General features: G+C 42.2%; 100 protein-coding genes and 2 pseudogenes (2 of these 102 cut by a window edge). 44 read left to right on the top strand and 58 right to left on the bottom strand.

Features of this window, described 5'->3' with window-relative positions; all coding sequences use genetic code 11:
• Positions 1-179, bottom strand: partial view of an allophycocyanin subunit alpha gene (gene apcA, locus RAM70_RS19605; protein WP_002739012.1) — the start only. Its footprint begins 307 nt before the window's first position; only the first 179 of its 486 coding nucleotides appear in the window; its start codon is at positions 177-179; its stop codon lies beyond the left edge, outside the window.
• Positions 180-596: 417 nt separating this feature from the next.
• Positions 597-1,226, bottom strand: coding sequence for a Holliday junction branch migration protein RuvA (ruvA, locus tag RAM70_RS19600; RefSeq protein WP_312675222.1), 630 nt, complete (start codon positions 1,224-1,226; stop codon positions 597-599).
• 63 nt (positions 1,227-1,289) lie between these two features.
• Between ruvA and RAM70_RS19595 the strand changes: the two genes are divergently transcribed.
• On the top strand, positions 1,290-2,519 hold the full coding sequence (locus RAM70_RS19595) for a site-2 protease family protein (RefSeq protein WP_312675221.1): 1,230 nt from the start codon (positions 1,290-1,292) through the stop codon (positions 2,517-2,519).
• Between the two features lie 460 nt (positions 2,520-2,979).
• On the opposite strand, the gene RAM70_RS19590 is transcribed toward RAM70_RS19595, so the two are convergent.
• Positions 2,980-4,128 (bottom strand): substrate-binding domain-containing protein, encoded by a 1,149-nt coding sequence (locus tag RAM70_RS19590; RefSeq protein ID WP_190380318.1) that lies wholly within the window; start codon positions 4,126-4,128, stop codon positions 2,980-2,982.
• A gap of 220 nt (positions 4,129-4,348) precedes the next feature.
• Here RAM70_RS19590 and RAM70_RS19585 point away from each other — a divergent pair, with 220 nt between their 5' ends.
• Both RAM70_RS19585 and RAM70_RS19580 read left to right on the top strand, forming a co-directional pair.
• Positions 4,349-5,374: a cyanophycinase gene (locus tag RAM70_RS19585; RefSeq protein ID WP_045358911.1), complete on the top strand. Its 1,026-nt coding sequence runs from the start codon at positions 4,349-4,351 to the stop codon at positions 5,372-5,374.
• A gap of 77 nt (positions 5,375-5,451) precedes the next feature.
• Positions 5,452-6,054 (top strand): chromophore lyase CpcT/CpeT, encoded by a 603-nt coding sequence (locus RAM70_RS19580; protein WP_045358912.1) that lies wholly within the window; start codon positions 5,452-5,454, stop codon positions 6,052-6,054.
• 11 nt (positions 6,055-6,065) lie between these two features.
• Here RAM70_RS19580 and RAM70_RS19575 read toward each other — a convergent pair whose 3' ends face one another.
• Positions 6,066-6,239, bottom strand: coding sequence for a hypothetical protein (locus RAM70_RS19575; protein WP_002791720.1), 174 nt, complete (start codon positions 6,237-6,239; stop codon positions 6,066-6,068).
• 153 nt (positions 6,240-6,392) lie between these two features.
• On the opposite strand from RAM70_RS19575, the gene RAM70_RS19570 reads away from it, so the two are divergent.
• Both RAM70_RS19570 and RAM70_RS19565 read left to right on the top strand, forming a co-directional pair.
• Entirely contained in the window at positions 6,393-6,761 is a 369-nt protein-coding gene (locus tag RAM70_RS19570; protein ID WP_271926766.1) for a hypothetical protein, read from the top strand.
• Positions 6,762-6,805: 44 nt separating this feature from the next.
• Positions 6,806-8,617 carry a sodium:solute symporter family protein gene (locus RAM70_RS19565; protein ID WP_045358916.1) on the top strand — a complete coding sequence of 604 codons (1,812 nt, stop codon included), beginning with the start codon at positions 6,806-6,808 and terminating at the stop codon, positions 8,615-8,617.
• Positions 8,618-9,152: 535 nt separating this feature from the next.
• On the opposite strand, the gene cynS is transcribed toward RAM70_RS19565, so the two are convergent.
• Positions 9,153-9,590: a cyanase gene (cynS, locus tag RAM70_RS19560; RefSeq protein WP_045358918.1), complete on the bottom strand. Its 438-nt coding sequence runs from the start codon at positions 9,588-9,590 to the stop codon at positions 9,153-9,155.
• 185 nt (positions 9,591-9,775) lie between these two features.
• On the opposite strand from cynS, the gene psbA reads away from it, so the two are divergent.
• The 4 genes from psbA to RAM70_RS19540 all read left to right on the top strand — a co-directional run bounded on the left by psbA (position 9,776) and on the right by RAM70_RS19540 (position 12,273).
• Entirely contained in the window at positions 9,776-10,858 is a 1,083-nt protein-coding gene (gene psbA, locus RAM70_RS19555) for a photosystem II q(b) protein (RefSeq protein WP_046663108.1), read from the top strand.
• A gap of 135 nt (positions 10,859-10,993) precedes the next feature.
• Complete coding sequence (locus tag RAM70_RS19550) at positions 10,994-11,341, top strand: DUF433 domain-containing protein (protein WP_045358164.1); 348 nt, start codon at positions 10,994-10,996, stop codon at positions 11,339-11,341.
• Complete coding sequence (locus RAM70_RS19545; protein ID WP_002732058.1) at positions 11,319-11,678, top strand: DUF5615 family PIN-like protein; 360 nt, start codon at positions 11,319-11,321, stop codon at positions 11,676-11,678. The genes RAM70_RS19550 and RAM70_RS19545 overlap by 23 nt, the downstream gene beginning before the upstream one ends.
• 238 nt (positions 11,679-11,916) lie before the next feature.
• On the top strand, positions 11,917-12,273 hold the full coding sequence (locus RAM70_RS19540; RefSeq protein ID WP_045358166.1) for a type II toxin-antitoxin system PemK/MazF family toxin: 357 nt from the start codon (positions 11,917-11,919) through the stop codon (positions 12,271-12,273).
• 498 nt (positions 12,274-12,771) lie between these two features.
• Here the strand turns inward: RAM70_RS19540 and RAM70_RS19535 are convergent, their stop codons facing one another.
• From RAM70_RS19535 to RAM70_RS19525, 3 genes are read right to left on the bottom strand one after another with little or no spacing between them, the layout of a single operon-like run.
• Positions 12,772-15,588 (bottom strand): SUMF1/EgtB/PvdO family nonheme iron enzyme, encoded by a 2,817-nt coding sequence (locus tag RAM70_RS19535; protein ID WP_312675216.1) that lies wholly within the window; start codon positions 15,586-15,588, stop codon positions 12,772-12,774.
• Between the two features lie 8 nt (positions 15,589-15,596).
• Positions 15,597-16,592: an AAA family ATPase gene (locus RAM70_RS19530; protein WP_312675214.1), complete on the bottom strand. Its 996-nt coding sequence runs from the start codon at positions 16,590-16,592 to the stop codon at positions 15,597-15,599.
• A complete protein-coding gene (locus RAM70_RS19525; RefSeq protein WP_312675211.1) occupies positions 16,574-17,956 on the bottom strand; it encodes a hypothetical protein in 1,383 nt (460 codons plus the stop codon). The genes RAM70_RS19530 and RAM70_RS19525 overlap by 19 nt, the downstream gene beginning before the upstream one ends.
• A 126-nt stretch (positions 17,957-18,082) precedes the next feature.
• Between RAM70_RS19525 and RAM70_RS19520 the strand changes: the two genes are divergently transcribed.
• Entirely contained in the window at positions 18,083-18,262 is a 180-nt protein-coding gene (locus RAM70_RS19520) for a hypothetical protein (RefSeq protein WP_045358933.1), read from the top strand.
• A gap of 118 nt (positions 18,263-18,380) precedes the next feature.
• On the opposite strand, the gene RAM70_RS19515 is transcribed toward RAM70_RS19520, so the two are convergent.
• Positions 18,381-19,565: an NAD(P)H-quinone oxidoreductase subunit H gene (locus tag RAM70_RS19515; protein ID WP_002754423.1), complete on the bottom strand. Its 1,185-nt coding sequence runs from the start codon at positions 19,563-19,565 to the stop codon at positions 18,381-18,383.
• 516 nt (positions 19,566-20,081) lie between these two features.
• A complete protein-coding gene (locus RAM70_RS19510; RefSeq protein WP_045358937.1) occupies positions 20,082-20,741 on the bottom strand; it encodes an SDR family oxidoreductase in 660 nt (219 codons plus the stop codon).
• Between the two features lie 124 nt (positions 20,742-20,865).
• Between RAM70_RS19510 and RAM70_RS19505 the strand changes: the two genes are divergently transcribed.
• The 3 genes from RAM70_RS19505 to RAM70_RS19495 all read left to right on the top strand — a co-directional run bounded on the left by RAM70_RS19505 (position 20,866) and on the right by RAM70_RS19495 (position 24,691).
• Entirely contained in the window at positions 20,866-21,570 is a 705-nt protein-coding gene (locus RAM70_RS19505) for a DUF1997 domain-containing protein (RefSeq protein WP_045358939.1), read from the top strand.
• A gap of 151 nt (positions 21,571-21,721) precedes the next feature.
• Entirely contained in the window at positions 21,722-23,515 is a 1,794-nt protein-coding gene (typA, locus tag RAM70_RS19500) for a translational GTPase TypA (RefSeq protein WP_002796752.1), read from the top strand.
• A gap of 204 nt (positions 23,516-23,719) precedes the next feature.
• On the top strand, positions 23,720-24,691 hold the full coding sequence (locus RAM70_RS19495; RefSeq protein WP_045358941.1) for a ribose-phosphate pyrophosphokinase: 972 nt from the start codon (positions 23,720-23,722) through the stop codon (positions 24,689-24,691).
• A gap of 53 nt (positions 24,692-24,744) precedes the next feature.
• On the opposite strand, the gene lepB is transcribed toward RAM70_RS19495, so the two are convergent.
• Positions 24,745-25,347 (bottom strand): signal peptidase I, encoded by a 603-nt coding sequence (lepB, locus tag RAM70_RS19490; RefSeq protein WP_045358943.1) that lies wholly within the window; start codon positions 25,345-25,347, stop codon positions 24,745-24,747.
• Positions 25,348-25,805: 458 nt separating this feature from the next.
• Here lepB and RAM70_RS19485 point away from each other — a divergent pair, with 458 nt between their 5' ends.
• Positions 25,806-27,977 carry an EF-hand domain-containing protein gene (locus RAM70_RS19485; RefSeq protein ID WP_312675207.1) on the top strand — a complete coding sequence of 724 codons (2,172 nt, stop codon included), beginning with the start codon at positions 25,806-25,808 and terminating at the stop codon, positions 27,975-27,977.
• A gap of 167 nt (positions 27,978-28,144) precedes the next feature.
• Here the strand turns inward: RAM70_RS19485 and RAM70_RS19480 are convergent, their stop codons facing one another.
• From RAM70_RS19480 to RAM70_RS19415, 14 genes are all read right to left on the bottom strand, one after another.
• Complete coding sequence (locus RAM70_RS19480) at positions 28,145-28,807, bottom strand: Na(+)/H(+) antiporter subunit B (protein ID WP_045358947.1); 663 nt, start codon at positions 28,805-28,807, stop codon at positions 28,145-28,147.
• The gene (locus RAM70_RS19475) at positions 28,807-29,349 is read right to left on the bottom strand and encodes a DUF4040 domain-containing protein (protein WP_045358949.1); all 543 of its coding nucleotides are present in this window, start codon (positions 29,347-29,349) and stop codon (positions 28,807-28,809) included. The genes RAM70_RS19480 and RAM70_RS19475 overlap by 1 nt, the downstream gene beginning before the upstream one ends.
• A gap of 8 nt (positions 29,350-29,357) precedes the next feature.
• Positions 29,358-29,627, bottom strand: coding sequence for a monovalent cation/H(+) antiporter subunit G (locus tag RAM70_RS19470; RefSeq protein ID WP_045358951.1), 270 nt, complete (start codon positions 29,625-29,627; stop codon positions 29,358-29,360).
• Positions 29,624-29,887, bottom strand: a complete 264-nt coding sequence (locus RAM70_RS19465; RefSeq protein ID WP_045358953.1) for a hypothetical protein — start codon at positions 29,885-29,887, stop codon at positions 29,624-29,626. The genes RAM70_RS19470 and RAM70_RS19465 overlap by 4 nt, the downstream gene beginning before the upstream one ends.
• Positions 29,884-30,267 carry a Na+/H+ antiporter subunit E gene (locus RAM70_RS19460; protein WP_045358955.1) on the bottom strand — a complete coding sequence of 128 codons (384 nt, stop codon included), beginning with the start codon at positions 30,265-30,267 and terminating at the stop codon, positions 29,884-29,886. Before RAM70_RS19460 ends, RAM70_RS19465 begins: the two co-directional genes overlap by 4 nt.
• Positions 30,264-31,700 carry a cation:proton antiporter gene (locus RAM70_RS19455; protein ID WP_045358957.1) on the bottom strand — a complete coding sequence of 479 codons (1,437 nt, stop codon included), beginning with the start codon at positions 31,698-31,700 and terminating at the stop codon, positions 30,264-30,266. The genes RAM70_RS19460 and RAM70_RS19455 overlap by 4 nt, the downstream gene beginning before the upstream one ends.
• Positions 31,697-32,044, bottom strand: a complete 348-nt coding sequence (locus tag RAM70_RS19450) for an NADH-quinone oxidoreductase subunit K (RefSeq protein ID WP_002761414.1) — start codon at positions 32,042-32,044, stop codon at positions 31,697-31,699. The genes RAM70_RS19455 and RAM70_RS19450 overlap by 4 nt, the downstream gene beginning before the upstream one ends.
• A gap of 456 nt (positions 32,045-32,500) precedes the next feature.
• The gene (locus RAM70_RS19445) at positions 32,501-32,743 is read right to left on the bottom strand and encodes a hypothetical protein (protein ID WP_312675205.1); all 243 of its coding nucleotides are present in this window, start codon (positions 32,741-32,743) and stop codon (positions 32,501-32,503) included.
• A 175-nt stretch (positions 32,744-32,918) separates the two neighbouring features.
• On the bottom strand, positions 32,919-33,263 hold the full coding sequence (locus tag RAM70_RS19440; RefSeq protein WP_002752537.1) for a type II toxin-antitoxin system PemK/MazF family toxin: 345 nt from the start codon (positions 33,261-33,263) through the stop codon (positions 32,919-32,921).
• Entirely contained in the window at positions 33,256-33,447 is a 192-nt protein-coding gene (locus tag RAM70_RS19435) for a hypothetical protein (protein WP_288026924.1), read from the bottom strand. Before RAM70_RS19435 ends, RAM70_RS19440 begins: the two co-directional genes overlap by 8 nt.
• Before the next feature lie 51 nt (positions 33,448-33,498).
• The gene (locus RAM70_RS19430; protein ID WP_147068673.1) at positions 33,499-33,963 is read right to left on the bottom strand and encodes a hypothetical protein; all 465 of its coding nucleotides are present in this window, start codon (positions 33,961-33,963) and stop codon (positions 33,499-33,501) included.
• A 27-nt stretch (positions 33,964-33,990) separates the two neighbouring features.
• Complete coding sequence (fbp, locus tag RAM70_RS19425; protein WP_288000850.1) at positions 33,991-35,037, bottom strand: class 1 fructose-bisphosphatase; 1,047 nt, start codon at positions 35,035-35,037, stop codon at positions 33,991-33,993.
• A 177-nt stretch (positions 35,038-35,214) separates the two neighbouring features.
• Positions 35,215-35,997: a DUF3153 domain-containing protein gene (locus RAM70_RS19420; protein WP_190380827.1), complete on the bottom strand. Its 783-nt coding sequence runs from the start codon at positions 35,995-35,997 to the stop codon at positions 35,215-35,217.
• Positions 35,998-35,999: 2 nt separating this feature from the next.
• Complete coding sequence (locus RAM70_RS19415; RefSeq protein ID WP_312675198.1) at positions 36,000-38,252, bottom strand: ribonuclease R family protein; 2,253 nt, start codon at positions 38,250-38,252, stop codon at positions 36,000-36,002.
• A 421-nt stretch (positions 38,253-38,673) separates the two neighbouring features.
• On the opposite strand from RAM70_RS19415, the gene RAM70_RS19410 reads away from it, so the two are divergent.
• A complete protein-coding gene (locus tag RAM70_RS19410; protein ID WP_312675196.1) occupies positions 38,674-39,495 on the top strand; it encodes a slr1353 family protein in 822 nt (273 codons plus the stop codon).
• Between the two features lie 703 nt (positions 39,496-40,198).
• Positions 40,199-41,239: an acyltransferase family protein gene (locus RAM70_RS19405; RefSeq protein ID WP_158524805.1), complete on the top strand. Its 1,041-nt coding sequence runs from the start codon at positions 40,199-40,201 to the stop codon at positions 41,237-41,239.
• Positions 41,240-41,428: 189 nt separating this feature from the next.
• Here the strand turns inward: RAM70_RS19405 and RAM70_RS19400 are convergent, their stop codons facing one another.
• On the bottom strand, positions 41,429-42,625 hold the full coding sequence (locus RAM70_RS19400) for a DUF4377 domain-containing protein (RefSeq protein ID WP_287237777.1): 1,197 nt from the start codon (positions 42,623-42,625) through the stop codon (positions 41,429-41,431).
• A 264-nt stretch (positions 42,626-42,889) separates the two neighbouring features.
• Here RAM70_RS19400 and RAM70_RS19395 point away from each other — a divergent pair, with 264 nt between their 5' ends.
• The 3 genes from RAM70_RS19395 to RAM70_RS19385 all read left to right on the top strand — a co-directional run bounded on the left by RAM70_RS19395 (position 42,890) and on the right by RAM70_RS19385 (position 44,395).
• Positions 42,890-43,234: a YbaB/EbfC family nucleoid-associated protein gene (locus tag RAM70_RS19395; RefSeq protein ID WP_312675191.1), complete on the top strand. Its 345-nt coding sequence runs from the start codon at positions 42,890-42,892 to the stop codon at positions 43,232-43,234.
• A 59-nt stretch (positions 43,235-43,293) separates the two neighbouring features.
• Entirely contained in the window at positions 43,294-44,016 is a 723-nt protein-coding gene (locus RAM70_RS19390) for a pyridoxine 5'-phosphate synthase (protein ID WP_199319125.1), read from the top strand.
• 67 nt (positions 44,017-44,083) lie between these two features.
• Positions 44,084-44,395 (top strand): MgPME-cyclase complex family protein, encoded by a 312-nt coding sequence (locus RAM70_RS19385; RefSeq protein ID WP_045358973.1) that lies wholly within the window; start codon positions 44,084-44,086, stop codon positions 44,393-44,395.
• 223 nt (positions 44,396-44,618) lie between these two features.
• Here RAM70_RS19385 and RAM70_RS19380 read toward each other — a convergent pair whose 3' ends face one another.
• Entirely contained in the window at positions 44,619-46,259 is a 1,641-nt protein-coding gene (locus tag RAM70_RS19380) for a DUF655 domain-containing protein (protein ID WP_045358975.1), read from the bottom strand.
• A 228-nt stretch (positions 46,260-46,487) separates the two neighbouring features.
• Here RAM70_RS19380 and RAM70_RS19375 point away from each other — a divergent pair, with 228 nt between their 5' ends.
• Entirely contained in the window at positions 46,488-48,914 is a 2,427-nt protein-coding gene (locus RAM70_RS19375; protein WP_312675189.1) for a dynamin family protein, read from the top strand.
• A 100-nt stretch (positions 48,915-49,014) separates the two neighbouring features.
• On the opposite strand, the gene RAM70_RS19370 is transcribed toward RAM70_RS19375, so the two are convergent.
• The 4 genes from RAM70_RS19370 to lepA form a co-directional block, all read right to left on the bottom strand.
• Complete coding sequence (locus RAM70_RS19370) at positions 49,015-50,829, bottom strand: ABC transporter ATP-binding protein (RefSeq protein ID WP_045358979.1); 1,815 nt, start codon at positions 50,827-50,829, stop codon at positions 49,015-49,017.
• A 268-nt stretch (positions 50,830-51,097) separates the two neighbouring features.
• Positions 51,098-51,781: a hypothetical protein gene (locus RAM70_RS19365; RefSeq protein ID WP_312675186.1), complete on the bottom strand. Its 684-nt coding sequence runs from the start codon at positions 51,779-51,781 to the stop codon at positions 51,098-51,100.
• A gap of 3 nt (positions 51,782-51,784) precedes the next feature.
• A complete protein-coding gene (locus RAM70_RS19360) occupies positions 51,785-52,963 on the bottom strand; it encodes an AAA family ATPase (protein ID WP_312675185.1) in 1,179 nt (392 codons plus the stop codon).
• A gap of 55 nt (positions 52,964-53,018) precedes the next feature.
• A complete protein-coding gene (gene lepA, locus RAM70_RS19355; RefSeq protein WP_002762209.1) occupies positions 53,019-54,830 on the bottom strand; it encodes a translation elongation factor 4 in 1,812 nt (603 codons plus the stop codon).
• A gap of 333 nt (positions 54,831-55,163) precedes the next feature.
• Between lepA and RAM70_RS19350 the strand changes: the two genes are divergently transcribed.
• The 3 genes from RAM70_RS19350 (at position 55,164) to RAM70_RS19340 (ending at position 58,808) form a co-directional block, all read left to right on the top strand.
• A complete protein-coding gene (locus RAM70_RS19350) occupies positions 55,164-55,394 on the top strand; it encodes a type II toxin-antitoxin system CcdA family antitoxin (RefSeq protein ID WP_002762207.1) in 231 nt (76 codons plus the stop codon).
• A 226-nt stretch (positions 55,395-55,620) separates the two neighbouring features.
• A complete protein-coding gene (locus RAM70_RS19345; protein WP_312675183.1) occupies positions 55,621-55,941 on the top strand; it encodes a hypothetical protein in 321 nt (106 codons plus the stop codon).
• Complete coding sequence (locus RAM70_RS19340; protein ID WP_312675182.1) at positions 55,938-58,808, top strand: CHAT domain-containing protein; 2,871 nt, start codon at positions 55,938-55,940, stop codon at positions 58,806-58,808. The genes RAM70_RS19345 and RAM70_RS19340 overlap by 4 nt, the downstream gene beginning before the upstream one ends.
• Before the next feature lie 27 nt (positions 58,809-58,835).
• On the opposite strand, the gene RAM70_RS19335 is transcribed toward RAM70_RS19340, so the two are convergent.
• The 6 genes from RAM70_RS19335 to RAM70_RS19310 form a co-directional block, all read right to left on the bottom strand.
• On the bottom strand, positions 58,836-59,564 hold the full coding sequence (locus RAM70_RS19335) for a class I SAM-dependent methyltransferase (protein WP_052276598.1): 729 nt from the start codon (positions 59,562-59,564) through the stop codon (positions 58,836-58,838).
• A gap of 3 nt (positions 59,565-59,567) precedes the next feature.
• Positions 59,568-59,699, bottom strand: coding sequence for a hypothetical protein (locus RAM70_RS19330; RefSeq protein WP_002744308.1), 132 nt, complete (start codon positions 59,697-59,699; stop codon positions 59,568-59,570).
• Between the two features lie 95 nt (positions 59,700-59,794).
• The gene (locus RAM70_RS19325; protein WP_052276597.1) at positions 59,795-60,253 is read right to left on the bottom strand and encodes a DUF7689 domain-containing protein; all 459 of its coding nucleotides are present in this window, start codon (positions 60,251-60,253) and stop codon (positions 59,795-59,797) included.
• A 5-nt stretch (positions 60,254-60,258) separates the two neighbouring features.
• Positions 60,259-61,752 carry a hypothetical protein gene (locus RAM70_RS19320; protein WP_312675181.1) on the bottom strand — a complete coding sequence of 498 codons (1,494 nt, stop codon included), beginning with the start codon at positions 61,750-61,752 and terminating at the stop codon, positions 60,259-60,261.
• Positions 61,753-61,975: 223 nt separating this feature from the next.
• A complete protein-coding gene (locus tag RAM70_RS19315; protein ID WP_312675179.1) occupies positions 61,976-62,215 on the bottom strand; it encodes a type II toxin-antitoxin system RelE/ParE family toxin in 240 nt (79 codons plus the stop codon).
• A complete protein-coding gene (locus RAM70_RS19310; RefSeq protein ID WP_002744301.1) occupies positions 62,212-62,400 on the bottom strand; it encodes a hypothetical protein in 189 nt (62 codons plus the stop codon). The genes RAM70_RS19315 and RAM70_RS19310 overlap by 4 nt, the downstream gene beginning before the upstream one ends.
• 281 nt (positions 62,401-62,681) lie before the next feature.
• Between RAM70_RS19310 and RAM70_RS19305 the strand changes: the two genes are divergently transcribed.
• Genes RAM70_RS19305 through RAM70_RS19295 form a run of 3 tightly spaced genes read left to right on the top strand, consistent with a single transcriptional unit; the run spans position 62,682 to position 63,382 of the window.
• Positions 62,682-62,930: a DUF433 domain-containing protein gene (locus RAM70_RS19305; protein WP_002762195.1), complete on the top strand. Its 249-nt coding sequence runs from the start codon at positions 62,682-62,684 to the stop codon at positions 62,928-62,930.
• A gap of 45 nt (positions 62,931-62,975) precedes the next feature.
• Entirely contained in the window at positions 62,976-63,200 is a 225-nt protein-coding gene (locus RAM70_RS19300) for a type II toxin-antitoxin system HicB family antitoxin (protein ID WP_002770935.1), read from the top strand.
• Complete coding sequence (locus RAM70_RS19295; RefSeq protein WP_002762193.1) at positions 63,197-63,382, top strand: type II toxin-antitoxin system HicA family toxin; 186 nt, start codon at positions 63,197-63,199, stop codon at positions 63,380-63,382. The genes RAM70_RS19300 and RAM70_RS19295 overlap by 4 nt, the downstream gene beginning before the upstream one ends.
• Before the next feature lie 182 nt (positions 63,383-63,564).
• On the opposite strand, the gene RAM70_RS19290 is transcribed toward RAM70_RS19295, so the two are convergent.
• Positions 63,565-64,167, bottom strand: a complete 603-nt coding sequence (locus RAM70_RS19290; RefSeq protein WP_312675168.1) for a DUF3782 domain-containing protein — start codon at positions 64,165-64,167, stop codon at positions 63,565-63,567.
• Between the two features lie 470 nt (positions 64,168-64,637).
• Between RAM70_RS19290 and RAM70_RS19285 the strand changes: the two genes are divergently transcribed.
• On the top strand, positions 64,638-66,530 hold the full coding sequence (locus tag RAM70_RS19285) for a BRCT domain-containing protein (RefSeq protein ID WP_312675166.1): 1,893 nt from the start codon (positions 64,638-64,640) through the stop codon (positions 66,528-66,530).
• Positions 66,531-66,687: 157 nt separating this feature from the next.
• Positions 66,688-67,566, top strand: coding sequence for an NAD(P)-dependent oxidoreductase (locus RAM70_RS19280; protein ID WP_312675164.1), 879 nt, complete (start codon positions 66,688-66,690; stop codon positions 67,564-67,566).
• Here the strand turns inward: RAM70_RS19280 and RAM70_RS19275 are convergent.
• The 4 genes from RAM70_RS19275 to ribD form a co-directional block, all read right to left on the bottom strand.
• Positions 67,563-67,913 (bottom strand): 4a-hydroxytetrahydrobiopterin dehydratase, encoded by a 351-nt coding sequence (locus tag RAM70_RS19275; RefSeq protein WP_002762185.1) that lies wholly within the window; start codon positions 67,911-67,913, stop codon positions 67,563-67,565. The genes RAM70_RS19280 and RAM70_RS19275 overlap by 4 nt on opposite strands.
• Positions 67,914-67,973: 60 nt before the next feature.
• Positions 67,974-69,476, bottom strand: a complete 1,503-nt coding sequence (locus tag RAM70_RS19270) for a DEAD/DEAH box helicase (protein WP_312675162.1) — start codon at positions 69,474-69,476, stop codon at positions 67,974-67,976.
• Between the two features lie 394 nt (positions 69,477-69,870).
• Positions 69,871-71,844 (bottom strand): molecular chaperone HtpG, encoded by a 1,974-nt coding sequence (gene htpG / locus RAM70_RS19265; RefSeq protein ID WP_045359359.1) that lies wholly within the window; start codon positions 71,842-71,844, stop codon positions 69,871-69,873.
• 371 nt (positions 71,845-72,215) lie between these two features.
• The gene (gene ribD, locus RAM70_RS19260) at positions 72,216-73,313 is read right to left on the bottom strand and encodes a bifunctional diaminohydroxyphosphoribosylaminopyrimidine deaminase/5-amino-6-(5-phosphoribosylamino)uracil reductase RibD (RefSeq protein WP_045359166.1); all 1,098 of its coding nucleotides are present in this window, start codon (positions 73,311-73,313) and stop codon (positions 72,216-72,218) included.
• 398 nt (positions 73,314-73,711) lie between these two features.
• Here ribD and RAM70_RS19255 point away from each other — a divergent pair, with 398 nt between their 5' ends.
• Both RAM70_RS19255 and RAM70_RS19250 read left to right on the top strand, forming a co-directional pair.
• Positions 73,712-75,148, top strand: a complete 1,437-nt coding sequence (locus RAM70_RS19255) for an ammonium transporter (protein WP_312675160.1) — start codon at positions 73,712-73,714, stop codon at positions 75,146-75,148.
• A 175-nt stretch (positions 75,149-75,323) separates the two neighbouring features.
• Positions 75,324-76,748, top strand: coding sequence for an ammonium transporter (locus tag RAM70_RS19250; protein ID WP_312675158.1), 1,425 nt, complete (start codon positions 75,324-75,326; stop codon positions 76,746-76,748).
• 118 nt (positions 76,749-76,866) lie between these two features.
• Here the strand turns inward: RAM70_RS19250 and RAM70_RS19245 are convergent, their stop codons facing one another.
• From RAM70_RS19245 to RAM70_RS19235, 3 genes are all read right to left on the bottom strand, one after another.
• Complete coding sequence (locus RAM70_RS19245; RefSeq protein ID WP_312675156.1) at positions 76,867-77,709, bottom strand: hypothetical protein; 843 nt, start codon at positions 77,707-77,709, stop codon at positions 76,867-76,869.
• A 340-nt stretch (positions 77,710-78,049) separates the two neighbouring features.
• Positions 78,050-78,988: a glycosyltransferase family 2 protein gene (locus tag RAM70_RS19240; protein WP_312675954.1), complete on the bottom strand. Its 939-nt coding sequence runs from the start codon at positions 78,986-78,988 to the stop codon at positions 78,050-78,052.
• 200 nt (positions 78,989-79,188) lie between these two features.
• Positions 79,189-80,058 carry an alpha/beta fold hydrolase gene (locus RAM70_RS19235; protein WP_312675155.1) on the bottom strand — a complete coding sequence of 290 codons (870 nt, stop codon included), beginning with the start codon at positions 80,056-80,058 and terminating at the stop codon, positions 79,189-79,191.
• A gap of 160 nt (positions 80,059-80,218) precedes the next feature.
• Between RAM70_RS19235 and RAM70_RS19230 the strand changes: the two genes are divergently transcribed.
• A complete protein-coding gene (locus RAM70_RS19230; RefSeq protein ID WP_045359355.1) occupies positions 80,219-81,136 on the top strand; it encodes a histone deacetylase family protein in 918 nt (305 codons plus the stop codon).
• A 115-nt stretch (positions 81,137-81,251) separates the two neighbouring features.
• Positions 81,252-82,445, top strand: a complete 1,194-nt coding sequence (locus RAM70_RS19225; protein WP_312675154.1) for a Coenzyme F420 hydrogenase/dehydrogenase, beta subunit C-terminal domain — start codon at positions 81,252-81,254, stop codon at positions 82,443-82,445.
• Positions 82,446-82,822: 377 nt separating this feature from the next.
• Here RAM70_RS19225 and RAM70_RS19220 read toward each other — a convergent pair whose 3' ends face one another.
• From RAM70_RS19220 to RAM70_RS19175, 10 genes are all read right to left on the bottom strand, one after another.
• Entirely contained in the window at positions 82,823-82,999 is a 177-nt protein-coding gene (locus RAM70_RS19220; RefSeq protein WP_312675152.1) for a tetratricopeptide repeat protein, read from the bottom strand.
• On the bottom strand, positions 82,978-83,376 hold the full coding sequence (locus tag RAM70_RS19215; protein ID WP_312675150.1) for a type II toxin-antitoxin system VapC family toxin: 399 nt from the start codon (positions 83,374-83,376) through the stop codon (positions 82,978-82,980). The genes RAM70_RS19220 and RAM70_RS19215 overlap by 22 nt, the downstream gene beginning before the upstream one ends.
• 12 nt (positions 83,377-83,388) lie before the next feature.
• Entirely contained in the window at positions 83,389-83,610 is a 222-nt protein-coding gene (locus RAM70_RS19210; RefSeq protein ID WP_002780223.1) for a hypothetical protein, read from the bottom strand.
• A 105-nt stretch (positions 83,611-83,715) separates the two neighbouring features.
• Positions 83,716-83,970, bottom strand: a complete 255-nt coding sequence (locus RAM70_RS19205) for a type II toxin-antitoxin system RelE family toxin (RefSeq protein ID WP_150976926.1) — start codon at positions 83,968-83,970, stop codon at positions 83,716-83,718.
• Positions 83,967-84,176: a hypothetical protein gene (locus RAM70_RS19200; RefSeq protein ID WP_002738788.1), complete on the bottom strand. Its 210-nt coding sequence runs from the start codon at positions 84,174-84,176 to the stop codon at positions 83,967-83,969. Before RAM70_RS19200 ends, RAM70_RS19205 begins: the two co-directional genes overlap by 4 nt.
• Positions 84,177-84,443: 267 nt before the next feature.
• Positions 84,444-84,533 carry a PEP-CTERM sorting domain-containing protein gene (locus tag RAM70_RS19195; RefSeq protein ID WP_312675145.1) on the bottom strand — a complete coding sequence of 30 codons (90 nt, stop codon included), beginning with the start codon at positions 84,531-84,533 and terminating at the stop codon, positions 84,444-84,446.
• A 95-nt stretch (positions 84,534-84,628) separates the two neighbouring features.
• Positions 84,629-85,174 carry a hypothetical protein gene (locus RAM70_RS19190; RefSeq protein WP_312675144.1) on the bottom strand — a complete coding sequence of 182 codons (546 nt, stop codon included), beginning with the start codon at positions 85,172-85,174 and terminating at the stop codon, positions 84,629-84,631.
• Between the two features lie 119 nt (positions 85,175-85,293).
• Complete coding sequence (locus RAM70_RS19185; RefSeq protein WP_288056362.1) at positions 85,294-87,099, bottom strand: aspartate kinase; 1,806 nt, start codon at positions 87,097-87,099, stop codon at positions 85,294-85,296.
• 566 nt (positions 87,100-87,665) lie between these two features.
• Entirely contained in the window at positions 87,666-89,183 is a 1,518-nt protein-coding gene (locus RAM70_RS19180; protein ID WP_190380349.1) for an NAD(P)H-hydrate dehydratase, read from the bottom strand.
• Positions 89,184-89,262: 79 nt separating this feature from the next.
• On the bottom strand, positions 89,263-89,391 hold the full coding sequence (locus RAM70_RS19175; protein ID WP_312675139.1) for a hypothetical protein: 129 nt from the start codon (positions 89,389-89,391) through the stop codon (positions 89,263-89,265).
• 253 nt (positions 89,392-89,644) lie between these two features.
• Here RAM70_RS19175 and RAM70_RS19170 point away from each other — a divergent pair, with 253 nt between their 5' ends.
• From RAM70_RS19170 to RAM70_RS19145, 6 genes and pseudogenes are all read left to right on the top strand, one after another.
• Complete coding sequence (locus tag RAM70_RS19170; protein ID WP_242017272.1) at positions 89,645-90,196, top strand: alpha/beta hydrolase; 552 nt, start codon at positions 89,645-89,647, stop codon at positions 90,194-90,196.
• The gene (locus tag RAM70_RS19165; protein ID WP_287999674.1) at positions 90,193-91,545 is read left to right on the top strand and encodes a 16S rRNA (cytosine(967)-C(5))-methyltransferase; all 1,353 of its coding nucleotides are present in this window, start codon (positions 90,193-90,195) and stop codon (positions 91,543-91,545) included. Before RAM70_RS19170 ends, RAM70_RS19165 begins: the two co-directional genes overlap by 4 nt.
• Positions 91,535-91,945 carry a tellurite resistance TerB family protein gene (locus RAM70_RS19160; protein ID WP_045359140.1) on the top strand — a complete coding sequence of 137 codons (411 nt, stop codon included), beginning with the start codon at positions 91,535-91,537 and terminating at the stop codon, positions 91,943-91,945. Before RAM70_RS19165 ends, RAM70_RS19160 begins: the two co-directional genes overlap by 11 nt.
• A 242-nt stretch (positions 91,946-92,187) precedes the next feature.
• Positions 92,188-92,451 (top strand): annotated as a pseudogene (locus tag RAM70_RS19155) (zinc ribbon domain-containing protein); the annotation flags it as partial.
• A 680-nt stretch (positions 92,452-93,131) separates the two neighbouring features.
• Positions 93,132-93,527: a hypothetical protein gene (locus tag RAM70_RS19150; RefSeq protein WP_045359133.1), complete on the top strand. Its 396-nt coding sequence runs from the start codon at positions 93,132-93,134 to the stop codon at positions 93,525-93,527.
• 175 nt (positions 93,528-93,702) lie between these two features.
• Positions 93,703-94,062 carry an IS630 transposase-related protein gene (locus tag RAM70_RS19145; RefSeq protein ID WP_312672113.1) on the top strand — a complete coding sequence of 120 codons (360 nt, stop codon included), beginning with the start codon at positions 93,703-93,705 and terminating at the stop codon, positions 94,060-94,062.
• 275 nt (positions 94,063-94,337) lie between these two features.
• Here RAM70_RS19145 and RAM70_RS19140 read toward each other — a convergent pair whose 3' ends face one another.
• A complete protein-coding gene (locus RAM70_RS19140) occupies positions 94,338-95,354 on the bottom strand; it encodes an IS4 family transposase (RefSeq protein ID WP_312675755.1) in 1,017 nt (338 codons plus the stop codon).
• A 15-nt stretch (positions 95,355-95,369) separates the two neighbouring features.
• On the opposite strand from RAM70_RS19140, the gene RAM70_RS19135 reads away from it, so the two are divergent.
• The 3 genes from RAM70_RS19135 to RAM70_RS19125 all read left to right on the top strand — a co-directional run bounded on the left by RAM70_RS19135 (position 95,370) and on the right by RAM70_RS19125 (position 99,408).
• Positions 95,370-95,861, top strand: a complete 492-nt coding sequence (locus RAM70_RS19135) for a transposase (protein WP_312672115.1) — start codon at positions 95,370-95,372, stop codon at positions 95,859-95,861.
• A 64-nt stretch (positions 95,862-95,925) separates the two neighbouring features.
• Positions 95,926-96,147 (top strand): hypothetical protein, encoded by a 222-nt coding sequence (locus tag RAM70_RS19130; protein ID WP_045359132.1) that lies wholly within the window; start codon positions 95,926-95,928, stop codon positions 96,145-96,147.
• Positions 96,148-96,882: 735 nt separating this feature from the next.
• A complete protein-coding gene (locus RAM70_RS19125) occupies positions 96,883-99,408 on the top strand; it encodes an ATP-binding protein (RefSeq protein WP_376750893.1) in 2,526 nt (841 codons plus the stop codon).
• Here the strand turns inward: RAM70_RS19125 and RAM70_RS19120 are convergent.
• Positions 99,405-100,523 (bottom strand): response regulator, encoded by a 1,119-nt coding sequence (locus RAM70_RS19120; protein WP_052426707.1) that lies wholly within the window; start codon positions 100,521-100,523, stop codon positions 99,405-99,407. The genes RAM70_RS19125 and RAM70_RS19120 overlap by 4 nt on opposite strands.
• 694 nt (positions 100,524-101,217) lie before the next feature.
• Here RAM70_RS19120 and RAM70_RS19115 point away from each other — a divergent pair.
• Both RAM70_RS19115 and RAM70_RS19110 read left to right on the top strand, forming a co-directional pair.
• The gene (locus tag RAM70_RS19115; RefSeq protein ID WP_312675137.1) at positions 101,218-113,226 is read left to right on the top strand and encodes a SwmB domain-containing protein; all 12,009 of its coding nucleotides are present in this window, start codon (positions 101,218-101,220) and stop codon (positions 113,224-113,226) included.
• Positions 113,227-113,562: 336 nt separating this feature from the next.
• Positions 113,563-114,102 carry a PEP-CTERM sorting domain-containing protein gene (locus RAM70_RS19110; protein ID WP_152607003.1) on the top strand — a complete coding sequence of 180 codons (540 nt, stop codon included), beginning with the start codon at positions 113,563-113,565 and terminating at the stop codon, positions 114,100-114,102.
• Between the two features lie 254 nt (positions 114,103-114,356).
• Here RAM70_RS19110 and RAM70_RS19105 read toward each other — a convergent pair whose 3' ends face one another.
• On the bottom strand, positions 114,357-114,698 hold the full coding sequence (locus RAM70_RS19105) for an alpha/beta hydrolase family protein (protein ID WP_045359122.1): 342 nt from the start codon (positions 114,696-114,698) through the stop codon (positions 114,357-114,359).
• 31 nt (positions 114,699-114,729) lie between these two features.
• Here RAM70_RS19105 and RAM70_RS19100 point away from each other — a divergent pair.
• A pseudogene (locus tag RAM70_RS19100) lies at positions 114,730-115,343 on the top strand (RNA-guided endonuclease InsQ/TnpB family protein); its annotated part runs 334 nt beyond the window's last position; the annotation flags it as partial.

The following is a 115,343-nucleotide window of genomic DNA, read 5'->3' as shown; positions in this document are numbered from 1 at the left end:
TGGAATAAGCGATCGCCAGCTTGTTTGACGATGGTTTCGCGAGCGCCGGTCAGGGTTTCAGCGATGCGTAAACGAGCGGCACCACTGCCAACGAAGGCTTTAATTCTGTCTAGTTCGCCGGGGCTGAGGTAACGAGCTTCAGCATCAGCATTCACGATCGATTTCGTGACGATACTCATTGATGGATTCCTCCCAACTAAGTGAGATTAATAAACTTAATCTGACATTTTATAGCAGTTGTGGTCACTACGCTCAAGTTATCTCGTTTCCGCCTCAGCGTCTCAAGACTTCCCTAGCTAGAGCGACCTAACGCAACTATTTTGCGGCATCTGGTTCACCTTCTCACTATTTTCGTAATACTTTTTAACATTTGCCCTGAGAAAGGAGCGCCGGAGTGGGGAAGTGGGGAGCGGGGTGTAGGGTGTAGGGTGTAGGGTGTGGGGTGTGGCCCCCCCAACCCCCCCGACATCGGGGGGGGCAGGTGGGGTGTGGGGTGTGGGGTGTGGGGTGTGGGGTGTGGGGAGAATAAATGAAACTGTCTCCTATCTCCCGTCTCCTATCTCCTGACGACCGACGACCGACGACCGACGACTGATTTAGCCTAGCCAATTAATGGCTCCTTTAATCCAGTCTTCCGGCTGAGTATTTTTACTAAATAAAGCATCTTGACTGAGGACCACCATAGCTCGATCGATCTCGTCTTGGCTGTATCCTAAAGCTAAAAGGGTCATCTGCACATCTTCGAGGATTTCCGCTGCCGGTAGTATTGCTGTGGTTGTCGTCGTCGCTTCTTTTAGCTGTCGCCATGCTGCCAATTTAGTTTTTAACTCCAAAGCGATTCTCTCTGCTGTTTTTAAGCCGACTCCGGGGGTTTTGCTCAAAATTTTGGTATTTCCTGTCACTATCGCCACCACAAGTTCCTCAATCCCCAACGTATCGATTAAAGCTAGGGCTAATTGCGCTCCAACTCCATTGACGGAAAGCAGTTGACGAAACAGATCTCGCTCTGGGGCGGTGCCGAAACCGTACAATAAAGGCTGCTCCTCGCGAAGGAGTAGGTGAGTAAAAATCCGACAACTATCATTGTTATCGTTGCCGATGTCTAGGGCTAATCGCGAGGGAATTTGGATTTCGTAACCGATCTGGTTTACGTCTAAAATCAAGATCAGTCGGTTATTAGGGGTTTTGAGCACCTCGATCGCTTGTCCCCGTAAATAATTAATCATTGATTTAATTCTCCTACGAAAATAACCGAACCACAGTGATGACGGTTTTTACTCCCTGAAAGAATGCCGGAGAGATTTTCATTTTTGTTACAATTGTTAACAGAAGTGAATGGCGTAATTGATAACCTAATCTTCTTGGCGTTAGTCCCCAATAATTGGAGAAGATACAAAATGAATGGCAACATTAGAGTCGGGAATCTCTTTGGAATTCCCTTTTATATTAATCCTTCTTGGTTCTTCGTTCTGGGGTTAATTACCTTAACCTATGGAGGAGAATTAAGTCAGTTTCCCCAGTTAACGGGAATCATGCCCTGGCTCTTAGGATTTTTTGCCGCTATTCTCCTATTTGCCTCCGTGGTTGCCCACGAATTAGGTCATAGTTTTGTTGCCATCACCCAAGGTATTGAGGTCAAATCAATTACCCTCTTTTTATTCGGTGGTTTGGCAACTCTCGGCAGAGAATCGAAAACTCCTCTAGAAGCTTTTCTTGTGGCAATTGCCGGCCCTTTAGTTAGTTTACTGCTCTTCGGTATCTTCCTAATTATTGGTCTTAATATTAGTTTAAGCGCGCCCCTGGCGGCGATTCTTTCTCTCCTGGCCTATATCAACCTCGCCCTAGGGCTATTTAACCTGATCCCCGGTTTACCTTTAGATGGTGGTAATATCCTTAAAGCCGTCGTTTGGCAAGTAACGGGTAATCCCAATAAAGGGGTTTTATTCGCTAGTCGTTTCGGTCAATTTTTTGGTTGGTTAGCGATTGTCATCGGTGCGCTATCAATTCTCGGAATCAGTCAATTTGGCAGTGCTTGGACGCTATTAATTGGCATTTTCCTTCTACAAAATGCTGGCTTTTCCGCTCAATCAGCTAAGGTTCAAGATTTCCTAAGTCGCTACACCGCTAAAGATGTTATCTCTCCTAATAGTCCTGTAGTGCCGATTAATTTAACCCTGCGGGAGTTTGCTAATAATTATGTTATCGGTAAACAACAATGGTCTAAATTCCTAGTTACCGATAGCGAAGGTAAACTATTGGGGGTGATTAATGTAGAGGCTCTGAAAACGATTCCCACTTCCCAATGGACAGAGGTAAATATCGGCCGGTTATTAGACACTAGCGAAAGTCTCAAACTGGTTTTGTCTCATACTTCCCTCCTAGATGTGGTTAAAATTTTGGAAGGAGAAAATTTATCTCAAGTGACAGTGGTAGAAGAAAACGGCACGGTTTTGGGGTTAATTGAGAAAGCTTCTATCCTTACTTTTCTTGCCCAAGAAACCCAAAGCCAAACCGCTTAATCAGTTATCAGTTATCAGTTATCAGTGAGCAGTTATCAGTTAGGTAAATGTAGTTTTCACCTTAATATTGATGAATCAGTCTAATCGATATCTGCTAGGATTTATCCTTGTTGTCGCCGCTTATATAACTTTAATTGCTCCAGAAGTTAATAACCATATACAAGCAATGCTCGGAGGATCATCATCAAATTTACAAGCAAACAGATATTCTGAATTTCTTAGTCTTGTAGTTAATGCGAGCATTTTATACCTTATATACAAATGGTTTTCAGGAAAGTATAATTTATGAGTTATCAGTATTAAGTTTCCGACTCACAGAATTTTGCCTAGTATCTCCTGTTGCTTTAAAACTATTCCTTTTTGGTCTGATTTCGAGATCAGGCAATAAGCATTTTTTTAACTACAGAGGCACAGAGGACACAAAGAGACAACCCGCAGAATTTTGTCTAGTATCTCCTGACTATACTAACTGTCGCATTGCTTGCCACAATTGCTCGTATTCTTGCTCGGTTGCTGGCGATAAAGGGTTTAAAAAATCGCTTTTTTTGATCGCTTCCGGATTGACAAGTAAAGGATTATTTCTAATATCTGGGGAAATTTGGTCGGGATTTTCAGTGAGAATTAGGGGAGATAATCCGGAGGTAAATAAAGAAATTTTAGTAGCGGATTCTGGTTGCCAACAAAAATCAATCCATTGCTGGACAAGAGAATTAGGAGTAGTTAAAACTGGTTTTACCCACACATCTGACCAGAGGGAAGTGCCAGATTTGGGGACAACAACTTTAATTTTCTTATAGCGATCACTCACTGGTAAAATATCATTAGACCAACCCACAGACAGCCAGACATCACCGAGTATTAGGGGTTGTAAATAATGTTGAGAACTATAAAATCTTACCTGTTTTTGTAAAGCGAATAGCTGGTCTTTTAGTCCCATTACTTGTTTTAAATCACTAGAATTATAAGAATAACCCAATTTTTTTAGGGTTAAACCGATGACTTCGCGACGATTATCAATTAGGGCAATTTTACCGGTTAATTCCGGTCGCCATAAATCAGACCAATCCTGTGGTCGCCAGTCAAATTGAGCGAATTTTTCCTCATTATAGGCAATTACTGTCATTCCCCAACGGTAGGGCGCACCCCAGACTTTTCCCTCTGTTTGCAGTTGTCCTTGGCCATTGCGAGTCATGTTTTCTTGCCAACGGGGGGGCAGTTTTGACCAATTAGAGAGTTGAGAAGTATCTAGAGGTTGAATTAAACCGTTAGTAATCGCTTTTCCTAGCCAAGCATCCCCTAGGGTGACTAAATTACCCATCGCTGGGTTTTGTTCCCTAAAAGGGATAGGAATCGAAAATTGTGAGGCTGGTTGATCCTGATTTTTTAACCATTTTTCCAACAACTTTAATAGCTCTTTCAGCTGCCTTTCCGACTGAAAATTGACTTTTTTTTCGGCAATAGTTTTCCGAAAATCTGTTAGTAATCGCGGCGGAATCGAACCGGACAGGAGAAAAATGCTCGGATCGCCGCTTCTGGAAGCGCAGCCACTTAAACCCCCCGCTAAGGCGATTGTACCTAATCCTTGCAAAAAAGAACGTCTGTTTAACATATCGCCCGCCGATTCCCAACTTTAACAGTAATAATTGCCAGTTTCTAGCCTTGAATTATTATAGGACGATTTTTAACAGAATGTAAACTAGGGAGTTTTGCCGCTACCGATTTCAGCTATAGATCGGCTTTGTTGTTAACTTTTATGGTAGAAAACTCTGATTTTGTCCTAGTTGAAGCTAGGATAGAAGCAGTAAGCTAAGGGGCGAGGGTATAAGACCATGTCTAACAATCATGATCGAGATTTCCATTATTCTTGTCGTTGTGGACAAGCCAATTTTAAGTCTGTAAAACATCGATCGGGTATTTTATTAATCGGGGGAGCGGAAGAAGGTAAGTTAGGAGAAGATCAGGCGACAAAATGGTTATTAAATCGAGCTAAAGGCGGTAATTACTTAGTGTTGCGCTTTGGCGATCTTGGCAGTCAAGCCGATTGGATTTGCGACAATTATCCCTCCCTGATCGGCTCGGCGGCGGAACTATCAATTGATAGTCGTGAAGCGGCGAATCATCCTGATGTTATCGAATATATTCGTAATGCCGATATTCTTTTTTTTGCCGGTGGTGATCAAAATCAGTACGAGGATTTGTGGGAAAGCACAAAGGTGGAAACAGCGATCAATTATCTGATCAATGAGAAAAAAGTTCCCGTGGCGGGAACCAGCGCAGGAATGGCTATTCTGGGTGATTTTTACTATGCGCCCACTCACGAAGGGGTACTGAGTTCGGAAATATTAAATAATCCCTTTCACTTCAACACTAAAGACTTCTATCGGAGTGATTTTATTCGGGTTCCTTTTCTCAAAAAAGTGGTGACAGATACCCATTTGGATCGACTCAATCAAGATCATCCCGAAACAAGATATGGTCGCCTTTTTGGTTTTTTAGCCCGTAATGTACACGATAATCACAATCAACTACCTGCCTACGCTATCGGTTTAGAAGAAGGAGCTTTTCTGGCGATCGATGAGGATGGTATCGCCAAAGTCTATGGCAACGGCACCGATAAGGGACAAGATGCCTATTTTCTGCAAACTAACAGGACTCTACCCGAACAGATGGAGCCGGATCGACCTTTAATCTGGAATAATAACGGTCAAGCGGTGAAAGTCTATCGCATCGCGGGAACTCCCTCCGGCAGCGGTAAATTTGACCTCAAGGATTGGTCTAGTGCTGCTGGCGGTCGCTGGGAATATTGGTACACTAAAGGGGGAATAGCCGGGTTTAAGCGGGTTCTGGTAGCCTGAAGGTCATTTTTGTCAAAAAAGTGAGTTCTATGGGTGTTAGGATTAATTTTGAGGCAATAAGGAGAATTTTTTGACCTATGACCCCTGAATTAATCACTTTCGGTCGGTATCTCGCGGGTGAATTTGAAAATCAACGGCAAGCGCAAGCAGAACCGGTGTGGTACGTTCACCTGCGTTTATGGTTGCGTCCGCTGCCTTTATTTCGGGAAGACAGCATCGCGCTTTTTGCCGAACAAGCCAGTATCATCAATTTAGACCAACCCTACCGACCGCGACTGTGGCGATTAACGCGCTCGGAATCGGGAGGGTTAGAGGTTAGGCATTATATGTTTAATGACCTGAAATCCGTGCAAGGTGCGGGCAAAAATCCCGATATTTTGCGAAAAATTAGCTTAGAAGACCTAACTTTCCTGCCTACTTGCACTTTAGCGGTCCAAGTCCATACCCTCGCTGATCATCAATACCAGTTTATCGCCCAACCGCAACCGGAACAGCACTGTCAATTCACCTATGAGGGTACAACCTATCAGGTGTCTTTGGGTTTCGAGGTGACGAGTCATAGCCTAAAAACCTACGATAAAGGTCTAGATCCCGGCAGTGGTAAGGGAATTTGGGGCGCTCTGCTCGGTCCCTATCAATACGAGAAAAAACGGGATTTTTCGGCAGAATTGGAGGTGTGAGGAAGATTGCATCACATTAGGTCAAAATGACGGCAGATAACACCGCAAAGAGCCGCTAAAGCGGTAATTCCTAAAGCTGTACCGATGTCTTGTCCTTGATTGACGGCAAAAGAAGTGACGATTCCCGCACCTAAACCGGCTGTGATTGCCGCTCCGAGAAAATCTTTATCCGAGTTTTTATACATAGAGATAAGGCCAAATTTCGACAAAATCGTGTTTTTTACCTTATCATCCTCTTTTGAGCCACTAATCACCCGGGGGCGGAATTGCAATTAAGCTTTAGATTTAGCCACGTTTCTTAACATTAAGTTGGGTAAGATAGATAGGGGGTAAAATCGATGAAATTAGCTAAAATCTCTTTTTATGGCTTTTTAACGCTGATTATCTCCCTTTTGCTAATACTGAGTTTTGTTAATGCCAGCAAAGCACAATCGGATACGGCGGTAAGATCGGAGTTAATTAGTCTTCGCAATCGAGTCGAGCGCCTTGAAAGTCAAGTCCGAGGAATAACCATCCGCGGGGAAAATGCCGCTCCGATTCCCCAACGGCGATCGGGAACGGGTATAGTAAATGGGGAAGTAGTCGGGGAAACTGACCCACTGTTCCAGCGTTTAGCTACTTTAGTAATTGAATTAAAGGAAGATTTAAAAAAGCTAGAGCAACGGGTGCAAATCTTAGAAAAAGAAACCGTTAGCCAGAAATCGTAGTCAATTGATGCTATAACGATCGAAAGTTAAATTGATCTGAAACTATGCAGTTAATTGATTATGTAATTGTGCTGCTTTATCTGGCAGGAACCCTAATAATCGGGATTATCGCCGAGAAAAAAGCTTCTCAAGGTCTAGAATCCTACTTTTTAGGTAATCGCAATTTGCCCTGGTGGATGTTAGGGGTGTCGGGAATGGCAGCTAACACCGATTTAGCGGGAACTATGGTCATTTCTGCCCTAATTTACGCCGTCGGACCCAAAGGACTATTTATCGAAATCCGGGGCGGTGTTGTCCTAATTATGGCCTTTCTCATGGCTTTTATGGGTAAATGGAATCGCCGGGCCCAAGTTATGACCATGGCGGAATGGATGCAATTTCGCTTTGGAACTGGAAAACAGGGGAATTTTGCCCGAATTATTAGCGCCGTCGCCACTCTCTTATTCTCTATCGGTGCGATGAGTTATTTCTCCGTTGCGGGGGGGAAATTTTTAGGGCAGTTTCTGGGTATGGATGATCGTCTTGCTTCGGTGATATTAATTCTTCTAACCTTGATTTATACAGTGGCCAGTGGTTTTTATGGTGGGGTAATTACCGATTTATTTCAAGGATTTCTGATTTTTGTGGCGGTAATTTATGTATCGACAGTGGCCTTTTTTACCGTTAATCTTCCCGATAGTTTCACGGTAGCAATTCCGGGGGCAACGGAGCCAAAAACTTGGAATTTAAGCGACTGGGCTAGTATTTTTCCCTCCTTAACTTTGGATTTACCCGGAGATTATGCCATCTTTAATTTGTTTGGTGGGGTGATTTTCTTTTATTTAGTTAAAACCATCATCGAAGGTTGCAGCGGCAGCGGTGGTTATATGTTACAACGATACCTAGCCGCCAAAAGCGATCGAGATGCCGGTTTATTATCTTTATTCTGGATTATTCTGCTTTCTTTCCGTTGGCCGTTAGTCACAGCTTTTGCGGTTTTAGGTATTCACTACGGTTTAACTAAAGGCACGATTACAGATCCGGAAAGAATTCTGGCCACGGTGATTACTCAATACGTTCCCGTGGGGATGAAGGGGTTATTAATTGCTTCTTTTTTAGCGGCAGCTATGTCCACTTTTAACGCAGTTATTAACGCTAGTGCTGCCTATTGGGTCAAAGATATATATCAAGCTTTTTTGAAACCAAATGCGGGAGAACAGGAGTTAGTTTTTCAAGGTCGTCTGGCCTCGGTTTTTGTGGTAGTAATTGGCTTAGTTTTGAGTTTTAATATCCAAAATGTCAATGATATTTGGGGTTGGTTAACCACGGGATTAGGGGTAGGATTAGCAGTTCCTCTGCTATTACGTTGGTATTGGTGGCGCTTTAATGGTTATGGTTTTGCCGTGGGAACTTTAGCGGGAATGATTGCAGCTATTGCTTCACAAGCGATAATTTTACCTTTCTTTCGTCACAGTCAATATCAGGAATATATTCTCTTTCTTGTGCCGAGTTTGTTCGCTTTAGCTGGCTGTATTATCGCTACTTTGTTGACTCCTCCCACCGATAGTTTAGTTATGGAAAATTTCTATAATGTTACCCGACCTTTTGGCTTTTGGGGAGAAGTACGTCAAAGTGTTAAACCTAACCTACAGGCAAAAATTAAAGCGGAAAATCAACGGGATATCATCGCCGCTTTTCTCACCGTTCCTTGGCAATTAGTCCTCTTTATGATGGGGATTGTTTTAATCATCAAGCAGTGGCAAAGTTTTAAGATTTTGGCTTTGGTTTTTCTTTTGCTTTCCATCGGTCTCTATTTTACTTGGTATCGACATTTATCTAAGGAAATTACCGTCACTAAAGACCGAGATTTAGGTTAGGCAGTTATCAGTTATCAGTTATCAGATTTGAGTTTTAAGTATGCAGTAAGTACCTAAGCAAAATTAATTACACATATCTAAACACCTCTTGCCTCTTGCAAGAGTGCCTCTTGCCTATCTTCACTAGGAAATTAATTTTGCACGACTACTTATGTATTAAGTGAGCCTCATCAAATGCCAGTTTCCTACTGTCTTTTCACTGATTACTGTTTACTGATTACTGTTTACTGATCACTGTTTACTGAAAATAGCAGTTTCCTAATGTCTTTTCATTGTTTACTGATCACTGATTACTGAATTAGGAGTGATCCCTTGACTTTTGCGGCGGCTTGGTTTATGATTTTCTTATAATGGGACTCTTGTGTTTAAACTAAAGTGCTTATATTTCCATTATTAGTAAACTCTTTTAAAAATATTGTCCCAAAATCTGCCGAAAAAAGCAAGCAAAATTTTGCCGTCAATTGTTAAGTTTTGTTAAGAAAAATACCAGGAGCGGCAAGGAATAGAAATTCCTTACCGTTGACTTTGGCCGGACTCACCACTTCTTATAGGGTAAAAACTTACCCGACATAGTAATTTTAACGCGATCGCCTTTAGGGTCTTCCTCCTTATCCACGTCGAGGGTAAAATCGATCGCACTCATAATACCATCGCCGAATTTTTCATGAATCACCGATTTTAGTGGCATTCCATACACCTGCATGATCTCGTAGAAACGATAAATCAGGGGGTCGGTGGGGACAACAGGACCCAATCCCTTGAGAGGATACCCGGTTAAGGATGCGACGATTTCGGTTCCCAGTCCCAAAGCTGCCACAATTTTCGTTGCTTCTTCTAGGGAGGCGCTCGCTTGCCGGTAAAAAACAGCGGCAATCCACACCTCATCTCGTCCTAGAATCGCTTCTAGGTCAGCGAAACTCAGGCCTTTTTCCTTCTTCGCTTCCAATAGTTTTGCAGTAATTTCGGGTATCATCGCTTATTTTTGCAGAATTTGTCTGCTTCTAGTTTACCTCAACATCAATTATATAAGTAAAAGTTATGACATTGATAAAAAAACATTCCTTAAAACCCCTTTACATAACTATAAAAAGACGATAGTATTAACTCATGTCAAACAAAGAACCTTGACAACCTAATACATACAGAAATTATCCAACCATGACCACCACTCTACAACAGCGCGAGAGCGCTTCCCTGTGGGAGCAGTTCTGTCAGTGGATCACCAGCACCAACAACCGTCTTTATGTCGGCTGGTTCGGTGTGATCATGATCCCCACCCTGCTCACCGCCACCACCTGCTTCATCATCGCCTTTATCGCCGCTCCTCCTGTAGATATCGACGGTATCCGCGAGCCTGTAGCTGGTTCTCTACTCTACGGAAACAACATCATCTCCGGTGCTGTTGTTCCCTCTTCCAACGCGATTGGACTCCACTTCTACCCCATCTGGGAAGCTGCTTCCTTAGATGAGTGGTTATACAACGGTGGTCCCTACCAGTTAGTCATTTTCCACTTCTTACTAGGTGTCTTCTGCTACCTCGGTCGTCAGTGGGAACTGTCTTTCCGTTTAGGAATGCGTCCTTGGATCTGTGTTGCCTACTCCGCACCTGTATCCGCCGCTACTGCTGTATTCTTAATCTATCCCATCGGACAAGGTTCTTTCTCCGACGGTATGCCTTTAGGAATCTCTGGAACCTTCAACTTTATGTTCGTGTTCCAAGCAGAACATAACATTCTGATGCACCCCTTCCATATGTTAGGTGTTGCTGGTGTGTTCGGCGGTTCCTTGTTCTCTGCGATGCACGGTTCTCTAGTAACTTCTTCCTTAGTGCGTGAAACCACTGAAATCGAATCTCAGAACTACGGTTACAAATTCGGTCAAGAAGAAGAAACCTACAATATCGTTGCCGCTCACGGTTACTTCGGACGTTTAATCTTCCAATACGCTTCTTTCAATAATAGCCGTTCTCTGCACTTCTTCTTAGGTGCATGGCCGGTAATCGGTATTTGGTTTACGGCAATGGGTGTTAGCACCATGGCGTTCAACCTCAACGGTTTTAACTTCAACCAGTCGATTCTCGATTCTCAAGGTCGTGTAATCGGTACTTGGGCCGATGTGTTAAACCGCGCTGGTATCGGTATGGAAGTAATGCACGAGCGCAACGCTCACAACTTCCCCTTAGACTTGGCTAGTGGTGAACAGGCTCCTGTGGCTCTGATTGCTCCTGCTATTAATGGTTAATTCCTAGTCTGAACGAAAAGGCACTCCCGCGAGGGGGTGCTTTTTTGTTGTTAGAATCATAATATTCAAGGAGAGATTTATTGGCTTGATTGATGATACAAAAAAGTACGAATTTATCAATAGGAGTATTAACCGATGCAACTCGAAGACTACTTTAATTTTTTGACTCCCAATGACATTCGCTTAAAAAACTCCCGCATTGGCATTGAAACTATCTTATATGAATACATTTACCGCGCCCGTACCCCTGAAGAGATTGGGCAAATTTATCCTACCCTTACCCTAGAACAAATCCATGCCACTATTCTCTATTACCTGCACGAAAAAGACCGAGTTAGTCAATATCTGGCAGAATGGCTAGAACATTGTCAAAAAGGAGAACAAGAACAGGATTTGAACCCTCCCGCTTTTGTGGAGAAAATGCGGAAATTCAAGGCGGAAATAGCAGCAGAAAATATCAATGAGTATTCAGTATCTAATTGATGAAAATTTACCGCCGCTGTATCGGGAGCAATTATTGCGCCGTCACTCTGATTTAACGGTTTGGATGATTGGCGAACCTGGTGTTCCGTCGAAAAGCACCTTAGACCCAGAAATTTTAATTTGGTGCGAAGCAAATCACTTTATTTTAGTCACAAATAATCGGACTTCTATGCCTGTTCATTTAGCTGATCATCTGGCACAAAGTCGTCATAGTCCAGGGATTTTTGTCTTGCGTCCTAAAGCAACAATCAAAGAGATTATTGAGAATTTAATTCTCATTGCTTTATTAGGCGATGCCCAAGATTATCAAGACCGGATTACTCATATTCCTTTATAAATACTACTTGCTGTTTCTGTTTTATTTTTAGTTGTCTTAGGCGTTGAATCAGGGGAGATGAAGATAAACAATGGTTATTGGAGAAGTTACATCAATAATTAGGATTGAATAATCAAAAAATAACTAAACAGGTATTAATGGATAGTTGGAATGAAGCTTATAGTGATAGATCGGATGAATCAGAAACTTTGATGTTAGAGGGAATACGCCATCATCAACGCCAATTATCTGAGTAAATATGACGATTTTTCAAGGTGAGATTTATTGGATTGATTTAGGAGAACCACAAGGTTCTGAACCTGCTTATCTTCGTCCTTGTGTTGTGGTGCAAAATGATGCTCTGAATCAGTCACAAATTGGGACGGTTATTGTGTGTCCATTAACAACCAATTTGAGACGAGCAAAAGCTATTGGTAATGTTTTATTGAATGAGGGTGAAGGGAATTTACCTGAATCCAGTGTTGTTAATGTTTCACAGGTTTTCACGGTTGATAAGCGTCTTTTAACGGAGTCTATCGGAAGACTTTCTCAGGAAAAAATCAAATTAATTATTCAGGGAATTAAGTTGGTTATTGAACCTCAAGAACTCGAATAATAGGGGGTTATATAGCGCTTTTCACGTTACTGAGGTATCGACAAGTTTTGCCAACAAGGGGCTTAAGCCCCTTGCCCATGCCTCATTCTGATGAAAACTGCTATAAAAGGATTTAAAGAACCCGTTAACACAAAAAAAAGCACGAAGATAGATTACAGCATCGCCGCTCACGGTTACTTCGGAAGTTTAATACTAAATCCGTTGAGTATATGCTACTTATAAGGACAGGCAAAAAGCAAGAGGCAAAAGGGAAAAGAGGTAATAAATAATCGGTTTTTAATAACCGGATTTAGTATAACCTATCCCTAACCCTGCATCTTGAGCGGCGATCGCGTCCTGTAGGGGCGAAGCATTCGGGCATAACCTATCCCTAACCCTACTTTTTCAGCAAACCCTAGATAATTAACCCCTAAACCAATACACTTGTTCTATAGCTTGCCCCAAAAAATTCCGGAAAAGGGAATGAGGGAAAAAAAAGGGAAAAAAAGAGAAAAAGGGTTACAGAGTCCTCCCAGCACCGCACACCACCCGAAAACCGAGGTCGAAGCCGTCGATGACGAAGTAGCGGCGGTCGTTGTGGCGGCGGAAAGCGGAACGGCAGTAATAGGGAATGCTGAACCAAGAACCGCCCCGTATTTGAGAACGATTATCATCCCCATTTTTTGTCCAAGCACTTCCATTCCTCGGTGCATCCTTATAATTATCGTGCCAGGTATCGGCGCACCATTCCCAGACATTGCCGTGCATATCGTACAACCCAAAAGCGTTTGGGGGGAACTGTCCCACGGGAGTCGTTTGTTGTCGATATTCTCCTGTAGGTTCATCGGCATAGGTTTCAGTAGCTCGATAGTTAGCTAAATCTGCCGTTATCGTTTCCCCAAAATGAAAGGGTGTTTTTGTCCCCGCTCTACAGGCGTACTCCCATTCTGCCTCACTCGGTAGTCGGTATTCCCGAACCGTTAGTTTCGATAATCTTGCACAAAATTCGACGGCATCGTACCAGTTGACTCGTTCGACGGGTCTATCCCAGCGCGTGGGCGATCCCCCCCTAGCCCCCCCTTCAAAAGGGGGGGAATCGGAAGCCCCCCTTTTTAAGGGGGGTTTGGGGGGATCTTTAAAGCGGGAGGGATCAGGGTCAAGATCTCGTTTTACTTTTAAATCCGTGCGAGAGGCAATCGCTCTCCACTGAGCTTGGGTAATCGGGGTTTGACTCATGTAGAAAGCGGGGACTTTGACCAGGTGTTGTGGTCTTTCACTTCTATATCCTTCCCAACCATATTTTTTAACCAGTCTTTCAATTTCCTCATCTTCCGTTCCCATCCAGAATTCTCCTTGGGGAATATACATCATGCGGATATAGTTTTGAGCTTTTTTCTGGTTGCCAACTTCTGGAAGGTTTTCATCGTAAAAATAGGCTTTAACAGGTTTTCTCTTGATAACTTGGCCTGTTTCATTAACCAGTACCGTTTCTGCGGTAAAAAGGAAAAGGTTTTCATCGTAGGGAACAATAGCGGCTACTTCGTCTATTAAACGTTTTTGTCGGGTTCCTTCGTCTTCTGGGGAAAGTTGAAGGACATTGCCAACGTGGTTTAAATCCCCTCTAGAATAGGCGGCAATCGGTTTATTAAGCAATAACAAGGGTTCATAATCGGCTAAAGCAGCGGATATATTTTCTAATAAAGCTGTCAATCTCACAAGACGCACTCGGTTATTATTTTTGATAGCTTCTGCTAGTACCTGTCTGATTTCATTGACCGCTTGACTAGGTTTTAGGTAGGCAAGAGCTAACCATTGTTGATTTTGCCAATAAACCGATTTTGAGCAATGATCACCGATTTGTTCCTGAATATAGGTTTGTAACTGATAGGCCAGAGATTTGAGTTCCTCTGGGGTTAATTTTTCTAATAGTAGTTTACGAACATCGGGAGACATTTCATAGAGTTCTCGATCTATTTTGCGGACTAAACTGGACAGTAAAATATCAGCGATCGCATACCAAGGAGCTTGATTATTTTTATCTTGATGTTGACGCAGATAATAAAGTAAATTAGGGGATAAACTAAGGGGAAATGCCGCTCGTTCCGCTAGTTCTCTGGTGTTTGGTTCGTTTTCTTCTTCAAATAATCTTAAACGGCTTTCTGCGCTAAAAAAATCTTCATCCTCATCCCAATTATCCCCTTGTTGAAATTGATTAGGATTAAATGGAAAATGACGGGGTGGGATAGCTTCTTCTTTTAGCCATGTTATCAAGTTTTCCCAGTCCTCTGTGGTTAGTTCAAACATGGAAAAATTGGGTATATCTTCAGCTAAATCAGCAATATCCCAGGCAGTTGTCCCATACCATCGATGATAGGGTAAAGGGTTTAACCATGCGACTCGGCTAAATCTTCGGCTAAATCGTCGGATAAGGGTTTCTGTTGCGCTCAAGCGCTCTTCTACATAACGTTTTCTAGCGGCACCCGCATCACTAAGAATTAGACAACTGGTTACTTCCGGAGAATAGTTAGAGAGAACTTTGGTTAAAGATTGACTTTCCCAACCGTTTTCTTGTCGTAAAACCTCGTCTCTAATCAGATTATCAAAGTAAAAATGGGGAACATTTGCCCAAGTTTGCTTCATTATCCTACCAAATCCTGCAAAGGGAATCATCGAGTCAGAACAATCAATAAAAATTATAATTTCTCGGCGATAAAGTTGTTTCTTTTGGTAAATTATTTGATCAAAAAAACCTCGTTTAGCCGTTGCCATCACCGTAGCTTTTATATCCCAAGTTTGTCGAGGACTTTCTAGGGGTAATGGACGCAGTTGCTGCCAACTTTCTTGTAACTTAGCGATGCCAATAGGATAATAATCAGGATTATCTAGGGATGTGATTTTTTTTCGCTTTTCAATAGCTGTGGCAATTTGTGGAAATGAAGTCTCCGGTGCTATTTGTCTATCCCCCGGAGGGGTAATTTCTAATGAGTGAGATTCCCTATCATCCATCGGGTTTATGATTTTGCTAATCGATTCTTCTGGATGACGAATAGGTGTTTTTTTGGCTATTTCTATATTTATTTCTGGTTGGAATTGTAGCATCTCTGTCCAGGCCTGATCAAACTTTTCTTTTTCTTTCGGGGATTTAACCCATAAAGCTTGACAAAGAAGTTTAATTTTAGGATTCTCTAAGTTGGGATTTTCTTGAATAGCAATATCAGAATCATTGGCGAGTTTTTGAATCAGGTAATTTTCCACCCGATAATATTGTTCAATAGACAGCAGAAATCCTTCTTCGTCTCTGAGTTGATAAAATAGGTCAAGTAGGGGGGATGTCATTGGCTTTTTTAACCTCTTGTTCCATAATCTTGTAAATCAGTACGGCTTTTTAGTAAAACACTAGCGTGGGGTAATTTGTCCTCTTTTAATTTGGCGATAATTTCTTCAGGTTTGTACTTGAGCAACGATTTAAACCAGGCTATTAATTCACTGGTGCTAACTTTTTTTTCTCCTTCAGATTTAGTCTCGTCTTGTGATGTTCTCACTTCCTGAAAACGGTCCACTGCTTTGATGATAACGTCTTTTTCAGCGTCGGTAAACCGTTCGGTTAATATTTTTCTTAATCTTTCTTGGTTGGGTAGCTCAATATAGTGATAAATGCAACGTCTCAGAAAAGCATTGGGTAAGTTTTTTTCTTGATTACTGGTAATAATAATCAGAGGAAAAGCTTGATCATTTGCTTGAATTGGTTCTCCTGTTTCTTTAATGAAAAAACGACGAGATTCAATGGCTAAAAGTAAATCATTAGGAAAATCTCGATCCGCTTTATCTATTTCATCAATTAATACTACCGATTGTTCTTGCTTATCTTGACTTTGTTTAAATGCTTTACCCAAGGGTTGTAAATCAACCCAATCTTTTGAAGTAGCTGGATTTTTTTGCTTTGAAGTAGCTGGATTTTTTGGCTCAGAAAAAGATTCTTCTATTTCTTTTTTTCTTAAAATTCCGCTAATTTGAGCAGCTTGTAAACGGCCAATATAATCATATTGATAGAGACTATCTTCCGCTTTACTTGTAGATTGAACTATCCACTCATAATATTTTATAGGATTACTTTCCTGACGATAATTAAATTCATAAACTAAGGCATGAGCTAGACGACTTTTGCCACATCCCGGCTCACCTTCTAGTAACAAAGGCATTCCCAATTCAATAGCCAAGTTAACAACTTCTATTAACTCATCACCTGCGTCATAGGGATAAATTTTCTGTTGAATCGGTTCATAATAAAGTCCCGATTTAGGTTGAATTTCTCCCCTGTAAGTTAAGGATAGTTTATCCATCTATTTTCCCTCGATAATTGTCCTTGAAATTGTTGATAAAAAGCTTTCAGTGTGTCTTCTATCTTGCCTTCATTGCTATTTTGCCATAATTCCTGCAAGGTAGATTTAAATAAGTCTGTGGTTTCATCCTGTAAGTCACAACCCAACTGAAGTTGTTGAGCAAAAGTAGGAATAATTTTCTGAAAAGACCGTTGTTCAAAGCAAGAGTCAATCTGTAAGCGGTGAATAGGACTTAATTCTGATAATCTGTCCTTATCTCTCCAATCATTCCCTTCTCCATAATCTAACCAAATCATTAATAAAAAGCCTTTAATGGGACTATTTTGTATTTTACGAGCGTTGGTAATTAAGTTTTGCCAAAATGAATCAATGTCTTTTAAACGGGAAAAGTCTGCACAATCAATTCCTTCAAAAATCAAACATAAATTATTAGTCTTTAAATTTTTAATTCCTCCAGAATTATTGAAAAAATGTTCATGAAGACTATAGCTATCCCATTCTTCTTGACCATCTCCTTGAAATTTAAAAACAATAGGTTTAACTGGCAAATTATTAGTGATCAAGATTTCTTTTTCTAAACGACGCAAACACAAAACACGATATTGATGAGGACAAGGGGGAATATAAATACTGCCTTCTCGTAAAGGTTTAGCAGCTATTGAACTGGTAAAATTTACTAGATTAGTATAATTAAATTTTGTCAAAACACGATAAATCTTTTCATTATTTGTTCGTTGATCTTTTGGGTTTTGATGATGAAGTTGACAACATTGTAAGCTTTCAAAATCTAGGCCTAATACTTCGCAATAAGCTTGAACAATATAAGATTGTTTAGCGGTTCGCCCTTTTTTTCCTAGTCCATATTCTTTTTCAGTACAAAACCGCAAACTAGGTCCAGATATGCCAATTACCTTTAAAATAGACTCATTTAATAAATGGTTTATATCCTCATAAAAGGTTAAATGAATTGAATTATCATTAATATCTTCAATTCTGGTTGTATTTATTTTATTTTGATTAATGTACGCTCTTTTCTTCTCATTTTCAAATCCTTGAAACTTAGATTTATTTTGTAAGTACAATTTCTTACCCTTTGGTTTTAAAACCTCTTTAGTTGCTCCAGATTGTGGCTGAGATTCTGTCATCCAAGCTTTCAAAACATTTAATGGAATGGTATAACTGGAAGTTTCTGTTCGACTACGGTATTCTTCGAGAAATGCCTCAAGTAACCATCGACTTGCTTCTATTAATATTTGCTCTGTTTTCTCCGAAGCACAAGAATAGGTTCCCTTATAAGCATCTTTAGCCTTACGAAGGGTTTCTACATCTTCATCCCATAATCTGATTTCGCCAGACCTTAACATAAATCTCGTCAAACGTCAACCTACCATCTGATCCACTTTTTGATCCCCTTTTGCCAGCATTTGCTGAAAGCATTTTAATCAACTTGTCCTCAAAAAACAAGCCCTAAGGCGAAAGGAGCAAAATCTATGAATTTCTGGCAAAAACATAAAGCGGACATTGACGTGATTTGCCGCATCATCACCACTTTAACTGCCTTGGCTAGTTTGGGTGTTCAGGTGGGAGAGTTAAAGATTCCCCAAAGCGAGATTCTTCCCCCTATGACTGAGGTTCAATTGGAAGCGGGGAAAAACACTCACCCCCACTAAATGAAGATAAATGCTAGGGATTGAAGCACATTACCTGAAATAAAGGCCGATGTGCTTTTTTCATGAGACTGGACCAAAACGAGGGTGAGTTAATAAGATAACCCACCCTGAAAGAGATTTAGCGATCAACTGACCCCATAATAATATCAATACTGCCTAAAATCGCCATAATATCGGCAACTTTTACCCCTTTGAGGATATGAGGCAGAATTTGAAGATTATTAAAATCGGCGGCCCGAATTTTCCAACGCCAAGGGAAAACATCATCATTACCGACGATAAAGATACCTAATTCCCCTTTACCACTTTCCAAGCGCACATAATGTTCACCTTTAGGAATCTTAAAAGTGGGGGCGACTTTTTTGGCGATATATTGATAGTCAAAATCATTCCAAGCTGATTTTTTCCCTTCTGCCATCCGTTTTGCTTCCAGATTTTCGTAGGGACCACCGGGTAAACCTTTCAGTGCTTGCCGGATAATTTTCACCGATTCGCGCATTTCCCGAATCCGCACCAGATAACGAGCAAAACAATCGCCGGCGGTTTCCCAATGCACTTCCCAGTCAAAATCGTCGTAACACTCGTAATGGTCAACTTTTCTTAAATCCCATTTCACCCCGGAAGCGCGTAACATCGGACCGGATAAACCCCAGTTAATCGCTTCGTCTCTGGTAATGCAGCCTATCCCTTCAATACGACGGCGGAAAATCGGGTTATTAGTGATTAATTTCTCGTATTCGTCCACTTTTGGGTCAAAATAGTCACAGAAATCCTCGCACTTATCCACCCATCCGTAGGGTAAATCCACCGCCACGCCACCAATACGGAAATAATTGTTATTAATTAACCGCATTCCCGTGGCAGCTTCCCAGAGGTCATAAATCATCTCCCGTTCCCGGAAAATGTAGAAAAAGGGAGTTTGTGCGCCTACATCCGCCATAAAGGGGCCTAACCAGAGTAAATGGTTAGCGATGCGGTTGAGTTCCAACATAATCACCCGGATATATTGCGCTCGTTTGGGAACGGCGATATCGGCTAATTTTTCGGGAGCATTGACCGTAATCGCCTCGTTAAACATCCCTGCGGCGTAATCCCAACGACTAACGTAGGGAACGTACATGACATTAGTGCGATTTTCGGCAATTTTTTCCATGCCCCGATGAAGATAACCGATCACGGGTTCACAGTCAATCACGTCTTCCCCGTCAAGGGTGACGATTAAGCGTAAAACTCCGTGCATTGACGGGTGATGGGGTCCCATGTTTAAAACCATGGGTTCTGTTCTCGTTTCAATTTTTGCCATAGGGCTACCGATGATCCCGAAAATCTTTTTAAAGTTATTTTGACACTCTCCGCCTTAAAAGTGCGGAGATTCTTGGGCTGAATCCTGCCTCTACCAGCAAAGCTAATTTTGGTCTTACAGTTTCATGTCTAGTCCGACTACACCTATAAGGCAAGCACTCCTATAGACTACTCCCCAAGCGTAAATTTCTGTGTGTCCCACAGTATTTAATTGTTTTGCGTTCTGACAGTTTGGACTTAATTGAACACCATTGACTGTTAGAAATTTTGAGATCACGGAGTAGGACGTTTAACCTGTTTCCTCACGTTCTCACGGTCGGCAACCTATAGTCACTTTAGCACAAAGCCGTCTTAAAAGGACGGGGTTTTCCACCCAAATTTGCGATAAGTAAACGTCTTGACAATACACAAGAAAAGCGAGAAGCTTTCAGGCTGGCACCAGGGCGAGTCAGGGGTGAGTCGATAGGACCAGCAATTGCCCCAGAACCGATGCGTCAAAAGCTGATGAGTAATCCCCTTAGGTGACACTTTGAAACAATTGTGGCCAATCGAGATTGGGTGCGTCTGAGGGAGCAACAATTTCGAGAATTTTATTGTTAGCGGCTGGATAAAATAGGGATTCTACGCAAACGGAAGCCACTTTCGTGCGGGGAATATTGCCCTCAGACAGGGTATCGGCGGATGACATTTTAATGGCATTAAGATTATCCTCATTTTTAAGGCCTCCGGGTCGCACGATCGTGTAGGTTAAGCCACTATTGATTAAATAGGCTTCCGCTTGTTTTTTCCAGAATAAAATTAACCAAAAGAGATTGAGGGGGTGGAAAAAGTTCGATACACAGAGGGAAGTAACCAGAACAAAATGTTCGATTCCTTTCTTTTTGGCGGCATCGATGAGATTTTTAGTTCCCAAGTAGTCCACTAACAAAGGTTCCGTGGGATTAAAACTCGGTCTGGCTCCCGTGGCGCATAGCAAAACGCTACAATCAGCGATTAGTGCCTCTAACTTATCGGCCTGTTGGACATCTCCGACGACGATTTCCACCCCTGCTGGCAAAATCTCCGCCGCTTTCTCGCGGTTTCTCACCAAAGCGCGCACGGGAATCTGACGTTCGACTAATTGGGCAACGATTCGCCGTCCCGTTTCCCCTGTGGCTCCTGCTACAAATGCTTTCATCGCTTCTTGACCAAATAGTTTTTAACAATACGTTACACTAATCTCGATTCTACAAATTTCCCCGATCCTTTGGTGGTTAATCGCCAACTTTTTCTAACAGTATCATTTTCCAGGTTTATAAGTCATGCAGCGTCCCCCCATTAACTCCCTAGCTCTCGAATCTGTAGAAGTCAAAGAAGACAATCAATTTCTCGGTTTTCAAACCCATTTTGCCGGAGCCATGGATATGTATAGCAATCAGGACACGGTTGCCGATTATCTCCGCGCTCACGAAGGTTGGTTTTGTCGTTGTGCCGAACCGATGAAAACTCTGCCCTTCGGTGACAATGGTTATATTATCACCATCGGTAAATATGGTGCTTTTGGCTATGAAGTGGAGCCGAAAATCGCTGTGGTTCTGGAGCTGCCCGTCAATGGAGTCTATCATACTCGCAGTGTCCCCATTCCCGATCAACCGTTTTTGGGCTATCTAGTGGATTATCAGGCAATTATGAAACTAGAGGAAATGCCGCTATCTTCTCCTAGTCGGGAAATTGAGGCAATTTTTCGGCAACAGGGACGGGATATTCCGGCGGTTATCACCCAAATCACCTGGGAACTACAGATGGATGTTATGGTTAAGTTTCCCAAGTTTATTTATAAGATTCCCCGTTCAATTCTCCAAAAAACCGGTGATAAACTGTTGACGCAAATTGTTCGCCAAGTTTCCCCCCGCTTAACCTACAAAGTTCAAGAGGATTTTCACTCTAGCTTTAATTTACCCCTACCCCCTGCCTCCAGTCGTCTTTTCTACCGTCTCGACTCCTGCGAGGGTGGGTTGCTTGCATAGGGTTTGGGGAGTCTGTCAACAGTAATCAGTAGAGCTTGCTGATGGGAAACCAAGGAAAAATAAAGATTTGCTAACGGTGCTGGTCAGTCTAAGCTAGAATGTTAAGAAATGTTTACTCGTAAAAATAAACCTAAGACTACTTCAATATTTTATGTCTCTGCCTATCCGTAACGTTGCTATCATTGCTCACGTTGACCACGGGAAAACCACCCTCGTCGATGCACTCCTCAAACAGTCGGGAATCTTTCGAGAAGGGGAAGATGTACCCACCTGCGTCATGGATTCCAATGACCTCGAAAGAGAACGCGGTATCACCATTCTGGCCAAAAATACCGCCGTTCGTTACCAAGACACCCTGATTAACATCGTCGATACTCCCGGTCACGCCGACTTTGGTGGCGAAGTGGAACGGGTTTTAGGCATGGTGGACGGTTGTATCCTGATTGTCGATGCTAACGAGGGGCCGATGCCCCAAACCCGTTTTGTGCTGAAAAAAGCCCTAGAAAAGGGATTAAGACCGATTGTCGTGGTCAATAAAATCGATCGCCCTAACGTAGATCCTAACCTAGCCGTGGACAAAGTTTTCGATCTGTTTGTGGAACTGGGCGCCGATGACGACCAATGTGATTTTACTACTCTGTTCGCTTCCGGGATGCAAGGATTCGCCAAAGAAAGCCTCGAAGACGAAGACAAAGATATGCAGCCCCTGTTTGAGGCGATTTTACACCACGTTCCACCACCGGCCGGGGACGTTAACAAACCCCTACAGCTGCAAGTAACCACCCTCGATTACTCGGAATACTTAGGACGCATCGTTATCGGCCGCATCCATAACGGCGTAATTAAAGCTGGTCAACAGGCGGCTTTAGTAAAGGATACGGGCGCGGTTGTCAAGGGTAAAATAACAAAACTTCTTGGTTTTGAAGGCCTCAAACGGGTGGAACTAAACGAGGCCAGCGCCGGTAATATCGTTGCTGTGGCTGGTTTTGCCGACGCTAACATCGGGGAAACGGTAACTTTAGCCGATGACCCGCAAGCTTTACCCCTAATTAAAGTCGATGAACCGACCCTACAAATGACCTTCTCGGTGAACGATTCTCCCTTTGCCGGTCAGGAAGGCACTTTTGTCACCTCGCGGCAAATTCGCGATCGTCTAATGCGAGAATTAGAAACTAACGTCGCCCTGCGGGTGGAAGAAAGTGATTCTGCCGAGAAATTCCTGGTTTCGGGACGGGGGGAACTGCATTTAGGCATTCTCATCGAAACCATGCGTCGGGAAGGCTACGAATTCCAAGTATCGCAGCCGCAAGTTATCTATCGGGAAATTAACGGTCAACCCTGCGAACCCTACGAATACCTCGTTTTAGATGTACCCGAAGAAGCGGTGGGTTCCAGTATCGAACGTCTCGGCCAACGGAAAGGGGAAATGCAGGATATGCAGACGGGCAGCAATGGCCGCACTCAATTGGAATTCGTGATTCCGGCCCGGGGTTTAATCGGTTTCCGGGGCGAATTTATCCGTCTGAGTCGCGGTGAGGGGATTATGAACCATAGTTTCCTCGAATATCGTCCTTTCTCTGGGGAATTAGCCACCCGTTATAATGGCGTGATTACTGCCTTTGAGGAAGGAGTCGCCACTTTCTACGCCCTCAAAAACGCCGAGGACCGGGGGGTATTCTTTATTACTCCGGGGACAAAAGTGTATAAAAACATGATTATCGGCGAAAGCAACCGGCCCCAAGACGTGGAGATCAATATCTGCAAAACTAAACAGTTAACCAACCATCGTTCCGCCACCGGGGATGAATTGGTTCAGTTACAATCCCCCGTGGATATGAGTCTCGAACGCGCCCTCGAATACATCGGACCAGATGAGTTGGTGGAAATTACCCCGAAATCGATCCGTCTGCGTAAATTACCGGTGAAAAAGTTAGCCAAACGTTAATCGGTTTTGACAAAATCCGGCGGCAATTTGGCCATGGCCATTGCCGCTAAAAGGGGCAGCAATGGCTCGAAGATGATCGGTAATTGGTTAAGATTGAGATCTAACAAAGAAATCCACTCAGATTTTCAACAAAACTGAGATGATAGAAAAAAGTGCCTTGAGTTTGAGGGTAAAGAATCTGCTGTGAGCTATTCTGCTACTTTGATGCGACATCCGATGTTTCCCGCCGCGTCGGACAGCAATCGTCTTCGTCTCTTTTCGGGATCCGCTAATGTATCTCTTGCCCAAGAGGTGGCCCGTTATCTGGGTATGGATGTGGGTCCGATGATTCGTAAACGTTTCGCCGATGGTGAATTGTACATCCAGATTCAGGAATCGATCCGGGGCTGTGATGTCTATTTAATTCAACCCTGTTGCAATCCCGTCAACGATCATTTGATGGAATTGTTGATCATGATCGATGCCTGTCGTCGTGCTTCTGCCCGACAAATTACCGCCGTAATTCCCTATTATGGTTATGCTCGCGCCGATCGCAAAACCGCCGGCCGGGAATCGATCGCCGCTAAACTGGTGGCTAATCTGATCACGGAAGCGGGGGCAAGTCGCGTGCTGGCCATGGATTTGCATTCGGCCCAAATTCAAGGTTATTTCGATATTCCCTTCGATCACGTTTACGGTTCCCCAGTGGTGGTGGACTATCTTCTCAGTAAACAATTACCCGATATCGTCGTCGTCTCTCCCGATGTGGGTGGGGTGGCTAGGGCGCGGGCTTTTGCCAAAAAACTCAATGATGCGCCCCTAGCAATTATTGATAAACGCAGGCAAACCCATAATGTGGCGGAAGTGATGAACTTGATCGGCGATGTTAAGGATAAAACGGCGGTTTTAGTCGATGATATGATCGATACGGCCGGTACGATCGCCGAAGGGGCGCGGTTACTGAAAGCCAAGGGGGCGCGACAGGTTTATGCTTGTGCCACCCATCCGGTTTTTTCCGGTCCTGCGATCGAGCGTTTATCCAGTGGCATAGTCGAGGAAGTGATCGTTACTAACACGATTCCCGTGCCGCAAGAACATTTTTTCCCGCCACTGAAAGTCTTGCCGGTTGCCCCGATTCTGGGTGAGGCAATATGGCGCATCCATGAGGACAATTCCGTGAGTAATATGTTCAAATAGATGGCCGAATCCCCCTAGTTTTAGGGGGAATTTTCATATTTATTTTCTTGACATTAATTCTGATTTGTGGCAGCGTCGGGGTTGTCAAGTCCTCCCAGACGCTCAAAGGGCCAAAAACGCACCACGGCGCGACCGATTAAGTTTTCCCGGGGAACGAAGCCCCAAGCGTGGGAATCATAACTATTATTGCGATTATCGCCCAAAACCAGATATTGATCGGGGGGAACTGTCACCGGTCCGAAAGCATAATTAGGTTCTTCGGCGATATATTTTTCCGCTAAAACTTTACCGTTGACGTAAACTAGACCGTTTTTGACTTCCACCTTATCCCCCGGCAGTCCAATCACCCGTTTAATAAAAGCATCGTGAAAATTTTGAGCTTTCAGAGCGGCTGTCGGACTAAAAACCACGATATCACCCCGTTCTGGCTTATGAAAATGATAGCTAACTTTCTCGATAATTAGGCGATCGTTAATCTGGAGAGTGGGTTCCATGGAAGAAGAGGGAATATAACGGGCCTCGGCCACAAAAGTGCGGATGCCAAAAGCCAAAATTCCAGCCGTGACAATGGTTTTAACTGCTTCTAGCCAAGGGTTTTCTTGGGGGACGGGAGGAGGAGAGGGTTTTTCGGATTTATGGTTCAAGCTTTCAGCCATAGAATTTTAACTTTTGAGAAGGATTAAGCTAATGCGCTCTTTAATTTTCTAGTTTAGTGATAAGTAGGTAGGTGTTAAAAATTGTCAGACACCCCCCTTATTAAGGGCGGATCAAAGGCAAAATCTATCTTATATTATATTTAATTATAACTACTTACTTAGTAGCACCGTAAACAATATTTTAAGACAATTTTCCTACATCTACCGGATCACTGTTAATTTGTCAAGGCCGCATCCTGCCGCCTGAAGGGGAATTTCCTCGGGGGGTAGAAAAAGGTAAGATTAGTCCCATTGCTGACGAGATCGAAACTCCTGCTAGTACCATCATAGACGCGGGGGGCCTGACTTTGTTGCCCGGTGTTATTGGTCTACTGCATTTTCGCCCACTGGGATGTTTACAAAAATTCCCGAATGATCGATTGAAAACTTGGATATTAATCTACAAAGCGACTAGATCTATGTTTGCACAAATTCCCGAACGCTCGATGCACTATCTGCGATGGGTTGTTACCATCGCTTGGTTAATTCTGATATTTTCTCTGTTTTTTGACCCGATTTCGGCACAATTAACCGATCCTAACAATCTTTCTAGTCCCCTGAGAGTTGATCCCGATGTGTGCATTAAAGTCCAGGGAGTTTGCCTATCCCAATCCTCCTATCAGTTAGGTGCGCCGATTTTTTGGGGAATAGTGGTTCCCAGTGGCATTTTTATCTTATTAGTATTCGGTCACGAACTCTGGCGGCGGATCTGTCCTTTATCCTTTCTTTCTCAAATACCACGCGCTTTGGGTAAACAGCGTCAGAAAAAACAGACCGATAAATCGGGGAAAGTCCGCTATGAAATCTATAAAGTGCCGAAAAACTCTTTTTTAGCCCGTAATTATCTCTATCTACAATTAAGTCTGTTATTTTTGGGTTTATGCGGACGTATTCTCTTTTATAATTCCGATCGCTTAGTACTGGGTAGCTTTTTAATCTTGACTATTCTAGCGGCGATCTTTGTGGGTTATTGGTATGGGGGCAAATCTTGGTGTAACTATTTCTGTCCCATGAGTCCAGTTCAAAAGATTTACGGTGAACCGAGGGGTTTACTAAATAGTACCGCTCACGAAGACAGTCGCGGTGGCATTACTCAATCCATGTGTCGCATTGTCCGGGAAGATGGTAGCGAACAAAGTGCCTGTGTTGCCTGTCAGAGTCCCTGTATCGATATCGATGCGGAAAGGTCCTATTGGGATGGGATTACTAACAGCGATCGTCAATGGCTTTATTACGGTTATTTTGGCTTAGTTTTTGGCTATTTTATCTATTATTACCTTTATGCTGGCAATTGGGACTATTATTTCTCTGGAGCTTGGGCGCACGACGAAAATCAACTAGAATCCCTCTTTAAACCGGGTTTTTATCTTGCTGGTCAGGCAATTGCGATTCCGAAGTTGGTAGCTGTTCCCTTAACTTTGGCAATCTGCACTTTTTTGGGTTACTTTCTCGGTAAAAAAGTGGAAAATGCCTATAAAGTCTATAGAATCCGTAAAAAGTCGCCTTTAACTACGGAAATTATCCGTCATCGAGTCTTTACTGTCGGAACTTTTCTGATTTTCAATTTCTTCTTTATTTTCGGTGGTCGTCCTTTTATTAATCTTTTGCCAAAATTTTGGCATTATTTCGCTAGTATTTTACTGGCGGTTTTGAGTAGTTTATGGTTATATCGCACCTGGACAAGGGATCCGGGTCGTTACCAACGGGAAGGACTAGCGGGAAGATTGCGTAAACAGTTGGGTAAACTGGGTCTCGATACGGCTAAATATCTCGATGGGCGATCGCTGGAAGCTTTGCAGGCGGATGAGGTGTATGTATTGGCCAAGATACTGCCGGATTTCACCCACCAGAAGCGTTTAAAAGCCTATAAAGCCGTGTTAAAAGAGGCTTTGGAGGAGGGATATACTGACTTCGGCCACAGCCTCGAAATCCTGCAACAAATGGGCCTAGAGTTGACGATTACCGAGGCAGAACATCAGGCAATTTTAACGGAGTTGGGTGTGGAATCGGCCGAACTTCTCGATCCGGAAAAGCAGTATAGTCGCGAGGATTGGTTGCGTTTGCAGAGTTATCGCGATGCTTTGTTAGAAAGTCTCTTGGTGACATGGAAAAAAGACCCCGATCGCCGGGTGGGATCGGAATTGCTGGAAGTGTTAACCGGTAAGAGTTCCAGGGAAGCGATCGAGCATTTATTGACGGAATTGCCGGCCGCGGAAACGGAAACTGTCGAGTCTTTGCGTCGCCAGTACGGAGTTACCGGTCAGGAGGAGGAAACGATTCTCCATCGTCCTCTGGCCCGTCAATTATGGCGAAATATCGCCCGTGCTTTTCAGGTCTTCGATCGTCTATCTTTTAGTAGTGACAGCGATCGTGATCAACAGGAAAAAATTTTATTGCAAAGATTCCAGCTATTCGATAGTGATGGTTCGGGACAAATTAGCCTTGAGGAGTTAAAAGCTTGTCTTCAGGCGATCGAACCGGGGGTGACAGACAAGGAAATCGAAGCTATGTTACAGCAGGCCGATACAAGTCGCGATAATCAGATTAGTTTTCCGGAGTTTCGCGACCTACTGCACCAATTCCATAAATAAACTGTCTTCAGTTAAGGAGTCTTTATTTTCCCTGACTCCTTATTCCTTAAAAAAATAGCTGTTCGCAGGCAGGCACGGATTCCCATTATACTAGAAAGTATAAGGCAAGTTGAGGAATTTTGTCAAGCCTTTTTAAGCAACTTTATTTCTATTTGTCTATCTACGCTTCACAATAAACCGCGATAGCGGATAAAAACGAGGATTACTGCCCAGGAACCTAAAGCTACTTTAACGGCGACTAAAATGTTTAGTATCGGCAAAATGCCGCCACTAAATAGCGCTCCTAATTCCCCGTGGGGTAACTCAAATCCTGAGAGAGTAATGGCGGCTAAAACAATAAAAACTAAGACGGAAATTTTCTCCCATGTTGCCGCTTGCCAACGGCGATAAATTGCTTGCATCCATTCGGGAGACGAGGTAATTGCTATTAAACCAATTGCTGTACCTCCGGCGACTCCGGCGGCAAAACCTCCCCCCGGACTTAAATGTCCGCGGATAGCTAATTCAATGCCCACTAAAGCGGTAATTGTTGCCCCTAAACGGGCTAAAATAATTGAAGGTTGGTCGGTAAATTGATGGATTTTGCTGGCGGGGTTTTCGGTGGCTAAAAGAAAATTCGCCCCCATAATGGCAATGGTAAAAACAACCACTTCATAGATAGTATCGTAGAGACGATTACGAAAAATAACCACCGAAACCGCATTAGGAACACCGCCGTCGCGCACCAGGGATTCAACAATTTCTAAGGATAATACAGGGGAAGCAGTATTCGGAATAATTACCATTTTGACAGCGAAGGCAATAGCGGCTAGAGTATAAATCCATTTCATTAGTGTTTCTCCTCTAATTTTCGGGTTTCAATACAGGTTAAAATCGTGTTTGCTGCCGTTAATTCATTTTTAAAAATATCGTAGAGATAGGGTAATCTAATTGTGGTTTCGTAGGGGATAGTTTCTGGATTGTCTTGACGGATACAGACGGCATGAACATCTTTATCCCTAAGTGCCTGTTGCAAAGCTTGTTTATCACTGTAGGCAACTAATTCTAAACGCATAAAACGCTTACTTAAAACCGTTTGTAGTTGAGTTTTTAACTGTTCTAAAACTGTATCGGTTTCCTCGGCAATTACTCCTAAACGCATCACTAAAGAGGAACGAATCGCCACCGCGTAGAGAGTTACAGCTAACATGGTTCCCATCAAAGCTTCGGTTAAAGACACATCTGCTGCCCCTAATAAAGCATAAACTAAGGCTGCTATTGCCCCTAAAACCCCGCGAATTACTAAAGCTTGGTAGGGATTGGATTGTAACATCACCATCGCCGCAGTTAAAGGCAAGAGGGCAACAATAACATAGAGATAACTTTCATTCATCTTTAATTTTACTCTCGATCGCTAGAAGTATAAGCTAAAACGTAGCCTAACATGGTGTTCCAAATTGCTAGGGAAATTATTGCCAATAATAATAAAGGCCAATTTTGGGGAACTTTCAAAAGTAGCCCGAAAATAATCGCCATAGAACCCAAGGTATCAGCGACAGATAGACCATGTAATTTATATAATACCGAGCGCTTGTCTAAAAGATGCGCCGTTCCCCAAAACCAGAAAAAAACTCCGATAGCGATACAGATATAACTCAAAATGTCAATCATGATTCGTTCAGTCGTTTAAGAATTTGTGCTAATAACATAAAGCCGGCATTACCGACACTGAGAATAATCACTGCTACCACTCCAATCATCCAATCATCCCGCAGAACTGACACCACTAGAATAATAATTGATGATTTACTGGAAGCACTGGCAAAGGCGGCCATTTTTTGCCAAATATCATCATTTTTTGCCACTTCATAAAGGGGAATTAATAGGGCGACAATCATGGCAATGAGAATAATATTGAGAACAATATTCATCCCTGGGAACTCCGTTTAATTACATGAACTTCATACCCCTCATTTTCCTTGTATTCGGTGACGATAGTTTTCGGGGTAAAGGTAATGAGAAATATATCCCAAAAAGCCAGTCTGGGTGAACGTTTACCCGAAATTCTCTCCAAAATAATTTCTTCTTCCTTGTGGGGACGAAAGATAATTTCAAACGCTTCTTTATAAGCTTGGGGAATAGCCATAAAGACTTTAATTATTACCTTTAACCAATCGCCTAAAGTTTCGCTAGAGGCGAAATTACGGGGCAAAAGAAAAGCAATAGCCACCCCGATCATAATATTAGCGGGGGTAAAATTAGCGGTGAGCAAAAACCACATAGTTAAACGCAGAATTATATGTCCGATCATGCTAAGACCATCCAAAACAATAGAACTAACATTATACTCATCATACCGACGAGATTATCAAACTGTTCCCAGACCCGTGATAATTTTAGGGATAACTTTTTGAAAACTCCCAGATATAACCACCACCCCGCACCGATGACGGCTAAAGCTTTGATAATATTGGGTAGATTATAAGCTTCAACATAGACGGCATTGGATAAAAATAGGGCGGCAAGGAGCAGAATTATTGCTGTCCAGAAACCGATAGTTAACTTCTGTTTACTTTCGCCACCTGCGTGGGGTAAAAAGATAAATTTAGCAAAGGAAATCGCCGTCCCCACCGCCACAAGATTGATCATAATCTCTTGCCAGGGGACTAAATTTTTCATCGTTAACGCTTTCGCCCCAAAACCGGATAATAAGGGGAATCCAGAGATAGAAAAACTAGCAACCACTAGGGCAATCCAGAGAGAATTAGGGATCGATTGTTGCTGTAATTCTTTAAAATTGCGACTGGGTAAAACTCCCGCTAACAGAAATAGGCAAGATTTAACTAAACCGTGGGTAAGGGTATAAAAACCACTGACTACCGGGGCAGCTAAAATAAAACCTAACTGGGAAATAGTATGGAAGGCTAACATCCGCTTGCTATCCTTTTCAAACACTGCGTATGACACGCCAAAAATCGCCGTTAGCACCCCGAAAAGCCGAATTAGGACATCTAAATCCCCTAGGATTAAAGCACAGCGCAGGAGGGGAAAAATGCCAGCTTTTACCACCACCCCCGACATCAGCGCCGAGACGGAGGTTTCCGATTCCGAGTGTGTCATCGGTAGCCATAATCCCGAGACAAAGATTCCCCCTTTGACTAATAATCCCATGAAGATTAAAGCCAAGGCTTCGGGAGGTGCGTCCTTTAAACCGGCAAAAGCAAAGGAATTATTGGCTTTATAGACTAAAACTGCGCCGATTAGGTAAAATAACATCGCCACATTGCTGATAAACAGATAACGCAGGGCAACCCAGAGAGAGCGATCGCTGCGAGGATAGGCAATCATCAGAAAAGCGGCAATACTAATTACCTCTAGGGCAACGTAAACGCTAATAAAATCCTCACAGACGAAGACAGAGTTAATACTCCCGTGGAGAATGATAGCTTGAGCGTAAAAAAAGGCGGTTTTGCTACTTTCCCAGTTATAAAAAATAACTGCCATCGTCACCAGGGCATTAGTGAGGATAAAATAGGCACTTAACTGATCGGCTACCAGTCTCACGCCATAATTATCCAGTAGGTTGAGGATTATGGGAGAGGATTGGCTAAATAGAAGGAGAGAATAGGCGAGAGAGATAATAGTGGCGGCGAGAGCCAGATATTTGTCTAATCGCGGCAATAAATAAATGATAAAGCCGATCAAAAAGGGTAAACTTATCCAAGCGATCGTTAAAGTATTCATGGTGTGTTATTTTTTTCTATCTCGCTGCTGTCGAGGGTGGGGTTATCTTTAGCTAATTTCATTACTCCCACCAGCATTAACGCCTGAATCGAAAAACCGATGACGATCGCTGTTAAAATCACTGCTTGGGGTACAGGATCGGCGTAATTTTGCTGTTTAACTGTACTGAGGATGGGAGTAAACAAACCGTCACGGGAAGAAATCACCACATAGTAGGCGATAACGCCGGTACTCATGACATCCATGGCGATAATCTTCATGATTAAGTTTTTTTTCAGGAATGTTCCTAAAAATCCGCACAAAACGGTGGCGAATACAAACAACTCTAGGAGGGGAATCGTCACTGGGCTTCTTGATTAGATTTGGTTATGAGTCAAAATATTTCTTCTAATTATCCTCGATCGAGTCCTATTTATCAAAAAATTCTCAAGATTATGGGGGGAATTTTCGGGCGGCCAATAGATTGTTTTGGATCTATAATTATTATTGAAAAAAATAAAAGCAAGCGGTTTCGCTTTAATAATGTATATCTTCCCAGAGGGAGCAATCAGTAATGTTTTGGAAATCTTTGATATTTTTGCTGGCAATAATAACCCGACGACTGGGATATTTTTCTTTGAGTAGCGACCATTGAGCCGATAGGATACAATCTATATCAATATTTTCTTTAACTTTTCAGCCCAAAGATAAGCGGCTTTTTGTAGTAAAATAAAACTGACTTTCTGAAACTTAATTACATTCCTTAACTTATCTAATTCTTGCACGCTTTTACTTCTCGTCTAACCTCATAATCACATAGATCAGATGAAGTCAGACAAGCTCCTCTTGCCAGCAGACGATAAAACCCATTCGGTACATTGATAAACTTCTGTAAATAACTTTTGATCTTCTGGCCAGTCTTCACCGAGCGGGGTTACTAATAAGCTTAAAATGTTAGAGTCCAGAATTACAATCACTCTTTTAATAAAACTCATTCCAGCTAACATTTCTTCACTGCTAACTAACGGCAAAGATAACAGCAAATCTTCTATAGTGATCGTCATGACTTAGATAGCTCCTTAAGAACAACTCATGTTCTCATACTAGAATAATTATCCGAAAGGGATTCGATTGTATTTAGGGCTTGCTGAATAAACCTAAACACCCCACACTCCACGAAAAACTTTTTGCCGCAAACCCTAACTATTGGTTATGTTTCCGCTGCAACTAGCGCACAGACTAATCTTCGCTTTCTTGATCATTCCTCTCTTCAAACCCTAGCCAAAAAAGTAACGCATTCTCAACCTCCATCATTTGCTCAGATGTCAGATTTCCTAATTTACGCAAAAGCTTTGCATGGGGAATTGTAACGATGTTTTGTACATCAAAGACTCCTTCTCTAAGGAAGCGAGCTTGGACTTTCACTTCAAATCTTGAACCACGAGAGCTTGTCGTATGTGGAACCAGAGTCGCTAAGGCACGCTCTTGATTGCGCGCAGGAATACTGATAACCAAACAGGGTCTGACTTTGGCCACATAACCCAGATCAACCAGCCAAACCTGACCACGATCAGGGCTATCCACAGGAAGCTTCCTGATCATCTAATTCTAGAAAAATTCCCTCGGCATTGAGGACTAGATCTTCATCAGATAAGGGCGGAAAATCCAGGTGAATTGTCCGCTTCAGAATCTCTAATAGCAAATCTGAGCGCTCTGAGTCTGTCAAGCGGTCAAAGGTATCTAAAAGTTCCTGAACTATAGCAGTCATAGCAGTTACCCTATATCTGCTCAATACTATAACACAAGCTTAACAAGGCTCTTAGTTATTGCTTGACAGCCCCAATAAATTCCGAATGTAAGTTTGGAATCCCCCCAAACCGCCATCGTCATCCCAACGCTGTCTGAAAGTTGGTAACTTCTCCAATTCCATCACCTTCCCACCCTGATAGTTGAGAACTTCTCGATAATCAAACATCGCATCTGCTTTGGCTGATACAGGTGGATTATCAAAATCAATAGCCCAAAGCACCTCAACAATTCGATAGATGTCGTAATTATCCTTGCCAATTTCACGTTCGGCTTTGCAGTCGAGAACTTTTACTAAATGGGTAACATACCCTTGCTGCCTGAGTAGTATCAAACTATCTTTTTCGGGTTTATTGGCATTGACTTCATCGTCTTTCCATGCCAGTTTGAAGGAATTAGAAACCTTATATTCCCGATATGCCCATGTACCATCGTGTCGCCTTACATTTTTAGTCCACTTCAGAGCTTGTAAATCCATGTCAATATCTCTAAATAAAACTATAAGTTAAACTCGATCGCGATGACGGCGATCAGCGATAAAAGACTCCACCAATTTGACATCTTCGACACTACCGATCACTAAAGGTGTGCGGGTGTGTAATTTATCGGGAACGATATCTAAAAGATTTGTCACCCCATCACTAGCTTTACCTCCTGCCTGTTCAATTAAAAAAGCAAGGGGTGCAGTTTCATAAATTAAGCGCAATTTTCCCTGGGGATTTTTAACAGTACCCGGATAGAGAAAAACACCACCCTGCATTAAAATTCGATGGATATCTCCCACTAATGCCCCACTGTAACGGGCTGTGTAACCATCATGACGGTGGACATAACGAGTATAGTCGCGAATCGCCTCATCCCACTGCCAAAAATTGCCCTCATTGGTACTATAAATCGGGCCATGGTCGGGGATAATAATATTCTCTTGGGCGAGGATAAATTCCCCTAAACTGGGGTCAAGGACAAAGGCATGAACACCGCGACCGATCGAGTAAACTAAAATAGTCGAGGGTCCGTAGAGAATATAACCGGCGGCGATTTGTTTACGACCATTTTGCAGTAAATCCCGCGCCTCTCCGTCTAAATCATTGCCTTCCTGTTGACGGATGGCAAAAATCGAACCCACATTTAGATTAATATCCACATTGGAAGAACCATCGATCGGGTCGTAGAGTAGGGTATAGCGACCGATGGGACAGTTTTCTGGGATATAATAGGGTTTATCCATTTCCTCGGAAGCAAGACGGCAAACTAAACCACTTTGCTTAAAAACCGAGATAAATACTTCATTGGCAAAAACGTCCATTTTCTTGACTGATTCCCCTTGGACGTTGGTTTCTCCAGTAAAACCTAGCACATCCGCCATTAATCCCGCTTTACTGAGACGACGGGCAATTAATTTCCCCGCTAGGGCAATCCGACTCATAATTGCGCTTAAATCCTGTGCGTCGGGGGAAAAGCTTTGTAGTTGTTGCAGGACGTGACGGGAGAGGGTGGTACAATCTCGATCGAGGCTATGTTCGGGGATAGAAAAGGGAATATTGCTAACCATAACTGTAATTGCCAGTAATAAAGTAAAAAAGGGAAATCCGTCTAGTCTCAATTGTGACTATGATTTGATCCTAGCCAAGATTTTCCCTATTGCGGGCCAATTTTTAGATCAGTTTTAGAGTTGGCTAATTTTCCCCTCATTGATCATTAAATCCCGGTCAATAGTTGTCCTCTCAATTTAAGTCGATGGGGATACACCGGGCAAGCGTTTATATTTCAAGTAATAGGCAAAACCTGTTATTAAAACAATAACTATTGTGCCGATACCTAAATAGTTAGGAACCCAAAAAGCCGCCGCAATGGTGTTAATTTCTCCTGGTTTTAAATGCCAAATTAACTGATTATCAACTTGTTCTAACGGGGGATTTAATCCTGAGTCATCTTCAATATTTTGACCAGGAAAGGGAGTCTTTAAAGCGAAGTCGATATCGACTAAAGAACCGGGGCTAACGATAATATTTCCCTGTTCGGAAAGTACACCCAAGGCTCGCAAATCAACAGTTAATTTTAAGTTTTTCTGGCTCAAAAAGAACCAATCTTGTTCTGTAACTGCCAGTTTTGAATCTAGTTGCAGTAACTTGCTATCATCGGTATTAGCAGAATTTTTGATTTTAAAGGAAGAACTAGGATCAAAAAATTGATTGAATTTTTCCTCTAATTCCTGACTATTACTAAAGGGAATAGTCACGATTATTTCTCGTTCGGAAATCTGAGCGGTTTTCCCCTTAAGTAATTTTGCCCTCTGTTCGATACTATTTAACCATTTAGTGGCTTCGGTTTGACTGAGACTGGTTAAGCGTTGTCCGAGGGTGATATGTTGAATAATTTCCCCGTGGTGTTGGTGGGGAAAATTAATGCCCACATCATAACGGACACAGCCAGTTAAAAAGAGAAAAATACCGCATAAAAAGGGCAGAATAAAGCGGGTTTTCCCGATTTTTTCGGTGGTTGGTTGATTCATAATTAATCTTCTTCTAAGTCGTCATAACTTGCTGAACTGCCACCGCTAACCGTAACTAGATCAATTTGCTGACGATAATAGTCTACATCTTTTACTTCCACTTCTACCTCATCACCGAGACGATAGGCAACGCGATTTTTCCGTCCTACCAAACAGCTATGACGGGCGCGATATTCGTACCAATCATCCTTGAGAGAAGAAACATGGACCAACCCCTCCACTAATAAATCGGAAATTTCCACGAAGAAACCATAGGATTGTACACCGGTAATTAAGCCGCGAAAAACTTGGCCCATTCTTTCTTTCATTTTCTCGGCTTTTTTCAATCCTTCTAGGTCTTTTTCCGCATCTTCAGCAATTTTTGAGCGATCATTGAGATGGGAAACAATTAGGTGGCTTTCTTCTTCTAACTCCTCCTGAATTTGGCTTGGTAGAATATTCCAATGAATCTGTCCATGACAGCTATTACTGCCCAAATTAACCCCGACTTTGACGATTTTGCTGCGGCGATCTTTCCCCTCTGTTAATAGGATTTTTAACACCCGTTGTACCCAAAGATCGGCATATCTTTGCAGGGGTGAGAGACAGTGGGTATAATTGCCAGGATAGGCCAAACCAAAATGGGGTAGAGGATGGCTGCTATATCTAACTAATTTGAGAGTTTCTTGCAGGAGATAATTGAGGACTTTCACCGATGAGGAAGCGGAAAAAGTGCGGGTAAGATTTTGATAGTCATTGGGTTTAATCTCCTCCTCGGCAGTTAAATTTAATTCTGCCCCCAAATTATTGGCTAATTTGAGTAAATCCTCTAATTCATCCCAATCCGGTTCCGATTGTCCGCAGTAGATACAGGGCAATTTTAAGGCCTGTAAATGTTCGGCGACAACTTTGCCGGCTAAAATTGCCACTTCTGTCAGTAAAGAGCGGGCCGGTAAATTATTAGAAGCGAGAACAGTCCCCCCCCGTCCTTCGTCTTTGTAGGGGGAGATTTTGTCTAATTGAATATCAAAACTACCCCGCTGCAGACGTTGGGATTTTAGGGTGGGGCAAACGCTGAAAAATAAATCTTTCAGGGTTTCAACCGTATCGGTGGGGGCAGCTGCGCTATCTTCTTCACTGAGCAGATCGCGCACCTGTTGATAGGTAAAATGTTGATCCACTTGGATGAGGCTGCGGGTGATTTCGTACTCCAATAGATCGCCCTTGTCATCGAGGGTGACGAGGATAGAAATAGCGGGGCGCTGTTCTTGCGGTGACAGGGAACAACGACTGATAACGGCAGCCGGGACTAATGGCAACACTTTTTCGCCTAAATAGACGGCATTTCCCCGTTTTTTGGCAACTTTATCCAATAATCCGCCCCGTTCAATGTAACGGGCTACATCGCTGATATGAATGGCGACTCGCCAGCGATTTTGGTTGATTTTCTCTAAAGAAAAGGCATTTTCAATGATCGGAGGATAATCCAGGGATGTGTCGTCTTCGATAGTAAAGGTGAAAAATTGGGTTAAATCTCGCAGTTGTTCTTTTTCGCCACTATCGAAGAAATCCGCTAAATTATCGGCAATTTCGAGGGCTTCTGGCGGAAAATTATGGGGTAGATCGTGTTTACAAGAGACGATATCCGTGTCGGCAGCGGCCTCGGCCGTGGAACCGAGAACACGAGTAACTTTACCGATGGGAGGCATTTCCCCTAGGGGATAACGGAGGACGGAAACATGAACGAGGTGATCGATGTTTTCTTGGAGGTTTTGACCATTTTCGAGGAGATTAAGGGTAAATTTCAGGCGATCATCCAGGGGAACCGCCACAAACTGCTCATTTTCCTGTTTTACTTGCGCTAGAAGCGAAGGATTAGCCCGTTCCAGAATTAATCTCACCTCTCCTTCTGGGGAACGACGACGGGTCCCCTCGCGGATGATTTTGACTAAAACCCGATCGCCATTCCAAGCGTTACTTAAATGATTTTTCGAGACGTAGATGTCATCAGCATCTTCGATATCTTGGATAGCAAAGCAAAATTCTTTACTGGAACAGCGCAGCTTTGCTTCTACGACATTTTCCTCGATCACACGACGATAGCGCCCGCGTTCTTTGACAACCATTCCCAGACGTTCCAAAGCATCGAGAATCACTTGCAATTTTTCGCAGCTTTCGGGATCGTCTTCGCAGCCTAGTTTTTTTTCGAGAAGTTTACCCGTAGCTAATTTATCATCACTAAGATGAGAGAGGAGTGTGGCGATCGAGAAGTCCATCTGACAATAATCCTTACTTACAAGACACTGACGGAATCGTGAATAATTAAGTTTAAATACTTAATAATGGGAAGATTGATTTAAACTATTGACTCGAGAGATTATCTCTGTCGGGGTAATTGCGATCGCTGGTGGTGACAGTGAAGGTAAACTGACCAAGCATCGAACACCCGAACCTACCCTGAGAATTATCGAAGCCTTCGTTAGTATAAGCCCATAGCGAACACCGACAAACTTTTCGGCGATCGCTAGTCTTGCTGGCAGAAGCTTCAGCCTAGTAGAATCTTCTTACTGTGGGGAAGGCTAATCCTAGGACTGAAAATTTTATCTAACCTTTAATCTTAGCAAGAACTTGCTACATTTTTCCATAATTACGATAGAGTATTCTCATATAAGTACAAAAGAACTCGAAAAAGTCACCATGTTGCAAAAGTTACGCCAACGTTACCCCCAAGTTGCCCTGATTAGCGAGTTAGTTCAAATCGATCACGGCAAGTATATTGTGAAAGCGATCGTGAAAATTGAGGGAAAAACGGTCGTTACAGGTTTAGCTGCGGCAGATACGGTGGAAATAGCCGAAGATAGAGCCAGAGAACGAGCTTTACTGCTTTTAGAGGCTGAAAGCACCCCCGATCTCCAGCCTGTGGAAAAAATCAGCCCCAATAATATTTCTCTACCGGAAGATTTACCTAAACCCGTCCCTAGTGCCAAAAAATCGACCAAAACGGCTAAAGTCACCGAAATACCTCGTCCTGAAGCCAAAATTGAACCGGAATTACCTCAAGTTAAGGATATTCCCCCAGCTAAAATTGAACCGGAATTACCTCAAGTTAAGGATATTCCCCCGGCTAAAATTGAACCGGAATTACCTCAAGTTAAGGATATTCCCCCGGCTAAAATTGAACCGGAATTACCCCAAGTTGAGGATATTCCTTTACCAGAACCAGAGCCTTTATTATTAGAAATGGAAACCGATAATTACTCCTTATTAACAGAATTGCCAGAAGAAGCTAGTTTAACTGAAGAAGAACCCCCAGAACCGGAACCAGTTGCTGTTATTCCCGAAGAAATCGATTATTCAGTTCTTAAAACTAAAATTGATGTGCAGATGAAACGATTAGCTTGGACCACGGAAAAAGGTCGGGAATACCTGATTTCTACCTATGGCAAAAAGTCCCGTTTACTGCTAACTAATGAGGAGTTATTAGAATTCTATAACTACTTATCTAGTATCAGTGTCTGAGTAATTAGGGTTTGCTGAAAAAGTTTCTAGTGGGGGCAGGGTGTGGGGTGTGGGGTGTAGGGTGTAGGGTTGTACCCATTTTCATCTGGTAAATTCCCTAATTTTCAGGGAAAAAGTCCCTAAATTTTCCCCCCGATCCCTCCAATGGCTGGCACTTTTTGATTGACAAAAAGTCTAAAATTATTACCCAACAAGGTTTTTAGATTTATTCAGCAACACCTAATTATTAGTCAGCAGTTAGCTGTCAGCTTTTGAATGCTAGAAACCCATTAACTTGAGAGGGCATATCATATTTTCAAATCTATAAGTTGAGATTTCCCGATAGCAACTATATTCTAAGCTGTTGACTATCTAAATTGCTCGTTAAGAATGCACCAGAGTGCCGGAGTTGGGAGCAGGGAGAGGAAGTTTGAGCATTTGTACTAAAATTTCCAATAAGCAGTTTAAATTCAGTACAGCTTAGAATCGGGGGATATTTCTAATTTTTTCACTCAATCCCAACTTTTGGGGGTAGATACCCCAAACCCTAGCCCGTTGGGGGGGGACGCGACTGGACGGCCTGTGTACGCAGTTTCAGATAGCCGTGGCGTATTTTGACAAGATGATCATTCTGGCTTAATACATACTAGATTTTTGGGAAAGAATCGAGCATTTAAGAGTTGACTAATTTAGGAACTGTGGATATAATCTTAACCCAAAGACTGTGGGTTATTTTTCCATGAAGCGGATTGTCGGTTTAGATTCACTAAGAGCTATGGCTGCCCTCTGGGTAATGATAGGCCATGGTGCTGTACCACCAATTACTGCTGGCCATGATGAATCTTCGTTTTTTCCTTGGGCTTTGAATGGAATATACGGAGGCTCTTTTAGCGGTCCGGCTGCTGTTATTGTATTTTTCGTTATTTCTGGGTTTTGCGTACATTATCCATATTCCTGCCACAAAAAATTTAACTTGGGTGAATTTTTTGTGAGACGTTATCTAAGAATTCTGCTACCTATGGCTGCGGCAATTTTAATTATTCGAGCAGTAGGATATATTCCTTGGGATAGTCCGAGGCTTCTTTCAGGCATTCCTGGATGGTCTCTAGTGGCTGAATTGATCTACTATTCCTTGTACCCTCTTTTGGTTATTATTGGGCAACGGGTTAAATGGATTAATTTATTTTATATAACCTTTATCATCGGTATTTTCTTTGCCTTCACAGTTCCTATCAATAATATAAATTATCCAGCCTGGGGCTACCGAGGGGACTGGATTCTTGGATTACCCTGTTGGCTCTTGGGCATTTTGCTGGCGGAATCTTTGAAAAATCCACTGCCTAACCCGACTTCTTCTAGTATTTGGACTTGGAGAATAGGAGCGATTATTCTAGGTTCTATTACCCGTAATTTGGCTTTTCAAAGGATTATTGGTAATCATCTGACACTAAATTTCTTCGCTATATACGTTTTCTTTTGGCTATTGCGTGAAGTCAGTTATTACAATAAACAAGAGAATAAACCTCTAGCTTTTTTAGAATGGGCTGGACTATGGAGTTATTCTCTTTTTCTTATTCATCCTCTGGCTTTTTATCTATTCAAGTCCATGCAATTACCTAGTTTTGGTTATATGGTCGATTGGTTTCTGAAATTTAACTTTGTACTCCTTCTGAGCATTGCCTTTTATTTTGCTGTGGAAAAACCATCTCATCTGCTTTCCAGAAGGATTGGTCAAATGCTCACTATTAGTCCATCTCAATCTTAATCTGGACTTCAGTTAGTTTAGGGTAATTTTGTCATTACCTTCGGGAAATAATAGGGCTGACCTACTAATACCCCATCAGGATTTTAGGTTATATTCATGTTGAGGTAAATGCGCCTAATAAAACCAACTTGCCACCTAGACAAAGGGGAAGTTTGTACTGGGGTTGTTAAACCCAACATGATATTATCCCTAATTTCTCACAGCTTCCGTTTCCGCTTCTTTGGGAACAACAACTGGCACTCCGCTGACTGTTTCGATTTGATAAATAACGCGACTTAATTGGGAAGGACAACAGAGAGGATCCGTGTCTTTATAGCGATTAAAAACCACAATAATTCGATCGCTATTTTGTAAAACAATTCTCTGAGATGCTCCATCAGTGCGGGAATCCATCGGTCGCGGGGAAAGAGTGCCAGCGAATTTACCATCGACAAAAACAAAGTCTTGATAACCCATCGGTCGGCACATTCCATCCACTCCACTCATGGCCGAAATAACGCTAGTTTTCCCATAGGTTTGCACGGCCCCGTACAGTAACCATCCTGCTTTATTAAGCGCTTGATCATTGGCAGTAATTGCCGGACGAACCTGTTCACGACACTGGTTATCAATCACGGTTTTAACGGGAGATTTGGGGATAGGTGCCTTGGCTTTATTCCAATTAGTTAACGGTCGATCAAACCAAGCTCGCGGAGTATCTTTTTCTGGGGTTTGGCTAATAACTTCTAATAGCTTCCATGTTTCCGAATTTTGATTATTAGCTGGATTGGAGACGGTTTCAATGCTAACTTTAATTTGATAGAAAAATCCTGGTTTATAATCAAATCCCTCGATACTATTGGCGAACAATCTCCAGTTTTCCTCTGGTTTTTCTCGCATCTGTAAACAGTCTTTGGTTGGGCCTTGGCTACAGGGTTGTTTCCTAGAATTGATATAAATTGTCCTTTCCGTGCGCGTGGTGGTCGGTGCGGGGGTAAAAGTGAGTATTCCTAAACCTTCGGGAGTACGATAAAATAATTGTAAATCGCCTTTAGCTGTCACTTGGAATTGTTCCACTCCTTGCAAGGCGGCCAGATATTGATTTTCTTGTTTCATCTGCGGTTCCGGACAAGCTTTTTTGGTAGTAGCGATCGCTTGGTTGATCTGGAGCGTGCCATCATTGACTTGATAGCCGGTATTATACTGGTTGCATCCGGCCGAACCACTGAGGATATTTTTCTGGAAAGCGGCAGTAATTTCCGTTTCTTTCACCAAACTTCCGGCTGTCCACCCCCTTAGTTTCCATCGAGTCCCCTCCAAAGGGGAAGTATTAGCGATCGCCGCTTTCCCCGCTAAAGCACAACTTAGGGCAATTGTCAAGAAAATTCCCGTTTTTTTGGCGTTCAAAATTGCTATTCTCCTCGTCAAAGCAACAATTGTATTATGGCGTGGGGTAATCGACTGAGTGGTTAGGATAATTTTTCGGATTTCTCTTTCTGACCATCCCGTGACGGATGAAGAGAGAACAAGTTCCCTCAAACCTTAACCCAGTCAGAAAGTCATCGTTGTCATGAATCACTGTTTGCCCTCAAATAGCCGAAAGTTGACCCCGGTTCACCTTAAGCAGTACAATAAAAACCTTGAGTGACCCCTTAAACAAAAAAAAACATTATGGCACAAGGACAAGGATTCGGATTCGGTCTCGGTAAGATTAAAGAACTACAAGAAGCTTTCCAAAAAGCGCAACAGGTGCAACAAGGGGCGAAAGTTCTGCAAGAAGAACTGGAAACTATGGAAGTTCCTGGCCAGAGTGAAAATGGCTTGGTGACAGTCTATCTCAGTGGCAACCAAGAACCCCGGGGTATTGAAATCGACCCTTCTCTCCTCTCCCAAGATCTGGAGATTGTGGCTGGGTCTATTCTAGAAGCCATGAAAGCCGCCTATGATGCCTCCACGGAAACCATGCGCAGCAAAATGGAAGAACTGACCATGGGTTTAAATATCTCCAATATGTAATCGCTTTTGACCGCAATGGTAAGATGGAAAGTTGGACTAACAAACAAGGAGGTTCAACTTTGCTGACTTTGGGTGTCAATATCGACCATGTGGCCACAATTCGCCAAGCGCGCCGTACCGTGGAACCAGATCCCGTGGCGGCGGCAGTTTTGGCTGAAATCGGCGGCGCTGATGGCATTACCGTTCACTTGCGCGAGGATCGTCGTCATATCCAAGATCGCGATGTGCGGATTCTCCGGCAAACGGTGCGGACTCATCTGAATCTGGAAATGGCCCCGACGGAGGAAATGATCGCCATTGCTCTCGATATTAAACCCGATTATGTCACCCTTGTCCCCGAAAAGCGCCAGGAAGTGACCACGGAAGGGGGGATCGATATGCTGGGCAATTTTGACCGTTTTTGTCGGGTTGTAGAGCGCCTGCAAGGGGCTAATATCCCCGTTAGTTGGTTTATTGATGCCGATTTTGCCCAAATTCAAGCGGCCGCTAATACGGGGGCGAAATTTATTGAACTCCATACCGGTCAATACGCCGAAGCACAACAGGAGAGCGATCGTCAAGCAGCATTAACAATTCTTAAAGAAGGTTGTGAATATGCTTCCTCTCTGGGTTTGCGGGTGAATGCCGGCCACGGTTTGACCTATTGGAATGTTTATGCCGTCGCCTGTTTGCCCAATATGGAAGAATTGAACATTGGTCACACAATTATCAGTCGTGCGGTTTTGGTCGGGTTGGAACGGGCTGTTAGGGAAATGAAATTGGCTATGCGTGGACAATTGTAAAAGCCATCAGCTATCAGCTAATCTCCCGACTAACGAACAATTACACTGAAAAATTAAAGGAAAGATGATGACAACTTATTATTATTTGGTAGCCAGTCAAAAGTTTTTAGAAGAAGAAGCGATCGAAAAGGAAGTTTTGAAGGAAAGAATCAGGAATTATCAAGAAAAAGGTCAAGAAATTGATTTTTGGTTAATTGCCAATCCAGCTTTTTTAGATGCTCCCGCTTTTGCCGATATCAAAAAGAAAACTCCCCAACCGGCAGCGGCGATTGTTTCTCTCAATCAACAGTTTATTACTTGGCTAAAATTGCGTCTAGAATACGTTATTACCGGACAGTTTGAGGCTCCTTCCGATAGTATTCCCGAACCGTTAAAATAACCCTTTTTTGTCTGTGGTAAGTAAGTGGTTCTAATTAAATAGAAGATAGATTTTGGGTTCGATCCCCCCTGCCCCCCTTGATAAGGGGGGTGCCGATAGGCGGCGGGATCCCCCTTAATAAGGGGGGTATCTGACGATTTTTAACACCTACCTACTTAGCTTGCTGTAACAAGGGAAAATTGCTAGTTTTTGTCTGTGGCAGAAAATACAGACGAAGCACTGATCACCAGCTGACTTTGCCTTTGAGCTTGTTAATTTTTCCCTGACCGATTCCCGATACTCGATCCAAATCTTCTAGGGAAGTAAAGGGTTTTTGTTGCCGGGCTGCGATAATTTTTTCGGCTAATTTGCCACTGATACCGGGTAAAGTATCTAATTCTTCTTTTGTGGCAGTGTTTAAATTAATTAAGCGATCGCTTTGAATTGTTACAGATTGGGGGCAGTTTTTTCTATCCTGTTCGATCCGATTTTTAATAGTTTCCGGCAGTCCTAATTTAGCGGTACGGTAAAGATATTGAAATTCTCGATCGAAATGAGCAGCAACGGTGGGATTATTGATAATAACTAAAGCTTCATCGTTTTGATGGTTAGCAGCTTTTGACCAATTATGAGAACCAGTAATCACAATTTTATCATCGATTAAACCGAATTTATGGTGTAATTTATCTCCCGGGGCTAGAGCGGGAACTCCTAGGGTATTAATTGGGTTTTGCCAAGGCTGATTATCTGGTTCATAACGACATTTATTACTGAGAGCAACTCCTAATAAATCTAATCCTTCGCTATAGTATCGGAAGGCAAAACTAGGATCAATTAAAGCTTTAATTTCTATACCTTTTTGATGTCGTTGGGCGAGAATATTAGCTAAAGGCTGTTCCGTCAGGACAAACAGGGCTAAATCCACGGATTTTTTAGCTTTATTTAAAGTTTCACCGATCAGACCATTGCTAGTAATTGTCCAGGGATAAGCGGTAGAATCGGGGGAAAATTTTACCGTCAGACTACTATTACCGATAGTAATTGTTTGCGGGTTTCTTTGGGGTTTATCTAACCCAAATTTAGGCCGATCTTCCCTTCCCCACATCAGATTAAATTCCCTTTGAAAAACTCTAGCTAGTGGGGGATTAGTAATTACTAATAAGTGATTGGCATTACCGACAGTTTTGGGATTAGAAAAGTCTCCATGAATATCACTTAAGGTATAGTTAGCTGAACTAATTAAAGTAGTGTGATCATCAATAACCATGAATTTATGGTGCATTAAACCACTACCTTTTGAGCGATCAGCCCTATCATCAATTAGGGGAATACCAGCTTTTTTGAGGATAGTAATTGCATCTCTTTGGGCGATTTCCTCTGGACTTAATTTACCATCTCGATTTATATCAACTAAATCAAAAAGGTTTTGATAACGTTCCTGTTCTCGATCGCTTGATTGTTCTTGGTTTTTGGCTAAACTATTAATAGGTTGATTGTAAATATTTTCGAGGATAACCCTAACTTTAATTCCCTGTTGCTGACGCTCAACTAAAGCTTGAGCGATGGCGGGTAAACGTAACTCTTGCACTGCTAGATCGATCGAACTTTTAGCCGAGTTGATATTATCAATAATAACCTGTTCTAAATTATCTCCCGGGCGATTAATTTGGCGATAGGGATCGGTATAATTTGAACCCCGGGCCTGATTATGATTAAAATAGACTTGAATATATTGATCTTGGGGCAAGGGTTGCGGACGATTTGGGATAACATTGAGAGAATGACAACCACCCAAAAGAAAAACTATTCCTAACAAAAATCCTAACTGTCCCATATTCCGAATTTTTTTTAATCTCCATTTATCTATTGCCATTTTTGCCCACATAATTATCATTACCCTAGGATTCAGGAGTCAGGAGGGAATTTTTACCTAAGGAGGTTCTCGGGAATCGGTATGTACTAAATTGATTATAATCAATCCTGATTCTAGATTCAAGACTAGGGCCTTGTTCTTGATTGCTTAAATCGCTGACCAAAGATGTGACATCTAGTTAGGGAATTTTGTTATAATCTGGGGAACAATAGCACTGTTCTTCTAGATTTGGGTTTTACCATGACTGAACTTTTGCCCCAATGCAGTAATCTGGCTGGTAATGTTAACAGTATAATTGAACTATGCAAAGGCGAATCTTCTCTCCGTAATCAACAGGATACCAGCAAGATAGAAATTGCCCTACAAAAAGCCATTTCTCCCAAATTTGAAATCGTTTTCGCCGGTGCTTTTAGTGCCGGGAAATCAATGTTAATCAATGCACTTTTAGAGCGAGAATTGCTGTATAGTGCCGAAGGACACGCAACGGGTACAGAATGTTATATTGAGTACGCAGAAGCTGATGAGGAAAGAGTGGTTTTAACCTTTCTCAGCGAAGCAGAAATTCGTACTTTAGTCGATACCGTCTGTCAAAATCTACAATTAACTAATCCCAGTAACATTAATTCCCCCGAATACTGTAGTCAGTTAAACCAATACTGTCAAAAAATTATCGAACAGGAAGGGGGAGAAGGCAAATCCGAGCGAGCTAAACAAGCTCAGGGTTTAAAATTATTAATTGAAGGATTTACTCAAAATCGTGAGCGAATCCATACGCTGCATAATGCCACCTATTCCATGGAACAATTTCACTTTTCTAATTTAGCAGAAGCGGCCAGTTTTGCCCGTCGTGGTAGTAATAGCGCCGTCTTAAAACGTCTAGAATATTACTGTCATCATCCTCTCCTTAAAGATGGTAACGTTTTGGTAGATTTGCCCGGTATTGATGCCCCAGTCAAAAAAGATGCCGCATTAGCCTATCGTAAAATAGAGCATCCTGATACTTCGGCAGTGGTTTGTGTTTTAAAGGCTGCTTCTGCGGGAGAATTAGCCACAGAAGAAACGGAATTACTCGAAAAAATTCGCTCTAATGCTGGTATTCGTGATCGAGTTTTTTATGTTTTTAACCGCATTGATGAAACCTGGTACGCAGCCCAACTAAAACAACGTTTAGAAAACCTGATTCAAACGCAATTTCGTGATACTTCCCGCCTCTACAAAACCAGCGGACTTTTAGGATTTTATGGGTATCAGGTGAAAAATCAAACCAATATTAATCAGCGTTATGGTTTAGATTCTATCTTTGCCGAAAGTGTCAAAAATTTAGGAGGACAAGAAGAAACACCGCAATTTGTCAGCGAGTTTAATAACTATTGTGCCAACTCCGGTAAATTACTGGCAACTCCCTTTAAAGTTTCCATCCACGGTTATGAAACTCCCAATAAAAATTATTTCCGAGTTTTAAGTGAGTGGGGAACTCCTTTACTAGAGCAGTTAATTGCTGATAGCGGTATCGCAGAATTTCGCAGGGCAATTACTCGTTATCTCACCGAAGAAAAACGTCCGCAATTGTTTGCTAATTTAGCCGATGATTTACAATCTCTCTGCATTACTCTGAAAAATCATTATCAAGGGATTTATCGTGATTTAGAAAGTCAACCACGAGAAATTGAGGCGATGAAAGCTCTGGAGTTAAATCACCTCAATCAAGAGTTAAAAGAAGTGGGAGAGAAATTAACTAAACATATCGATGGTTATGTCAATGCTATCGTGGTTAATAGCGATGAAAACTTTGAGGAAGACTTTAAGAAACTGAAAGCGAGAATGGTATCAAGATTGGATGAGTTATTAAATACTTTTTCTGTCAAAAATGCTTACTCACAAGCGACTTTAACCCATCCCCGCAATGCTACAGCACCTTTATTAGCAGTATTGGTAGAAGCTTTTTATTATCTGTCTAACCAGCTAGAAGATGTGTTGATTGAGGAGTCAACAAGTTTAATTAGTCGCTTTTGTCAGCGTCTTTTAGATGCGGTAAGGCAAGGTGATTATTATCGGCAAATTTATCGTTTATTGGGTAACGATAGTGGCATAGAAAATCAGCTAAAACAGCTAGAAGATCAGTTAATTCATGCCTTAGTTTCCGAAGCGAGAACAGAGTGCGATCGCTATGTAAGAGAAAATCACAATTTTTACAACGAAGGCACTTTTTCTATCTTTCAATTTCGGCAAACTGTCCAACAAACTGCCCAAGGTTATGACTGTGAAAGTATTCTTGATGCTGAACCTGCTATCCGTCAATTACTTAAGTTAGATTTTGAGCCAAAAGTATCAGCGACAATTCATAAAAACTTCCGCCAAACCGTTAATAATACTCTGAAAAATCAATTGATACCAATGGCAAAAAAACAAGCGGATACTATTCTACAACAGTTCAATCAAGCTCGTTCTTATCTAGAACAAACTTTAGAACAGGAAGCGGCGGAAAAAATTGCTAATAATGCCCGCAAACAGGAAGAAATTAACCAAAAAATTGAGGATTATAACCAAGCGATAAATTCTCTCAATACTTGTTTAACTGCTATGGGTTTACAGAAAAATCATTTACCTGTAATTGGTGAACAAGAATTAGAGATTGTCCCTGAAGTTGTTAATCACTCCAGCAATTAATATGGGGAAATTATCGGCATGAAGCGCCAATTCAGACTTGAATTGGCCTTGTCTTTGAGTAAAAAATGCAAGTTATAACCGTGCAAAGTATATTTTAAGACTAAACCAGTTCACCGCTTTCTTGCAAAGAGTGGAGACGCTGATAGATTCCCTGCTGATTTAATAATTGGTCATGGCTACCGATCTCGACAATGCGACCATTATCCAAGACGACAATTTGATCAGCTTCTCGAACGGTACTGAGACGGTGGGCGATAATAATCGTGGTGCGAGTGCCTAAAATGGATTTCATGGCTAGTTGAATGGCTCTTTCTGACTCATAATCTAAGCTAGAAGTGGCCTCATCAAAAACTAACACATCTGGATCGACAATTAATGCCCTAGCAATTCCTAAACGCTGTCTTTGTCCCCCCGAAAGACGCACACCCCTTTCCCCTACAATAGTGGAATAACCATTAGGTAATTCCTGAATAAATTCATCGACACGGGCGATTTTACAGGCTTCTGCTACCTTCTCAAAGCTAATATTAGGATTACCATAGGTGAGATTTTCTAACACCGTACCATTAAAAACATCTACTTCTTGATGGACAATCGCTAACCGTCGCCGATACCAAGTGACATCTAAGCGACGAATATCCTCTCCATCCATCAGAATTTGCCCTTGATTCGGTTCAAAATAGCGGAAAAGTAACTTAACTAAAGTGGATTTTCCCGAACCAGATTTTCCCACTAATGCCACGGTTTGATAGGGTTCAATCAGGAGATTAATATCCTTGAGAATGGTTCTTTCAGGACTATAGCCAAAGCTAAGATTACTTAATTCTACTTTCCCTGTAAAATGATAGGGATTATGTTGGGCATGATCGGCTAAAAGACTACCAGCATCAGTACCACTGGGCAAGTTGATAAATTCGTTTAGACGTGCCATAGAAGCATAGCGACGGGCAAAAGTTTCTGCCATTTGGGATAGGGGATCTAATTCCGCATAGGCCATACTAGCCAGGGTATAGGTGGTGATAAAATGCCCGATCGAGATTTTCTGTTGAACGGTAGCTAGGAGAGTAAAGAAAAATACTCCAAATAAACTAGCTTGGACGAGGGTTTTTTCCCAAGTAATTAAGTCCACATAACCCTTATGAATGCGATAGACAACGTAGGTAAATTCTCTCTCTAAACGCTGTTTCTGACGATATAATTCCTGTCCTTCTGTGGCAAAAGCTTTGACAGTTTTGATATTAGTAATAATCTCAGAATTGCGACTTTGGGTATTTTCGATGTGCCGATCAAGAATTCTTTCTTTTTGCATTAAATCTTTTAAATCTCTCACAATAAAAGCTAGAATTAATACAAAAGAAATAACAAAAGCGAGGGCGATCTGCCATTGAATTACCCAAATAACAATAAAGATACCCAAAACTCTAAACAGTTTTGGGATCATCATTCCCGCCACTTCGGGATAAGTCCAAGTATGACTTTCTATCCCTTTGGCGATCCGGTTAGCGATGCGTCCCGGATTATTTTCATCGTAAAAAGATAGAGGTAAGGTGAGAATTTTGGCAATAATTTTTCTGAGATGATCTCGTCGCGCTCTTAAGGATATTTCCCAGTGAAACCAGACACCAAGCCAAGGCTGAATTGGTGCTTTAATTACCGTGGTTAGGAAAATTAAGCCCAATAATACTCCTAAACTAACCCACTTTTCTGAGGCAAAGGGAGTTAAAATCATGGTGCGATCGACTAAAGATTGCACGAATCCATCTAAAGGCTGATGAGAAAGAACATTAAGAATCTGTCCGACGGCGTAGGGAACCATCAGATCGATAATTTCAAAGACACTCGATGCAGCAATGCTCAAAAAGGCGGCTTTTTGATAATTGCGATAGTAACTGATAATATCCCGTAAGGAAGCCATAACATCAAGTAAATTGCCAATTTTTAACTTCTATCTGGTAACTGCTAACTGAAGAGACTAAAGGCACTTTTAGGATTGTTTTTCTGGAGTTACCATTATACTACAATACTACAAAAATCTGCCGACCTAGAAATTTCTAGGACAAAAGCCTTGTCATAGTCTTGTATTCTCAATCACAGTCCGTACTACATTTTCACCCAGCCATTAGTCAACAGACGATGCCAGATCAGCTTATATTTCATCCTTGGCAGAAGCACCACAGATCAATTTATCGGAAATTTTGGCGAATATTATCACAAAAATTAATAAATTTCTGAAAGGTTTTTAAGTGTTCAGTTTTATCGATACGCTTTTTTAATTCATTAAGATAGTATTGTTCTTGAACTACCCCAGGTAATTTTTTAGAATAAGACAAACCTTTGGCTTCAAAAATAGACTTTAGATAAGCAAAATGAAAATCGGCATGATTTCTGCAATTAAATCTACCCATTAGTTCGGGATCATTTTCGTAAACATCATAGTGTTGAACATAATCAGCTAAAAGTCCCTGTAAAGGTTGTTTAGGATTAAATATTGTGCGATTGCCTAATAGCCATGTTTCAAGACAGCGATTTTGAATGATGATCACGATTTCGATTGTTGCAGGAACAGTAATATGTTTGGTGATAAAGTCATTAACATATTGTTCTCTTTCTTCGACAGTATCCTCATCAGCATCGAGACAGATGACTAGATAGTTATATTTGGATACTTCTTGAATTTTATCGATGGCGTTAGGAATTCCCTCATGAAGTATCGAGGGGTAGCCATCACCACTAATAAGATAGTAATTGTTGTGATTGGCTTGATCGTAAAAATCAACTCGCTCAATTTCGGGAATAAGATGAGTTAACCAGGCAGTATAAAGCTTTTTTTCGGTACTTCTTCCTTCAACTAAAAAATAAATATTCATCGATTAACTAATTCCTTGGGGAAATTCTTCTAAGACATTGATAAGATCAATAAAGGCTTTTTGTCGAGTTTTAGAAATATGAAAATCAGCTGCATTGTTTACCTTAATTACTCCTCCTTTACGAGTGACTATTTTCCAATAGGCAGGACTGATATTATTTATTATATAGGGATGATGACTGGTAATAATAAACTGTAAATCTCGATAATTAACTAATAAATCTTCTGTTAAAGTGTCCAAACAGTTAACCCCCAAACTATTTTCAAATTCATCGATTAATATAACGCTGCCAGCAGCAGATAATTCGATCGTTGCTAAGAACATCAGGCTTTTTATCATTCCAGAGGAGATATTTGGGTCTAAAATCCAGACATGAGAGTTTTTTTCTTTTATTTGTATGCGAGGTGGCTCTTCAAATAAAACCATTGGAGTTGATGAAACAAACAGATCACCTAGTTTTAATGGTTCTAAAAATTCTATTTTTAAATCTTCAACTTGAGGGAAAATATCTAAAAACTTTCTCTTTATTATCTCGAACGTATCGGGATATTTTTGATATGTGATCAGTAGTTTGTCGGAAATACGAAGTTGACTCGATTGTAATTCAGAGAGAGAGTTATATTCGGCATATTCGTCGTTTTCCAAGATTTTATCAACTGCTGAATATGAGCTATTAAACTTAAGTGAATTGAAAATCATTTTGTTAAATTCCTGTCGAACAGGGAAAACATCTTCTTCTTGATTGAAAAGCTCTATACAGCTTAAATAAGATGGTAGTTTTGGTGTCTTTGAATGTTTAAACTCAATTACCTCTTGGTTTCTTTCGATCAAAACCTCTTGATCTTTTAAAAGAGTTTCCCTAATTATACTAACCTTATTTTCGCCGTCATTACTATTGACTTCATCTTTATCGTTTTTGATGGGAGAACGGGCTTTTTTACCCTCAAATTCACCCAACCAATGATAACGAACATGATCATTTGTTAAAAATTCTACATCCCATTTCACCCCATTTATGGATGCACCGTTAGCGATTCTTTTTAAATTACTAATAGCCTTTAAAATCGAGGTTTTTCCTGCACCTGAGATACCAACTAATAAATTCAAATCTGAAAAAAAGTCGCAAGAATCTATACTTAATCCAGAGGCTAAATCTTGATAGGATAATCTCAAAAGCTTCATAATAATTAGCCACTGCCAAAACTAAAAAGGGTGAGTTAATTCTCACCCCTAGACTTTACTGCGGATCGAGTTTTAGAACTGCCATAAATGCTTCCTGGGGGACATCAACAGTTCCGATCGCTTTCATCCGTTTCTTCCCTTTTGCTTGCTTGTCTAACAGCTTTTTCTTGCGGCTAATATCACCACCATAACACTTAGCTAAGACATCCTTTCTTAAAGCGGGAATATGTTCACTAGCGATGATTTTAGAACCAATAGCTGCTTGAATGGGAACCTTAAATTGATGCCGGGGAATCAATTCCTTTAACTTTTCGGTTAAAGCGCGACCAACATAATAAGCTTTATCCCGGTGAACGATCATCGCTAAAGCATCAACGGGATCACCATTGACCATAATATCTAATTTAACTAGCTCATTTTCCCGATAGCCAATTAATTGATATTCCATACTAGCATAACCGCGCGATCGAGATTTTAATTGATCAAAAAAGTCTGTCACCACTTCCGCTAAAGGTAACTCATAAATCAAAGCGGTGCGAGTTTTAGTAAAATAACGCATATCCTTGAAAACTCCCCGACGACTTTGACATAATTCCATCAAAGCGCCTACATAGGTTTCTGGAGTAATCATTTCCACTTGGATATAAGGTTCCTCAATTTTTTCCCGTTTTTGTGGGGAAGGTAACAAACTGGGATTATCCACTTCGACAATTTCCCCATCGGTGGTAGTGACCTGATAAACTACCGAGGGAGCAGTGGTAATTAAATCTAAGTTATATTCCCTTTCTAGTCTTTCCTGGACGATTTCCATGTGTAGCAGTCCCAAGAAACCGCAACGGAAACCAAAACCCATGGCACTAGAAGTTTCCGGTTCGTAGGATAGAGCTGCATCGTTTAATTTTAACTTTTCCAGCGCATCTTTGAGATCGGCATACTGATCGGCATCGGTGGGGAATAATCCGCAGAAAACCATCGGTTTTGCTTCTGTATAACCGGGTAAAGGCTCTTGTGCCGGTTTAGCGGTTAGAGTAATCGTATCACCCACCCGGGCATCAGCAACAGTTTTAATTGCGGCTGCCAGATAACCCACTTCTCCCGCGTGAAGTTCATTTACCTGTACCTGTTGCGGTGATAAAATTCCCAATTCATCGATAACAAATTCTTTACCAGAAGCCATAAAACGAATTTTATCGCCCTTTTTCACCCGACCATCCATGACGCGGAAATAGACAATTACCCCTCGATAAGCGTCGTAATAACTATCAAAAATTAAAGCTCGGAAGGGTTCTTCGAGGGTATCTTGGGGAGGGGGAACTAATTGGACGATCGACTCTAGAATATCATTAATACCGATCCCAGCCTTAGCCGAGGCACGAATCGCCTCACTACAGTCTAAACCCACCACTTCCTCGATTTCCGCCGCGACTCGTTCCGGTTCGGCACTGGGGAGGTCGATTTTATTTAAAACTGGGATAATTTCGAGGTTATTTTCCAGCGCTAGGTAAACATTGGCTAAAGTTTGCGCCTCTACTCCTTGGGACGCATCCACAACTAATAAAGCTCCCTCGCACGCCGCTAGAGACCGAGAAACCTCGTAGGAAAAATCCACATGGCCGGGGGTGTCAATCAGATTGAGAACGTATTTTTGACCATCCTTAGCGGTATAATCCATGCGTGCCGCTTGTAACTTGATGGTGATACCTCGTTCCCGTTCCAAGTCCATATTATCGAGAAATTGTTCTTTCATCTCCCGTTGGGCTACGGTTCCTGTAATTTGCAGGAGGCGATCGGCGAGAGTTGATTTACCATGATCGATATGAGCGATGATGGAAAAATTGCGAATGCGAGAAACGGGAACGTCAGTCATCGTGGTTCACTGTTGGCAAAAGTCAGGGGTTTATAAAATTTTAGATTCCTTAATTCATTGTAGAGGTAAAGTCTCTAAGGCTGGAGCAAAAGCGAAAAGTAAAAGGTAAAAAAAGCTAAACTGCAAGTATAGTCAGGGTTTTGACCTTAGCTTTCCCTCTCGGCATCCACAGGAAACTATGGTCAGTTTGAGTATGGGGACAAAATCAGGGAAAGAGCAATGGCTAAGGAAAAGCTCTATGATTTGTCCAAATCGGATTACTATAGGTAAACTCTTGGATGAGAATCCTCGACTGACGGGTAGAATGATAGATAGCAATCATTAATAGAGCTTATGAACGACAATGCTACACCGACTCAGCGCACGGCGGAGAAAGTTGAAATCGCTATTCACCTTGACTCGGAAGTTTTAGAACAGATTAAACACCTGACTAACGATCCTAGTCGCATTATCGAAACAGCGATTAAACAGTGGCTAAGAGGAGAGAAACAACCGGATGAGGACTTAACCCGTCATCTTCGACGCAATCCCCCCGTACCACCCAAAGGGGAATGGAATGACTAAGATTTTTCAGTCTCTAATAGGTTATTTCCCGACGGAGAGACTGAAATATTTTCTTAGGTCAACCATTGATAGTAATTGAGATTTTTTCCCCAACTAAGCTGGTCATACTAGATTCGTTGAGTATAGGCTACATATCAGGACAGGCAAAAGGGGGAATAGATAATCAGTTTTTAATAAACGGATTTAGGATCATTTTGCTTGGGTACTGACAGGAGGAACAAAACTGATGCGGATAGAAATTGAAGGAGCCGATGCTATCAAAGTTGCTCAGGATATCCTAGATATGGAAGGGGTGCAAAGCAGCTACGAAGTTATCTCCGAAGAGGAGAAAGAGGGAACCCTTGCTACCATCGCCACCATCATCGGCATTATTAGCGGAACAATCGCCATCGCTGAGAAATTGTACCAATTAAAGCGAAAAATTGACTCTCCTGAAACCCCGAAGATCGAACGAGTGTTAATTGTCAGCAAAAACGGCGATCGCCTGATGCTCAAAGATGCTACCCTAGAGCAACTACAAAAACTCTTGGAACAAGAAAAATCATGAGGATACTGCATATTGACCTTCAGGAGAGGGATAGCAATAGCGTTGAGTTCCGATTTTTCTGGGACAACCCCAACCAGACTCGTCCCTACACAAGATGCTTGAGTGAAATAGACAACCTAAGTAAAAAGGCCGACACCGATTACTATACCCGTTTACCGAAAGACCACGCCAGAACAGGACAAGGTTTGTACCGATGGTTAGATGGTACGGAGCGCATTCTACAGAACGAATTAGATAGCCACAGGGGAGAGAAAATAGTTCTGGCTATCAGCACCAGCAAAGGATTAGCTCATCTACCCTGGGAACTATTACACGATGGTCAGGGTTTTCTGGTGTCTAAGCTTCCCGCTATTGTTCCCCTGCGGTGGATGAAAACCGGTAATGAAAGGCTGTTAACTGTGGACAACAACGCGCAGGATCGAGCCTTAAATGTGGTTTTCATGGCAAGTTCTGCTAAGGGTGTAAAGCCTATACTAGATTTTGAGGCAGAAGAAGGGAAGATCCTCAAAGCAACTAGAGGAAAACCCCTATCTTTAACCGTTGAAGAGAGCGGATGTATTAAAGAATTAGGCGAATTGATAGCCAGTAAAGATAGGGAATATTTCGATGTTATCCACTTGAGCGGACACGCCACCATCAAGGATCAGAAACCCTATTTTATTACCGAGACGGAATACGGAGACAGGCAAGATACCAGCGCCGAAGATATTGCCAGAGAATTACAGTTTAATTTACCTAAGCTTTTGTTTTTATCAGGGTGTCGGACAGGCTACTCCGATGGTGATGAGATCCTTTCGATGGCCGAGAAGTTATTAGAAAATGGAGCTAAAGCTGTTTTGGGGTGGGGTCAACCCGTCAGGGATAACGAAGCTGCTGACACGGCGGCCATCCTCTATGAAAAGCTTTCCCAAGGCTTTACTTTAAGCGAGTCGTTAGCTTTTGCCTATCAGAAATTATTAGGAAATCAGGCCAGGGATTGGCATTGTTTACGCCTCTATGTGAGGGAAAGTATCCCAGAAGCTTTGGTAAAGAGAGGACAGAAAAAACCTTTACCTCCCGTATCCGTTGTTGACCAATTTGTGGACCCAGAAACGAAATATTTGCGGGTAGCCAAACGGGAAACTTTTATCGGTCGCCGCCGTGATCTTCAGGATTGCTTGCAAGTGCTGAAAAAACCCTTTGATAATTCTAAAGCAATTCATAAGGCCGGGGTTTTCCTGCAAGGTTTTGGTGGTAACGGGAAAAGTACCCTCGCTGCTCGTCTGTGCGATCGCCTTCCAGACTATACTAAGCTTGTCTGGCATCAACAAATTGATCAACCTAGCTTGGTTAATACCCTAGCTAAAAAATTAGACCGTCCACAACGTCAAATCCTTCTGGATTCTAATGAGGATTTAGACTATCGCTTAAAGAATGTTTTTGATGTTTTTGGTCAGTTAAACCAGCCTCTTTTGCTTATTCTTGATGATTTCGAGTGGAACTTAGAATGTCCTTCAGCCAGCGATGACTATATCCTTAAAGCAAAGGTAGCTCAACTATTACAAGCTCTAGTTTGGGCGATACAGGAAACCAATTACTATCATCGCCTGATTATTACCTCGCGCTATACCTTCAAATCCCCTCTATTAGAGGAATTTTATCATCTGGAGTCTTTGCCTTCTTTCAAATACAAAGAATCCGATTTACAAAAGAAATTGCGGCGGTTAGAGCATTTTAGTTCGGGTAAGATTGATGAAAACTATAGAGAAAGAGCTTTAACCCTTGCTGATGGCAACCCCCGTCTGTTGGAATGGCTCAATAATGAGGTTTTAAGTTCAGGGGAGATAGATACAAAGTTGCGGTCATTTGAGAATGAATCTGATGTTACTTGGCGCGATAAGATAGTCTGGCGGTTAGAGGAAAAACCTCAACTCTTGACGGATGAAGCTCTTGAAAAAGTGGTCAGTAATTGCCTAATCTATGAAATTCCTGTCCCTTTGGCTGCTTTAGAAGCGGTTTGTCAATCTGTTCCCAACTATCAGAAAAAATTACAACAAGCACAAGATAAAGGTTTGATCGAGGTAATCCACAATGACGACAGAGAAACCCTCTACCGCGCCTCTCACATCAAACATATTAACCCCCATATCGAGCTTCCCAAAGATGCAAGTAAGCTATCTGGTTTAGCCGGAACAGCAGCCAAGGCTTTAACCGAACTTTGGGGGAATAAAGAGAACGAAAACGAGGAAAAATGGGTAGAGATTTTCCGTCTCGTCTTTGCGGATAAAGAAAACCCTGAAAGGTTTAGGCAACAATTCGATAAGATGATCTCGGTACAATATCACAAAGAGGCTGATCGCGCCTACGAAAAAGAACTGAGAAAACAGAGGGAACATCTCATAGAAAACCAAGAACAAATCTATCAAAAGTTAGAGGAGTACCTAAAGCAACAGGATTGGAAAAAAGCCGACTACGAAACCGCTTTTATCATGTACCAATGGATGGTCATAGACAATTATAATGACTTCTACGACCTTTTTAGTCAGGTATCCCTAGATGTAATCAATGAAATTGACCGTCTCTGGGTGAAATACAGCGAAGGGAAATTTGGTATTAAGAGACAGGCGAAAATTTACCGTGACCTTGGGGGGACAGAAGAATATAATCGGGAAGTATGGGGTAGTTTTGGCGATTGCATAGGTTGGCGACAAGGAGGTATATGGTTGGAGCTTGAAAATATAGAATATCCTGCCACAGCAGACTTGAGCGACTTTACATTTCCAATTCTTATATACCATCACTTTTACCAAGGTGGGGGTGGGGGAATTGTTTATGGAGCGAGGAGAATTTCTACGTTAGCTTCAAGACTTGAATCCCAAAATATTTAACTTAGGTGCTAACAATCGGGTAAAATTCTATTTAGAGGCTATAATCAGTGCATCCATATATTGACGTAAGTATAAGGTAACTTCTTGAAATCCAATTTCTGAAAGTTCAGAGATTGTTTCATCTTCATAGCGTATTCTATTAGGTTGTTCATCCGTAGTATAGTGCAACATAACCTCTTTCAGGAGATCGAACCTTTCAGCAGATACAAGGACTTCAAAGAATTTATCATATTGCCACTTTATATCACGGTTATGCTGTTCACCTCTTTGCGCGATTTTATCAGCGTCTAATAACTTACCTCCAATGAGAAGCCGACTATATAATAGTTGAAATACTTGAAAACGATAGAGTGCCAACATATTGTGAAAAGTGAATCCAGAAACAATAAAATTAAAGTTATTCAAAGGATAACTTTGCAAAAAGTTTAAAACATCATCCTGAATAACAACAAGAGTATCTTGAGATAGGTAATGTGAAAGCCTTGAGCGGATTTTTTGAATCATCGAAGGTTCGTTATCGATAGCGATTATCTTAATATTTTTTGCTTCAGATAGGATCATCTCAGTTAATTCTCCATCGCCACACCCAATTTCTAGGATCAGCGATTCCTTTGGGCAAGAGTTTTGATAGTTAATTAGTAGTTTGACTAACTCTTGTCTTAACTTTTTAAGATGAGGACGAGCAGATTGCCAGAGACTATAATCATCACCTATCTTGCCGTCAAACCTTCTTTCTATAAGTTGATTATTTTCCATAAATTATAACTTAGCTATTTTGGTGTACATAGTCAGAGACTTAATTTTGCTGAAAGACTTGCCGAACATAATATTTAGCTTTTGATGGCAATTCGCTACTTCCTCTAAACGCTTAACTTTGGTACTTTGACTCATTCCAATTATAGCATATCTTTACAATTGCAGAACTTCCACAAGCAAACTTAAGATACATATCTTATTTGAAAGCAAAGCTAGACTCTAGCCTACTATTAATGATGTATTCTCCTCATAATAATGCTGCGGTTTCCAAGATTAAGAATATCAGGTATCCCTTCAATTTCTACAATAAAATGTTCCACAAATTCATGTCGTACATCTTCACGAACTCCTATTTTACTCGTCCATCTTCCAGTGTTTAATTGCCGACAGGCGTGAGAGGGACTACCATTAATAGTATAAATAGCGATTTTTTCAACAAAAAAACCGTTAGGACTAAACTCTAAATTAGGATCACCAATTGGGCAAACTTCAAAATGCTCGGTCCTATAGGCATCTATGAAGGCACTTAGAGTGTTCTCCCTTGGTATTCCAGCTGGCCAATATTCAGTCTCAAATCGATCGGGAAACCACCAACGCTCTTGATCATTTACTGCCCAAGCAAAGGAATTGTAATAAGGAGTTCTCCGACTGGTTATATGACTATCACCGTTAATGATTACAATACACATACTTTTTAAATAGATGATTTAGTGTTCATTAATATATCCCCTTTAATATATCCCTTTCGGATACCCCAGTGCAACCAAGCATCGATCATCTGCTTAGACTTACCCCGGCTGTCTTTAGGAACCGGATCTTCACCAGAAATAGCTTTTAATGCCCAAAACCAACGGCTAGGAAGGCTTTTTGGCTCTTTAAGATTTTTGAGCAAAAATGGTATGACATCTTGCCCCATTCCAATAATTCTCTGATAGTTAGGATGTATAATCGCCTCATGGGTTGAGGATAAATGACTTGTTTCATTAATCCAATCTTCAGCAAGACTTTCAAACTCCCTTAGTCTCTCTGCCCGAGTTTGTTTGTTAACTAATATGGCAAGTAAAGAAGAAAAACTTTGTAAAAAGCTAAGATTATTATCGAATAGCTTGAACTTATATCCAAAAAATAGAGCAATAGCTCCGATGAATTTTCCCTCAAAGAAAAGTGGGAAAACGCCAAAGGCTTCAAGTTTTGAATCTTCAAAATGTTTTAAATCAGTTTGAATAAACCGATTATTGTTTTTCTCCTCATGTACTCCTTCAATAAATTGACAAGTATTTGAAGAGATTTTTTCTGCAAACTCCTTTCCAACCTCTTCAAGATAAACTCGACATGAATTACTTACTCCAGATACTTCAGAAAATCGTAAAACTTCCACTACTTCAGAAGACAAGTTTTTTCTGTAAAGAATGGCAACTTTATATGGAGTCTCGTTGCCGACTAAGTATTTGAAAATTTCGTCATACATCCTTTCTTGATACTTGTCAAAGGAATCAACTGGGATAATATCTGCAAGGTATGTCAAGTAATTGAGTATATTAATCTCAGAATCCTTGTGAATATTAGATAGTTTAGCAGAGGCGACTCCTGCTAAGAAAGCTACTGTACAGGGATCAAAGCTGGCCAGATCGTCAATATTGCCCTGATCGTCAACTTTGTTTATAATTCTCAATACTCCATAGGTTTTGTTTCGTCCATTCAAAGGTAAGGCAATGGCAGAGATTAATTTGCCTAGCTTATCAGAATATTCCTGTCTATACTTCAAATTTTCATACTGGAAAAGCTCTCCAGTAACCTTCCCATATGATCCATCAGATGGATTGGCAGCGCTGCCAGTGAAACTCTCCCCTTTCGCATACCTCTCTTCTTGTAGCCATGTATCATCTATTGGCTCACCATTAACGTCTTTGCCTTGAATGGCAAAACGCTCTAGTACATCATCCTTAGAGATTAAAAAAATCGCTGCAACTTGACACTTAGCTTCTTCACAAACTTTTTTTAGAATATATTTTACCGTATCTTTCTTATTGCTTGTAAAATTCATTAAGGCTTGCTCAAGTTGTTCAAAATCAGAAAGATTGTCTAATCTTTTTGTTTGATAACTTATAAGGTCGTTTCTAGTATTTAAAAATTGATTAGCCTTAGTTGCAGTATCGTCACATTTCTCACCTTGTAAACTCTCAGGCATTTAGTTGCTCCTTGAAATTTAGTCAATTTACTCAAGATTACCATCACACTCAAACTGAAATATCGAGGCTGATGAGAATAAAAGTATTATGGTTAATTAAGAACAATCATGCTAATGATAGTTTTATCTATCAATTATCAATTATCAATTGTAACATGGATTTACAGGTTTGTCAATTGTAGTGTCTTCGGTCTGCCATCTTTGTGCCGATCACTCATCACCGTTACCCTGATGCCCTTGGTATAGTTAAGCCGATCAATGCCCTGGAACTCAATACTTCTCGGATCTGCTCAGTTTCAAACTCCGGAACAAGACGACCCGAAAAGGGAAAATTAGCAATCTGTTCTGAGCGTCTAGTCAATCTTTCCACCAGTCTTTGAGCATATTGAGGGGAGTTTTGTGATATGTAGTTGTAGATGGATGATAAATGATTAACGGCGGTTTCTGTCCAGAAAACTTTCATGGCTCTAGCTTGAACTTAGTGCGTACCTCTGCCACAGAAATAACCTTTCCCGCCTCACTATCGGCTAATCCTGCTTCAATTGCCTGTCTCACATAAATCTCATACATCAAATCATCCCATGTAGAATTATCCGGCAATTTATCGATTAAATTTCTGGCTTTTTGTTTAATGTTTTTTATTTCCATGATGGTTTCCAAAATGACTCCTGACAGTTTACATTATAGCAAGATAGGCTCCTAGAGATGGTGTATTCTAAAACCACCGCTAACGCTCAGAATATCCAAAAAGGCTTTTCCCTCTCGATGTCCTCAACGAAACCTCAACCCGTGATTGGTGTTAGTTGGTGGATAAATGCTGTATATTTACTCTCGTCGCCGCTTAATTCACACGCAGCAGCGCAGAAACTTGCTCAACATTCATTGCTGTATGTAACAATACAGGAGGAGTTTATCTCAGGAGTTCCACGGTGATTAGAGAGCTAGACCGTATTACTGTTAATCCACAAATATGTCTTGGACAGCCAACGATTCGAGGAATGCGTATCACTGTAGGATTTGTTTTGAAACTGTTGGCTAGTCAGTTATCTATTCAGGAAATCTTAGAGGCTTATCCAGAGTTGGAGGAGGAAGATATTCGCCAGGCTCTTAATTATGCAGCTTGGGCTGTATCCGATTATATCGTTAGCTTCACTTCAGCAGCCGTAACGCACCGCTAACTTTAATGATGGTGGGTGATATAATTTAAAATTCTGAGGTAAATCATGCAACTAAAACTAACAAAAATATTCCAGAAAGTTCCCGAAGGCTATATTGGTTTTGTCGAAGAATTGCCAGGAGCTAATACTCAAGGAGAGACTCTAGAAGAAACTAGAAGCAATTTAGAAGAAGCAATTGAGCTAGTTTTAGAAGCTAATCGTATGTTAGCTGAAGAGCAACTGCAAGGACAAGAAGTGATTCGAGAGTCTGTTACTTTCTGGGCTGCATGAAACGCATAAACTTAATTCGTCATTTAGAAAATTATGGCTGTGAATTCTTAAGAGAGGGCGGCAATCATACGATTTATGTAAATCGTGTCAATCAGAAATCTTCAGCCATTCCGCGCCATCGTGAAATCAATGAATTCTTGACGCGAAAAATTTGTCGAGATTTACAAATACCAGAACCATGAGTGCGACTCCTGTTAAGCTGCTGTAGAGTGTAGGGTGCGTGTTTGCGGCTACTAATTTGGATAATAAAATAAAACTAACAATCCGCCGTAATGACTCCTGACAGTTTACATTATCAACTATTCATTATTAATTAAAAAGGCGATCGCAAAATTACGCCTTCTTAAAAAAGAGATTAAACACCTTAAGCAAAACCCAAAGGTTGAAACTGAGTATCATTGATAATTTTAACCGTTTCCCCCGACTGCTTAATCACAAACAAACCGCGCCGATAGGCATAGACATCTATCCCCTGATCAATTTCAATGCCTGCCACTGCCCCATAAACCCGAAACTCTCGAAATTGGGGGAAAGCAACCTTAAATCGCTGTAATCGGCTGACAAAATCATCTACATCATCCCTCGACAGTCGAGATTTACATTCTACCGCCACCAACTCGCTCCCATTCACCGCCACAATATCAATCTCCATTGCCGCCCCAGGACGCTTACTTTTCAAGCGACTCATCGTTTGGGTGACATCAATGCCCCGTTCCTGAAATAAACGCACCACCGCAGGCTCTACCATTTCTTCAACGAATCTGCCCCAGCGTGTTGTTAGGTTATTAACAGCTTTGGTCGTTTCTTGTACCTGTTTTTTTAATTCTTCCATCGTGCGATTAGCTTCCTCTCTGCGGCGATCAGCTTCGGCACTGCGGCGATCAGCTTCCTTTTGAAACTCGGCAAATTGGGCCTCAGTTCTTTCAAATAACTTGTAAATATCGGCGATCGTTACAGCGTCTGACATAGGAAGATTCTTCAAGCTTGAGAAGTCTAGTCCCATTCTAGCGACTTGGCCCAGAAAAAATGTCCCTAGCTTCTCATCCGTGTTTTTTCAATCAATTATTGACTATCAACTAATCAGCGATCGCAGTTCAAGGGGAAGGGGTCAAAGGTCAAAAGGCGATCGCAGTCAATGGATAATAGGCAATTGACAATGGATAATTATCAGCCGAAGCTCCTGCGGCAATAGGCTACTATTTTAATCATCAGGAAGAAATTGACCAGGAAATCACCCAAGAATGGGATCAGGTACAAATTAGCATAACGCGAATAGCTAAATCACCTTTTTACACCGGGAGGAAAGAAGTGACTTTTTCCCCGCCCTTTCCCCGAATGCACCCCGTAACTGATATAAGTAGAGATGTAGGTCTATAACCAAAATTGCCGCATCAGTTCGGTTAGGTGACTGTTTTTCGCTTGTCTAGGAGGGTAGATATGCTCAACGAATTAATTTATGAAGGATTAGGTTTAAGTGCTGTTTTCGGAGGACTATTCCTCTGGTCGCGCTCTGGTCTCGTCAGCAAAAATACCGCCCTTTTAGCCGCACAAGCGCAATTACAGCAAAGTAATTCAGATTTATTGGCTCAAGTCAAGGGTTTAGGAGTGGCGCAATCAGAGTTAAAAGACGAAAATCAGCAGCTGCACGCCAAAATAATTTACATAGAACAACATTCCGCCCAATTACAGCACAAAGCTACGGATTTAGAAAATTCTCTCCAGTCCCTCCAGCAAGCTGTCCAGATAGGTGAGGGTGAAATCGAACACCTGAAAACCACCGCTAAGGAAATAGAAGCGGAGAAAGCTGGTTTGATGGAGCAGTTAGAGGCAGAAAAAGCCCAAATTACTAGCCTAGAGGCACAGATTCAAACTTTAGAGCAGCAAAAAGGTGAAATTAACCGTCAATTTGACTTGACCAAAAAACAGACCACCTCTCTCTATAGTCAAATTCAGACCCTAGAACAGGATAAAGCTCTCTTACAGCAAGAACTAGAAAAAGCCGAGGAATTAAAGGTCAAAGTGGCCGATTTAGAGCATAAAAACCAAGAATTAAGCGATTTAGCTGCCCAAATTCCCAACTTGCAAGGTCAAATTCAAACCTTAGAACAGAATCTGGCTGACCAAACAGAACAGTATGAGCGAGGACAGCAAGAAATAGCCAGCTTACAGGGTCAAATTAGCGGGTTAGAGCAGCAAAAAAAGTCTCTCAGCGAAGATTTAGCCGTAAGTCAAACTCGATCGCTCTCTTTAGGGCAAGAATGCGACAATTTAACTATAAAACTCCAAGAAATCGTCGCTCAAGTGACAGCCATAACCGCCGAAAAGGAGAGTCTCGGCGCTCGTCTCGAAGCGGCTAAACTGGAGTTACAAGCTTTAGAAGTCCAGAAAGGGGAATTATCGGCAGAATTAACCACTGCTGCCGAAAAAATTGCTGATTTAAAAGGTGAATTACAGGAATTAACCCAGTTACCCCAACAATTGGCCGATTCTCAGGCAAAAATTGCTGATTTAGAAGGGCAATTACAGGAATTAACCCAGTTACCCCAACAATTGGCCGATTCTCAGGCAAAAATTGTCCATTTAGAAGGGCAATTAGAGAAATTAACCCAGTTACCCCAACAGCTAGAAACCTATCGGGAAAACATTTCTAATTTAGAGATTCAACTACACCAGTTAAGTGCCGAAAAAGACCAATTAGAAACCACAACTTCCCGTCATATCGAGGAATTAAGCCAACAAAATCGCCAACTAACTCAAGATTTAGAACCCCAAAAAACGGCAGCTAAAGCTTTAGAAAAAGAAAAAATTAAGCTTGAGAGTGAGTTAACAACTAAGCAAGAAGAAATCGCCGCTTTAGAGGTTAAAATTCAAAACCTACAGCAAGAAAGAGACGATTTCTCTAAACAAACTGCTCCTATTACCACTAATGAACCAGAAGCAATTATTAGTGAAACTCCTGTAGTAGAAGAACCGGAAACTCCCCCGGTGATTGCCGAGGAAACTCCGGTAGTAGCAGCAGAAAAAATCCCGGTTGCCGACACAAGTTTAGAAGTGCAACCCGCAGCGGAGATAGTCCAAACGAGTCAAGAATCCGCAGAAAATCCCCTAAGGGGAAAAACCGTAGTTATACTAGGAACCTTCAGCAAAATCAGTCGCGAGAAAGCGAAATCATTGATTATTAATGTCGGTGGTACTGTTACTGGTTCCCCCAGTGCGAATACTGATTATATTCTCCTCGGTAAAGCCCCCGGTGAGAAACTCAAAAAGGCTCAAAAATTAGGCATAAAAACCCTTTCAGAAGCCCAATTTCTGCAAATGGTAGAATCCTAAAACAGTTATCAGTTATCAGTTATCGGTTATCGGTTATCGGTTATCAGTTATCAGATTTTAGTTTTCAGTTCACTGTTTACTGTTCACTGAAAATACACCCCACTTCATAATTCATAATTCATAATTCATAATTCCCCTTCCCTTGATTACGAAAATTATGAGTCAAAAAATTGCCTTTTTAGGATTAGGAGTGATGGGAGCGCCGATGACGACTAATCTTGTCCGTCGAGGTTTTGCTGTCAATGCTTGGAATCGTACCCCAGAGGCGCCAGGGATAACCATTGCTGGGGCAGCAGGTGCGAACATTCGTTCTAATATTGCCGCCGCCGTCAGGGATGCCGAGATTGTCTTTACCTGCGTCGGGGATGTGCCTGACGTGGAAGCGGTGATTTTAGGACCAGGGGGTGTCGTGGAATCGGCAGCGGTGGGAACTCTGGTGGTGGATATGAGTACCATTGGCTCTCAAGCCGCTAGGATGATTGGTAAAAAGCTAGAGGAAAATAATCTCCGTTTTCTCGATGCTCCCGTCTCTGGGGGCGATATTGGGGCGAAAAACGGCACTTTAACTATTATGGTGGGAGGGAAAGAAGCGGATTTTCAGACTTGTTTGCCCTGTTTTCAAGCCATGGGTAAAACTATTCGCTGGTGTGGCGAAATTGGCAACGGACAAGCGGTAAAACTCTGTAATCAAGTCTTGGGGGCGGTTCACATGGTGGCGCTGTGTGAGGCTCTAAAAATGGCAAAAATTCAAGGATTAGACCCCAATTTAGTCATAGAAGTCTGTAAAACGGGGGCGGCGGGTTCTTGGGCTTTGGAAAATTTGGGACCAAAAATCCTCGCCCAAGATTTACAGCCAGCTTTTATGATTGAACATATCTTAAAAGATTTGCGATTAGTCAAAGAAACTGCCCAGACAGCCGGGGAAATTCTGCCCGGGACAGATTTAGCGGAAACTCTATTTAAAGTAGTAGCGGAATTGGACGAAGGCAAGGGAATTAAACAGGGAACCCAAGCGATGATTCGCGCCTACGATTAGGCCTTTTGTTGACGATAAATATCATCGGTACGGGCAGCCATGATGAAATCATTTTGATGTAATCCGCCCACGTCATGGGTCCACCAAGAAACGGTAACTTTACCCCATTCTGTCAATAAAGCGGGGTGATGGCCTTCTTTTTCCGCCGCTTCTCCCACGGCATTAGTAAAGGCGATTGCCCCTTGAAAATTGGCAAATTTATAGAGTTTTTGCAGACGGGGAATACCCTCGTATTCTAAGAGATTCCAATCGGGAATTTTAGCCTGTAAAGCGGTAATTTCCTCGGCAGTGATAGGAGAAGAACCCGATTGATAAGGTTGACATTTTTGTTGAGCAAGTTCGGTCATAGGGCTATCAATCTAGATTTTTTACCTTTATTATAGAGTAAAATCCCCCAGAGAAATTTTTTATTCTTCCTCTGACTCTGGAGAACTCACCCAAGGGGTAGAAGATTCGGCAGCTTTCGGCAAAGAAAAAGATTTTTTCGGAGGAGAAGGCAATAATTCCAATTGTCGATTACCGGTTTTATAGCTAGTTTTATTTTTCTGCTCTCCCCGTCGTCGTTGGGAGGTTTTTTCCTCCGTGGTATTTTCGGCTATCACTTCATACAAAATCGCCCGTTTATCCTCTTGTTGCCCTTTTCTTAACACCCGTCCTAAACGCTGAATATATTCCCGGGTGGAACCGGTTCCCGATAAAATAATCGCGATGCGCGCTTCCGGCACATCAACCCCTTCATTGAGAACATGGGAAGTCACCAGAATTTTGTATTCTCCCTGACGAAAACGGGTCAGGATTTCATGGCGTTCTTTCACGGGAGTTTGATGGGTTATGGCAGGTATTAAAAAGCTCTCGGAAATGCGGTAAACTGTGGCATTATCGTTGGTAAAAATTAAAATTGGTTCCGGATAGTGTTCACAGATTAACTCGGCTAAAACCCGCAATTTTCCCTGGGTTCCAGAGGATATTTCCTTCGACTCCCGGTGCGCTAACATCGCCCGGCGCCCTTCGCTACTTCTGGCACTAATCATGACAAAATTTTGCCAACCATCTAAACCAGACAAACTGAGATTATTTTTTCTTAAAAAATCATTGCGAATTTTAATTGCTTCTTGATATTTTTCCTGTTCTTTGGCAGATAATTTCACTTTAATTTGAATTATTTCATGATCCGCTAGGGCTTTTCCTGACAAGTCTTGGGGACTTTTTTGATAAACAATTGTACCAATAAGATAATCTAAATCCTGATGACTACCATCACCGCGATCCGGTGTTGCTGTTAAGCCTAAACGATAGGGCGCGATCGAATCTTCCGCTATTTTCCGAAAGAAATCCGATGGTAAATGATGACATTCATCAAAAATCAAAAAAGCGTAACGATTGCCAAGAGTTTCTGAATAAATTGCCGCACTTTGATAGGTGGCGATTAAAATAGCACTATTATCCTTAGAACCTCCCCCTAATAATCCCACCTCGGCATCGGGAAAAGCCGCCAACATCTGGGCATACCACTGGTGCATTAAATCAATAGTCGGCACGATAATTAAGGTGCTGCGGGGAGTCGATTGTAGTGCCAATTGGGCAAGATAGGTTTTACCGGCAGCGGTGGGAAGGACGATAACACCCCTTCTCTGGGATTTTTTCCAAGCGATTAAGGCTTCCGTTTGGTGGGGGTAGGGTTCCCGTTCAAAACTGGCAATTAATTCTAAATTGTTAAAAGCTTTTGCTTCATCTTGGAAGTTAATGCCCTCCTCCTGTAGGGTTTCCACGAGAGGACGATAATGAATGGCCAAAATGCGAAATCTTTCGATACGATCATCCCAAGTGGCAAAATCTAGCCATTTTTTCCCTTTTGGTGGTGGATGGAGAATTAAGGTTCCTCGCTCATATTTGAGGGTGGGTAAGCGCATTTTTCAGTTATCAGTTATCAGTTATCAGTAAACAGTTATCAGTAAACAGAACGTAGGTTGGGCTTCGGCCGTGAGCTCAGCGTTCGACCGAGCTCACGCCGAGGTCCGAACGGTTGAAGCATGAAACCCAACGCCCGCTCATGTTACGCTACCGCTAACCCATCCTACAAATAATTGTGCCTCCCTACTTATCAGTAAACAGTAAACAGTAAACAGTAAACAGTATAAGTGAACTGAAAACTTACATCTGATAACTGATAACTGATAACTGATAACTGATTCAAGGCTGACGGCGGCAAGATAGCTTATCGCTAGATCATATTGATCAGGTTAAAAAAAGAGTGTGAATTAACACACTCTCAGCATATCGAAACAGCCAAAGTTTGGCAATAGATTAAATCTTTTCGGTTAGCTTAGTCAGAACGCGATTGGAACGTTCCACAAAAGCTTGCATTCCCTCGGCATCAAATCCTTTTTGAGCGATTACAGCTAAATCATAAACGTGCTGACAGAGCATTTTCGCTAATTGCGCTGATGGAGATTCGCCGCTACCGGTAACAATACTTCCCTGACTAATCTGGACAATCTGTTGAATGAGGGGATGATTAGTATTAATCATCAGAATATGTTCTTCGGGGAAAGCCATGGCTTTTTGTTGCATCATTGCCGTCATTTCCTGTAAGCGTCGCATCGCTTCTGGAAGTAAGACAATTGCCGGGGGAGTAGCTTGGGGATCATCGGATTTCAAGGCTTCAGTTTTGATATTGATGCGGGAATTATCGAGGGCTTTGGCGAAGATTTCTTTGATCAATTCAGCCCGGGTTTTATTACTGGCGGGATCGATAATTTCACTAGCTTGATCCTGTTCGAGCAGCGTCGAGTCTAATTCAGAATCAACCCGGGTGAATTTCACATCGGAGTATTCTCTTTCTAGGAAAGGAATAAAGTAATTAGTATCGATGAAAGAATCAAAGAAAAGGATTTCTAAGCCTTGATTTTTGTAGAGTTCAACGTAGGTGGATTGGCTACGAGGATCGGTACAGTAAAAAACTCGATTTTCGTGGCGTTCTTTATGGCGTTCTAGGTAGGCTTTGAGAGTAGTATAACCTTCCTGTTCGATCGCTTCTAGGGGAGTTTTCGCCGTTGCTTCTTGCCATGCGTCACCTTCGGCGGTTTGCACTGCCACTTGTACCGGGGTTTCTAGGGGTTTGTAGGTAGTCCGATAGATTAAAATATCTTCTACCTGCTGTTTAAATTTATCCTCTTTCAAGGAACCAAATTTAATAAAGGTTCCCACATCTCCCCAACAACGAATATATTCTTTTGCGTCTTCGTTATAGAGAGATTTGAGGCGATCAGCAATTTTTTTGGCAATAAAATCGGCAATGCGGCGAACGGTGCGATCTTTGGTTAAAGCACTTCGAGATACATTTAAAGGAATATCTGGACTATCGATAACTCCTCGCAAGGGTATCAGGAAATCGGGAATAATTTCCTCGCAATGATCGCTGACAAAAACCTGATTACAGAATAACTTTAATTGTCCTTTTGAGACATCTACATCCGGTCTGAGTTTGGGAAAATAAAGAATGCCATTGAGCAAGAAAGGATAATCGGTATTCAGATGTACCCAGAGTAAAGGTTCTTCTTGGAAAGGATAGAGATAACGATAGAATTCTAGGTAGTCTTCTTTCGTCAGATTTTGAGGAGATTCTTTCCATAAAGCCCGTTGTTGATTAATCACTTCCCCATCAATTTTAATGGGAACGAGCATAAAATCCGAGTAGGTTTTGACTAACTGGCGAATGCGGGCAGGTTCTAAATATTCCCCTTCCTCATCCATCAAAGTTAGGGTAATAGTCGTGCCGATTTGGCTGCGGGAAGAATCGGTTAATTCAAACTCTGGAGAACCATCACAAGACCAATGGACAGGGGTAGCACCTTCCTGATAGGAAAGAGTATCAATCTCTACCTTTTTAGCCACCATAAAAGCCGAATAGAAACCTAGGCCAAAATGACCGATTAAATCGTTGGCTGATTTTTGGTATTTATCGATAAATTCTTCCGCACTGGAAAAGGCAACTTGGTTAATATATTTCTTGATTTCTTCCCCCGTCATCCCGATTCCATTATCGGTAATTGATAGGGTACGATTTTCTTTATCGATGGCGAGATTAATTTCTGGTTCGGGTACTTCTCCTCTTGTTTCTCCTGCTAAGGAAGCCATTTTTAATTTCGAGATGGCATCAACACTATTAGATATCAATTCCCGCAGAAAAATTTCATGGTCAGTGTAGAGAGATTTTTTGATAATAGGGAAGATATTCTCGGTATGAATCGTGATATTACCTTTTTCGAGTACCGTCATACGTTCAATCACTAAGGGTTTGACTATTCTAACTTTTTTATTTTGCTCGATAATGGCACCATTGATCACAGAGCGATTGCCCAACTTCTTCTAGGGGGATAACCGTACCGATAAACGCATTTGACGGCAGCGGGTCGATTTCTAGAACTCGCTCGCAAAAATCAGGGGTAAGTGCCAGATTATCGGGGTTATCGATGACTTTTTGACTTTTGCAAGCGGTTGGTTGAGATTTGCCGATTGAGGGGGAATTGCAGTAAGCTAAGACGCATTTTAACCGCCTATCCTTAGATTAGCTGAATCTCCCCCCCCCCTTGCCTCTTGCAAGAGTGCCTCATCTCAATAAGCAATTTAAATGCGCGGGCAGCTTAGCTCTACTTTTCACTTTGCAGATATCCCTCAATCAAAATATCGGGATTGAGATAATTAACCGTGACATTTTCTAACTGTAAAGCTTGGCTCATTAACTGGAAACCTAAATCGCCCACGGCAGTAGGTGCTTGGATTCCCCCGATGATTTTGGGCGCGATAAAAGCGATAATTTTTTGTACCATGCCCTCAGCGATCGCTGCTGCGCTTAAACCGCCGCCGCACTCCCACAAAACCTGACAAAATCCCCTCTGATCAAGATTTTCCATCACTAAAGTGGGTGTCACCTCGGTTAGTTCGATCACTTCTACGCCTTTTGTTAATAATTGTTGCTTAAGCTTGACATTAGAATCAATTTGTGTATAGACAAGCGTGGGAAATTGACTGGTATCCCAAAGATGGGCGGAGGGGGGTAAATCGAGCGATCGAGTCATGACCACGCGCAGGGGATTATGATCGGAGAGGCCGTGAGTGGTTAGGTGAGGATTATCTTGACGGACAGTGCTACCGCCGACGATAATCGCATCACAGGCCGATCGCAGTTGATGGACTATTTGGCGAGAAGCGGGGCTAGTAATCCAAGTGCTATGACCGCTAGTAGCGGCAATTTTGCCATCGAGAGTCATGGCATATTTGAGGATACCGAAGGGTTTTTTAGCGGTGATGCGATGGATAAAACCCTGATTAAGTTGACGACATTCGGACTCCTCCACCCCCACCAGTGTCTCGATGCCTGCCGATGCTAATCTTTCAATGCCTTTCCCCGCCACCAGGGGATTAGGATCGATCATCCCCACCACCACTTTTTTAATGCCCGCTTGCATAATTGCCTCGCTACAGGGGGGAGTACGTCCATAGTGGTTACAGGGTTCAAGATTGACGTATAAAGTGGCACCACGCGCTTTTTCTGCTGCCTGTCTCAGGGCGAAAACTTCTGCATGGGGTTGTCCGGCCTCCGGGTGAAACCCTTCGCCGATAATTATACCCTCTTGAACGATCACAGCACCCACCAAAGGATTAGGAGAAGTCCGCCCCAAGCCTTGCCTAGCAAGGGTTAGACATCTTTGCATCATTGTGCGATCGAATTCCGTTGCCCGGTCCATTGTTTATTTCTCCAAATGAGGGGAGACTTTTCAGTGATTAGTAAACAGTAATCAGTGATCAGTGGGAAGCTTTTTTCAGTGATCAGTAAACAGTAAACAGTAATCAGTGAACTGAAAACTCACATCTGATAACTGATAACTGAATTATTGATCACTTCTCTACTATTGTTATTTTAAAGTGAAACGTATCAGAGGATACAGAAATCTCAAATAAAAAAAAACAAAGATCAAAAAACATTGACTACTCACACCTCAAGATAAATCCCTAGCTGTTTGGTCTTCTGAAATGATTGACCTCTGTTCCTAGGATTTAGCGTTTGAACGGACATAATTGCTCGGTAATTATTTTCAACAGTAATGAATCGACCTACTAACTCAAAAAAGTAAATGAATTAACGATGAAACGAATTGCTCGAAAATCTGGGGAACTTGTCGGTTTGTTACCGAAAATTAACCCTGTCTGGTTAGCCTGTGTTCCTTTGTCCGCGATTATTTTCGTGGTTTGGAACACAGCCGTACAGGCCCAAGATGCGAAACCCCTAACCCCCGAAGATGTCCAAAACGCCCTCAATACAATCTGGGTTTTAATTGCCTCCATCCTCGTGATCTTTATGAACGCAGGTTTTGCGATGCTAGAAACGGGATTCTGTCGCCAGAAAAACGCCGTTAACGTTCTCGCCAAAAACCTGATCGTTTTCGCCCTCTCCACCATATCATTTTGGGCGATCGGTTTCTCCCTGATGTTTGGGTCTGTCAGTAACGAATTTTTCGGTACGGGAGGTTGGTTCCTTAGCAGTAGCGATCCCGCCACCTACGTTATGCCCGCCTCTTTGCCCACCTCAGTGTTCTTCCTGTTCCAAGTAGCTTTCGCGGGAACGGCGGCAACCATTGTATCTGGGGCGGTGGCAGAACGGATTAAATTCACCGATTTCCTGGTTTTTAGCTTAATTATCGTCGGTATCATGTACCCGATCACCGGTCACTGGGTTTGGGGTGGCGGTTGGTTAGCCGACCTTGGTTTTAAAGACTTCGCCGGTTCGACGGTGGTTCACTCGGTCGGTGGTTGGTCTGCCTTAACGGGGGCGGCAATTCTCGGCCCGAGAATGGGTAAATACATCAACGGTCGCACCAGTGCCTTACCCGGCCATAACATGAGTATCGCGACCTTGGGTTGTTTAATTCTCTGGATTGGCTGGTTCGGTTTTAACCCCGGTTCTGCTTTAGCGGTTAATGAAACTGTACCCTATATCGCTGTCACCACTAACCTCGCCGGGGCCGCGGGCGGCATTGCCGCTACCTTTACCGCTTGGGCGAAAGATGGTAAACCCGACCTTTCGATGATTATTAACGGTATTCTCGCCGGTTTAGTAGCGGTTACTGCCAGTTGTGATGGTGTATCCTATTGGTCGGCCTTAATTATCGGTTTAATTGCTGGTGTGGTCGTGGTTTACTCGGTGGCTTTCTTCGATAAGCTGGAAATTGATGACCCCGTGGGTGCGACTTCCGTTCACCTCGTCTGTGGTGTGTTTGGAACTTTAGCCGTGGGTATCTTCAACAAAGATGCGGGTTTAATCACCGGTCAATTCCAACTGTTTATTAACCAAATTATCGGGATTGTAGCAGTAGGGGCCTTTACCCTGATTGTTAGTGGTATTGTTTGGACAATCCTCAAGGCTACCCTCGGTATTCGTGTTACTCCCGAAGAAGAAATGGAAGGTTTGGATGTGGGTGAACACGGAATGGAAGCCTATAGCGGTTTCGTCAAGGAGTCCGATATCGTTGCCGGCGGCCATTATGCTTCCAGTGTTGACATGGAAACGCCTAGCACTCGTTAGGGTAAACCTTGTAAAGATAGATTAATTAGATACCCGACAAAGTTAAAGAGAAAAGGAAGAAGGCCTCGCCCCGATGCGATCGGTGGCTATAATTGCCTTCTAAACCTTTTCTCTTTCGGTTTTTGTCTCTTTACGGACAGAAAAAATTAATCTTGCTACTAACCACCAACCGACAATGAAAAAGATCGTAGGAATAACCATACTTTTGCTGGGACTGGGATTCAATTGCGGAGTTGCCCCAGTTTTTGCGGAAACCATCGCCGCAGCTCCCCCCAATCCGATTAGTGCTGGAGATACCGCTTGGATGCTGATCTCGTCGGCCTTAGTTTTATTAATGACCCCCGGACTGGCTTTTTTTTATGGGGGTTTAGTGCGTTCGCGTAACGTCCTCAACACCATGATGATGAGTTTGGTGGCCATGGGCGTCATCGGTGTAACTTGGGTGCTGTGGGGTTATAGTCTCGCTTTCGATGTCACCCCGGGTAAAAGTGGTTTTGGCGAGGGAATTGAAGCTTTTATCGGGGGACTAGATTGGATTTTTCTTAACGGTGTCACCGCGGCCACACCTGACAATATCGGTTATGCACCCACCGTTCCCCATCAAGTGTTTATGGTCTATCAGATGATGTTCGCCATCATCACCCCGGCTTTAATTTCGGGTGCGATCGTGGAACGGGTCAACTTTAAAGCCTATTTTTGGTTTTTACTGCTTTGGTCCACCTTTATCTATTCTCCCCTAGCTCACTGGGTTTGGGGTAAGGGTTGGTTGGCAGCCACTGGGGCGCTGGATTTCGCCGGTGGAACCGTTGTTCACATTAGTTCCGGGATTTCCGCACTGGTGGCCGCCTGGATGATCGGTCCGCGGCGTAGTTTTGGTGTCCAAACCTATGCACCCCATAATGTGCCTTTTGTTCTCCTAGGTATCGGTTTACTCTGGTTCGGTTGGTTTGGTTTTAACGGGGGTAGTGCGCTTTCCTCTAGTTCCCTGGCCACGACAGCTTTTGTTAATACCAGTATCGCAGCTTCGGCTGGTGGTTTGACATGGATGCTTATAGAATGGATTTTACGGGGTAAACCGACGGCGATCGGTATTGCTAGTGGATTTTTAGGGGGATTAGTCGGTATAACTCCGGCTGCCGGCTATGTACTGCCGATTGGGGCGATTCTCATTGGTTCGATCACTGCCCTTACCTGTTTTTTTGCGGTTAGTCTGCGGGCAAAATTGCGCTTTGATGATTCTTTGGATACCTATCCCGTCCATGGTGTCGGCGGGACCATAGGGGCGCTGCTTACGGGGCTTTTTGCCACAAAATCGGTTAATTCAGCCGGAAATGATGGTTTATTTTTTGGGAATCCGGGGTTACTGTGGACGCAATTTGTTGGCGTTGCCGCTACTTATATCTTTGCGGCCGTGGGTACTTTTGTTATCCTGAAAGTTCTCAGTCTATTTATGGAGCTGCGGGTTAAACCGAATACGGAAGCAGAAGGGTTAGATGTTCCTGAACACGGAGAGGAAGCCTACGGACGGGAATTCGAGTTTGGTAGCAGCTTTTCCTACCAAGAAAATTCTCCGACCACAAATCCTCGAGAAAATTATTAGCGATTCCAATCAGCTATCAGTCTGGCTAACAGAGGCGAAATTTCGTCTCTGTGAAACTGGGCGGAACAATCAAGAAAAGGAACGGGTCTGTTTCTAGGTGAGTTTAAATTTCAACCCCTCACACATTACGCCAATACCAGCGAGTAACATCGGTTAAAAACTGTTTGACTCTGGGAGGAGGGGTTATTTTTAATCCTAGCCATTGATAGGGAAGTTCTCCATATACATGATATTTCTTAGAGATGTTCATATTCGTCGGTAACTCCATTCCCCAGCGTTTAAAACTAGCGGCGCAATTTTCTGTGATTTCACCGCGACTGGTGCTTTCCCCATACACAGCTATATTATTCTCCACAATTAATTGTCTTTCTCCCACTAATTTTGTGTGTTTAAAACTATCCATTTCCTTAGCTACAAATGGTCGATCAGGAAAACTTTCAAAAATTCTTCTCAAAGCTTTTACTCTGATGAATTGATGAGACCAGACACTCTGGAGAATATCTGCTTGAGAAAATACTGTTTCTCGTAAAACTACTTGCTTTTTAGGCGTGAGAATCTTGACTCCTTCTTGGATAAATTTGTCGCTTTTAAAGTAACCACCTTTACGGTTGCGCACGAATAAAACTGCTATTAGATCGGAATCGGCGTTATTGATAACAAAATTGTAGATATCATTAACTGCTTCTTCTTGAATTCGTATCAGATAATTATCATCCATGCACCAATAAATCCATTCTTCGTCAGGCAAGTCTTTTAAGAGATTTAAAACCGTGTCCTTAATCTTGGAACAATCCATCGGAATTAACTCCACTTTATCGCCATATTTTGCCAAGTTCTCAGGATAATCGCCGTAGGGAACCCGAAAAGTAAAAGGATTACTCGGCCACCATTTTTGATAAGTATAAATCATGTGATCGGCAAATTTAATGTACTTATCGCAGGTTAAAACGATCGCTTTCATAAATGATTCTTCGTCCTGAATAGTTTTTTAGTTTTAGCTGTTATCGCTACAGAGGGGCTAATTACACTAAATCCTGTTTAAAAGGTATAGGGGAGCAGCGGAGCAGGGAGCAGGGAGCAGGGAGAAGGGAGTGGGGAGAAACAATCCATAACTTGTGAGTTAATCACACTATTAAAAACGGATTTGGTATTATGGGATTCTTACCCACCAACATACAGCAAAGCTGTCCATTTGTCAAGACTTTTCGCATCCTAGGGTTGAAAAAACAGAGAGCGGCACTCAAGAAAGCTTTTTATTCTCTCCATCAACTGGCAATTTTAGCGATTCTTACCGACAATAATCAAGAAATTTGTAAGCCAGCTAACTCAGCAATTGTGTAGGTGGGTCTGCCTTTAACTTCCTCGTAAATTCTGCCGATATATTCTCCTAGTATTCCGATGCTAATTAGCTGCACAGAACCCAGAAAAAATATAGCGATCATAATCGTGGCAAAACCCGTGATCGGTGAGTCGGGTTGCTGTAAACGCCAATATAATACTAACAGAGCCATAATCAAAGATATCAGGGCAGAAAATAATCCTAGATAGGTGGCAAAACGTAAGGGGACACGGGAAAAAGATACTAGGCTATTAATAGCTAAAGATAATGATTTGCTAAAGGTATATTTTACTTCCCCGGCAAAGCGCGCATCCCGCTCAAATTTAACCGCAGTTTGTGGAAAGCCAATCCAAGCGCGCAACCCACGAATATAACGATTTCTTTCTGGGAGAGAATTTAATAGATCTACTACCTGACGATCCATTAAACAAAAGTCTCCTGTATCGGCGGGAATATCCACATCAGCGAGTCTTTTAAGCAAACGATAAAAGAGATAGGCCGTCAGTTTTTTAAACCAACTTTCTTGTTTTCTCTTGGTTCTTTGGGCATAAACTACTTGATACCCCTCTTGCCATTTTTCAATCATTTGGGGAATTAATTCGGGCGGATCTTGCAGGTCGGCATCCAAAACAATAATTACTTGTCCTCGGCAAAAATTAAGTCCAGCAGTTACCGCCGCTTGATGACCAAAATTGCGGGCGAAACTGATATAACATACTCGTGAATCAGCTTTGTGCAGTTCTCGCAGCAGTTTTAAGGAACTATCTTTACTACCATCATTTACTAGGATTAATTCTACCGCCCCATCTAAATTATTCATGACAGCACTCACCCGGCGATACAGTTCGTCAATAGTTTCTTCTTCGTTATAGATGGGAACAATCAGGGAATATTTTAGCATTTGCATAATAATATTTGATCGGTAATTGATTGAAAAAAATCGATTTAATACCAGTTTTTTCCCCCTGTGTTTAATAAGTGTCTTAGGTTCAATATTCTAACAGAAGTATAATTTTGTCAAAATGAAAACCCGATGAGCTAACGATTTACCTCCCGTCCTCTCACTCCTAACTCGAAGAATTTCCCTATCAATATCTTTACTTATTGAAGAAACTCCTCGATCGCCTGTACCGTCTCTTCCGGTGCTTCTTCCGGTAAAAAATGACCACTGGCGATCGCTTGTCCGGTGACTTGATTAGCTCGCTGCTGCCAAAGAGCAATCACATCGTATTGACGTGCAATGAAACCTTTTTTTCCCCAAAGAACCAAGAGGGGGGAGGAAATTTTCCGGTCTAAATCCTGACGATCATGCTCTAAATCGATGGTAGCGGCGGCCCGATAATCGGCACAAGTGGCGGTTATCGTCCTTAAATCTCGAAAACAACGCCGATATTCCCCCAAAGCTTCCTCTGTAAAAGCGCTAAAATCTCGGCCCCAACTTTGCAAGCAATGTTGCAGATAATAATCGGGATTAGCGGCGATCAGGGTTTCGGGAAAAGGGGAAGGCTGAATCAAGAAAAACCAATGATAGTAGGCAGTGGCAAAAGTTTTATCAGTCGCCTCGTACATCGCCAGCGTTGTGGCTATATCGAGTAAAACGAGTTTTTTGACCTTTTCGGGAAAATCAAGGGCGAGACGGTGGGAAACTCGCGCCCCTCGATCGTGGCCGATTAGATAAAATTCCTGATAACCCAATTTTTCCATCAGCAACACCTGATCGAGGGCCATGACTCGCTTGCAGTAATTGCTAGAATCCTCTAGGGGTAAGGGTTTATCGCTATCCCCGTAGCCGCGCAGATCCGTGGCGATCACCGTAAAATTAGCCGCTAATCGGGGGGCGATTTTATGCCACATTTGATGGGTTTGGGGATAACCATGCAGCAAAAGCAGCGGAAAACCGCGCCCACCTTTGATACCATTGATAGTAATGCCATTAACTTCTAGTTGAAATTTCCGAAAATTTGTCAGCATTTTTGCCTCCTGTCACCTTGGGGAAAGATAATTGCATCATCTGGCAAAAGTGACCCAATCAGTAAAGTTTTTTCACTATAGCCGCTCAAGCCGCTGCTTTTCTGGTAGATTAAAACCATTGGGTTGCTCAAAAATCAACGAGTTAAGCAGTAATTTGATTATGATCTCGATTATCTATTCCGATGAATTTCTCGATCACGATACAGGTATTTACCATCCCGAAAAAGCGGCGCGTTTAACGGCAATTGTCGAGGCTTTAAAACAAACAGAATGGCAGTCAAAATTAACATGGCATTTACCGACACCGCTCGAAATTCGTGAGGAAGTAATCCCTTTGATTAAACAAGTTCATAATCAAGATTATGTTGATATATTGCGGCGAATTTGTCAACGGGGTGGGGGAAGATTGGATGCAGATACTCCCGTTTCTGCCCGTAGTTACGATGTGGCGTTACTAGCGGTTAGTGGCTGGTTAGATGGAGTCGATCGAGTCTTATCCACCGGCGATCCTGCCTTTATTTTAGCCCGTCCTCCCGGGCATCATGCCACTTCTAATTATGGCATGGGTTTCTGTCTGTTTTCTAATGCTGCTATTGCCGCCTATTATGCTTTAGAAAACAAAAGAGTGCAAAAAGTAGCGATTCTTGATTGGGACGTGCATCACGGCAATGGCACCCAGGATATAGTCGAAAATCATCCCCAGATTGCCTATTGTTCCCTCCATCAATTCCCCTTTTATCCCGGCACGGGAGAAGCGCGAGAAACCGGGGAGTTTAATAATGTTTTGAATATTCCCTTACTGGCGGGAAGTACGATTAAAGATTATCAAGAACATTTTGAGGGGCAAGTCATACCTTTTCTGAAAAATTTTCAACCGGATTTAGTGATTGTTAGTGCTGGATATGATGCCAATCAAGCGGATCCTCTGGCGGGAATTTGTTTACACCCACAGGATTATGGAATTTTAACCAAATACCTCTTAAGTCTCAATAAACCGCTGCTTTTCGGCTTAGAAGGCGGTTATGATTTAGAAACTTTAGCGGCTTCCGTCGTCGCCACCTTAGAAGCTTTGCTCTGATCCTAATCCGGGTAATCGTTACATTTCTTTAAAAAGATTGCTAACAAAGTGATCTAATGCGGTAAGGTAAACGATCGATAGAAAAAAACCCTTGACCTAGTTGCCTTTTAAGATTATGAACTCGCTTGCACCACACCTCAAAGCCAAAGCCCTCAAGCCCAATAGTCGTCGTCCTGCCAAAGAATTGTGTAGCGAGTGCGGACTTTGTGACACTTATTACATTCACTACGTTAAAGAAGCTTGTGCTTTTATCCATCAACAAATTGCCGATTTAGAAGCAGCAGCACACGGCAAAAGTCGCGACTTAAATCAGGAAAATGATCTCTATTTTGGTGTTCATCAAGAGATGATGGCTGCCAAGAAAAAACAAGCTATCCCCGGGGCGCAATGGACAGGAATCGTCAGTACAATTGCCTGTGAAATGCTCGATCGTGGTTTAGTAGAAGGGGTGGTTTGTGTGCAGAATACCGCCGAGGATCGCTTTCAACCGCAGCCGATTCTCGCCCGTACTACGGAAGAAATTCTCGCCGCTAAAGTCAATAAACCGACTCTTTCTCCCAATTTATCAGTCCTAGAAGAAATTGAAAAATCAGGCATGAAACGGTTATTAGTTATCGGAGTTGGTTGTCAAATTCAAGCCCTAAGAGCAGTAGAAAAAAAATTAGGCTTAGAAAAGTTATATGTCTTAGGAACTCCCTGCGTCGATAATGTCACCCGCTCAGGACTGCAAAAGTTTCTAGAAACTACCAGTCGTTCCCCAGAAACCGTGGTTCATTACGAATTTATGCAGGATTTTCGGGTACACTTTAAACACGAAGACGGCTCGATGGAAATGGTTCCCTTTTTTGGCTTAAAGACTAATAAATTAAAAGATGTTTTTGCCCCTTCCTGTATGACTTGTTTTGATTATGTTAACTCCCTTGCCGATTTGGTTGTGGGCTATATGGGCGCACCTTTTGGCTGGCAATGGATTGTCGTTCGTAATGATACGGGCAAGGAAATGTTAGAGTTAGTTAAAGATCAATTAAATACCCAAGATGTTATGTCTAGTGGTGATAGAAAACAGGCGGTACAAAATAGCATTCCTGCCTACGATAAAGGTGTAACCTTGCCGATGTGGGCGGCAAAAATGATGGGAGTAGTCATTGAAAAAATCGGGCCTAAAGGTCTAGAATATGCTCGCTTTTCCATCGATTCTCACTTTACCCGTAATTACCTTTATGTTAAACGTAATTATCCTGAAAAATTAGCGGCTCATGTTCCTGAATATGCTAAAAAGATTGTGGAAAAGTATAAATTGCCCGATTAATTAGGGTATGCAGAAAAAGTAGGGGCGCAGCATTCAGATAGGAAATCTACGGTTTCAGCGATAGGTTATCATCCGAATGCTTCGCCCTGACTTCGACAATCTCTTATCAGTTATCAGTTATCAGTTATCAGTTATCAGTTATCAGTTATCAGTGAGCAGTGAGCAGTGATTAATTCAATCATAGTCGATGATGGTGGGTTACTGGACTAGGTAATAGGTGTAGGGGTAATTCATGAATTACCCCTACAATAACGTTTGTCTGGATGTTGTTAAAATTTCTCTTGACAAAGGCGACTTGACATGATATTATATTCATAATGGAAAATCCCTGCGCCTACAAACCCTATTTTCCAAAGCATTTAAACTCTATCTTGATTCTACTTGCCAGAGTTGCGACAACATAGTTTTAAATTCTCCATAATCGTTTGAGTATGGGGATGATTTTCCCCTAATCCTTCTCTGAAAATATTAATCGCTTCTAGATAGAGAGGTTCCGCTTCTGTGTACCTGTCTTGGGAATGGTACAATAGTCCTAAATTATTGAGAGATACCAATTTTCATAACTAAGATTGGGAATATTTTGAAAATGCTTAATGTTAGCTGTAATCAGAGTATAATCGCAATAAATAGCAGTCGCAGCAATAAACAAATCAATCGGGGTAATTAGTTGTCCTTTTATTCTAAGATTAACGTATATTTGAGTAGCTATATCACTAATTTCACGATCATAACCAATTACTTCACTGAATTCTACAAGACGTTCAAATTGTTGTTGTTGATTTCGTGCATCTTTATACAATAAACCACTTTTAATCTCGTAATAGGTAAAGATTGAAAATGATACATAAGTATAGTGTTGTCGAGAGATGCGGAATTGTTCAATTACTGTGGGATTGCCTCGTAAAAAATTAAGAGAGGATATTGGTATCAAGTAATGCTTGTTTCATAAGTCATTTATCCGTTTTAAATCGAGTTGACGATTAGCTTCTGCTTCTTCGACAATCTCTTGCATAGTATTTTCTATATCTGCTGCCATACCAGCAAATTCCATAAAGTCAACGTCTGGATGTTTTGTTTTTATAGATTGGACAAAATGCAGGATTTCTGGCAGCAGAGAAATGGGAGTTGTTTCAATTTCTTTAATAAGTTCTTCTTTGAGTGTCATAGCTTTATCAGTTATCAGTGATTAATTCAATTATAGTCCATTCCATAATTATACTATAAGGGCTACGTTCATCTTATATTTAATTACACCCACCTACTGAGAGGTTCAATAAGCATCTTTTCGATGAATACTACTCAATATGATAATCAGCATTTCTTGATCTTGAATTCTATAAATGATGCGATAATCCCCGATTCTAATTCGGTAGGTGTCATCATATCCTTTGAGTTTCTTGACTCCGCTAGGACGAGGTGTATCGGTAAGTAGTCTAATGGCAGTAATTAAGCGTTCGCGTTGTTGTTTGGGTAAGTTGTTTAGTTGTTTTTGAACTGGTTTCGGAATAATAACTCTGTAGTTCACGCTTGAGTTGCCTCATATTCTTCGAGGGTTAGATAGTCTCCTGCTTGATAAGCTGATTCAGAAGCGATTATGTTAGCTTGCTCTTCTTCTGTAATTTCTATTTCAGTATGTCGTTCTTTGATAAAGAGCAAAAAGTCAAGTAATTGAGTCAAAAGGGTGTCGGGTGTCTGCTCGATTTCTTTAATAAGTTGTTCTTTGAGTGTCATAGCTTTATCAGTTATCAGTGATTAATTCAATCATAGTCGATGATAGGTGGTGGGTTACGAGGGATTGTTAGCTTCAAGTCAAAGCAGAAATTTTTGCCGTCTAACTACGTTTTACTTATCACTAGGTAATAGGTGTAGGGGTAATTCATGAATTACCCCGACAATGGGTTAATTCATGAATTAACCCTACTCTCTACTCGCGCTTAGAAATTAATTGAATGGAAACCCCCGCGTAGGCGGGAATACCTGTGCTACAACAGCTTACCCCTAGAGTTTACGCGATAAGGCACCCAATGAACCCACCGCTAACAGTCCTAAAATGGTACTAGGTTCGGGAGTGGTAAGCTGCCCGCGCATTTAAATTGCTTGTTGAGACGAGGCAAGAGGCACTCTTGCAAGAGGCAACAGTAAAGGGATTGGGGGAGATTCGGCTAATCTTAAGAATAAGCGCTTTAAATGCGTCTTAGCTTAGTCGGATTACTAGCTGGAGTCACTTTGAGTTCAGACCATTGAATAAGATCATTAGTACCATCCGTGCCAAAAATTACGGAAAAGGAAACAGTTTGTCCCGCAGCAACGGTAAATTGATTACTAAAATTTCTTAATCCGGTTGAAAAAGGCGAGTTTTCCACCGAACTTGAACTTCCATTGCTTAAGGTAAAGCTTTCATCACCATCTAGCGATTCAATATAACCAATAGTGTAAGAGGTGAGTTGAACTGCACTAGAAAAGGTCAGGTTAAAGCTGGTAGTTGTCGCTCCCAAAAAACTATCACCAGCCAATACAACAACACCATCACCATCCGCAAAAAAAGAACCTCGTGGCTGGTTATTGGATATGGTCAAGGTAATGCCATCAACTGTTTTAGTGATAGAGGATAAACCGTTATCACCTGCACCGAAGGTAAAAACGGCAGCCTGAGCAGAGTTATTGATGGTCAAGGCGAGAGGGACAAGGGTAACACCGAGTCCAAAGGTGGCCAATTTGGCAATATTCAAGATCTTCATCGTTTTATGGACAATTAAATAGATAAAGTGAGAATATTCTACCCCCCCCCGCATTTTGTCAAGATATCTGTTTTTTTGACCTAAATACCCGACATTTTAGGTAATTTCATTTAGGCGGGTACTTCAATTTTACCCTGTCCAGCCAATCCAAAAGCGGCGTGAACCACTTGTAGGGCCCTGACTCCATCTTCCTGATTCACCACACAACTGATTTTTATATCAGAAGTAGCAATCATCAAAATATTAATTTTCTCCTTTGCTAAAGCTTCAAAAAAGCGTGCTGCTACCCCCGGTTGTCCTTCCATTCCTGAACCAACAATGCTCACTTTGGCCACATCATTATTAACCACCACTTCCTGTAAACCCAAACTTTCCGATAGTTCTAAGAGGATTTTTTGGGCTAAATTAGCATCAGCTTGGGGCAAAGTAAAAGCGATATCCCGTCGGGGAATACCATCGACAATGCGACAGCGTTGGGATTGAATAATCATATCGACACTGACATTTTTTGCCGCTAAAACCGAGAAAATTCTCGCCGCCATCCCGGGGCGATCGGGGACGTTACGAATGGCCATTTGTGCCTGATTATTATCTAGGGCCACTCCCCGTACCGGGACTAAATTTTTAGGGATTTCGCGATTAGCAACTTTAGCAGAATACTCCACTTGAAAAGCATCACAAAGGACTTTAATTGCTTTTTCTCCGTCCGCTTCATCGATGACACAACTGACTTTTACTTCAGAAGTGGAGATCATTTCGATATTAATTGCCGCTGCGGCCAAAGTGCTAAATATTTGGGCAGCAATTCCTGGCCGGCCGATCATACCAGCGCCGGTAATGGCGATTTTAGCGGCCCCGGATTCGATGATCACTTCCGCTTCCTCTGTATTAGTCGGATGGGAACGTAAAACAGGTGCGATCGCTTCGGCCACGGATTGGGCTTTTTTTAAGGCATTTCCCATCACCGTAAAGGCGATATCGTTGCTGTCACCCTCGTGAATCGATTGAATAATTAAATCCACGTCCACCTGTTGATGGGCAATTTCCCCGAATAAACGGGCAGCGATACCGGGACGGTCGGGAACCCGTAAAAGGGAGATTTTCGCCTGATTACCCTCAAATTCCACCGCATCCACTGCTTTTGTCAATTCCAATCCTTGCAGGGTGCGCGGTTTCGGTGCTGGGGATGTCACCCAAGTCCCCGGATCCTCTGTCCAACTGGAGCGGACAACCAAGGGAACCCCGAAATTTTTAGCGATTTCCACCGCTCGCGGGTGGAGAACTTTCGCCCCTAAACTGGCTAATTCGAGCATCTCATCGCAGGTGATTTGGTCTAAAAGACGCGCTTCGGGGACTAAACGGGGGTCAGTGGTGAGAATACCGGGTACATCGGTGTAAATTTCGCAAAAATCGGCTTTTAATGCGGCTGCTAGGGCCACGGCCGAGGTATCGGACCCACCGCGCCCTAGGGTGGTAATCTCTAGTTGATCACTATCGCTGACACCTTGAAAACCGGCGACAACAACTACTTTACCCTCCGATAGATGTCGGGAAAGGCGATCGGTTTTAATTTCTAAAATACGGGCCCGACTATGTTCGGATTCCGTGACAATTCCCACTTGAGCGCCGGTTAGGGAGATGGCCGGTTGTCCGATTTCCTCTAGGGCCATACTCATCAAGGCGATTGTTACCTGTTCCCCTGTGGATAATAACATATCCATCTCCCGGCGCGAGGGTTCGGCGGCGATTTGTTTGGCTAAATTGACCAATCCATCGGTGGTTTTACCCATGGCAGAAACGACCACCACCACGGTATTTCCTGCTATTACCGTATTTTTGACCCGTTGAGCGACCGATTGAATGCGTTCCACGGAACCTACCGATGTACCACCGTATTTTTGGACAATTACAGCCATAGTTGTCAGCGCTAGAGACTTTCTATCTTTGTTCAATCTCCAACTTATCAAAATTCCTAACGATAAGTGGTTTTGGTTAACATTCCTTATGTTTTATCTCAAATGCCGACTATCTAAATTAGTCCTTAAGACTGCACCGGAGAAGGGAGAGCCGGAGCTAGGTTGAGGCAGTCCGAGCATTTGTACTAAAATGTCAATAGGCAGTTTAAATACAGTACATTTATGCTATTAATAATATTTTGGCTCTCTTAGGTTTGGTGGGTATTATGAAAGATATTTTAATGTTAGATACAGTAATAATTATCAATTCTGATCCCCCCTTAATCCTAGGGCTGATTCAAGGTAGGGTTGATTCAAGGTAGGGTTGATTCAAGGTAGGGTTGATTCATGGTAGGGTTGATTCATGGTAGGGTTGATTCATGGTAGGGTTGATTCAAGGCAGGGTTGATTCATGAATCAACCCTACCCTTGATAAGGGGGGAAATCTGACAATTTTTAACACCTACCTACTTAATCCTTTATCGATTTTACTCGGTTTTTGGGGCGCGTGTGTTTCCCCCCAGATTTTAATTTAAACCTTTAAGGGCAGCAAATAAATAATTAGCTAAAGTTACTCCATCTACTCCTAATTCTGTCCTTTCTTTGGCTGCTAAAATGCCGGCTTGAGCGTGTAAATAAGCTGCTAATGCGGTTGCTTCTGGGGGATTATCCGGCATTTGGGTTAAGAATCCGCCGATTAATCCTGTTAGGACATCACCACTACCACCTCGCGCTAAAGCGGAGCTACTTTCGGGGATTATATAGATTTTACCTTCCGGGGAGGCGATTATAGTTCTGGCTCCTTTTAATAAGACAATTGCACCACTTTGTTGAGATGCTTCTTGAGTGATATTAATCCTATCTTGAGAACCTGAGAAGTTAGGAAATAAGCGTTTAAATTCTCCCCAATGAGGCGTTAAAATTGTCTTATTTTGGCGGGATGATAATTTTTCTATGCCCAGTTGAGCCAAAATATTTAAAGCATCGGCATCGAGTATAATCGGTTTATCACTATCTAAAACCTGTTCGATAATAGCGGGATTTTCTGTGGTTAATCCAGGACCACAGGCGAGGACATGATAATTATTTAATTCTAGGGGAAGTTCGGCAATAGCTCCCGTGGCAGTTTCGGGACAATCGATAATTAATGCTTCTGGTAAATGACTAATTAATAAAGATTTAAGGGCAGCAGGAACAGCAATAGAAAGCATTCCCACACCACTACCTCGCGCTCCTAATCCGGCAAGAATTGCCCCCCCTGCATAACGACGAGAACCACAGATAATTAATAAATGTCCCTGCTGATATTTATGGGTAAGTAGAGGACGGGGTAAGGGTAAATAAGGGCGAATTAGATCGGGATTAACTCTCAGAATTGGCGGTGAATCTTGTAAAATTGTTTCTAGGTCAAGGGGACTAATTCCTATATCAATTAACTCCACTTTGCCTAGATAGGGTAAGGCCAAATCTTGGAAAAAAGCTCGCTTCCAGAGTCCCAAACAAAAGGTATGGGTGGCTTTAATTGCCGTGCCTAAAACCTCTCCGGTGTCGGTGTGAATTCCCGAAGCAATATCGATACTAATTACCGGTTTTTGCCAACTATTAATTTTATCGACTAATTCGGCAATCTCTCCCGATAAAGTCCGTTCTAAACCAAAACCGAAAAGACCATCGATAATTAACTGACAATCCTCCAAAGATTCTAAAGTTTCCTGAAAAATTAAGCCTAAATGCTTGACATAATTAGCCTGTTGTGCAGTTAAGTCCTTGAGTTTGGCGATCGGACAAAAAAGAGATACTTGATAACCGGCGAGATGTAATTCTCTAGCAATTACGAGAGCGTCGCCGCCATTGTGACCAGGCCCGACGATAACGCCGATTTTGGGGAAATTAGCCAAAGAATAGGACTTTTTAAGCTGTTGTGCCGTTAACAGGGCTGCCTTTTCCATCAAAGCGGCCACAGGCATACCAGAGGCAAAAATCGCCCCTTCAATGCGACGCATCTGCTCGCTATTAACCACGTTGGACCGATAATTGTAGCTCATTCGGGGGATAAATTGCCTGTTAACAGGTGTAGATAACTTTTTTGCCGAAAAATTGCCAATTAGCCCCAATTTTCACCAGCTAAAGGCTGGGTTGGGTGATAATAGCCAGATCATTCTGTCTAGTTTCCGCTTGACGGTGAGCGGCGGATATATTAATTAATTTTAGTAGTTGCTGACAATAACTATACTCGACGACGACTAAGACCATTTTTCCAAAGTAATGGCAGCTCTGGTTAATTGTCCTCATCCTCAAACCTTCTCCGAGAGAGGAAGGGGGTAGTAATCGGAGTTTTCTTTTCACTGATTACTGGTTACTGAAAAGACTCCCCCACAGCCATCTCACCCTGGGGAAAACCGCTATAGAATAGAGAAAAAAAGAGAATTGCGAGGAAAAAACTCTGTCTTTTAACCCGATTGTCATTCCCCCTTCCCTGGAAAATCCCGCTCGCTATCTTGTGATCATGCTGCACGGTTGGGGTGCGGATGCCATGGATCTGGCCCCCCTTGCATCGATGCTGGATCTGGCTGATTGTCAATTTTTGTTTCCCAATGCTCCCTTCGATCATCCCCAAGTGCCGGGGGGACGCGCCTGGTATGCTTTAGAAACCTCCGATTATCAAGGTTTAGCCGCTAGTCGTCAACAATTGCAGGATTGGATTATTTCCCTAGAAGCAACTACCGGCATTCCCCTAGAGCGGACTTTTTTGACCGGTTTTTCCCAAGGGGGAGCGATGACCCTGGATGTGGGTTTATCCTTACCCTTGGCGGGATTGGGTTCCCTGAGTGGTTATCTGCACAGTGAACCCCATCCCCAAGGTCCACAAAATGTCTTAATTGTTCATGGTAAGCAGGATCCCGTCGTTCCTATCGCTGCTGCTCGTCAAGCCAGGGATTTACTGCTTGGTTTGGGGGTTAACGTCGAATATCACGAGTTAAATATGGGCCACGAAATCCCGATTCCGGCGCTGACTATTTTACGCCAATTCCTCCGCAATCGTCTGGAAACCGCATGAATAATGCTCGTCAGCTGGCTTTGCTGATTTTACGCGATATCGATCGCTCCTCCGCCTATCCCGATCGCGCTCTTGATCGCCATTTGTCCGCTAGTTCCTTAAATTGTCTTGACAAAGCCTTGACAACGGAGATTGTTTATGGTATAATTCGCCGCCAAAGAACTTTGGATGCGCTGCTCGATCGCTTGGGGAAAAAAACCGCGGCCCAGCAACCCCCGGATTTACGGCGAATTCTCCATATTGGTCTTTATCAACTGCGTTATCTCTCCCAGATTCCCCCATCGGCAGCGGTGAATACGGCAGTAGAATTAACTAAAATCAGTCATTTAGGCAAATTAGCGGCGGTGGTTAACGGAATGCTGCGGCAATATCTCCGTTTAACTGCTAATGGCGACGATCCTTTAATTTTGCCGGAAAATACCGCTTCTAGATTGGGCATTCTCCACAGTTTCCCCGATTGGTTGGTGCAATTGTGGTTAGATCGCTTTAGTGTTACGGAAACGGAACAACTGTGTCAATGGTTTAATCGCTCTCCTGACCTCGATATTCGGATTAATCCCCTGAAAACTAGCCGAGAAGCCCTAGAAAATGAGTTAGAATCAGCCAATATAACTTTTAATCATCTTAAATTACCTCTAGCTTGCCGTTTAACCTCTGGTTTAGGCAATATTGAGCGTTTAGAGGGATTTCGAGCCGGAAATTACACCCTACAGGATATTAGCGCCCAATTAGTCACCTATCTACTCGATCCCCAGCCCGGAGAGACAATTATCGACGCTTGTGCGGCACCGGGGGGAAAAACCACTCATATCGCCGAATTAATGGGGGATCGGGGTAGAATATTAGCCTGCGATCAAACGGCATCCCGTTTACGACAGTTAGAAGCCAATATTAAAAGATTAGACTTAAAAGCGATCGAAATATATCTAGGGGATAGTCGCGATCGTCCCCAGTGGTGCGGCATCGCCGATCGTGTACTAATCGATGCTCCCTGTTCAGGATTGGGAACCCTGCACAAGCGTCCTGATATACGTTGGCGACAAACACCCGAAAATTTACCTGTACTAGCCAAACGACAGGGGGAACTTTTAGCCTCGGCTGCCACTTGGGTAAAACCGAAGGGAATCTTAGTTTATGCCACCTGTACTTTAAATCCGTTAGAAAATGAAAGAGTGATCGAGCAGTTTTTAGCCGCTCATCCCGATTGGAAAATGGCCACTCCTGACTCTAATTCATCTTTCTCAGAATACTATACAGAAACGGGAGCGATCGAAGTGTTACCCCATCGGCATAATCAAGACGGTTTTTTTATGGCTAAGTTAGTCAAGGAAGTGTGGGATGAAAAATAAACAATTACTGAAAATTCTCATCGGTGTTGCTTGGATTGATGGCGTGATTAAACCATCAGAAAGAAACTATTTACGACAGGTAGCTGTGAGGGAAAAACTTGATGATGATCCGGAGATTAAACCACTATTATCGGAACTAAAACCAGTTAAAACCAGTGAATGTTATCGATGGTTAGAGTCCTATTTAGGCGATAATCCTAGTCTGGAAATCTATCAAGATCTACTAGCATCGATTAGCACTTTAATCTATAGCGATGACGACGTGGATACACAGGAAGCGAAATTATTAACTAAAGTGCAGAGTTTCGATCCGACTCACGATAGCCATCGATCGATGTTAGATAAATTAGTGACGGGAATTCAAAAATTGTACCACAAAGCAATTACCGAAAGTAATTAGGGTTTGCGGCAAAAAGTTTGTTGGTGGGGTTAGGAGTCAGGAGTCTCCGAGTCTCCGAGTCAGGAGTTTCAGGCTTTGTTGCCCTCTTTTTTTTGTACCAGTTTATGTACCACAAGAAGGATAATGCCAGGTTTTTGAAGGTCCCAATCCTATTTTCGCAGCATGAACATCGGATTTTAACAGGTCAAAAGCCTTATTTTCAAAAGGTTTTACCATTATTCAGCAAGCCCTATCTCAATGGAGCGAGGGGAAAATATTATCTTAAAGTCGATAAAAACGGAACTTCGCAAGAGTGTCCTAATTGTGGCGCGATTACCGGCAAAAAAGCGTTATCGGAAAGAGTTCACCGGTGTGATTCTTGCGGTCACATCGAACCAAGAGATACGGCATCAGCGAAGGTAATCGAGAACCGAGGAAAAAACGCGGTCGGACTGACCGTGTTAGAAAACGCTCGCGGAGGCGATTTGACGGGGATCGACCAGGTTAAACCAGGTCGATCTAGTTAGAGCTTGCTGAATAAATCTAAAAACCTTGTTGGATAAGACTTTTAGACTTTTTTGACCTCAAAAAGTGCCGACCCTTGCACTGATCGGGGGTAAAATTCCGGTACTTTTTGCCTGAAAATTAGGTAACTGACTACCTCAAAATCGGTAAAACCCTACACCCCACCCCCCCAACCCCCCTGATGTCGGGGGGGCAGGGGGGGGTTGGGGGGGCCACACCCTGCCCCCACGAAAAACTTTTTGCCGCAAACCCTAGTTAAAAGCCTAAGAACCGAGAATCCCCCGCTACACCGCGCGAGCGGTTAGCGGGGGAGTGTCAATGAGAATAAACGACAATCTCATCAGGGTTTCAGGCGACTCAATTCTTAATAAAATCTATAATTCTAGATGCTTTTCCAGTTTTACCGGCTCAATAAGTAGAGTTTAATTTATCGCGTTTCCTGTTGGCAAGAGGTACATTATTGATGGTGAAAAGCTTAATCAGCCAAGGTTTAAATGTGTCACACCGGCGTGAGAAGCACTATATTATACATATTTATTTATGGATGCCATAGTGCGAGTTAATTAATTGGTATTTTATCCATGACTACAATGCACAGCAAAGCAAAGGATTAAGCCTCCATCACTACTAGCGAATCACCACCAATTTTTCGGCAAACTTTGAATTTAAAGGAGTTATTGAAATGTCTATTAATCTCGCTTCCAGTCTTTCGGCTATCACCACTGACTCTACCACAGGGGTTACTCATATCGTTTGGGCTGATAATGGCAATATTTGGCACACAGTCTATGACAATAATTCGGAAACTTGGAAAAATGCCGAAGCTATTGCTTTTACGGGTACTGAACCTGTCACCAGTCTTAATCTCGTCGCTAGTGGTCAGCTGATTGATAGTAGCAATCCGGGGTTAGCAGTGGTATGGCAACAGGGAAATCTGAATGATAGCGATTTTTTCTATACCGCCGCCCAATACGACGAGAATGCTGATTTACAATGGTTAGATACTCCTCAAACTCTCACCTCTGATCAAGTGGGTGATTTAGAACCTACCGTTACAGTTAAGCTAAGACGCATTTAAAGCGCTTATTCTTAAGATTAGCCGAATCTCCCCCAATCCCTTTACTGTTGCCTCTTGCAAGAGTGCCTCTTGCCTCGTCTCAACAAGCAATTTAAATGCGCGGGCAGCTTACTGATATAGCAAAGAGCGGGATAGTTAGGACATAATAGAGAAAAAGAAATGAGGAGAAGCTTTCATGGCAGCACCCTATAGTGATGATTTAAGACAGAAAGCAGTGAGTGCCGTAGAGCGAGGGGAGAAAAAAAGCCATGTCTGTCGCACCCTCAATATTAGTCGTAATACATTAGACATCTGGCTGAAACGGAAGAAACAAACTGGGACGGTGGCCGCTAAAACTAACTATCGTCGAGGGCCGAAGCCCCAAATTGACGATTTAGAAGCCTTTCAAAAGTTGGCCGAACAATATGGGCATTTGACCCAAGAAAAAATGGCCCAAAAATGGGCTAACCCAGTCAGTAGGATGAGAATTGGTCAAGCCCTCAAAAGAATTGGATTTACTAGAAAAAAAAACTTATGGCTACAGAGAAAGAGATGAAGAAGCCCGAAAAGAGTTTCTCCAAAAAATCAGAGGTTATGCCCCGGAAAGATTTGTCTATATTGATGAAGCTGGAATAGATAAGTACCTAAGCAAAATTAATTACACATATCTAAACACCTCTTGCAAGAGGCACTCTTGCCTCTTGCCTATCTTCACTAGGAAATTAATTTTGCACGACTACTTAACACCATCGATTACCCTTATGGCAGAAACGTTGAATCCTGTAATAAAACTTTACATTGACAAGCATAATACCCCTATAACATCAAATTTTAAATTGAATAGACAATCCTCCGGAACCAGTGTACATAGCTAATATGTTGACACATGAAACTCTGTAAATAGCGCAGTTTGTCTAATAAGCTTTTCCCAAATCCTTCTTCAATATCTATTAGCTGTAGAATCAGATAAGCGATAATGCAACTATAGATATGTAGGCGGATTCCGTTCTCGTTTTTAGTGATTAGATTATCCAACTTTAGATGCATTTTTAAAAATTTCCACAGCAGTTCTATTTGCCATCTTTGGATGTAAATTTCGGCAACTTCTTCATTACTAACTGCTCCTTCTCCTTCTAGAGGTAAATCTGTCGCCAGCCGAAATTCTGTTTGACTTTCTAGGTCGCAAAAAGCGACTACTCTTACTTCTATTTGTCTTTTATCTTTTCCGAGTTTACACTTGCCATTTTCGAGCATCTCTAGGCTAATATTATTTTTCACTCTCAAGACAAAATGCTTGTCACTACTCTCTAATAATTCGGTGATTCTTTGATTAGACGCAAATCCTCTATCCATTGCTCCAACTCCATTTACAGGAATTGCTTCTATCGTTTTTCCTCCTTCTTTTGAGTCATGACCTTGACCAAAATGGATGAGTATTCCGACCACCTCTGTTGTGATACTATTAAGACCAGAGAATAGTTTTACTTGATGCCATCCCTGGGACCATAGTAATTTACTGGTTAAGCTAATTATTGTTGAGTCAATAGGAAATAAAGCTCGCGCATTCTCTATTCCTTTTTTGGCAACTAAACGCTTATTTAATTCGACAATGACTTTCTCAAATGGACTTGTTTCTCTAATTTTGCTTGCCTTAGAAAATGTGGATAAATTTACATTAATTCCTTGAAGTACCATTCTACTGCATAAGTCCCTCATACTGACGATGCTTTTATCTAAAGCAAAACCAATCCAACAGGACAAAAATGTAAAAGTATCTAAAGCGGGGTAGTCATTTTTAGGCAGTGGTTTGAGAAGCTCTTTTATGAGTTTTGAAAAATTCGTCATCAGGGCAAACTCCCTATTGTGAGGGGAATAAGTTGTCTAGATTCTATCTATAATAGCATTTTTTTTCTGACTTTTCTCAACGTTCAACACTTCTGCCCTTATGGATATTGTCACAAATCAGAAAGATTTGAGGCTTTAAAGTTAGGTCACTGTAGCGAAAGAGTTAGTGTGATCAGCGGTTGGTGGCGTGGTTCCACGATCGCGCCAATGGTGTTTGAGGGGTACTGTAATACAGAGTTGGTGTGTGAGTGGATAGAACAATTGCTATTACCCGAACTACTACCCGGTCAAATTATCATCATTGATAACGCCAGTTTTCATCCCAAAGAGAGAATCAAAAAATTGTTAGCTAAAGCGGGATGTGAAGTGCTATTTTTACCCGCCTATTCTCCAGATATCAACAAAATTGAAAAGTTCTGGGCTAGATTGAAAAACTATGTTAGTCAGATTATCAATGATAGTGAAAACCTTGTGGATGCTGTGAGTAAAGCCTTCAGGCATCTGTCCTAACTAACTCGTTCTATGCCATAGCGGCGAAGTAATCGTTATCGGTTCAAAGGTTAACTTTGATAACATGGCGAATCTCAGTATCAAAGAAGATACCGACTTTTACACTCAAACCTTTAGCGTTAGCAGTAGTCAATTCTCTACAAGTACCAGTAATGTAATACCTACTGCCCCCTATTCCCCTCAATTAACGAATAATGGTGTCGTTAATCTGGGGGTTCTAAGCAATGCTCAAAGCACAACTCCATCGGTACAATCAGCCACAGAAGCCAATAGTTTAAGTAAGTAGTCGTGCAAAATTAATTTCCTAGTGAAGATGGGCAAGAGGCAAGAGGCAAGAGGCAAGAGCGGGGTTAGATATGTGTAATTAATTTTGCCTAGGTACTTATTAGTAGCGACGAAACAGGAGAAGAACAGGCACAACAACCTTTCGGCTCATGGAATGCTCAACTCTTCTTTGCTAGTAGTTTATTAGAAGATTGGGAATTGATGCACAGTGTCCATAAAAGTGGCTTTCTTCGATCGATCATCACTCCCTACGAGACACTCCAGGATTTGATAGTTCTTAGAAGCAGTTACAGAGTTTAATTGAGTGGCTGGCAAAAATGAGGAAAGTAGAATGATTATTAGTCTTATGTTCCAGATTCCGCACTTCATGATCAATAAATACCACATCCGCATCTAAAAGAAGCTATCATACCTTGTATCTGACGGTTCGCTCATTTTCCACATATAGTGTTTTTGGATTAAGCTATCCACTGCCTGTAGTGGCATAAGTTGAACTAATACCACTACAGGTAGGTTTGATCAGTCATTGAAACACTACCTATAGTGATTCCCGAACCGAGAGTTGTATTTTGCGAGTTTCTCGATGACGGTAATGAAATTTGATCTATCTCGCTGGCTTTCCCTGAAAATCCTTCTGACGGTTCCTTTTGTTGTGCAGTTGATGATTGTGATCGGCGGTATAAGTTGGCTGGCTTACTACAGCACTTGGCAAGCGATTAATCTGTTAACACTTTCCTTGCTAGAAGATATTGGCGATCGCTTGCAAGGGGAAATTGACAATTTTTTAGAAAAACCGATTGCTCTCACTCAAGAACATCAAGATTTAATTGATTTAGGAATCTTAAATCTCAACGACTTAGAACCTTGGGGCTCTTATTTATACAAACAGTATCTAAACCATCGCCATGATTTTCTTACCGCTTTTATGGTGAGTAATCAAGCCAATGAATTTCGTGCAGCCGGTCACACTTATAACAAACAAGGTCAAATCCTTCAAGGGTTAGGGGAAGTAGGAAGAAAAACGCAATATAATTACTATGGCTATTCTTCTCTAGAAAATTATCAAAAGAAACGCAATCCCAAAATCCTCGCTAATCGCTATAAAGTGACTAACAGACCCTGGTACACCCAGGTGATAAAAACGGGCAAAATGCAATGGACTCCTTTATTTGCCCATAGAGTTTTTCAAAAACATTTAGTAATAAACTTCTCTCGTCCCCTCTACAATGGGAAGCGTTCTCAATTATTAGGGGTAACATCTATTCAGGTAGATTTGTCCTATCTAAATAAATTTTTGCAATCCCTGAAAATTGGGCGCACGGGTAGCATCTTTATTATTGATAAAAATGGTTATTTAATTGCTACTTCTAATGGTCAAAGTCAGTTAGAAGTTGTTAATGGCAAGGCAGTTCCTTTGTTGGCAACTAAAAGTCCTAATCTTATCACCAAAAATATATCACAAACATTACTCAATCTACCGGTAAAAAAATTTGAAAAACAGTATTTTTCTTCATTAGTTATCAACTCTCAAAAGTATTTTGTCTTAGCACTCCCACTCCAGCAACAAAATGGACTGCAATGGTTAGCAATTATTGTAATTCCACAGGCTGATATTTTAGGGAAAATTTGGCAAAATCAACGTGTTACTTTTCTACTATCTGGTTTAGCTTTATTGATGGCTATTATTATTGGTTTAATTTCTGCTTATTACATTACTCAACCGATTACCCGCTTAAGTCAAGCAACCTTAGCCTTGTCCGAAGGAGATTGGCAAAAAAAACTTAAAGCAAGTTCGATTACTGAACTGCAAAACTTAGTTCAAGCCTTTAAAAAAATGGCGTATCAACTAAAGGAATATGTAAAACAACTTCAGTCTCAAGAACAAAAATTAAGACAGTTTTTGGAAGCAATACCGATTGGTATTACAGTTTATAATTTGGAAAAACAGCAAATTTTTATCAACAAAGAAGGCAATATTTTATTGGCTGCGAGCCTAGAATTTTTTGAGAAAAATATGCAGAAAATTTTAATAGGAGAATCATTTACTCTAGATGATATAACTATTAAAGTCAATCACCAAAGTATTGTAGTTAAGATATTGGGAAAGCCGATTTTTGACGAAGCCAATAAGATTATCTTTGCTCTGATTATTATTGAAGATATTACCGACAGAAAACAAGCGGAAATACTTCTGAAAGATTATAACAAAATCTTAACACAAGAAGTGGAGAAACAGACTCAAGAACTGGCTGATGCTAAAGAAAAAGCAGAAATCGCCAATCAGGCTAAAAGCATTTTGCTAACCAATATGAGTCATGAGCTAAAAACACCCCTTCATGCAGTTTTAGGGTTTACTGACATAGTTGTCAATGATCCGGCGTTGCCAAAACACTTAACTCAATCCCTCAATATTGTGCGAAAAAATAGCAGAAATTTATTTTTATTAATTACCAACATTTTAGACTTAGCTAAAATTGAAGCCGGAAAATTATCAATACAGCCTCAATCTCTTAACTTTTTAGACTTTATTCGAGATATTGAAGCAATTTTTCAGCTTAGTAGCGAGATAAAAAACTTAGATTTTGAGGTTAGTTTTCTCACCGCTTGTCCTCGCCTAATTCGAGTTGATGCAACTAAGTTACGACAAATCTTGTTTAATTTGCTCAGTAATGCCTTTAAGTTTACATCTGTGGGAAGCATTTCTTTAACAGTCTCCTTGCAAAAATTAGATCAAGAAAATGCTCAACTTAATTTTTGGATAGAAGATACAGGAGTCGGGATTAGCCAGTCGGAACAAGAACTGCTATTTAACGCTTTTTATCGAGGTCAAAATCCTGATCCTTTAATTGAAGGAACGGGTTTGGGGTTGATGCTAACTCAAGAGTATATTAAACTTTTAGGCGGTAGTATTAGCTTAGAAAGCGAAGTGCTTCAAGGAACTCGGATTTATTTTTGTTTACCAGTCCAAATTTTACAAGCAGAAATTCAGACTGAGCAAACTAATTTGGTAGCAAAAGACAAGGTAAAAATCAGTAAATTTAGGTCATTAACTCCGAAAATTATTGAAGGTATATCACCTCAATGGTGTCGCGCTTTCTATGAGGCTCTAACTGCACTAGATGAATTAACAATGCTGGGATTACTTGCAGAAATTGAGCCTGATTATCCCCAATTAACTCAAGAGTTAGGCAAATTAGTTAAGGCGGTTGAAATTGACCGATTGATAGATATTTTTTCACTTTTGCCTACTGAAGATAATTAAAAATGATGAACTATAGGATGTAAGGTTATAGTAACACCATCGCCTAATTTAGTTCCCTGAACTTCAATAATTTGGCTGGCGAGATTGATAATCTCGGAGAAGGGTTGGCCAGCTGTTACTAGGTTAATTAATTTTGGCAGCCAATCCAGTTGTTTTTTTTGCAAAAATGAGACACAACTTGAACCACTTTTAATTAGCTCAGAGTCAGCGGGAAAAAGTTTGATAAAAATTGGATTAACGAGAATAAACTCAAAATCAATAACTTCTCCAGTTTCTGGACTACGAATAGCGGATAAAGCGGCAATTCCATAGGGAGCATAATTGAGAAGACTAGCTAAAATTGATCGAGATTGGGTCAAGGATTCGATAGTTTTTTGATGAGATTCAATTTCTGTCTTCAAGGCTCGGCGTTGAGATTGAAGTTCAATTTGATAGGAGACTCTCGCTAAAACTTCAACCGGCTCAAAAGGTTTGGTAATATAATCACTAGCCCCCAAACTAAAGGCTTTTACTTTGTCAGTTAAATCACTAATAGCACTGAGAAAGATAATAGGAATTTCCTTATATTGTGGATTTTCTTTTAGTGTTTTACAAACTCCATAGCCATCTAGATCAGGCATTAAAATATCTAAAAGAATTAAGTTTGGATTAATTTTATCAATTAGCTCTAGGGCTGTCCGGCCATTCTTAATGGTACGAACTATGTAATTATTTTGAGAGAGAATTTGCTTGAGAAGCAACAGGTTTTCCAGTTGATCGTCGATTAATAAAATAACAGATAAATTTGCCTCTAAACAGTTTGGCGTATAACTTTCTAATTCAGCAATGAAATCTTCCTTGTTGTTCATCGTTTTCTCGATAAATACGCCAAAATTTTTCTTGGTTATTTTAGTTTTAAACAATGTTGATAAGTGACGGAAAAGCTGAGAGGCAATATTGCGGGTGGTGCCTGGACTAAGATAAATTTGATGAGCAATTTTTTCATAACTATGCTGATCAATGATTCCTTTAATAATCATTTCTTCTTGAAGACTTAAGGTACGATATTCACTTAAATAGAGCTTTTTTTGGAGAAATTCGATGATGATTTCAGAGGTGAGGGGATTGAACTGCATTGGGATTTTAGATTTTGGATTAAGCTGTAGAACATTTATAGGGGTCGTTGAGGCGAGGGAACAGGGGATGGTTTTTGCTTGTTTTTCTAAATTGTAACAATATCCAATTTAAAGGCAAAGTAGCTTAACGCTATAGCGTTGGGAGCATCTCACCTTTGTAACTCCTAAATTAAGTTTTATGTCAAGCTATTTTGAAAGCCTTACCAGAAGCAAGTTTTAGCGATAAGTATAACTACTCACTTGCATAAGTGAGATGCTCCCATAGCGTTTCTCAAAATAACCGCTTCCAGAGTTGGGAACACCCAGCAATATCTGATTTTTACTCTCAATCCGGTTAGTACTAGAGGCATTTGTAGTCCTAACACCTTGAAGAAGTTTAATGTCATGACAAAAATGATAATTAAGGTCATGACAAAAATGACAATTTTACAGAGATCCTTCAAGGCAAGTCAACTTACACTGAAGATTAATGACGAAAGTGGGCAACAAAAAGTGACTTCACCCTCTAAGTCCCTATGGTCAACCCCAAGGCTCTATCTACTCAGAAATCTCGGAGCAAAATCGCTGCAAGTTTGTCTGTACAGAAGCTTCAGCAATTTTGATCGCTACTTCCCGACAAGTCTAGTGTTCAACCTAACCACGCTAGTGGAATTCAAACTTAATTGACCTTAACCCTTCTTCAAAGTTTTTAGTCATGTCTATTAATCTCGCTTCCAGTCTTTCGGCTATCACCACTGACTCTACCACAGGGGTTACTCATATCGTTTGGGCTGATAATGGCAATATTTGGCACGCAGTCTATGACAATAATTCGGAAACTTGGAAAAATGCCGAAGCTATTGCTTTTACGGGTACTGAACCTGTCACCAGTCTTAATCTCGTCGCTAGTGGTCAGCTGATTGATAGTAGCAATCCGGGATTAGCAGTGGTATGGCAACAGGGAAATCTGAATGATAGCGATTTTTTCTATACCGCCGCCCAATACGACGAGAATGCCGATTTACAATGGTTAGATACTCCTCAAACTCTCACCTCAGATCAAGTAGGTGATTTAGAACCTACCGTTACAGTTAATGATAGCGGCGAAGTAATCGTTATCGGTTCAAAGGTTAACTTTGATAATGTTGCGAATCTCAGCATCAAAGAAGATACCGACTTTTACACTCAAACCTTTAGCGTTAGCAGTAGTCAATTCTCTACAAGTACCAGTAATGTAATACCTACTGCCCCCTATTCCCCTCAATTAACGAATAATGGTGTCGTTAATCCGGGGGTTTTAAGCAATGCTCAAAGCACAACTCCAGCGGGACAATCAGCCACAAAAGCCAATAGTTTAAGTATTAGTAGCGACGAAACAGAAGAAGAACAAGCACAACAACCTTTCGGCTCATGGAATGCCCAATTATACTTTGCTAGTAGTTTGTTAAAAGATTGGGAATTGATGAACAGTGTGCCTAGCAGTGGCTTTCTTCGATCGATCATCAAACCCTTTTTGGAAAATTTCGAGCTTGTAGGTACATTGTCAGGCGGGACAACTTTTGGTGGAGAACCATCAATTTTTTTACAAACAAATGCACAGCTAGAATGGGAATCCCCCAAAGAGTTAAAAAGCCCTTGGAAAAATACAACCGGATCTGAGCCCACCGTTGATAATCAAGGTAGTGATATCTTTGGTAATTTATTTGCCGATGATACTAATATACCATCAGCCTCTACTGCAACAAAAATACGGGGAAAAAGTCCTATTACTTTTGGATTTGACCTAGATTCTAAGTATAGCTTTTCTAACAATTCACCCTATGATTTGCTTGATATAGATAACGTTTTAGGCATAACCGCTTCCGTAAAGTTTCCGATTATACCAGCAGAGGAAACCGCAGGATTTTTTACCTTAGATGCCACGGGTAGTGTCGGTATTAATTTTAACCTTTTGGGGACACCTATTCCTGGACAAACCTATTCGCCTCAAACTTTGTTGGCAGGACTAGGTGATTTGGGAAAAGCGATAGGTTCAGGTGCTGGTGCCGACGCCTATATACTACTGATGAATCTAGCGAAAGAGGGAACAACTGAGGGTAGCGGTGCTGGAATTCTGGCCGCCGATATAGCGATTGCTGTAGGGGCAAGCTTCGCCGCTTTTATCAATGGCACGACCCAAGGATTAGATAACCAAGGCTCGATTAGTTTTCCTGTGTTGACTACAGGAGTAGTCGGTAAGGCTCAAATTCCCCATGTACCAATTCTGAGTGCAGATATAAACGGTGGTGTCGAAACTGCTTTTAACTTCGGTATTGGAAATACAGATAATACTATCTCCCTAACTTTTCCCGTTGGTTTAGAGGTGAAGATAGGTCCTTTAGGATTAGGTTTTAATTTCAATCCGGGTTGGTCTTGGAATGTTTTTGACGGCAATAAAAACTCTAGTAGTGACAGTGACTCCTCCTCAGTAGCAAGTTCGGCTTCTTTGGCGTTAATGGCTTCTACCACTAGCGCCAGTTTAGCTGGTTCTTTGATTACAGTGGACTTCGGCACAAATTTAGCTGCACTTCCCTCCGCGAGTGACTTTACTGTCAGCGTGACGGATATTAATGGCAATATTACTAATGTTCCTGTTTTTGGTGTGGTAGCAGGTGCGAGTTCTAATCTCGTTATTTTACAGTTAGAAAATGCCATTCCTACCTCGGAAAATCTCGATTACACCAGTTCTGATAATCCTACACCCACTAGCAATAATGTCTCTCTCAATTTTGTTAATAATGAGGGGATCAAGGATACGGATGGCAATACGATCGAAAATATCTCTGATTTAGGCGTTACTAATAATACTCCTAACTCCCTTGCTTATCAATACAATCCCACCAGTGGTAACAGTCAAAACTATATTAATCCCACCCTCCTTCTCGCTTTTAACACTCCGTTAGATACGACGGTTAGTCCTGATCTTGCTCGATTTACCGTCAAATCAGGAAGTACGGTCTTATCCATTACCGATGCGAAGGTAACTAATAATGGTGTGTTATTAACATTTGCCTCATCGGTTACGAATCAGTCTCTACAAAATGTCACCATTAGTTATAACAATAGTAGTTCTTTAGGTAGTAACCCCTTAGAAGATAGTAACGGAGATTTGATCGAATCTTTTACCATTCAAAATGGCGTATCTGCCCAAGTCTCTCAGTCATCTGTCTTCATTTCAAACAACAATTCTAATCTGACATTCTCCGACACTGTTGCAGATTATACCGTCACCGTTACCAACTCTGATGGTACAACGGTGAATGATGTCCAGGTACAGAGTGTTTCTGTTTCCCTCACAGGGAATAATGTCTTTTTGAGTCTCAATCAGAGTGTATCTCCCGATCAAATTGTTAGCATAACTTACAACAGTCAAAATATTAGCTCCTTAGTAACAGGGATTACCCCGCCTGCTGTTACAACTTCCTCCCTCATAGCAAATATTGAAGCGGATTTAGGACAAGATAATGCGCCCTTCATTATTTCTGGTGGTTCATCTCCTTTATTGGCATGGGTTGCGGAGGTTCCGCCTCTAGAACCGATCTCCGGTTTTGTTAACGGGGAACTTGTCACCCTGAATTTTATCGACGATCTAGGCAATGGCACTGATGTTCCTACTGCTAATCAATTTATCGTCACCGATAGTGATGGTAATACCTATACCGTAACCAATGTCAAAGTTAATGATAATAGTCTGACTTTAACTCTTGGTACCGCGGTGAGTGGAGACACACAGTTAAATCTTAGTTACAATCTTTCAAATCCCACCAGCAATAATACTAATCTATACATTGATAATTCCTTTACTAATACGACCCTTTGGGTTAATGAATTTAGTAATTTTGCCCTGACTAACACCACTAATAGTAGCAATCCCCCCGTTATATTGGGGGCGGGTGCGATCGTTGAAAATAATACCAGTAATCAAATTACCCTCGTTTTCGATCAAAGTTTAACCGATAATGGTGTTACCAATAGCGACTTTACTGTAGAAAGTAATGGACAGGTATTTACGATACTTGGGAACGTAAATACTACTGGCAATACGGTTATTTTAACGGTTCAACCCCCAGAGGGTGTAAATCTCATCGGTAATGGAGACATCGTTACAGTAAGTTATACGGGTAATTCTTTATCTGGTACTAACGGTAGTGTGGCTAATTTTAGCAATCAACCCGTTATTACATCCCCTAGCACTCCAACTACTGTTATTAAATACGCTCTACTCAATTCTGCTGATACTAACCTAGTTAGCAGTATTAGCAGTATTCCGGGGACAGGCGGTTTTAACTTTAATCCCGTAGGGGCCTATGACTCCACTAATGATATTACCGTGTTAGTCTGGTCTAATGCTGATGCTAGTGATATAAATGCGAACCTTGTACCTGGCGAATTTTATACCGACAATGAAACTACCTTAATTAATGAAAGTTTCAATCAATCTGACGTTTATTACTCTATCTATAGTGGAGGTAGTTGGACGGTAGCCGCTGCCATAGCACAACAAGAAGGCTCGGAAGGCAAAATCGTCATCGGCTCTGGACCGAATAACGAATTGATGGCCGCATGGATTAACTATAATAATAAGGGCGAATCAAACATTTACTGGTCAAGCCTTACTTATAATAGTGGGGAGGCAAGTTGGAGTAGTCCTGAAATTCTCTACACTGACGCAAATCCTGATCCCTCAACAGAGTTAAGTATTGTCACCATTAACGGTAAGCCAACAGTTTTATGGACAGAAACTCAGGCTACATCCTATAGTCAATTAACCCAAGAAGAATCTCCTCTACTTTACTATCGTCTAGCGGAAACCAGTGGTACAACCCTTGTCAATGAAGGTATTTACGGGGCTGGCGGTAATGGTACTTATAGTGGTTCAGTAACATTTAATCAGGTAGGTGCGTTAGAAAATACTAGCACTAATCAGGGTGATCCCAATCCTGCCGTATTGTTTAATGCAGGCGATAGTGCCACTTCCGTCGCCATTCCCTTCTCTGGTATTTCTTTTAGCTTAGAATTTTGGTTTAAAGCACCCTCTTTATCCTCAAGTTCGATAGAATTACTATCAGTTAGTGACCTGGTGAGTATAAGTCTCACCAATACAGAGTTATCTTTCAATCTCAATGGAAATATCCTAAGCTCCGGTGGTTTTACTCCTAGCGCTAACCAATGGTATTATGTGGTTGCCAGTTATGACGGAGAAACCGATACTGCTACCCTTTATATTAATGGTCAACCCTCGGTCTCTCAAGAGAATTTAGCCTTAACTCTCCCGAACAGTGCCACTGTCAGCCTTGCTAGTGCTTCTAATACCAGTGCCGTCTATTTAGATGAGGTGGCTTTTTATAGTCAAGCCTTAACCTATAGCGAAACTGGTAATATATCGGATTTTGGCAATTTAACCCCTTCTCAAATTTCTCAAATCCTATTTAATACCAGTCAAATAGGCAATAAATATAATTCTCAATATATCGCTCCTTTACCTGCCGGACCAAATACCAACTATGTAACTTATAATGGTAGTTCCTGGAGTGTGCCTAGTGTTATTGATCCTACCTACGAGCCCATCGCCACTCAACTATCCAATGCTAATAAACCTGAATGGGATGTGACTTCTTACACTACCGCTAACAGCAGTGGCTATGTAAATCCTAACGGTAATCCTGATATTTATTTACCCCTCAATTTATCGAATCAGACTACAGGTAAAAAAATAACTTCTATTGTTGTCACTGCTACTAATAGTAATGGCGATACTATCACATGGAGTGTCGGCAATACCACTGGTTATCAACTAGCCGTAGTGCAAGGGGATAAACTGCTTAATCCTGTTAATCCTGATGGTAGTTTTGAATATACAATCTTGTCCTCTAATGTGGACTTAGATTTATTTATCGATGGAGGAGGTAATAATTACTCTAACTTTAACTATTCTATCAATGGTAATACTCCCCAATCTATCACTCCTGGAGATGTCACCAGCCAACCCACAACCATCAACTCTAACCAAGTATTAGGAACAGCCACAGTCACCGAAGCCAATGATTCTTCCCTTGCTTTAATCGATAGTGGTTTTATTATCAACACCAATAATCCTAGTATCGGTTATTCAATTCTGTATGCTGACTTTAACAACGATGGTAAATCAGATGTAGCAGTGGGAAATCGGGGCTATACTAACACCTCAGGCGTCCCACAATCAGGAGGGACAATCCAAATTCTCTTTGGTGGTCAAGCAGTATTATTAAACAGTGAAACCAATCCCTTAACTACTACCGATTTAACTGGCAATCCTAACGGTGTCTTGATTACAGGTTTAAGTGATACTGGACAAGCAAACGGCGATTTTCCTTTCAGTATGGCCACAGGAGATGTCAATGGTGATGGTTATCAGGATTTAGTCATTGGTGATCCCAATGCGAATGCAGTATATGTGGTTTATGGCTCTAATAATTTAGAAGGAACCAGCATTGATGTCACGAATTTAACTAGCAGTCAAGGTTATGTAATTAATGCCCCCAGTTCTACCAATATCGCCTTTGGTTATTCCGTGGCGGTGGGTAACTTTAACAGTAACGCTCAATCTAATGGCACTTACGCCAGTGGTACTAAATTTGATATTGCCATCGGTGCGCCGGGGGCAAATAATGGCAATGGGGCGGTGTATGTTGCCTTCGATGGTAGTTCAACCTATTCAACTATTTACAATTCCACTAACCAGGGAGAGTTAGCAGGTTATAGCCTTGCGGTTTCCTCTCGTACACCTACTTCCACTACCTTTACTAATAATCAATTTTCCGATGATTTGATTATCGGTGCGATCAACTTTCAAGGAACGGTTACTAATCAATGGACTGGTTTGGACGGACTTCCTAGTAATACCAATCAAAATAATAGTTATCCCTCCACCACCCAAGCCGAATTGGGGGCAGTCTATGTCTATCAAAGTAATGGCACAACAACATTAACGCAATATGTGAGTTATACCGGTCCCAATCTTCCCTCCAGTAATGGTACACCTAATAACATCAATGCGGGAAGTGCCTTAAATAGTAGTGACTTAGATGGTGATAGTATCAATGATTTAGCCATTTCTGCCCCGGGAGCAAGTAATAATAACGGTGTCGTTTATGTTCTTAAAGGAGGAGTAAGTGCCAACAGTAATTATCAAAATCTTGGCAATGTATCTAATCTAGGTATTGTCGGAGGGCTTCTTTCCAGTCAAACAGGGGCAGTTATTACTTCTCCTGGCGATGTTAATGACGATGGTTATGCAGACTTTTTGATTACCGCACCTCAGGGTGCAAACGGCACTGGTCAAGGTTATGTGCTTTTCGGACCGCTTGATCTCGGTGACATTGGTACTATTTTTGACCTCAACATTACCGCTACTGATAGTAAAACCACCTTCTTACTCAATGGAGATCAACCTTATCAATTAGTGGGAGCCGCCGCTAGTGGTATTGGGGATGTGAACGGTGATAAGGTGGATGATTTAATGATTAGTGCGCCTAATGCGGGACAACTCTACACTATTTATGGTCATCCCTGGTTAGCGGACGATGGCAGTATTAAATTAGCCGATATTTCCGGTGATAACGGTTTTGTTATTGATGGCGACTTATACTCCGTAGCGGTAGGAACCCAAATTTATAACCTCGGAGATGAATCGAGCGCCGCCCCTGCCTTTATCAACAATAACGGCACTTTTTACCTCGCCTATGTGGAAAAGGGGGGTAATCAAATTTATCTGACCACTAGCAGTGATGCCGGGCAAACCTGGACAAGCGCAGTAGAACTCCCCAGTGGTATAACTACCAGTCAGTCCCCATCCTTAGCTTTTTATAAGGGGACGCTTTATCTGGCTTATGTGGGGACGAACAAACAAATTAATATCACTTCCAGTACTGATAACGGGCAGAGTTGGAGTAGCCAATACAGCATTGATCAATTTTCCAGTGCTGGAGTTTCCCTGGTGGAATATCAAGGCCAGTTGATGGCCTTTTTTGTCAGCACCGAGTCTAATAGCGATATTCTTTACGTTTACTCTGATAATCCCCAATCAGGAGCTTCCTGGTCAACGGATTACACAGTCCCCAATCCGGGTGGTGGTAATCAAACTGCCAGCCAAGCCGTCAGCGCCACCGTCATGGGCGAAACGCTTTACCTGGCCTATCGGGGTGGAACGGTAGGTAGCGGTAATAACTATTACGTCACTAACACCAGCGGTTCAAATTTAACGAACCTAACTTGGAGCGTATCGGAACTGAGCGGCGCAACTAGCGCCAGTACAGCGCCTGGCATTACCAATGACGGCAGTCAACTTTACTTTACATATAGCAATAGCAGTAGCGATCTTTACTATCTGACTTCTAGCAATGGAACCAGTTGGTCTGGGTTAAACGAGATTGATAACCAAACCAGTAATTATCTCCCCGCTCCAGCTATTTTAGGGGGTCGATTGTATCTAGGCTATACTGGCACCGACTCCGAGGCTGACGTATATGTCACCGCCCTTAGCGGTAGCCAAATTCTGCTAGGAGCAGGTAATGATGTCGTTATGTTGGGGGACATCAATGGGGATGGTTTTGCCGATGTGCTGGCCGGAGGCACCATTAACGGCAATGGCGCTGTTGTCACTTTTGGCTCTAGTACCCAAAATTTACTGGACGCAGCGGCGGGAACCGATGAGTTAATTATTAATATTTCCAATAGCGGCTTGATTCAAAGCGTTGCGTCCGCAGGCGACTTTAACGGCGACGGATTAGCGGATTTTGGGGTGGTAGATCAGAATAATAATTTCTATCTGATTTTAGGTAACACCAACCTAGGCCCCCAACAAACCTTAAGCCTGAGCACCAGTAGTAATACTAGCCTGACGGAGATAGGGGATTTTGTTGCTGTAGGGGACTACAACGGCGATGGCTATGATGATTTGTTATTGTCATCCTCTAATGGTGGGCAGACACTTTACAAAGGTAACAGTAGCGGCGCTCTGAATAGTTCTGTCACCTTTAGCGCTAATAGTAATACCGTCTTTAATGGCATCGGCGATGTGAATGGCGATGGTTTTGGCGATATTGGTGGTGGCGATCCCAATGGGAATGTGATCAGTCCTAATGCCACTGGGAATGGACAGGCTACAGTTTATTTAGGTAATGGTTCTGCTGGTTCCGCTAGTAGTAATAGCACCAATATCACGCCTCCTTCTGCTGCAATTTCAGGAACATTAAATAATAGTGACTGGAGCTTCAATAGTCTTGACGACACTCCTGTATTTTCCCCTTCCTTTGCGGTGTTTAACGGCTATTTATATATGGTCTATAACACTACCGAGGTAAACCCTATCACTGGTATTTTTACTTACAACTTCTATATTCAAAGAAGTGCAGATGGTTATAACTGGGAAGGGCTGACCAGCTTAGGGAGTAGTTTTGAAAGTGTGAGCCAAGCTTCTCTAGCGGTTTTTAATAACACACTTTACCTTGCTTTCACCGCCACAAATAACCTGGTCATTGTTACCCCGGCAACGACTGACAGTAGTAGCGATTTAGGCTTAACCTTTGATAGCACTAATTCCATCAACGCTGGCGGCAATAAGGCTCCTACTGGCATTGGCCCGACCCTAGCTGTTTATGACGAGGATCTTTACCTCTTTTTTGCCGCCAATAATAGTACCCAAACGATTCTCTATACCACTTCTAGCGATGGAAGCACTTGGTCGAGCAATGGCACGGTCACCAATAGCTCTGGCAATGCTCAAGAAACTGACAATCGCCTGGGAGTAGCAGTGGATGGGGATAATTTATTGGTGAGCTTTGTCGGTAACGGCAATAAAAATGTAAATGTCGCCACCTACAACGGAACCTCCTGGAGCAGTAACCAGGTTTCAGGTCAGACGTCGTCATCGGGGCCCAGTCTTTTGTCGGTGGGAGATACGCTTTACCTTTTCTTTAGTTCCGGCAACAGCAATGATCAAATTCTATATTTGACCTCTACCGATGGGGGTAGCACCTGGAGCAGTACCCTCAATAACATTCCAAGCCAAACTACCATTGATCGTCCTTCCCCCGTCTTTTTCCAAGAGAGTATCTTGGTCGGTTATGCAACAACGGGTACAACGCGTATTGGTATCGCTACTTCCAATCCCATCTACGAACCGAATCAGACTCAACAATTCGGTGAGCAACTGCAAAATATCGGTGATTTTAACGGCGATGGTATTGCGGATTTTGCCGTCCTAGCTCCTGGCTTTTTCTCGAATCTCGGCAGTTGGAATAATAACCTGCTGGAAAATAACCAAGGAGCAGTGTTAATTTTCTACGGCTCCACCAGCGGCTTGAGTAGCAGTTCCACCCCTGATGTGGTGCTGGCGACCCCGGCTCCGACCGCGTCCACCAATGTGGCTAATAATCAAGCGTTGCTATTAACCCAAGTGGCACCAACGGGAGATATTAACGGCGACGGCTACGATGACCTAATTATTGCCTCCCCCAATACGGCTCTGGATAGCAGTAACACGACCGATGGTACAGCCTTTGTCGTCTTTGGTGGCGGGGAATCTCTCTGGGGTAGCACCTATTCGGCCAAGTCACCCTTTGATTTAAACAGCTTAAGTAACAATCAATCTAATTCTTCTACGGGTAACTCGAATACCAGCGGCTTTGTAATTACCGGTTTACCCGCATCTCAAGCCGGAATTTCCCTCAGCGGTGGTGGGGACGTAAATGGCGATGGCTTTAGCGACTTTATCATCGGCGCTCCGGGAGATGCCGATAACCTGACCTACGTGATCTTTGGTAGTGACTTTAATGAAACTGTAACTCAAACCGGGACGATCGGCGATGATAGCATGATTGGCACGGCAACGGGTGAAAGTTTCCTAGCCGGGGAAGGAGATGATCAAATTTATACTAACGGCGGTATTGACGTAGTTTACGGCGGACCCGGAGATGATTTTGTTACTGTCAATGATACCTATTTCCGTCGTTTAGATGGTGGTACTGGTACAGATGTGTTAAGATTCGAGGGTTATAACGGACAAGATTGGGATTTAACTACCCTTTCCCCCGGTAGTCGTTTACGCAATTTTGAGATTTTAGTCACCGAAGGTTATGGTGCAAATACCCTTACCCTTAATTCTCTAACCGTCACGCAACTTTCTGATAACAACACTGTCACGGTGGTAATGGATGCCAATGATACCCTTAGTCTCAGTAGTGATTTTAGTCTGAACAACGGTACAGTCTATCAATATAATCAGAAGTTCGATCAATATACCTCCAATACCTCCGCCGCCACGGTTTTACTTAATCGCATTGTGCAAACAGGTACAACTAATGTTATCACCGTCACGAAAAATGCACCCACAAAAAACATCCCCACACCTAACTCGACTTTAGAAGTAGCCTCTGTTAGTGCAGAAACCATGACATCCTATAGTGTCGGTGAATCAGGTGATAGCACGGCTGGAAGTTTTGCTAGTGCGGTATTTAGTCCTACTGCTAGTAATCCTAATGCCCCTACTCGCATATTTGTGTCTAATCCTAAAGCCAATGAAGCCGATGGAAAGGTAGAATTTACCATCCAACGCACAGGGGATTTAGACAAATACGTCTGGGTAGATTACTTGACCCAGGATGGGGGTGCCAAGGCGGGCAATCGCTATACGCCTGTTGCGGGGCAGGCAGTATTTGCCCCCGGGGAAACCACCCTCACCGTTACCGTACCCATTCCCGATAACGGTAAATACGTCGGCAAGCGTAAATTTGGGTTAGCGGTTACCCTAGAAGGGGAAAGCAGCGATCCAAACCTAGTACCCGATGCCTGGCAAGCGGCGGTCGCAACCCCCAATGAACAGATCCGACGCTGGAAAAGTATTAACGGAACAGAGGGGAATTCCGTCGTGTTTGACATCACCAGCACCAATAGTACGGATCGGATAGCCACCTTCGATCTGGATTTAGATGGTCTGGTCGTGCCTGTGATTTGGAATCCTGCCACGGATAGCTACGTGAACATTCCCTTTGCCAACGTTAACGGAATCAGCAAATTGCAAGATGTTGACGGGAATGGCTTGAACGATCTATATGGTATGCAGTTCCAGGATGGTGGACCCTTCGATGGCGATGAAGTGGTTAATGGCTTAGTGGCGCTGGACTTTCAACTAGCCCAACTGAAACCCGTTGAGGTACCCACCACTGGGGGACGCATTGCGGGAACGGAGGGGAATAATTATTTCAACGCCCAAGCCAGTAGCGGCACCAATCGCCTAGAGGGACTAGGGGGGATTGATGTACTTGTTGGCTCACCCCAACGGGATGTGCTGTTAGGCGGTGCGGATAATGACCAACTTTTCGGTTATGGGGAGGTTGATCAATTATTTGGGCAAGCGGGTAACGACATCCTGGATGGTGGTAAGGGGCTCGACTTGCTCTATGGTGGCACCGGGGCAGATAACTTTGTCCTGCGGGCAGGAGATGGATCCGACCAAGTAATGGACTTCAACGCCACGGAAGGAGATCTCTTCGTGCTGGAAAACCTCAGCTTTGGTGCTCTCAGTTTTAACAACAATCAAATTCTGTCGGGTACCGATGTTTTGGCGAGCGTCACTAATGCCGCAGGTCAACCCGTGACGGATTTTGCCAACCATCCCCAGTGGTTTGTCACGATTGTCACGATTTAAACAACGGGGGGATTTCTTGTTGGAATTAAACGGCATTTTTGCTCTGAGAATCTTATTTAGGGCTGGCTGAAAATTACTGGAAGCCTTACTAGAAAACGGTTTTGGCACTTTTTTAGCCCAAAAAGTGCCAGAGACAAACGTTGAGAAATCGAGCCGAGGGACTCAAAACCCTTGCACTTTCCGGAGGCGAACGCAAAGGGTTCCGCTTCCAGGCACACAAGGTCATTCTGTTATTCTGACTTCCTCTCCTGACGACCGACTCCTAACCCCACCAACAAACTTTTTGCCGCAAACCCTATTTACTTTTTTGTTGTCCTCTTATTTCTTGTATTTCCCATGACTCAATTTCTCAATTATCCTCGTCATTTTGCCATTGTTAGCCTTATGGGAGCATCCCTTCTCGGTGCTACTTTAACCACGAATCCCGCCCAAGCGTTGACCTGGAGCGTGGATACAGGAACAAAAACTGATACTAATCTATTGATTTCAGGTACATTCACCATTGATGATGAATTAGCCAATTCCCCCAAGATAACTTTCAGCAATGTTACCGTTGATGGTTTTACTTTTGGCGCCAGTAATGTGTTGTCAATATCCAATACAGCAGGGATTGGTGTGACGGCGATTGACTGGAGGGACGCAGGCAGCAACGTATTGTCTTTTGTCTTTAGTAATCCCCTAACCCCCAGCGGTGGAATGATTCTGCTCAATGAAACCGTTAGTGTTTATACACCATTTGCTTCTCCTTTGCCGCAAGCGGTATCTGGAGCGGTCAGCCCGGCCGGAGCGGTTCCCAAGGTGCCTGAACCCTCAACCTTGCTGGGAACGGGAATAGCCGTTGCTCTTGGGGCTATTTTTAGGCTTCGGCGGGGCTAAATGCTGTATGCCGGAACCGAGATAAGTATTGTAATTAGTAGTCTTATGTATAGTACAATCTAGAAGGTTACTGAAACCTATTAGACCTCAAAAGCCTAAGACTATTAAACTTGCCGCGAAAATCGGGTAACATACGCATCCTTGCCGTTGGGCTGATCTCCTGGCGAAGCCTAGTCGGTCATTAAATGGATAGCAACTCTGTCCAGTACAAGCAGAAAGGTTTAATGATAATTTTTTGCCTAGAGCTGCGCTCTCTACCCGACCATCCCCAACCCGCGACCATTTCCCATTTCCCACCCATTCCCGAAAGTCACGAGAAGATCATTCAACGCATCCATATCGCCATCCATTAAAAACGCGTCGTGACCGTGCGGCGAGTGCAACCAGAATAATGCCGAATTGGGGATATATTTCGCCAACTCCTCTTGTTCTACGGGAGGATAGAGAAGCTCCGAATCGATCGCCACGATCGCCGTCGGTTGATCAATTGACTGTAAAACCGATGGGTAACTTTTTCCCGTCCGCGTGACATCATCGAAAATTTTGGGTCTGAAACCCCGTCGTTCTACGACGGCTTTACTGTTAAATATGAGCATCGTTTACAAAATATATACTAGAATGTGAGACATGGAAAAAGCCTATTCGTTTCGATTTTACCCCACACCCGAACAAGAGTCGCTATTGCGGCGCACTTTGGGCTGTGTAAGATTGGTTTACAATAAGGCACTCCATCTCAGAACACAAGCTTGGTATGAAAGACAAGAAAGAGTAGGATATACTGAAACTTCTTCAATGTTGACCGAGTGGAAAAAGCAAGAAGAATTAGACTTTCTCAATGAAGTTAGCTGTGTACCTTTACAACAAGGCTTAAGACATTTACAAACAGCTTTCACTAATTTCTTTGCTGGTCGTACTAAGTATCCCAACTTTCAGAAAAAACATCAGGGAGGAAGTGCCGAATTTACTAAGTCTGCTTTTAAAATTAAAGACAAACAAATCTATTTAGCTAAATGCACAGAACCTTTACCTATTCGATGGTCAAGACAAATACCAGAAAGCTGTGAACCAAGCACAGTAACAGTCAGATTACATCCTTCTGGACGTTGGCATATTTCAATTAGATTTGATGACCCAACAATTAAGCCTCTACCAGTAACAGATAAAGCCATCGGAATTGACTTAGGAATTAGTAGCCTTGTGATTACCAGCGATGGAGACAAGGTATCTAATCCTAAGCATTT

Source organism: Microcystis wesenbergii NRERC-220, from assembly GCF_032027425.1.
Lineage (GTDB): Bacteria > Cyanobacteriota > Cyanobacteriia > Cyanobacteriales > Microcystaceae > Microcystis > Microcystis wesenbergii_A.
The sequence above is the reverse complement of the archived record's forward strand: the minus strand, read 5'-3'. Positions and strand labels throughout refer to the sequence as shown.

Bases quoted from the DNA above. Each gene is read 5' to 3' on its own strand.
- ruvA (WP_312675222.1), bottom strand. From the start codon at position 1,226: ATGATTAATTATTTACGGGGACAAGCGATCGAGGTGCTCAAAACCCCT.
- RAM70_RS19595 (WP_312675221.1), top strand. From the start codon at position 1,290: ATGCCGGAGAGATTTTCATTTTTGTTACAATTGTTAACAGAAGTGAAT.
- RAM70_RS19590 (WP_190380318.1), bottom strand. From the start codon at position 4,128: ATGTTAAACAGACGTTCTTTTTTGCAAGGATTAGGTACAATCGCCTTA.
- RAM70_RS19585 (WP_045358911.1), top strand. From the start codon at position 4,349: ATGTCTAACAATCATGATCGAGATTTCCATTATTCTTGTCGTTGTGGA.
- RAM70_RS19580 (WP_045358912.1), top strand. From the start codon at position 5,452: ATGACCCCTGAATTAATCACTTTCGGTCGGTATCTCGCGGGTGAATTT.
- RAM70_RS19575 (WP_002791720.1), bottom strand. From the start codon at position 6,239: ATGTATAAAAACTCGGATAAAGATTTTCTCGGAGCGGCAATCACAGCC.
- RAM70_RS19570 (WP_271926766.1), top strand. From the start codon at position 6,393: ATGAAATTAGCTAAAATCTCTTTTTATGGCTTTTTAACGCTGATTATC.
- RAM70_RS19565 (WP_045358916.1), top strand. From the start codon at position 6,806: ATGCAGTTAATTGATTATGTAATTGTGCTGCTTTATCTGGCAGGAACC.
- cynS (WP_045358918.1), bottom strand. From the start codon at position 9,590: ATGATACCCGAAATTACTGCAAAACTATTGGAAGCGAAGAAGGAAAAA.
- psbA (WP_046663108.1), top strand. From the start codon at position 9,776: ATGACCACCACTCTACAACAGCGCGAGAGCGCTTCCCTGTGGGAGCAG.
- RAM70_RS19550 (WP_045358164.1), top strand. From the start codon at position 10,994: ATGCAACTCGAAGACTACTTTAATTTTTTGACTCCCAATGACATTCGC.
- RAM70_RS19545 (WP_002732058.1), top strand. From the start codon at position 11,319: ATGAGTATTCAGTATCTAATTGATGAAAATTTACCGCCGCTGTATCGG.
- RAM70_RS19540 (WP_045358166.1), top strand. From the start codon at position 11,917: ATGACGATTTTTCAAGGTGAGATTTATTGGATTGATTTAGGAGAACCA.
- RAM70_RS19535 (WP_312675216.1), bottom strand. From the start codon at position 15,588: ATGACATCCCCCCTACTTGACCTATTTTATCAACTCAGAGACGAAGAA.
- RAM70_RS19530 (WP_312675214.1), bottom strand. From the start codon at position 16,592: ATGGATAAACTATCCTTAACTTACAGGGGAGAAATTCAACCTAAATCG.
- RAM70_RS19525 (WP_312675211.1), bottom strand. From the start codon at position 17,956: ATGTTAAGGTCTGGCGAAATCAGATTATGGGATGAAGATGTAGAAACC.
- RAM70_RS19520 (WP_045358933.1), top strand. From the start codon at position 18,083: ATGAATTTCTGGCAAAAACATAAAGCGGACATTGACGTGATTTGCCGC.
- RAM70_RS19515 (WP_002754423.1), bottom strand. From the start codon at position 19,565: ATGGCAAAAATTGAAACGAGAACAGAACCCATGGTTTTAAACATGGGA.
- RAM70_RS19510 (WP_045358937.1), bottom strand. From the start codon at position 20,741: ATGAAAGCATTTGTAGCAGGAGCCACAGGGGAAACGGGACGGCGAATC.
- RAM70_RS19505 (WP_045358939.1), top strand. From the start codon at position 20,866: ATGCAGCGTCCCCCCATTAACTCCCTAGCTCTCGAATCTGTAGAAGTC.
- typA (WP_002796752.1), top strand. From the start codon at position 21,722: ATGTCTCTGCCTATCCGTAACGTTGCTATCATTGCTCACGTTGACCAC.
- RAM70_RS19495 (WP_045358941.1), top strand. From the start codon at position 23,720: ATGCGACATCCGATGTTTCCCGCCGCGTCGGACAGCAATCGTCTTCGT.
- lepB (WP_045358943.1), bottom strand. From the start codon at position 25,347: ATGGCTGAAAGCTTGAACCATAAATCCGAAAAACCCTCTCCTCCTCCC.
- RAM70_RS19485 (WP_312675207.1), top strand. From the start codon at position 25,806: ATGTTTGCACAAATTCCCGAACGCTCGATGCACTATCTGCGATGGGTT.
- RAM70_RS19480 (WP_045358947.1), bottom strand. From the start codon at position 28,807: ATGAAATGGATTTATACTCTAGCCGCTATTGCCTTCGCTGTCAAAATG.
- RAM70_RS19475 (WP_045358949.1), bottom strand. From the start codon at position 29,349: ATGAATGAAAGTTATCTCTATGTTATTGTTGCCCTCTTGCCTTTAACT.
- RAM70_RS19470 (WP_045358951.1), bottom strand. From the start codon at position 29,627: ATGATTGACATTTTGAGTTATATCTGTATCGCTATCGGAGTTTTTTTC.
- RAM70_RS19465 (WP_045358953.1), bottom strand. From the start codon at position 29,887: ATGAATATTGTTCTCAATATTATTCTCATTGCCATGATTGTCGCCCTA.
- RAM70_RS19460 (WP_045358955.1), bottom strand. From the start codon at position 30,267: ATGATCGGACATATAATTCTGCGTTTAACTATGTGGTTTTTGCTCACC.
- RAM70_RS19455 (WP_045358957.1), bottom strand. From the start codon at position 31,700: ATGAATACTTTAACGATCGCTTGGATAAGTTTACCCTTTTTGATCGGC.
- RAM70_RS19445 (WP_312675205.1), bottom strand. From the start codon at position 32,743: ATGACGATCACTATAGAAGATTTGCTGTTATCTTTGCCGTTAGTTAGC.
- RAM70_RS19435 (WP_288026924.1), bottom strand. From the start codon at position 33,447: ATGACTGCTATAGTTCAGGAACTTTTAGATACCTTTGACCGCTTGACA.
- RAM70_RS19430 (WP_147068673.1), bottom strand. From the start codon at position 33,963: ATGGATTTACAAGCTCTGAAGTGGACTAAAAATGTAAGGCGACACGAT.
- fbp (WP_288000850.1), bottom strand. From the start codon at position 35,037: ATGGTTAGCAATATTCCCTTTTCTATCCCCGAACATAGCCTCGATCGA.
- RAM70_RS19420 (WP_190380827.1), bottom strand. From the start codon at position 35,997: ATGAATCAACCAACCACCGAAAAAATCGGGAAAACCCGCTTTATTCTG.
- RAM70_RS19415 (WP_312675198.1), bottom strand. From the start codon at position 38,252: ATGGACTTCTCGATCGCCACACTCCTCTCTCATCTTAGTGATGATAAA.
- RAM70_RS19410 (WP_312675196.1), top strand. From the start codon at position 38,674: ATGTTGCAAAAGTTACGCCAACGTTACCCCCAAGTTGCCCTGATTAGC.
- RAM70_RS19395 (WP_312675191.1), top strand. From the start codon at position 42,890: ATGGCACAAGGACAAGGATTCGGATTCGGTCTCGGTAAGATTAAAGAA.
- RAM70_RS19385 (WP_045358973.1), top strand. From the start codon at position 44,084: ATGACAACTTATTATTATTTGGTAGCCAGTCAAAAGTTTTTAGAAGAA.
- RAM70_RS19380 (WP_045358975.1), bottom strand. From the start codon at position 46,259: ATGTGGGCAAAAATGGCAATAGATAAATGGAGATTAAAAAAAATTCGG.
- RAM70_RS19375 (WP_312675189.1), top strand. From the start codon at position 46,488: ATGACTGAACTTTTGCCCCAATGCAGTAATCTGGCTGGTAATGTTAAC.
- RAM70_RS19370 (WP_045358979.1), bottom strand. From the start codon at position 50,829: ATGGCTTCCTTACGGGATATTATCAGTTACTATCGCAATTATCAAAAA.
- RAM70_RS19365 (WP_312675186.1), bottom strand. From the start codon at position 51,781: ATGAATATTTATTTTTTAGTTGAAGGAAGAAGTACCGAAAAAAAGCTT.
- RAM70_RS19360 (WP_312675185.1), bottom strand. From the start codon at position 52,963: ATGAAGCTTTTGAGATTATCCTATCAAGATTTAGCCTCTGGATTAAGT.
- lepA (WP_002762209.1), bottom strand. From the start codon at position 54,830: ATGACTGACGTTCCCGTTTCTCGCATTCGCAATTTTTCCATCATCGCT.
- RAM70_RS19350 (WP_002762207.1), top strand. From the start codon at position 55,164: ATGAACGACAATGCTACACCGACTCAGCGCACGGCGGAGAAAGTTGAA.
- RAM70_RS19345 (WP_312675183.1), top strand. From the start codon at position 55,621: ATGCGGATAGAAATTGAAGGAGCCGATGCTATCAAAGTTGCTCAGGAT.
- RAM70_RS19340 (WP_312675182.1), top strand. From the start codon at position 55,938: ATGAGGATACTGCATATTGACCTTCAGGAGAGGGATAGCAATAGCGTT.
- RAM70_RS19335 (WP_052276598.1), bottom strand. From the start codon at position 59,564: ATGGAAAATAATCAACTTATAGAAAGAAGGTTTGACGGCAAGATAGGT.
- RAM70_RS19330 (WP_002744308.1), bottom strand. From the start codon at position 59,699: ATGAGTCAAAGTACCAAAGTTAAGCGTTTAGAGGAAGTAGCGAATTGC.
- RAM70_RS19325 (WP_052276597.1), bottom strand. From the start codon at position 60,253: ATGTGTATTGTAATCATTAACGGTGATAGTCATATAACCAGTCGGAGA.
- RAM70_RS19320 (WP_312675181.1), bottom strand. From the start codon at position 61,752: ATGCCTGAGAGTTTACAAGGTGAGAAATGTGACGATACTGCAACTAAG.
- RAM70_RS19315 (WP_312675179.1), bottom strand. From the start codon at position 62,215: ATGAAAGTTTTCTGGACAGAAACCGCCGTTAATCATTTATCATCCATC.
- RAM70_RS19310 (WP_002744301.1), bottom strand. From the start codon at position 62,400: ATGGAAATAAAAAACATTAAACAAAAAGCCAGAAATTTAATCGATAAA.
- RAM70_RS19300 (WP_002770935.1), top strand. From the start codon at position 62,976: ATGCAACTAAAACTAACAAAAATATTCCAGAAAGTTCCCGAAGGCTAT.
- RAM70_RS19295 (WP_002762193.1), top strand. From the start codon at position 63,197: ATGAAACGCATAAACTTAATTCGTCATTTAGAAAATTATGGCTGTGAA.
- RAM70_RS19290 (WP_312675168.1), bottom strand. From the start codon at position 64,167: ATGTCAGACGCTGTAACGATCGCCGATATTTACAAGTTATTTGAAAGA.
- RAM70_RS19285 (WP_312675166.1), top strand. From the start codon at position 64,638: ATGCTCAACGAATTAATTTATGAAGGATTAGGTTTAAGTGCTGTTTTC.
- RAM70_RS19280 (WP_312675164.1), top strand. From the start codon at position 66,688: ATGAGTCAAAAAATTGCCTTTTTAGGATTAGGAGTGATGGGAGCGCCG.
- RAM70_RS19275 (WP_002762185.1), bottom strand. From the start codon at position 67,913: ATGACCGAACTTGCTCAACAAAAATGTCAACCTTATCAATCGGGTTCT.
- RAM70_RS19270 (WP_312675162.1), bottom strand. From the start codon at position 69,476: ATGCGCTTACCCACCCTCAAATATGAGCGAGGAACCTTAATTCTCCAT.
- htpG (WP_045359359.1), bottom strand. From the start codon at position 71,844: ATGACGGTACTCGAAAAAGGTAATATCACGATTCATACCGAGAATATC.
- ribD (WP_045359166.1), bottom strand. From the start codon at position 73,313: ATGGACCGGGCAACGGAATTCGATCGCACAATGATGCAAAGATGTCTA.
- RAM70_RS19255 (WP_312675160.1), top strand. From the start codon at position 73,712: ATGAAACGAATTGCTCGAAAATCTGGGGAACTTGTCGGTTTGTTACCG.
- RAM70_RS19250 (WP_312675158.1), top strand. From the start codon at position 75,324: ATGAAAAAGATCGTAGGAATAACCATACTTTTGCTGGGACTGGGATTC.
- RAM70_RS19245 (WP_312675156.1), bottom strand. From the start codon at position 77,709: ATGAAAGCGATCGTTTTAACCTGCGATAAGTACATTAAATTTGCCGAT.
- RAM70_RS19240 (WP_312675954.1), bottom strand. From the start codon at position 78,988: ATGCTAAAATATTCCCTGATTGTTCCCATCTATAACGAAGAAGAAACT.
- RAM70_RS19235 (WP_312675155.1), bottom strand. From the start codon at position 80,058: ATGCTGACAAATTTTCGGAAATTTCAACTAGAAGTTAATGGCATTACT.
- RAM70_RS19230 (WP_045359355.1), top strand. From the start codon at position 80,219: ATGATCTCGATTATCTATTCCGATGAATTTCTCGATCACGATACAGGT.
- RAM70_RS19225 (WP_312675154.1), top strand. From the start codon at position 81,252: ATGAACTCGCTTGCACCACACCTCAAAGCCAAAGCCCTCAAGCCCAAT.
- RAM70_RS19210 (WP_002780223.1), bottom strand. From the start codon at position 83,610: ATGACACTCAAAGAAGAACTTATTAAAGAAATTGAAACAACTCCCATT.
- RAM70_RS19200 (WP_002738788.1), bottom strand. From the start codon at position 84,176: ATGACACTCAAAGAACAACTTATTAAAGAAATCGAGCAGACACCCGAC.
- RAM70_RS19195 (WP_312675145.1), bottom strand. From the start codon at position 84,533: ATGCGCGGGCAGCTTACCACTCCCGAACCTAGTACCATTTTAGGACTG.
- RAM70_RS19185 (WP_288056362.1), bottom strand. From the start codon at position 87,099: ATGGCTGTAATTGTCCAAAAATACGGTGGTACATCGGTAGGTTCCGTG.
- RAM70_RS19180 (WP_190380349.1), bottom strand. From the start codon at position 89,183: ATGAGCTACAATTATCGGTCCAACGTGGTTAATAGCGAGCAGATGCGT.
- RAM70_RS19175 (WP_312675139.1), bottom strand. From the start codon at position 89,391: ATGGTCTTAGTCGTCGTCGAGTATAGTTATTGTCAGCAACTACTAAAA.
- RAM70_RS19170 (WP_242017272.1), top strand. From the start codon at position 89,645: ATGCTGCACGGTTGGGGTGCGGATGCCATGGATCTGGCCCCCCTTGCA.
- RAM70_RS19165 (WP_287999674.1), top strand. From the start codon at position 90,193: ATGAATAATGCTCGTCAGCTGGCTTTGCTGATTTTACGCGATATCGAT.
- RAM70_RS19160 (WP_045359140.1), top strand. From the start codon at position 91,535: ATGAAAAATAAACAATTACTGAAAATTCTCATCGGTGTTGCTTGGATT.
- RAM70_RS19150 (WP_045359133.1), top strand. From the start codon at position 93,132: ATGTCTATTAATCTCGCTTCCAGTCTTTCGGCTATCACCACTGACTCT.
- RAM70_RS19145 (WP_312672113.1), top strand. From the start codon at position 93,703: ATGGCAGCACCCTATAGTGATGATTTAAGACAGAAAGCAGTGAGTGCC.
- RAM70_RS19130 (WP_045359132.1), top strand. From the start codon at position 95,926: ATGGCGAATCTCAGTATCAAAGAAGATACCGACTTTTACACTCAAACC.
- RAM70_RS19120 (WP_052426707.1), bottom strand. From the start codon at position 100,523: ATGCAGTTCAATCCCCTCACCTCTGAAATCATCATCGAATTTCTCCAA.
- RAM70_RS19115 (WP_312675137.1), top strand. From the start codon at position 101,218: ATGTCTATTAATCTCGCTTCCAGTCTTTCGGCTATCACCACTGACTCT.
- RAM70_RS19110 (WP_152607003.1), top strand. From the start codon at position 113,563: ATGACTCAATTTCTCAATTATCCTCGTCATTTTGCCATTGTTAGCCTT.
- RAM70_RS19105 (WP_045359122.1), bottom strand. From the start codon at position 114,698: ATGCTCATATTTAACAGTAAAGCCGTCGTAGAACGACGGGGTTTCAGA.